Here is a 115343-nt window from a genome sequence, read left to right on the forward strand (position 1 = left end):
CATCGACCCGGAGTCCTGGAAGCAGCTGAACTGGCTGGACAGCGAGGACGCGACGGGCGAGACCTTCCGCTACGCCGTGGTCGGCCACGGCCCCCACCGTGCTGCGGCCCGCCCCGTGCAGCAGAACGTGAATTTCTACGAGCAGGTCAACGAGCTGCACAAACTGGCCCACCTGCTGTGGGGTGGTTACGCCTCTCACCTCAGTGTCTACGAGGACTGGCAGATGGAGTACATCGAGGAGATGCGCGCCGCCGGGTACTGAGCCGCTCGCAGCCGTCGCTACGGCGTCGGCTTCTTGTGGCGGTCGAGCAGCTCGGTGAAGAAGTCGGCGAGGACCTGCGGGCTGTCCGGCCGGGTGAGTTCCCAGCCGCCGAAGCGGTAGATCTCGTAGCCGGCCAGCCGCAGGCGGCGGTCCTCGGCGGCCATCTCCGAATACAGCCTGGGCGAGGCGGTGTAGGTGACGCGGCCGTTCTCGTCGGGCGGGTTCTTGGTGCCGTAGTGGTGGGCGCCGTCGACCTCGATGACGATGCGGGAGCGGTCGGGGGCCAGCAGGAGGAAATCCATGCGCTGCCGGTACAGGGCACCGCTGTGCTCGCTGCTCTTGCGGGTGTAGGGGTCGTAGTGCAGGTAGACCTGAGGGATCAGGGCGGGCAGGTCGAACCCGTCGGGTTCGGCGTAGCGGGCACAGTAGGTACGCAGGAGGGTCTGCTCGGGAAGGGAGTCCAGGGAGCGGTACAGCCGCCGGTACAGGGCATCAGCAGCGGCGGGCTCATCGGCGGACGGCATATGGTTCGTCGCCCACCAGGTGACCATCTGCCTCCAGGTCAGGCCGTGCGCCGGCAACGGGTCGCTGTACACGAGGCAGTTCTCGGCGTTCTGGACGATCTCCACGTCGTTGTTCACGGCGTCCCGGAGCACGATCTTCGGCTTCGGGCCGACCGCCGCGAAGATCAGGTTCTTGAAGGTTCCGCGGGGCCCGTTCTTGAAGCGTTGCTCGTATTCGATCTCCTGAAGTTCCTCCAGGGCCTCGCGGGTCGGCCCGAGAAGCTCTTCGATGCAGTCGCGGCGCGCCTGCCAGCCACCCCCTCCAGACATGTCGTTCTTGCGCCAGTAGTCGTAGAACCCGCTGTGGTGCCGGAACGGCAACTGCGGAGGCTCCAGCCCCAGTCGGCCGAGGACCGCCCGGTGCGCCTTGACGGCGAGGACCACCTCCTCGTCGTTCATGCGTTCGGTGTGGCTGGTACCCCGGGCGACCAAGTCTTCGTGCAGCAACCGGGTCAGGGCCACGGCCACATCCAGGTCCGGCTCGGCGGGCAGCGGGCCGAAACGCAGCAACTCCATCAGTTCGACATCGAGCCCCCAGAGCTGACACATCCACTCGCCGGGCCGAAACTCGGTCCAGTCCACCGTGTCGTCGGGCTTGGTGCGGAAGAAATCGTCTGTATGCACGCCTGCGCCTCCCCATACCGCCAGCGATGTGATTGTCTCCGCCCCCACTGACAACGCGAGGCCGTTCTCGCCGATGGGCCCGGTAGGACTGCGGATCGCTGCCGCTCCGTTGATGCTCGTGCGGCTGGGTCCTACGCGAGCAGGTCGTCGATCTCGCGGGTGGCCTCGCGGGCGGGGCGTCCGACGCCGATGAGGGTGGCGGAGGCGGGGCCGGTCCAGTCGCCGTAGCCGAGCAGGTGCAGGCGCGGTTCACTGAGCGCGCGGGTGCCCGTCGTGGCGATGTGGCCGCGACGGCCGCGCAGTTGGAGCGGGGCCAGGTGGGACAGCGCGGGCCGGAACCCGGTGCACCAGATGATCGCGTCGACCTCGGCCCGGATTCCATTGGCCCACTCGACACCGCCGGAGTTGAGCCGGGTGAACATCGGGCGCCTGGCGAGCAGGCTGCGGTCACGGGCTTCGCGCACGGGCGGGACGGCGACGATGTCGCCGAGCGAGGCCACGCCCCCGACGTCCGTACGCCCCTCATCCAGGGCGCGGCGGCGGGCGGTGGCCACGTCGAACAGGATGCGGCCGTCGATGTCGTCGGCGAGGAAGCGGGGCTGGCGCTGGGTGGCCCAGGTCAGGTCCGTGCCACGGGCGAGGTCTGCGGCGATCTGGGCTCCGGAGTTGCCGCCGCCCACCACGATCACGCGCTGGCCCGCGAAGTCGGCGGGGCTGCGGTACTCCACCGTGTGCAACTGACGGCCCTTGAAAGCCACTTGGCCGGGGACCGCGGGCAGGAAGGGTCGCCACCAGGTGCCGGTGGCGCTGATTACCGAGCGGGCGAGCCAGGTGCCGGAGTCGGTTTCCACACGCAGGAGTTGGCCGTCCCGATGGACGCCGAGGACGCGCACGGGTCGCTCGATGGGCAGCTCGTACCGCTTCTCGTAGTCGGCGAGGTAGTCCACCACGTGCTGTGCGTCGGGGTAGGTCTCACCGGGCTGCGGTGGCATGAGGCGGCCGGGCAGCGAGGAGTACACGGCCGGGGAGAACAGCCGGAGCGAGTCCCAGCCGTGCTGCCAGGCTCCGCCGGGTGTGGTCTGGGCGTCGAGGATGACGAAGTCGAGGCCGAGGCGGCGCAGGTGGTATCCGGCGGCGAGTCCGGCCTGGCCGCCGCCGATCACCACGACCTGGGTCCTGTTGGTCACTCGGCCGATCGTCCGGGCATGAAGATGAGCGCGACCAGCGCCAGTCCGACCACGCCGCCGACGAGCTGCATACCGATGAACCCCGCAAGCGAGCCGGGGGCGATGCCCGCGAACGTGTCGGTGAACGCTCGGCCGATGGTCACCGCCGGATTCGCGAAGGACGTGGACGAGGTGAACCAGTAGGCGGCGCCGATGTAGGAGGCGACCGCGACCGGCGCGAAGCGCAGCTGGTTCGTGCGAGCCAGGCCGAAGATCAGCAGGATCAGACCGGCCGTCGCGACGACCTCGCCCAGCAGCAGATGCCCCGCCGACCGGTCGTGGGTGGACCACTTCACGAGCGGCTCGCCGAACATCGCGTCCGCCAGGATCGCACCGGCGATCGCGCCCACGATCTGCGCGGGCAGATAGACAGCCGCCTCGCGCAGGGTGACCCCGGCGCCGCCGCGGCGGGCGGTCCACCACTCGGCCAGGGTGACGACCGGGTTGAAGTGGGCGCCGGAGACCGGGCCGAGCAGAAGAATCAGGATGCCGAGGCCGAAGACAGTGGCCGTGGAGTTGGCCAGCAGTTGCAGGCCCACGTCCTTGGTCAGTTCGGTGGCCTGGATGCCGGAGCCGACCACGACCGCCACCAGTGCCGCGGTGCCTATGAGTTCGGCGGCAGCCCGGGCGACCAGGGGGGTGCGCGGCGGGGTGGCACCCGGCGCGGACCCGACAGAGGCGGGTGCGGGAGCGGGTGTCGCGGACTCCGCGGTCGGGGCGGCTTCGGCGGCGGTCATGGGCAGGCCCTCTTGTTCTCGGCGGCGGTGCGAGCGGATTCGGCCAGGTCGGCGAACTGGCCGGCGAGTGAGGCGAGGACGTCGGGCTTGAGCCGGTAGTAGATGTACCGGCCGCACGGCTCCGTCTCGACGAACCCGGCCTTGCGCAGCACCTTCAGGTGGTTGGAGAGGTTGGTCTGCTTGGCACCGGTCTCCTCCACCAGGTGGGTGGTGCACAGCGTCTCTTTGGCGAGCAAGGTCACGATCTGGAGCCTGAGCGGGTCGGCCAGAACCCGGATCAGATCAGTGTCGACTGACGTCAGCATGGACTGATACTTTCATATCAGTGGTGGCTGACACCACCGGGCGCTGATGTCATTCGCGCCTGATGTCGCCGTGAGACAAGAGAGACCTCTGATGTCCGACAAGCCCTCCGTGCTGTTCGTCTGTGTCCACAACGCCGGCCGTTCCCAGATGGCCGCCGCGTGGCTGACCCACCTGGCCGGGGACCGCGTCGAGGTCCGCTCCGCCGGCTCCAACCCGGGTGCGGGCGTCAACCCGGCCGCCGTCGAGGCCATGGCCGAGGTCGGCATCGACATCTCCGCCGAGGTCCCGAAGATGCTCACCGTGGACGCGGTGAAGGAGTCGGACGTCTGCATCACCATGGGCTGCGGCGACACCTGCCCCGTCTTCCCGGGTAAGCGGTACCTGGACTGGGACCTGGAGGACCCGGCGGGCCAGGGCGTCGAGGCCGTACGTCCGATCCGGGACGAGATCAAGGTGCTGATCGAGGGCCTGATCAAGGAGATCGCGCCGGAGCCCCAGGCATGAGCGACACGGCGACGGACATACGCAACGTCATCGTCATCGGCTCCGGCCCCGCCGGATACACCGCCGCCCTCTACACCGCCCGCGCCTCGCTGAAGCCGCTGGTCTTCGAGGGCGCGGTCACGGCCGGCGGCGCGCTGGTGCAGACGACCGAGGTGGAGAACTTCCCCGGCTTCCGCGACGGCATCATGGGCCCGGAGCTGATGGACAACATGCGGGCCCAGGCCGAGCGTTTCGGCGCCGAACTCGTCCCCGACGACATCGTCGAGGTCGACCTCACCGGCACAGTCAAGACCGTCACCGACTCGGCGGGTACGGTCCACCGGGCGAAGGCCGTCATCGTGGCAACCGGCTCGCAGCACCGCAAGCTCGGCCTGCCCGGCGAAGACGCGCTCTCCGGCCGTGGCGTGTCGTACTGCGCGACCTGCGACGGCTTCTTCTTCCGCGAGCACGACATCGTGGTGGTCGGCGGCGGCGACACGGCGATGGAGGAAGCCACCTTCCTCTCCCGCTTCGCGAAGTCCGTGACGATCGTCCACCGCCGCGACACCCTGCGGGCCTCCAAGACCATGCAGGACCGCGCCTTCGCTGACCCGAAGATCTCCTTCGCCTTCAACAGCGAGGTCGCCGAGATCCACGAGGACGGCGGCAAACTCGCCGGGCTCACCCTGCGCGACACCGTCACCGGCGAGACCTCCCGCCTCCCCGCCACCGGCCTCTTCGTCGCCATCGGCCACGACCCGCGCACCGACCTGGTCACCGGCCAGCTGGACCTGGACGGCGAGGGCTACCTCAAGGTCGCCTCCCCCTCCACGCGTACCAACATCGCGGGCGTCTTCGGCGCCGGTGACGTGGTCGACCACACCTACCGCCAGGCCATCACCGCCGCCGGCTCCGGCTGCGCGGCGGCCCTCGACGCCGAGCGATACCTCGCCGCCCTGAGCGACACCGACACCGCAGGCGAGCCCGTCCCGGCTGCCGTCTGACGCCCGGAGAAAGATCATGACTCTCAAGAACGTCACCGAGGACTCCTTCGAGCAGGACGTCCTCACCAGCGACAAGCCGGTCCTGGTGGACTTCTGGGCCGCCTGGTGCGGCCCGTGCCGACAGCTCGCCCCCTCGCTGGAGGCGATCGCCGCCGAGCACGGCGACAAGATCGAGATCGTCAAGCTGAACATCGACGAGAACCCGGCCATCGCCGCCCGGTACGGCGTGATGTCCATCCCGACGCTGCACCTCTACCAGGACGGCGAAGTCGTGCAGACCGTCGTGGGCGCCAAGCCGAAGGCCGCCCTCGGACGCGAACTCGCCGACCACCTCGCCTGACACGCGACGCCGGTGGGGGCGCCCCCAGCGCCCCCACCGAGCCCCCCTTTTCTCTGATCTCCGACGGAGGTACCCCGGTGGCCAGCAAACGCATCGTCGCCATCGGCGGGAGTGATGCCGGCATCAGCGCGGCCCTGCGCGCCCGCGAGCTGGATCCCGACAGCGAGGTCACCGTGGTGGTGGCCGACGCCTACCCGAACTTCTCCATCTGCGGCATCCCGTACTACGTCTCCGGCGAGGTCGGCCACTGGAGCGACCTGGCCCACCGCACCCTGGCGGACCTGAAGGCCACCGGCATGGAGGTACGCACCGACACCCTCGCCACCGGCATCGACGTGCCCGGCAAGCGGCTGGCCGTGCGCGACGCCGAGGGCCGCACCGAGGAACTGCCCTACGACGCGCTGATCGTGGGCACCGGCGCGGTCAGCGTCCGCCCGCCCATCGAGGGACTGAACGGCCCGGACGCGCTCGGCCCGCAGGACGGCGTCCACCTCATGCACAGCATGGGCGACACCTTCGGAATCATGCAGACCCTCGCCGCACGCCGCCCGAAGTCGGCCGTCGTCATCGGCGCCGGCTACATCGGCCTGGAGATGGCCGAGGCCCTCACCACCCGCGGCCTGCACGTCACCCAGATCGAGGCCCTGCCCGAGGTCCTCCCGACCGTCGACCTGGAGCTCGGCGCTCTCGTCCACGCCGAGCTCGAAGCCCACGGCGTCGAGGTCATCACCGGCACCCAGGTCTCCGCGATCACCCGCGACCCCACCAGTGACGCCCTTCACGTACGGGCCACCGGACCCGACGGCCGTACCTTCACCCGCGGCGCCGACCTCGTCCTGGTCGTCGTCGGCGTACGCCCCGACACCACCCTCGCCGCGACCGCCGGAGCCCAGCTCGGCATGAAAGGCGCGATCGATGTCGACGAGTACATGCGCACCTCGCTGCCCGACGTGTACGCGGCCGGAGACTGCGCCGTCACCCACCACCGCCTCCTCGGCAAGACTTGGCTGCCGCTCGGGACGACCGCCCACAAGCAGGGCCGGATCGCAGGAGAGAACGCCCTCGGCGGCAGCCGCTGGTTCGCGGGCAGCCTCGGCACCCAGGTGGTCAAGGTCTTCGACCTCGTCGCCGCCCGCACCGGCCTGCGCGACCACGAAGCCACGGACGCCGGACGGAGCTGGACCCCGGCGACCACCGCGAGCCGCCCCGACGACCACAAGGCGTACTACCCCGGCGCCACCCCGATCTCGATCCGCGTCACCGGCGACACCGAAAGCGGCCTCCTGCTCGGCGCCCAGCTCATCGGACGGGTCGGTGTGGAGATCTCCAAGCGTGTGGACACGTACGCCGCCGCGCTCTTCCACGGCATGCCGGTGGACGGCCTCAGCGAACTCGACCTCTCCTACACCCCGCCGCTCGGCTCCCCCTGGGACGCGGTCCAGGTCGCAGCGCAGGCATGGATGACCGAGCACCACCTCGACGTACAGCGCCGGATGCTCGGCGCCTTCTGACCCTGGACACTGCCCGCTGACTCTCACGGGACCATTGACACACTGCATTAGCTCAATGAAAATTGACTCAATGAACGCTGAGTGGTCTGCATCGGTAGTGGCGCGAGCGAAGCGGCACGCGGCGCTGGGGGAACCCGCGCGTCTGGCGATCATCGACCGGCTGTTGCTGGGCGACGCCTCGCCCGGTGAACTCGGTCAGGAGTTGGGCCTGCCCAGCAACCTTCTGGCCCACCACCTCAAGCTGCTCGAACAGGTCGGCCTGATCGAGCGATCCCGCTCCGAAGGAGACCGACGGCGCACCTACCTGCGCCTACGCGTGGAAACCCTGGCCGACACCATGCCCGCACCTCTACGGACGGCACCTCGCGTGGTGTTCGTCTGCACCCACAACTCCGCCCGCTCCCACCTCGCCGCCGCCCTCTGGAAACGCCACAGCACCGTCCCGGCCGCCTCGGCCGGCACCGAGCCCGCACAGCGAGTCCACCCCCGCGCCGTCGTGACTGCGCGGAAACACGGCCTCTCCCTGGCCCACGCCCGCACCTCCCACATCGACGAGACGCTGCGCCCGGACGACCTCGTGGTCGCCGTCTGCGACAACGCTCACGAACAGCTCGGCCCCCGGGTCCCCGACCGCCTGCACTGGTCGGTACCCGACCCCACCCGCACCGGCACCGACGACGCCTTCGCCGACGCCCTGAGTGATCTCGCCGACCGGATCGACCGGCTGGCTCCCGCCGTCCGCCCGCCAGGAGGCAGCGATGACTGAGACCGCGCCCACCCCGCACCGCAACCTGAGCATCGACCAGCAACTCGCCCTGCGCACCGCCGCCACCCACCTGAGCCGAGAGTTCGACGGAGTCTTCGGCCAGGAGACCATCGAACGCTTCCTGCACTCCAGCTACGACCAGTTCGCCGGCCGCAGCACCATCCCCAACTTCCTCCCGCTCATCGCCGAACGCTTCGCCCGCCAGCGCCTGCGCGCCCTGGCCAAGGTCGAAGGCCACCACACCGACGGCAAGCCCGTCGTGCTCTTCCTTTGCGTCCACAACGCCGGCCGCAGCCAGATGGCCATGGGCTTCTTCCAGCACCTCGCCGGCGACAAGGCCGTCGCCTGGTCCGGCGGCTCCGAACCCGGCTTCGAGGTCAACCCCTCAGCCATCGCCGCGATGAGCGAGCGCGGCATCGACATCTCCCGCGAGTTCGCCAAGCCCTGGACCGACGAGGTCGTCCGCGCTGCCGACGTCGTCGTCAGCATGGGCTGCGGCGACGCCTGCCCCGTCTTCCCCGGCAAGCGGTACCTCGACTGGACCCTCGACGACCCCGCCGGCCAGAACGTCGACGCCGTCCGCCCCATCCGCGACGACATCGAGCGCCGCGTCCGCGGCCTCCTCGACGAGCTCGGCGTCCCAGCCCAGCACTGACCGCACCGCACCCGACGGCGAGTCCACGGCGGGCGGGGCGAACCCAGATCCCACCCACCGTCGCCAACAGCCCAGGAACTCTGCACACTTCACCGATCGAGGGGACCACTCACGTGTCCTCCGCTGCCGTTAGCCGGATCAGTCGACCCGTACTTACCCAACTCCTCTTGCATAGAAGCTAGTTCGAGGCGCATCCGACCGTCAGAGCCGGTGTCCGGAGCGGGGATGCGGTGGCGGCATGGGCGGGCGGTGCCGCGTGGGCGGTGACGGCGGGGACTTACGTGCCGATGCACTGTTATCGTCAGCCCTTGTGGCTCGCTCCGCTGCCGCCCTTCACCGGGTTCCTCCATCTTCTGATGACGGTGGACTTGGCGGTGCTGCACCACCGGGGCCGGGGCGCGGCGTGGAAGGGCCGGAAGTACGCGCGCCCGGAGGCGGCGCCGGACTGGCGAACGGCTGGACTTCCGGTCGACGCCCGGCCGATACGCTGGAGAGCCGGACAACCAGCCTCTCGCGTAGGAGACTTAGCCTTGCCGCAGCTCGCCTTCGTGCACACCTTCTGGACCGACTACGAGCAGCTGGACAAGCCCGTCCGGGCCGGCGTTCGCAAGGCGATGACCAAGTTCCAGTCGCTGACGGTGGCCGAGTTGTACGCGGACAAGGGGCTGGGGTTGTCCGTTGCGCGCATGGCCCGTGATCCGCGGATGAGGACGATACGCATCACGGCCTTCTGGAGGGGCGTGCTCCTCGCGCCCGACGACGGAAGTGAGACCTTTCTCCTCCTCAAGGTGCTGCCGCACGACGAGGCCTTGCAGTGGGCCGCCACCCGGCTCTTCTCTGTGAACTCCGCGATGGGAAGCCTGGAGGTACGGGACATCGCGGCGATGGAGCGGCTGGTCAGTTCGCGGCCCGCCTCCCACGCTCCGACGACTCTCTTCGCCCGGTTCTCCGCCACCGACCTCACAAAGCTGGGCATCGATGGCCAGACCCTGGAGGCCATCCGTACCATCACGGACAGGGCGCAGTTCGACGCCTTCCAGCCGCTGCTTCCCGAAGACCAGCGCGAGGTGCTCCAGTACCTCGCCGAGGGGTTCGATCCCGCGGAGGTCTTCCGGAACGTCATCGCTCCCCGGCGGCCGGCGGACGCGAACTCTCCGGCTTCGACGAGCCTCGCGGATGCCATCGCCCACACGAGCGACCGGATCACCCTCTTCTCGGAAGCCGGGCAACTGGAGGAGATCGCTGGCAAGCCGCTAGTCGCGCCGCGAACGGTGGAGCTGGTCAGCACCTCCAGACCGGGCGAGCGCAAGGACTACCGATGTGAACGGCTACCCCTAGCCGACGGCGGCCAGGCAGACGTCTTCAAGGCTGTGCACAAGCCCAGCGGTAAGGTCGTCATCCTCAAGAAGCTGAAGGACAAGTACCCGCCCGGCCGTCAAGTTGCCCGCATGAAGCGGGAGATCGAATGGGGGCGCAGCCTGACCGGGAACCCGCACGCGATGCCGGTCCTGGACTTCGATCCCAAGTACACCTGGTTCGTCATGCCGTACGCGGAGGCCACCGCCGAGAGCTGCCGGGAAGAGTTCTCCGATGATGCGGCCCTGCGGGAGCTGCTGGAGTCCCTCTGCTCGGTCCTCGCGGTGGCGCACCGTGAGGGATGGATCCACCGGGACATCAAGCCGGCCAACGTTCTGCGTCTGAACGGCCGCTGGGTCCTGGCGGACTGGGGGATCGTGCGGCGGCCCTTGGGACAGACGACCGATCCGCAGCGGACCCGCGTGGGGGTCTTCCTCGGCTCCGAGGGTTTCGCGGCCCCTGAGCACTACAGCGACGCCCACCTCGTGGGCCCCACTGCCGACATCTACAGCCTGGGACAGCTCATCGGATGGGCCGTCACGGGCGAGATGCCCCTCGTGAACGTTCCGTTGCTCCCCAAGTCGGGCCCCTGGCGTGCGATCGTCCGGGAGGCGACCCAGAGGGACCCGGAGCGACGTCCGGCCACGGTGTCTGCCTTCCTCGATTTCGTCGCGCAAGAGCTGGACGAGCCGGAGGAGCCCGTTGCGCTACGCGGCGAGCACCTCCAGCGGGAACTGTTCGCCGGGTTGACGGGTGCGGGGTCGGACCTCCTGACGCTGGCCGCTACGCATCCCGATGACGCGGCTCTCTACTTCGACGTGCTGATCAAGGTTCCCGTCGCCTCGATCATGGCGGATCTGCTGGCCGACGCCGCTCGTGGGGTCGAGGTCGTGTCCGCGATGGCGACACTTTTCGGTTCGGACGTCTCCCACGGTTCCGAGGAACTCGGCGCCACCGTCAGGTGGCTGGCCGGTATCGCCGAGGAGGCGGCTCGGGCGAGGGAGCTCGATCTCCTGGAAGCGTGCTGCGGTGGCGCGTTCGAATGGATCCCCCTCCTGGACGACCAGAGCGGCCAGGCCGAGGGCTTCTCCTGGTGGACGACCCTGAGCGGGGACGCCGCCAGCTCAGTGGCGGCGATGCTGCGACAGCACCCGGAGTGCGTGACGTACTTCGGCCACCTGGCGCACGACCTCCGTGTCGACCACCGGATTCGCGCGGCCATCGCCCAGCAGTAGACCGGTTTGGCGCAGTCGGCGCGGTGCAGCGCTCCTGCGTGCTCGTTGCTACCGAGCATCCGAGCCCCTCGACTTATGCAAGTCTGCCTCCGATTGATTGTGATGGCCGGACGAAGGGGCGACGATGCCACGGGGAACTCTGTCGGCAGATTTCGAGCGCCTGCGTGCAGTGATGAACGCACAGCAGCGGGGCCGGAAGTTCGAACAACTGCTGGAGCGGCTCTTCCAACAGGCGCACTTCCGTGTCGACCGTGACGCGGGCATCTCGGCGCCACGGCAGACAGACCTTGTGGCTCGCTACGGCAACGTGTGGTACCTGATCGAGGCGAAGTGGCAGAACGCCCCAGCCGACGTGGACGTTTTCGACGCCGTCTTCCGACGGTTGGAGCGGGCGGCATCGTCCCGGGTCGTCGGTGTGATTGTGAGCGTGTCGGGGTTCACCGACACCGTGATCAACGAGGCGGCGCAGTGCCGCGGGCAGGAGCTGGTGCTCCTCCTCGGGGAGGAAGAGCTGGCCGAGTTGCTTGCCGCACCTGCGTCCGTGGCGGAGCTGCTGCAGCGCAAGCGGGAGCAGCTCGTCACCCACGGACGCGTGCACCTGGCCGCTGGCGCCAAGCCTCGGCGGCGCAGACGGCGCCCCTCCAGCGACCTTCCCGCCTCCGATCTTAGGCTGCTCGGTACCGACCTCGCCCCGCTGTCGTACGCGGCTGGCGACGGAGGCTTCACCGACCTGGTGTTCGTCCAGGAGCTACCGGATGTGGACTGGGTGCCAGCCGGCGGGAGCGGAGTGTGTCTCGATCTGCCGATCGGCGCCTTCGATGAGAATGGGCTCGCCGACCTCCTGCACGCCTTGACCTCGCTGGGCTGGACCACCTCCCAGCCGCAATGGTCGATTCAACAGGCCACCCGCAACTGGCACGGTGTGGGTGCCCGTGAATTCCTCGATACGCTCCGTGCCTGGGAACAGCGCTACGACGGCCTGGACGAGGACGACGTACACCACACAGAGAAGGTGACCTACGTCGACACCTTCCCGGATGGAGGAGGTTTTTACACGCTGGCCGCCGACGTCTCCAGCCACCCCTCACGTAGGGTCCAGTTCTGCCACGTTTCCTTCCAGCTCACCGGCATTCCGCTGGACACCCAGGCGCTCCGTCATCTTTTCGAGCAGTTCGACGCCGTCGGCACCGGCTACTTCCGGCCTATGACAGCCAAGGCCGTCACCCGGGGCTGGCTCCTGGAGCCGCTGCCGTTGGAGGTTGTTGGCTACCTCGTCTCCCACGACCCGTTCCCCGTTGAAGCGCTGGATTTGGACGACGCCGAGGAAGCTGACCTGCCCCGGCCTCCCGAAGAATGGGTGATCGGAATCGTGGCCAAGAACCCCTTCCGGGATACGGACGATGCGGCGCCCCCGGACGGCTGGCCTGGTGAGCTCCAGACCGGCGGCATCATCGTGTGCAGCCTGCGTAGTCATCACCCGCTAAGCGACACCCCCGACGGCTATCGCCTGTATGGGTGGGAGCAGGCCCGTACGACGGACGCGCTTGTACTCCGTCCTGTCGCCGACTGGTGACGTCGCAGGGGCGATAGATCACCGTCCAGGGCCCAGCCAGCCGGTGAACCATGGTGACGCGCGGTCCGTTGTTGTCTCCCATCCCAGAATCCGGGTGCCTCTGTCGGCGGAAGCGGCTGCGACGGGCTCGGTTCGTTCGTGGGCAGCGCCCGTGCACGACAAAGGAGTACGCACAACGCGCGCGGTCTCGTAGGTTGAGCGAATGCAGCCGCAGAAGGCCAGAATCCCGGTAGCTCCCCGTCATGACGAACTCCTTGCCTCGGCCATCGTGAACACCGTCCTCGGCACGCACACCGTCGGCTGCGACGACAACACCGAAGAGGGGATGGTTGACTTCGAACTCGCTCCAAGGGGTGAACGAGCGTCGACCGTCGCTCTGGAGGTCTCTTCCCACCGTGACAGCAAACTGCTGGCAGTCTGGAGCAGCCTGGACAAGCAGTATCAGGGGCAGGTGCTACCGAATCTGGCCAAGGGCTGGTTCGTCGAGTTCACTGCCGAGTCCCGTGTGAGAGGCGAGGCCGCGCGTCAGCTCGCCGATCTCCTCGCGGATTTCGAGGCCCGGGGCATCGACCGAGTCAGCGTCCGGGAATGGGAGAACCCCCACGACTGGTCTGCCGGACCACCGGACGTCCAGCATCTCAGCGACGTCACGGCTATCAGGGGCCTTGGCATCAACGCCGTCGCACAGATCGGGGAGGGCCCGGACGTGGCGGGACGGGTCTTCTACGGGAGTCTTGCGTTCGGAGTGGGGCCGTCCTCAGCTGACGACGTGCCGCCCTACGTCGAGGAGTTCCTCGCCGGAAAAGCCGGAGCGAACAAGATCAAGAAACTGGGCGAGATCAAGGACCTGGAGTCGCACCTGTTCCTGTGGGCCGACGGCACGCACATGAGCATCAGCGTTGCGCTGGACAACAGGTTCGTTCCGCCGAGAGACCCCAACGTGCCGGCGGAGATTCAGGTGGTGTGGCTATCCGGCTTCGCCTCCGCCGACACCGTGTATCAGTGGGACCGCGACAACGGGTGGCGAATCCACGACGTCACCGGGGCCGCAGCCTCGATCGATCGTGCCACGTAGGCGAAGGGACAGTCCGTAGGTGGGGCCAGGAGTCGCTCCCGAATCCATCAGCCCGCCACCACGGTGGTGCTGGTGCCTCTGATCGCCGCTTGGGAGGGGTTACGCAAGCAGAGTGGCGGTGAAGCGGGACAGGTGCCGGGGGTCGGACTGTTCACCGTAGGCCCTGCTGGTGACGAGGAAATCCCCCTCGACTGCTACTTCAGTTTCGATGGGCACGCCAGCGTGCACGAGCGCGTTGCGTACGCGCCGGACCTCCAGCCGACGGTGGGACGTGGTGTGCCCCTCGACGCACACGAAGGTGACCGCGGGGCCGTCCACGCGCAGGGACCCACCCTCACAGTTAGCGCATGTGTCGCACTTGACCGGTTGGATGGCGTCAGTGGAGACGAGCTGGACGTAGCGGCCAACCGAGATGGTCAGCGCGGGGAGCGCAGGAATCGGTACCTGCGTTTGCCGGATGAGGGTCGCGGCGGCCAGGGCGGCGGCGCGGCTGCTGCCGCATGAGGAGTAGCCGGAGCCGGACACAGCCGTAGAGTGACGCAGTGGTGGAGACGAGCAAGCTGCAGCCACCTCTCCGACGCGATGATCAGTGCGGCGCTGCGGCTGTCCGGCAGGGATCCGACCGACTCGACCGAATCCACTTCACACGCCGGGAGAGCGACATCAGTATTCGGGCGGTTCCGGAATCTTCCAGCATGATGGGTTCCAGTCGTCCGGCAAACCCCACTCCCGTCGAAGCTCCGCTCTTCGCTCCGGGAACAGGTCGAACCACCACCGCATTGGCCCTTCACCGGTGGCGTCGGCCACTGGGCGCTTTCGACCGCGCTTACGTGAAGGTCATAATCGCGCTCCCCATGCAGCGTCTCCGGCACCTGACGGAACTGTGCCATTGCTGAGTACGGCGTCAGATGAATCCTCACCACACCGTCGGCTCCACGGACAGTGTGGGTGTCAACTTGCGCTGCGTACCGCCGCCCGTACGGCGAGAGAACGGGCGGCCATGCCGATGCTCGCATCACCATGCGGCCAGCATGCCACCCCTCGATCCGATCAGACGCTCGGCCATCCAGTACATCAGCCGAGCGCGTGCCTGCTTGTCCCAGGCAGGGGTACGGCGGGTGGGTCGTCAGTAACCGCTCCGCCGACCGCGTCGCCAAGCCCAGAGCGCGCCGATGGCGGCTATGCCAAGGGCCTGAAAAGCAACGCCGGGGGCGTCGGCGGCCTTCGATGCGGCGAGGATTCCGGAAACGACGAGGACGTACGGCAGGAAGAAGAGGACGGCGCGGCCGTTGCGGATGGGGTTCATGGATCAAGTATCCCTTTATGTCCGTTAGTTGGCCAGGGCGATTCTCTGCGTCCGCCAGTTGATGGTTCGCACGGCCCTTTCGCTGTCCGGGAACGAGACATCCCGGAGAAACGTGACGATGTACGGGGCTGACTCCTTGGCCTCGACTGGTTGAAGTCGTCGCCAACAGCCGAGTGCGTTGCCGACGGCACGAAGGGTGGTGCTGTGCTGGGGCCCGAGGTGGAGGTGCCATGCCCGAGCCATGAAGACCCAACTCTGAAGGCCGTAGAGGAAGTCCTGGTCGAGCCAGGCAATGTCACCGCGTACGAGGCCGACCGCCAGGGTGTAGAGGTGGCTCGGTCCGAACTCGGCGGACAGCTCAGTGAGCAGTTGGTCGGCGTCGCGGGCCGCTTCGGTGAAGAGGTTCTGGTTGGCGGTAGCGCAGACGGCAACGAGCCGGCCGCGGTAGGGCTCGGGGAGCGGCTCGTACGGCCGGTCGGGCGGCACAGGGTCCAGGGGCTGTGGGTGCGGCATCGACAGAGGTGTCAGCGAGGCGGCTGCCTGGGGCAAGTGCGGTGTGGCAGGGGCCTGAGCCACGCCGTCCAAGGGGTTGCTCGTGCCGTCGGTGTTGACCTGGATCGTGGTCGTGTATTGAGCTTGCTCGTCCTGGATCACAGCGCGGATCGGCATCTCCAGTGCGGCAGCCTCTAGTTGGAGGTGCGCCAGGACCGCTTCATTGAGCGTGACGCCTGGCGGCGGCGTGAAAAATTCCTCGTCAATGAAACAGATCCCGTCGGGTGTGATCCGAATCTGCACCGTGTCTGGAGATATGTCGCTCACTGCAGCACCTGCTTGCCGGGGAGGAGGGGGATGGTGCTGATGCCGCCGGCGCTCGGGAAACTCGGCTCGGCCCATCCGCGATACCGCAGGCGCCAGGCGCCGTCGGTGAGTTCTTTCCGCGAGACGATGGCGATCTTGCCTTGGAGTGGGTAGTCGTCCCCTACGTCGTTGCTGGCCACCTGATCGTTGCCCAGGTACAGGGCGACGTGTCCGGCCGAGCTGCCTGTGTCATAGAACAGCAGTGCTCCCGCGGGCGGTGACACGTCGCCCGGGTGCGCGAGTCCGGCGTCTACGAGGCGGTTCCAGTGAAGGTTGGCCGTTGCTGATCCGGATGAGCCCCAACCGTACGCTTGGGCTACGAAGTTGTCGCACATCCGGTACCAGCCCGACTTGCCCGCTTCATTCCGGGCACTTGTGATGGCCTGGGCCGCAGTGCGCGGGTTCTTGACGTTGAACCTTGTCGTAGGGTCTTTGCCGCCCGAGGCGGCCGGGTCGTTGCAGCCCGTGCTGATCGAGGTTACGGCGTGGGTTCCCCAGGTCTTGGCGACGAGCGAGCCGGCTGCGGACTCCCACTTGGCGTACTCATTGCGGTACTTCTCGGCGGGGCGCTGGATCGTGGCGGCGACCTTGGTGAGGGCCTTCTGCTGCCAGTTGTCGACTTTGACAAGCCGGTCGTAGAACTTCCCGGATGCGTAAACCGGGTCGGTGAGTTCGCTGACCGTGCCCCAGCCCTGTGAGGGCCTCTGCTGGAAGAGCCCCACACTGTCCGCATGGCCGTGGTGCAGGTTGTTGAGGGTGCTTTCCTGCATGGCGACCGCCACGGCGATGACCGCGGCGCGAGGTGAAAGGCTCCTGGTCCGGGCGACGTTGGTGATGGTGGCCGCGTTGCGCACCTGTCGAGCAGTCCAGTTGGCGCTGCTCTGGGCACCTTCCGGATGCAGCGGAACTGTCACCTGGGTGCTGCCTGCTTCCTCCTGCTCGCCGTCGAACTTTGGTTTCTTGCCACCCGCACCGGCACCGCTTTCCCCGTCCCCGGTCGGCTGAAGGCCGCTCTGGCAGGTGTTGGCGTTGGCCTGGGTCGTGGCACCGCTGACCGCGAGGACACAGAGCGAGAGCACCGAGACGCCTGCTGCGGTGACGCCGATGGCGGCCTTGCCGAGCCCGTTCATCCCCACCTCAACTATAAACATGTGTTGATGAAAGAAGGTCAGTGAACCTCACTCGCGGCGGAACGGCTACCGGCTTCAGCGGCTTCTGCCTGTCGTGGGACTTCGTCCGCGTCGGGGGATCACGTCGGCGAAGCGCCACTGGCCGCGCGACTGCCGAGAAGGGAAGCGTGCTATCTAGCCCCCCAAGCGCGCAGCGTAGGCGGGGGAGAAGGCTCGCTGAGCTGCACATATGTGATCTGCTGCAACTTCAAGGCGTCTTCCGGTGGGCTGCGTCTCCTTGGTCGGCCACCCGGGAGGGCTGTGCTCGCGGCGGTTGCCTGTGGGGTGATGTGGACTGGTCTTTCAAGTCGTAAACACTTGTTGTCAAGTTTGTGTGTATGTACCTTTCACCGTCATGGCCCGGTTAGGGGTCGACCTCCGTGACGAGGGTGGAAGGGAGTCGGGGGATGCCCGTTTCACAACACCTGGTGGATCTTGCGGCGAGTGGTGACATCGGCACCCTCGTGAACGGGCTGTCTCCGGATTGGGGCCCGTTCGGGAAGCTGGGGACAACGGGGCGGACGGTGATCCAGGCCCTCATGGCAGGCGTCGTTCTCGTCCTGGTGGGGCGCGCGATCCTCGGCGCCGTGCATCTGAAGGTCGGTGAGGGGCAGCACGACGTCGCCCAGGTCAGCAAGGGCAAGAAGGAGATCGCCGGCAGTCTCGTCGGGGCCTTCGTCGTCGCTTCGATAGGAACGATCTTCACGATCGTTTACGGGATGGGCATCTGATGGCCCGCCAGAACACCCGTGGCAGGGGCACCCGAGTCCTCATCGACGAGACGCCGACCGAAGTGCAGGGCGGCAAGCCCTGGTGGCGGGGGATGGCCATCACCGGAGTGGTATTCCTCGTGCTGGTCATTCTCGCGGTGTTCATGAGCCTCTCCGGGGGTGGTGGTGGCACTGGGGTCGGCGGCTCGTCCGACGGCCAGAGCCAGACCCCACCGGCGGAGAAGAACACCACGGGAGGGGACACCAAGAGCACCGCGAAGAAGCTGGTCAACGGTGTCCCGGTCGGCTACACCCACAACCAGGCCGGCGTGGTTCAGGCCGCGGTGAACTACCAGGTGGCGCGTTCATCGGCCGCTTACTTCACCGATGAGAAGGCCCGGCACGCGACGCTCACCGCGATGATGACCAGCCAGGCGCTGGAGCGGCAGATCCAGAACGACGACACCGGCATGCAGCAGGTCCTCACCTCGCTGGGCATCACCGCCGGGAGCGCGGACGAGCTGGTCGCGCGCGGTGCGGCGATGGGTACTCGGGTCACCACGTACACCGATCAGGTGGCCACCGTCGAGGTGTGGATGGCCGGACTCGTCGGCGTCACGGACAAGAACGCCCCGATGCCGGTATCCGCGTCGTGGACCACCTACACGCTGACCCTGCAGTGGCAGTCCGACGATTGGAAGCTGAACGCGATCACTTCCGTCAACGGCCCGACCCCTCTGGATACAGGCAGCGACAGCCCCACCAGCGTGGATGAGTTCCGCACGGCAGATCGGGAGTTCAATGCGCCCCCGTATGTCGGCTGAAACTCAGTATCGGGTACGGACCCGCCTTGTCTGGATAACCGGCCTGACCGCCACGCTCTCCATCATGCTCGCCCCGGGCCAGGCCCAGGCGAACGATTTCTCCGACTGGTCCTGCAAGAACATTCCGTTCGCCGACAAGGTCTGCAACGTCGTCGAGAAGACGAACCAAGCCATCGACTTCGCAAGCGATCCCCTGGGGTACATCGCCCAGTTCTTCAACAACGCCGTGACCAGCATCTTCACCCAGATGATGAAGGCACTCGCCTCGACTACGCGCATCGACTGGCAGGACCCGGGATTCCTTCGGACCTACACCATGGCCTTTGCCGCCTCCACGGTGCTGACGGTCATCCTGTGGCTGATCGCCGTCGCTAAACGGGCGATCCAGGGGGTGCAGCCGCTCCAGGCGCTGGGCGAGTCCATCGGCTTTCTGCTGATGTCGGTCTTGGTCTCCGCCTTCGCACCGCTGGCGGTCGCCTACACCGTGCGGCTCTTCGACGAGGCCGCAGAAGCCATGTTCAAACCGGTGGCCGGAGACGCCGCCGACATGGTGCTCACCGTCACGACGTCGATGCTCGCGCTGATGCAGATCCCCGGCGGCGCCATCATCGTCATCTTCTTCAGCCTGGCACTGCTGGCGGCGGTGGCCGGCGTATGGCTGGAGCTCATTGTCCGCAACGCCTTGATCCTGTCCGGACTCGTCTTCGGACCGACCGTGTTCAGCGGCCTGGTGGACCGCGACCTGTGGGGACACACCAAGCGCTGGTGCGGCGTCATGGCCGCGATCATCGCCTCGAAGTACGTGACGTTCACGGTCATCGCTCTCGCCACCGGAACGCTCGCTTCAGACAGTCCCAACAAGAGCCTGGCCCAGTCCTTCGCGACCGTCTTCACCGCCCTGGCGCTGCTGTTCCTCGCCTTCTACATGCCCTTCCAGCTCTCGAAGTTCCTTCCGGCGTTCGGCGACGAGGTGCGCGACATGTACGCCGCCCGCGACGACCTCAAGGGCCGGGCGAAGAACGCTGGCGACCAGGTGGGCGACTCCTACAAAGAGCTCAAGTCGCGTATGGGCGGTGGCGACGGCGGTGGATCCGGTGACGACGGCGATGAGGGAGAGGCCGACGCCGCGGACGGCGAGGCCCTGAGCGGGGACGGCGCGACCGAGGCCGGAGCGGCTGAAGGAGCGGCTGCCACGACCGGTGTCGGGGCGGCGGCCGTGGCCGCGAAGAAGGGGGTCGACAAGACCAAGGACGAGGCCGAAGCCGCCGTTGAACGCGGAGTCGACGGGGCAACCGCCGGTCTCGACTCCGGCGGTTCGTCTGCGGCCTCGACTGCGGGCGGCGATTCCGACGGCGGCGGTGGTCACGCCTCCGGCGGGGACGCGCCGTCTGCCGGAAGCGCTCCTGACTCCGCTGTCCCGGACAGCGCGGCGGCGGGCGGGGAGCCGGTGGATCCGGCGGGCCCGCAGTCCTGGCCGCCACCTGAGCCCCCGGAGGAGCCGGAACCCCCCTCGCCGGACGAGGAGATGCGCTGATGCCCGTCCCGACGCACGTCCAGGAGTAGTTGTGGCTCGCACCTTCACCTACCCGCGGCCGAGGCCGCGCGGCCTGCTCGGCCGCAAGCTCGAAGCCGATGAGCAGCTCGTCTTGGGAGCCGGCTTCGTCGGCGGACTCATCGCTGCCTGGATCCTCGGCGGCATCCTGCTGAAGGTCATCGGCTTCGTGCTGATCGCGGGCGCCTGTGCCTGGGCCACTCTGGCGCCGTACCGGGGGCGCACCTACGTCCGCTGGTTCGAGATCAACCGGACCTACAAGAAGTTGCTGCGGGACGGCTCGCTGCTCTACAGGTCCAGGGCGCCGTACGCCGGCCGATACGCCGACGGCCGCCGCGTCCCGATCGGCGTCCCGGTCGGCGTCCCGCAGAACATGCAGTGGATCACCGCCCGTACCGCGTTCGGTGAGATCGCGATCGTGCTGCAGCCGGACGAGCTGATGTTCACCGCTGTGGTCGAGGTGGAAGGCCAGCGCGACTTCGGCAGCCTCGACACCGCGGACAAGGAGGCCCTGATCCGGGCCTACGAGCACCTGCTGAAGACAACGGCCGACAGCGGCGGGCGGATCCGCCGCCTCCAGTGGGTCAGCAGGGTCATCCCCACCGACCCCAACGCCCATGCCCGGGACGCCGCCGAACGGCGTGACACGAACAGCGCGACGTGGCTGCAGCAGTCGTATGACGACCTGATCCGGCGCGTCGCGGTCACCGCAGAAGACCGTCGGCTGCTGCTCGTGGTGGGCATCCCCTACACCGCTGACCTGGTCGCCGAGGCCCGCCGCTACAACACCCTCCACGAGGGCTACGCGATCACGCTCGGGCAGGAGATCGAGAGCTTCATCCGGACGCTGGGACGCGGACAACTTCGCCACGTCCGCAATCTCGACGAAGCCGGGCTGGCCTCCTACCTGCACCACGCCTACGACCCCAGCCACTGGATCGACGACACCGCCGGCATGGACCGGATCACCTGCTGGCCCGCCGTCCTCGACGCCCGTAACAAGAAGTACATGGCCTCCCGCAGCTGGGAGGCCACCGAGGACAACTGGTACTCGATGACCGCCTGGGTGAAGGAACTTCCCGTTCTCCCGGTCGGCATCAACTTCCTCGCGCCGATCCTGCTCTACCTCCAGGACATCATCCTGTCGGTGTCCGTGGTCATGGACCTCGTCAGCACGGACCAGGCGATCACCGAAGCCATGGCGGACGCGACGAACGAGCTGGGCCAGGCGGACAAGAAGGCCGGACGCATCGAGGACCCGCGGGAGCAGAAGGCCCAGAGTGCCTCGATACGCACCATGCGGGACATCGCCGACGGTGCGGCGGGTACGCGGCTCGCCGCCTGGATCACCGTCACCTCGCCCACGCTGGACGCCCTGCGCCGTGACGCCGATACGGTCCGCGCCGGCGCCACCCGCGCCGGACTGCGGCTGGAGTGGTGCGACACCGAGCACCACCGGGCCTTCGCCAACACCCTGCCCTTCACCGCCGGACTGCTGAAGGAAGGGCGGTAGCGATGCTGGAGATGCTGCGGCGCCAGACACAGACCCGGCGACGGGCCGTCCGCTCGACCACCAGCCACGCCTGTGGCCTCTACCCGGCGGTCGGCGCGGCCAGCATGGACCCCCGCGGTGTGATCATCGGCCGAGAGGCCTACAGCGGCAAGGCCTACATCTACGACCCCTTCATTCTGTACAACCCGCAGGCGCGGGTGCGGCTCGCCAGCGGGCACGCGTTGATCCTGGGCAAGTCCGGCTATGGCAAGTCCGCGCTGGAGAAGACCTACGTGTTGCGGCAACTGCGTTTCCGTGACAGGAGCTTCGCGATTCTGGACGCGCAAGGCGAGGACGGCGCCGGCGAATGGGACGGTATCGCGCGGCAGTTGGGCATCACGCCGATCCGGCTCGTCTACGGGGCGGGCGACGGCGGCGAGGGAGTGCGGATCAACCCGCTCGACGGCCGCATTCCTGCCGAGCACCAGTTCAAGGTGCTCGTGTCCATGATGGAGATCCTCACCGGCACCCTCACCTCGCAGACCAAGTTCGCCCTGGCCGAGGCTCACAAGACGGCCATCGCCGCCGCCCGCGAGCAGCAGCGCGTGGCGATCCTCTCCGATGTCCTGGACGGGCTGACCGCTCCGCAGCCGACTCTTCTCGGGCAACAGCCGGTCACACCGGAGGAGTTGGTGGAGTGGGGTCAGCCGGCGGCGCTGGCCCTGGACTCGCTGTGCAACCCCAGCCGTGACTTGGCGGGCATGTTTGACGGGCCGACGACCGAAGGCATCGACCTCGATGCCCGGTTGATCATCTTCGATCTGACGAAGCTGCCGCGCGAGGGCGAGGCCATGCCGCTGCTGATGGCGGTCATCGGGCCCTGGCTGCGGTTCGGATGGATCAAGCCGAATGACCGGATCAAGAGGACTTTGATCGTCGAGGAGGCCTGGCACATCCTCTCCCACCGCCCTGTCGCGCGGTTGTTCGAGGAGCTGGTCAGGTACGGCAGGCGCCTGGGGTTGTCCTTCTGGGCGGTCCTGCACCACCTCGGGGATCTGCTCCTGGAGCAGGCCCCGGAGGCGGCGGCCATCCTGAAGTTGACGGCGACCAGGGTCGTGTATCACATGGACCGGGACGAGGCCGAGACCACCGCCAACTACCTGGGGCTTCCCGACTGGGCGCGCAAGGCGCTGGCGGACGGTTCCAACGTGTGCGCGCCAGGGCGGGCCATCTGGCAGGTGGGTTCGCGGATCAACCTGGTGGAACATATCCGGACCCCGCTGGAGATCCGGCTGACGGACACCAACCGCAGGATGTCTGAGCGGCAGCGAGAGCCCGGGGACCGCCAGGGCGCGCAGGTGTCGGCTCCGATGATTCGCCTCCACAAGGGGGCGGCGGCATGATGCCGAAAGCAGCTACCCCGAAGACCGCGGCTCGCCTGCGCCTCGGTCGCGATGCCGTGTGGATCCTCCCGTTGGTCGCGGCGTTCGTGCTCACCGCGCTGCTGTGGTTGACCGCGATCCTGTCCGGTCTCCTGGCACACGGACGGCCAGCGGCCGTCAGCTGGGACTCCGCGGGCCATGCGGTCGTTGCTGTCTTTCGTCACCCCGGCGATCCTGCAGCCGCCTGGCCGCCGAGTGCGGGCGTAGCCGGCCCGCTCGTGTTCTGGCCCGCCTTCCTCCTGCTGCTCGCCGCGGCGACCTGGGGGATGTGGAAGACGTACTGGTGGTGGAAGCACCGGGGCGTTGACGGCGCCGACGGGATGGCGACCCGGGCTCAGCTGGAGAAGGCCATGGGCGAGCAACAGGCCCTGTCCCGTGCCGGATCGCTGCGTCCCACACTCGCCGAGCAGAACCCAAAAGCCATCACCATCCGCGACGTCGCCGTCTACATCGGCAGCGCAGACCCCTCGGAAATCCATCTCTGGATCACGATCGAGGAATCGATGATCCTGGTCGCCCCGCCGCGAGAGGGAAAGACCTCCCAGATCATCCTTCCCGAGATCCTCGAATTCCGTGGAACGGTCCTCGCCACCAGCAGCAAGACAGACGTCCTCTACAACACCGCACTTCTGCGGCAGGAACACGGCCCTGTCTGGGTTCTGGACCCGACAGGACTGTCCGGCTGGCCGAATCAGCTGCGCTGGCCGCTGACCGCAGGCTGTGAGGAATACCAGGTCGCGCGCAAGCGTGCCGAGACCCTCGCAGCGACCACGAAAAGCGAAGAAGGGACAAAGAATGGCGGTTATTTCGCGCTCAACGCGAAAACCCTTATTACCTGCTGGCTGCATGCCGCAGCCCTCCATAACCGGCCCGTCCTCGACGTGCTGGCCTGGGCGACGGACCCCGACAACCGCGAGGCCGTCGACCTTCTGGCCGCGAAGGGCAAGCATCTGCTCGCCGCCGCGCTCGCCGGCCAGCACGCTGCGGCCGAGGAGGAACGATCCGCCACCTGGAGGACCGCGGAGCAGTCATTCATCGCGCTCTATGACGAGAAGGTCGCCGAGATCTTCGCCCCCCAGGGGGACGTGGAAGTTTTCGACATCGAAACCTATCTCCGGCAGTCCGGAACGCTGTTCCTGATCGGCGAGGACGAAGAGGGCTCCTCCCTGGCACCACTGAATGCCGCTTTCGCTAAAGCGATGTTCGACACCGCCAAGAGGGTTGCGGCCCGCAGCCCCAACGGGCGTCTTCCGATTCCGCTGGGCTGTTTCCTGGACGAGCTGGCCAACGTGGCGCCACTGCCGGAAATTCCGAGCCTGATGAGTGTCAGCGGATCGCAGAACATTTTCATCATGGCGGTTCTTCAGGGCTATGCTCAAGCGGAGGAGCGCTGGGGTGCCCTGGGCGTGCGGAAGATGTTCGCCAGCGGCACGGTGAAGGTCTTCCTGGGCGGTATCAGCGACCCCGAAGAGTTGAAATCCTACAGCTCTCTCGCGGGTGAATTCGATGAGGACGTGGAGACCGTTTCCGATGACGGGGACCGGGTCTCGGTGTCCACGTCGGTGCGCCGCCGTGCGGTGGTGGAGCCTGCCGCGATCCGGATGATCCCGGAGCGCGGCGGGATGGTGTTCCACCGCCGCACCCCCGCCACGCTCGTCACCTTCATCCGTGCCCACGAAGGGCCGCGGGCGGTGGAGATCAAGGAAGCCACCCGCAGGGCGCACGAGATGGTCGCCGACCGCGTCCGGCTGGAGAAGGCGGGCGGCGGCCATGGCTAGCGGCTTCGATGACATCTTCGCCGAACTCACCAACATCAACGCCGAGCAGGTGCTTCTCAGCGAGCGCGTCAAGCTGCTGGAGGAGCAGCTGGAGGCCGGAGGATCCGGCAGCGGGGATGCCGACGGCGAGCAGGAACGCCCGGTCGGTGCCCCGGTGCGGTGGCACGAACTCGAAGCCGAGGAACGCGCCGTGCTCTGGGCTGAGTTCGTCCGCTGGGTGATCTGGGTCGCCGACCGGTACGAGATGACCACGGATCAGCTTCCCAGACAGTGCTGGTGGAAGCACGGCGCGGTTGTCGAGGAACTCACGGCGCTGTGGACCTCCCACGAGTCGGCCTACGCCGACGGGGAGGACGGGGGATCGGCGCCGTACCTGTGGCAAGACGCCCTCGCCCGGGCCGTGGAGCGGATGGGCCGGTTCTGGCTCGGCGCGTGCCGAAACGGCCAGCACCGGGCCCGCCACCGCGATGCCCCCTGGGGCGGAGACGCGGACTACCTCGCCCTGCTCCTGGCCGCCGAAGGCCCCGAGCCCGACGGCGAAGCCGCAGGCCCGGGCGACGACGACCCGCCCGATCCGGACGAGGACGGCAGCGGATGACGACACGAGCCGGGAGTCGGGAGCCAGACATGATCATGAACAGGTACGGGCGCGCCGCCTGGGCCCACTGGCGTGAGCATCTGCCCGGCCGGTACGGGATGCTGCCGGACCCGCTGGCGTATTTCACCCGACTCGGAGAGAAGGCCGAGCGGCAGGCCGGGGAACTGACGGACGCGATGGTCCTCGCGGGCACGCCCGCCGGCGGTGAGACCAGTGAACAGCGCTCCCGACGGCTCCTTGCGGTCCAGGACGAGGCCGAACAGGTCGTGCTTCGCGAGCTGATCCGCCCATCCGCTGCTCCTTCTCCGGACGACGCCGCCTCCGCCCGAGATCTCACCGTGCCGTCATCCCCTAACTGACCCAGCCCACCCGCAGCCCATTGGGGCCCCGATGCACACAACCGCCCTTTTCGACGTTGGGAGCAGGCGTTGAGTACACCGCAGCAGCCCGCCGACGACAATTCGATCAACGACAGCGGCTTCCTGCCCGGCCTGGACTTCGGTGACCAGGATCCTCCGGCGCGGGAAGGGGCTGCGGCACGCCCGGACGGCCCGGCGGCGGGAGAGGATGAGACGGGGCACCCGGTCCCGCCCACCAGGTCCAACAGTGCCGAGCAGGCAGGGGAGTTCGACGATGAACCGGTACGGCGCACAGGCGATGACGCACTGGGAGGAGCACAAACCCCAGGCGTTCGGGGAGCTGAAGAACCCGGAGGAGTTCTTCGCGGAACTCGGGGAGGAGATCTCGACGGAGATCGAGACCCGGGCCCGGGACCTGGCGGGCCAGGAGCCGGACGGGGAGGGATACCTGCAGCGCCTGCAGCGGCTGAACACCTCCCGTTTGACGGCGGAGGGCGAAGTGCTGAGGGAGAGGGTGCTCCTGGACGTGGAGCCGGACCAGGAGTAGCACGGCCCGGGGCCCGTACGGAGCGGGAGCGGGTCGCCGCGAACATCGCGGCCGTGCACGTCGTGCTGCGGCTGCGGGCGGAGGACCGGCCGGCCACCGATGCCGAGCGGCAGGTGCTCCAGCAGTGGACGGGCTGGGGCGCCACCCCGTACCTGTTCGACGAGCGCAAGAAGTTTGCCGCCATGTTCGCGGGCGAGCGCGCCCATCTGCGCGACATCCTGTCGGACGATGAGTACGCCAAGGCTCGCTCCTCGACCCTGAACGCCCACTACACCGATCCCGCCTACGCCCGCGTCGTCTGGCAGGCCCTGCAACGGTTCGGCGTACCGGCCGGAGCGCAACTGCGAGTGCTGGAGCCCGGCGTGGGCGCAGGGCGCTTCCTCGCCGATGCCCCCGCCGATGCCGAGATCGTCGGCGTCGAGGTCGACCCCATCACCGCGGCGGTCGCCCGCGCCCTCTACCCGAACGCGCAGATCCTCACCGAGTCCTTCGCCGACACCCGGCCACCCGAGGAGGACTTCGACGTCGTCGTCGGCAATGTCCCGTTCGGGAAGTACAAGGTCACCGACCGCAAGCACAACCCCGGGCGGCGCCACTCGATCCACAACCACTTCATCCTCAAGAGCCTGGCGCTCACCCGGCCCGGCGGCATCGTCGTCCTGATCACCTCCCGCTACACCCTGGACGGGACCGACGAGGCGCGTGAAGCCCGGGAACAGATGGCCGCAGTCGCTGACCTCCTGGGCGCCGTCCGGCTGCCCAGCAACTCCCATCAGGACGCTGCCGGCACGAATGTGGTGATGGACCTCCTCGTTTTCAGGCGTCGCGGAGAAGGGGAGACGCCTGCCGAAGCCGACTGGCTGACTGTTGAGCCGACGGTTCTGCCCGGAGCCCGAACCGGCGTTGCCTCCCAACCCATCGAAATCAACAACTACTTCGTGCAGCACCCGGAGATGGTGCTCGGCACACCCAAAGTCGATATCGTTCGATACGGCCCCAAACTGGTCGTCCAAGGGAACCCGCAGGCCGAAGCCGCTCTCGGCGCGGCCCTGGACCAAGTCGCGCAGCGCGCCCACGAATCGGGCCGTACCTTCACCGAGCGCATGGTCTTCCGCGGAACCCTGGAGAAATACGACGGTCTTCTGGAACTCGGCCCCGAGGGCACCTTCACCGAGATCCGCAACGGCCGGCCCGTCCCGCACGTACCCGCCAAGACTCAGGTCCGGGAGCTGCGCGAGCTGATCGGCCTGCGCGACATCGCGGTGGCCCTGCTGGACGAGGAGTCCGAGCACCACCTCATCACCCCGCGCATGACGCAGCTGCGGGCCGAACTCAACCGCCGTTACGACGCGTACGTGGCACGGTTCGGCCCGATCAACCGCTTCAAGGTCAACAACCCGCCGTCCGGCGAAGCAGATCAGGACGACAACGCGCCCGAGCGCCGGACCTACCCGCGCATGGGCGGGTTCCGCAACGACCCCTTCGCCCCGTACGTCTTCGCGCTGGAGAAGTTCGACGAGGACCACCAGAGCGCGGCCAAAGCCGACCTGTTCGCCAAACGGGTCGTTGCCCCGCCCGAGCCGCTGACCCGGGCGGACAGTGCGGAAGACGCGGCGCTGATCTGCTGGGACCAGTACAACGAAATCCGCCTCGACGTCGTGGCCGCCCTACTAGACTTGGACAGCGAACGCGCAGCACGTGAGGCGCTGGGCACCCTCGTCTACGACGATCCGGCCGGCGGCCTGGTGCGCCGCATGGAGTACATCTCGGGCAACGTCCGCCGCAAGCTCGCCGCGGCCGAGAAGGCCGCGGCAAAGGACCCCGCGTTCGCCGTCAACGTCGAGGCCCTGCGCGAGGTCATCCCCCGTGACCTGCAACCCGCAGAGATCCAGAGCCGGCTCGGCGCCGCCTGGGTCAGCGCCAAGTACGTACAGCAGTTCCTGCGCGAAATCCTGGAAGACGACGACATCAAGGTCAGCAACCTCGGTGCCCGCTGGAGCGTCAAGGGCGGAGAAAACGGGAGCCTGCTGGCCCGCACCGTCTGGGGTACTCAGGCCCGCTCCGCCCAAGCCCTTGCCAGCAACCTGCTCAACAACCAGGAAATCCTGGTCACCAGGAAAATACCGCCCGACGGCCAGATAGTGACGGACCGGCAGGCGACGGCATTCGCCCTGGCGAAGTCCAAACAGCTGGACGACCGCTTCCGGATGTGGCTGTGGGAAGACCCCGACCGGGCCGAGACCCTGCTGCGGTACTACAACGACCGCTACAACGCCATCGTCCCCCCGACCTACAACGGCGTGCAGATCACGGCCCCAGGACTGTCCAAGGCCTACACACTGCACCCCCACCAGAAGGCCGCGGTCGCCCGGATCCGCGCCTCCAGGCACGGCGTCGGGCTCTACCACGGCACCGGTGCAGGCAAGACCCTCGAAATGATCGTCGGCGGGATGGAACTGACCCGCCTCGGCCTCGCCAAAAAGCCGGTCTACGCCGTGCCCAAGGGTGTTCTGGGCCAGTTCCAGCGTGAGTTCCTCCAGGCCTACCCACGGGCCCGGATCCTGGTCGCCGACTCCTCCGACCTCACCGGAGAACGCCGGCACAAGTTCGTCGCCCGCTGGTCAACCGGAAACTGGGACGCGGTCATCATCAGCCACACCGCGTTCAAGAAGATCCCGATGTCCAAACCGGCCCGCCTGGACTACATCAACCGGGAGGTCAAGCGCCTGGAGGCGCACCTGGACAACGCTGATGGCGACGACAAGTACACCGTCAAGGACATCGAGAACCAGATCGCGACCCTGAAGGGGCGGATCGAGGACGAGCTCAAGACGCCGGGCGATTCGGGCGTCGAATTCGAGCGGACCGGCTCGACCTACATCTTCTACGACGAAGCGCACACCCTCAAAAACCTCCGGGTGATCTCCTCCATCCGCGAACTCGCCCTCGAAGGCAACCAGATCACCGCAGACATGGACATGAAACTGTCCTACCTGCGCAAGAACTATGGCGGCCGGGTGACGACCCACGCCACCGCCACGCCGGTGGACAACTCCCCGATGGAGATCCTGACCGCCATCAAATACCTCGGTCCCGACCTGCTGCGCGACGAGTGGGGCATCGAGGAGGACGACCAGTTCGTCTCCACCTTCATCCAGCCCGTCAACCGGGTCGAGATGAGCCCGGACGGCAACAGTTTCTCCACCCGGGCCCGTTACGCCCGCTACGTCAACCAGACCGAACTCAAACGCGTGTTGTTCACCATCGCCGACGTCAAGCTCAAGCGCGATCTCCAGCTCGGCGAACCCGCCATCATCGGCGGGGAGATGCGGATCCTGGAAGCCGAGGCCTCCCCGGAACTGCGCCAGCTCATGCAGTCGCTGGGCCGGCGGATGATGGGCATCCGCCTCGGCAGCCCTGACCTGAAGTACAACCGCAAGGGCAAGCTGGTCGAGGACAACACCCTGTGGATTTCCACGGACGGGCGTCTGGCCTCGCTCGACGTACGGCTGGTCAACAAGAGCACCGACGAAGCCCAGAAGGTCGACGTCGCCGCCGACGAGCTGTTCCGTATCTGGCAGCTGCACAAGGACGACGTCTACTACGACGACGACGGCAACGAGGAACCCAACCGCGGCAGCCTGCAACTCGCCTTCTGTGACCTCGGTGTGCCCGGACCGGACAAGGAGTTCGTGTTCTACGAGGCGCTGCGCGAGGCACTGACCGCTCGCGGCATGCCGGGCAGCCTCATCCGCTTCGACCAAGAGGCGAAGAACCCGCAGCAGAAGGCCCGTCTCGACAAGGACGCCCGCGAGGGGCGGATCGCCGTGCTGGTCGGCAGCCGCTCGGGCCTGGGGACCGGCCGCAACCTGCAAAAACGCGTCATCCACGTGATGCAGATCGACCCCACCTGGAAGGCCACACCGATCATCCAGAGCCTGGGGCGAGGCAAACGCCAGGGCAACCAGAACAAGGCAATCCACCACACCGCGATCATCACCAAGAAGTCGTACGACCCGTTCCTGTGGCAGAAGGTCGCCACCAAGCAGGCATTCGCCGAGGCCATCCTCGACATCAACGACACCAGCCGCATCCTGGAAGCCGCTGAGGACGGTGACGACGGACGCATCCCCGCCGGTGTGATGTTCGCCGTAGCTGCGGACAAGCCAGAGCTGGAACAGCTTGAGCGCGTCGAAGGCATGCTCGCCAAACTGCGCCTGGAGCAGCAGATGTGGCACGACGAGCAATTCGCCTACGAAGTCACCGGCGAGCAGGGGCGACGTCGCGTCCAGGACCTCAAGGCTCACATGCAGGAGGCCCGTGCCGCCATGGAGCGGCGCACCGCCACCCGAGGCGACGCCTTCACGATGACGGTCGACGGCCGCGCCTACGACGAGCGCCGGGAGGCCGGCGAGGCGCTGGCCCAGCGACTCGAACGGCTAGTCCGTGTCTCGGTCAACAGCGGCGGCCAGCCGCAGGACGCCTCCGTCGGGGAACTTGGCGGCATCCCGGTCCATGCCCTCGTACAGCGCAGCTTCGAGGGCCTGATCGTGGGGGTGTACTTCCAGAATGTTCCCGTCGACACCATCTGGCTGTCGGCGAGCGGCCTGGCCAAACAGGATCGCGTCGGCCTGATCCGCAAGCTGGAGAACGCCCTGGACGGCTTGGAGACCGTTCACGCCAAGGCAGAGCAGCACATCGCCCGGATCGAGGCGAACATCGCGCGGGCCAAGGCCCTGGTCGGCAAGCCCTTCCCGCAGCAAGCCGAACTCGACAAGATCGAAGCCCAGCACCGCAAGCTGACCAAAGCCCTCGGCGTGCAGGGAGCCGCGGAAACGAGCGAGCCAGAAGTCCACGACGCGGGGGTCACCGAAGCAGGCGCCGACCTGGTCGACGCAGCGGTCCACGACGCCATGGTCATGGCTGGTGGCTCCGCCGACGGCTGGGTGGAGGTCGATCCGGCAACCCTCACGCCCGACGACCTGAGCGAGACCACTCGCGGATTCCTGGAAGCGTTGGCCGACGGCACGCGTACCCGGGCCATACCAGATGCCGCGCCCGCCGGCTCGGATGCCCGTACGACGACGGGGCGCGCTGCGGTCGGCGCGGGCGGAGAACCTGGCCCTGTGGCCTCGGCCCCGTGGCCGTATCCGGATGAGGCTGCCGCCGTTGCGGGTGAAGACGCCGTCTTGGCGGACTTCGCCGCCTGGCAGAACTTGGACGTCGTCGAGGGGATGTCCGGCCGGGGCCAGGAACTGGCCGGTCACATGGAGCAGGCCGGGCTTGCGCTGGCTGAGGCCTTGCACCATGCGCGGGAGTCCGCCGACGAGACCCCTGTGCCCGGCGGCGATCCGTGGGCTCTGGATCTCTTCCATGGTCTTGCTCGCGCCTGCGAGGACTTCCTGTCCCACCTGGACTCCCCACGCTTCAAGCCCAACGCGACCGGGCGCGCGATGAGAGACGTCACGGAGCAGGTAGCCCGCTCCGCCCGCGAGCACATCACTTATGTTGCACCGCTGGAAGGCCGCCGACGCTCTGTACAGCCGACCACAGCTCCAGCGCATCCTTCCCCCTCACGTCAACCGGCCCCCGGCGCTTCTTCCCCCGAGACAGGCCGACCCTTCGATCCGGACCGCTGGTACCAGCACACCATGCTCGGCGGAACCCTCAGCGACTCCCGCGGCACATTCCTCAACGACATCGTGCAACAGCTCGGCCATGACGGGTCGGACGTCGCGATCGAACCGGACGCCACCGGCACGGTCGTGATCACTGGCCCGATGGGGTCGGTGAAGGTCACACCGCTCACCGAGGAGCTTCCTGCCAGCGTCGCCCAGGCGTACGAGGCGGCCATCGACCAACTCCTTCAGGACGCCCAGCGTGCTCTTCGCGGCAACGGCAGCCAGGCCGGCGACCTGTTCGATGCCTGGCTGACCGGCCAACTCGGGAGCCGGGCCACGTCGTTGAAAGCCGCCCTCGCAGGTGACGGCGACGAAACCGCGTTCCGACAGGCGATGCGGGTGCACTTCTACGAGATCGCGCCATGGGCCCACCCGGACACGGCCGACCGTCCCCAGCCGGGACCCCGACCACAGCACGAAACCGCAGCCGACGCCGAGCTGGCCGATGCCCCACCTCCGTCCCGTGCCCGCGCACCGGAACAGGCACCAGGTGACGCGGCCTCCGCGTCAGCAGGCACGCCAGCCGCGAGCCCGCCCGCCGCAGGAGACCACCGTCAGGACAGCCCGCCCACGGCAGACACCGCCCGGACAGCACAGGAACACCCAGGCTCCGCAGCCGAACCGGAGCCTGTCCCAGCGACGACACCACACGCGACCACCCAGCGCCCCGGGCACGTACCGAACACCCCCTATGCAGACCGCTCCGAGTCCTGGACTGCGGAGCAAGCGGCACTGACCGCCTACCGCCGATGGGTGTCCGACCATGCCGGGCGCCTGGCCACAGGTGAGCGGGCAGAAGGCCTGATGGCGGCGGCCGACACCGCGATGACCTCCAGCCGCAAGGGCCGGATCGCCCGCCTGCTCGGCGTGGAGCTGCCAACTGATTGGGCGCACCTGCTGCGCTTGGCCGACCACTGCCGTTCCGTGGTCGAACAGTGGGAGCGGGAAGACGGACGGAGCACCGAGGGGAACTGGGCGATCTACACGGCCCTGCGCGACCACGCGTCCCGGCACCGCAGCACCGTGGAGGACCGCAGCAGTGACGCCTACCAGCAGTGGGTCCGCTCCCCGGAACCCCTCACGCTCGACGAAGACGCCGTGGAATTCATCCCCGGCATCCTCCCGTGGGACCAATACACCGTCGCCGGTCCCCGGGGCCTGCGCGCCGGCCCGGTCAGCGGCCGTGACCTCGCGGCAGGCCTGGCACAACTCTCCGCCGACGGCACGGACCTGGAAGAGACCGAAGACGGACTCGTGGTCTCCGGCCCCGACGATTTCCGGTTCTCTGTTCAGCTCGCCACGGCACAACCGGCCACCCCCGCCGCGCCGTCCGCCACGACGCCCACACCAGCACCGCAACCGGCGACGAGCGACGTCCCCTCACCGGAGCCGGATGGGACAACCGATGCGGAGGCTGAGACTCCCGTAGCCACAGCCTCCGCCCCTCCTGAGAACGCGGCGGGCACCAGGCCAGAGGGCTTCGGCTCGGCACTGCCCCAGGTGGCGAACCTCGCGATCGTCCTCGAAGGCTACGCGGACCCCGCGGAACTGGTTGGTGGACGCCGCTACGTCGGTATGGCCGCCGAGCAGCTCCGGCGGGCCCTCGCACGACAGGAGAGCGACCCCCCGAGCGCGGCGCACCAGGATGCCGACGCGGCAGCCGCCGGGGTCATCGAGAGTGAACCGCGCACGCCCACCGACGTGTTCAGCATCTACGACCGCCTCGCCGGGACCGCCGTACAACTCGCGGACGACCCCCGACACGACGTGCGCACGGCCGCCCAGAAGGCCGTCCAGTACACGGAGCGCCACCTGGCCCGCATGCAGGCACGACCAAACGACCTCGCCGAGATGCTCCTGGACGCAGCCGACGTCGACGAGGATCACACCTCCGTCCTCGACCACCCCGACCCACTCCGGCTGACAGCTCCCTGGTACCAGGACAGCGCCGAGATCGGGCGGGCTCTGTCTGACATCTTCGACAGCTTCCCGAAGTGGCCGCACGCCTATGACGACCACGGCGGGCCGTACTCGGACCGGCTGCGCGGAGCCATGCTCATGCTGCGTCGGCCACACGACACGGTCGCCTCAGCCCTGACCGACTGGATGGAGGTCACTTCCCATGCCCTCGGCGCCGCGCAGGAGGCCGAGGCCGCCGGAGACGGAGTCAGCCGGTACGCGCTGCGCGACCTGGCGCGCAAGGCATTCCAGCACCACCAGCGCCTCGCGGCCCACGAGCTGGGCATGGAGGAGATTCCGTACGAGGCGGCCGATGACTTCGTCGGCGGCGCCAACAAGGCGGAGTCCGCGTGGAACTGGTGGATGGCGAGCGATACCGCCAAGGCGCTACGCGACATCAGGCCAGACGCATCCGGCGCCCGCCAGGCCCTCGACGCTGCCGGGGACACCCGGTATGCCGCCGATTTCGTCACGCTAGCCTCCGAGACCCTGGACGAGGTCAACCGGCACGTGACGGCGATGGCGCACGCAGCGTACGACCTGGTGCTGAGCCTGCCCGCCAGCTTCTACCGGCACCCCGACGACGCCAAGCGGCTGGGCGACCTCGTCCGCCGCTCCTACGAACACGCGGTCGCCTGCCGGGCCTCCACCGCACGCCCGGAGACGGTGGCCGCAGTGCAGGCAGGCGTTGCCCAGCGCCGTCAGCGGCTCGAAGCCGAACACGACCCCGTTCCCGAGCCGCAACAGACCCCGCCGTCCGCCGGCACCGTCCTGGAGATCGAGCACCACTACCGGGGCACCGTGGTCCGCGGCACCACCAGCGAGGACTCCGACGCGCCTATCCGTGCTGCTCTGGACCGCCACAAGTTCCGGTGGAGCCGCAACCAGGGATTCTGGTACCTGAAGCGGAACATGAGCCGCCCCACGCGGGACCTTCATGTACGGAATCTCACCGGCGAGCTGACCCGCATGGGACGCCCGTTCCGTATGGTCGAGGAACCCGAGCAGGACTCGGCCACCGAGATCGTCATCCCCGTTGGCGAGCCGTACACGTCGAAAGAGGATGCCCAGAACGACTTCTGGGAGATGTACGGCGCGCTGTCGGGACTGAAAGACACCCCGGCGGGCCGGCGTCTGATCGGACGGGGCATCACCGACCAAGGGGTGCAGACCCGCCCGGACGGCCAAGCGGTCTGGCTGGCCATGGAGGAGCTGTGTGACGGGCCAGTGGGACGCGTGAGTGATCCATTCACGCATCCGGCCGACACCGTGGTCGAGCGCTGCACCAAGCTCGCCCGCACCGTGCTGGTCCTCGCCCGGAATCTGGAGGAGGAGCGCTACAGGGCCCCCAAGGCGATGGGCCACTTCCGCAAGATGAACAAGTTCGCCGTGCAGTTGGCCTCGCGTATCACCGCGACCGCCCAGCACGGAAACGACTGGCAGGAGATCTTCGGGACTCCTGCCCTCCCGGCAGCACAGACCCAGAGCGAACGCCCGGAACCGGCCGGACAAGAGACCGCCCGCACCCCAGACAGCCCCCGTCACCCCGAGTTGCGTGAGGACGAGCAGGCCTCCGTGCCGACTGGCCAGATGGCTGGGAACGAGCCGGCAAAGGTGCAGCAGCGGCGCATCGAGATCACCGTGGCAGCCAGGAGCGCCGCAGGACACCTGCTGGTCAACGTCGCCATCCCCGCAGAACGCACCGGCGCCGCCCAAGAGGTTCCCGACCTACGCGGCGCCGACATACCGGGCCTGACCCTGCCCGCACATGCCGCGCTGCCCCTCCTGCAACGACCGGCAAAGCTCTCCGACTCACTCGTATCCGACGAGGAGGTCGATACCTGGCTCAGCGAGCGCCTGCCCGACAGCCCGGTAGCACCGGCCTGGAACGCGCCCGCCGTGCGCGCGGTCATCCAGCAAACGGTCCGCGATCTGCTGCGCGACTCCATGGCCCCCGACCACGAGGACGTCGCGGCGTGGCTGGTGAACGCGGCGAGCGAGAACCCTGCCCTGGTCCAGGCCGCGCACGCCAACAATCAGGCCGACTTCCGCGCTGTCTTCGCGACCGCCGCCGACGAACTGATCACGGACGGCGGCTCGGAACACCTGCTGTGGACCTACCTCAAGGAGGACGGACGCCGCCAGGTCCTCGATCTGGCATGCCCCCGTGCACACCGGGAACTGCGAGCGCAACCCGTGGCGCCCGTGCCGCAGGAGCCCGGCCCGCCCGTGCCCGATGAACAGTCGGCGGCTTCGCCCGCTGTCGACGAGAACGACCGCGAGCGCAAGCGTGCCGAGTTTCAGGCCGAGAGCGCCCGCTGGGCCGCCGGGATGCGCGACGACGCCCAGAAACGCGCCGTACGAGCGGCCCTCGCCGATGACCATCTCCGGGCACTGCTGGCCGACGGGCGCCCACGCGAGGAAGCCCGTGAGTTGTTCATGGCCTGGCTCGGCAGCGCCGATCTGTCGGCGACCGGCGCAGGGGGTGACAGGTTCCGGGACTGGTTCCGCCATGACCAGCAGGAAGTGCAGGAGCAGTACGCGAAAGGTGCCTTCGAGCAGGTGTACTACGCGGCCCTAGCCGCAGCACCGAATGATCAGCCCGCCGAAGCAGGCGCAGCGCGCCAAGCCGGCGCAGTGACGGCCGAATCGGCGACATCATCTGCCGCGAGCAAGAGCCGACAGACCACCACTCCGCGCAACAGCAGCACCGCCGAGCCCTCGGCCCAGGCGGTCGGTGGGGCCTTGACCGGTACGCTCACCGGGCCGTCCCTGGCCGAAGAGCACCTGCATTCACTGCCTCTCGGTCCCGAGCACCGACCTGGTGAAGACGTCCGTCTCGCCGTGCTGGCGACACTGCCCTTCCGGGACGGACGAGTTCGCGACGCGCTCCTGCTGCTGCAGCAAGTGGAGGACGATGGCGACGATCTCCTCGTGTACGGGGCGCAGATCGTGCCCGCGAACGATCACGTCGTCAGCACCGTGGATGGCCGCTGGACCCCTGAAGACCTGCTGTTCCTACCCGACACCTGCGTACTGCCGCTCGCACGCCCGATCCCTTGGGCAGAAGCCGAGTCCCTGGTCGCAATGCCGTACGAGGAGGCAGTGCGGTGCCTTCCCCTGACCGGCGCAGACGACGGCAACCGGCACCCGCCGGAGGCACTCGCGCCGACGGAGAGCCCCTCTTCTGCGGATGAGGCGGACCCGGCCGAGGTACCGACCACCGCGGCGGTGACCGCAGACCCGGAACATGCCACCCCCCATGCTCCCCAGCAGATCGCGCCCGCTGGGCCTGAACCCGTCGACACTCAAAAGCTGTTGAGCAGCGCCGTCGAACCGCTTACCCAGGATCACCTTCGTGCACTGCCCCGCTACGACGAAAGCCCCCCGAGCGACGCGGAGATCCAGTTCGCAGTCGTAGCCACCCTCACCTATCCCAACGGCGTGATCCCCGACGCCGTGATCCTGCTGCAAGCCGCCGAGGAAGACAGGCGGTACGGCGACGCGCTGCACGGTGTCCTGATCGCCCCAGAGAGCAAACTCGCACTCACCTCCAAGACGGGGTACACGGTGCTCCCCCGTGACCTGCTTCATCGAACCAACGCCCGGCTGCTGCCACTTGAGGACGGACTGACCTGGGAGCAGGTGGAGGAACTCGTCCGGCTGCCCTACGCGCAGGCCCTGGGACGGCTGCCGCTCGCCGCCCAGAACACCCCCTCGACAGGCACACCCGCACGGAATGCCCAGCAGAAGGCCGACCAGCCCGAGCAAGGGACCGCACCACTTCAGGAACTGATCGGCGCCCTCGGAGACCGCGTCGTCATCGGTCACATCGGCCCCAGCAGCCCCGCGCAGGCAGGGAAAGCCGCACCGGCTACGGCACCGGAACCCGCACCTGCACCGATGTCCCCGGCCGACGAGCAACAGGAGGAGAGCGTGACGTCGACCGAGCCGGAGACGGCGGCCGAAGGACCCTGGACGAGCCGAATCAAGATCGTCAGCGATGCGACCGGTACCTACGTCACGGGCACAACAGGCGCCCCCGCGGAAGACGGCCTTCGCGAGCTGCTGAAGCGGGACCGCAACTTCAAGTACGAGAAGGGTCGTTGGCGCTACAACGGCATGCGCGGGCAGAAAGAGCAGCTCCTGGGAGAAGTCCGGGCCTTCCTCACGGCCCGGGACGCCCAGGAAGGCGCGGTCGCGGCCGTGGCCAGCGGGAAGTACCCGCCAACCGCTCAGCAACAGGCGATCATCGATGCGGCCGTCGAGGGCAAGCACGTTGCTGTCCAGGCGCTCGCGGGCACCGGGAAGACCTCGACGTTGGTGATGATCGCCGCGCAGATGCTGGAGCGGCGCATCGGCTATATCGCCTTCAACCGGGCTATCGCCGACGAAGCGGGCCAGAAGTTCGGTCGCAACGTCACCGCCCGGACCAGCCACTCCTTCGCACTGCAGGATCTGCGCAACACCCCCTACCGGCAGAAGGTGTCCATCGCCGGCTCGCGCAACAGCGGCGCCCGGCGTCCCAAGGACGTCGCGGCAGCGCTCGGCATCACCGCTGAGATACGGGTCGGCGACCGCGACGGCAACCTCCAGCACGTCGGGCCCGAGGACATCGCCAAGATCGTGATGGGGGCGCTCCGCCGCTACCGGCAGAGCGCTGATGTCGAACTCGGGCGCCAGCACCTCGGGGAGAAGTGGGCGCACGTCCCCGCCGCGCGCACGCTGCTGGGGTACGCCCGCCGGGCCTGGGCGGACATCGCGGATCCGAACAGCAACAAGATCTTCTTCGATCACGACGACTATCTGAAGATCTGGGCCCTGTCAGACCCGCGCCTGAACTTCGACACGATCTTCTTCGACGAGGCCCAGGACATCAATCCTGTGCTGCGGAAGGTGATCCAGGACCAGGACGCCCAGATCATCGTCGTCGGCGATAGCAATCAGGCGATCTATGAATTCCGCGGTGCCGTCGATGCTCTGCGGGACTGGCCGGCCGACGTGGTCTTGCCCCTGACACAGAGTTGGCGGTTCGGCCCCGCCGTCGCCGAGGTGGGCAACGCCTACCTCGCCCTCCTCGAATCCGACCTCCGGCTGGAAGGCGCACCCACCCTCGACACCGTCCTGGGCACCGTCGAAGAGCCCGATGCGATCCTGACCTACAGCAACGTCGGCGCCATCTCTGCCGTCTTCGCGGGATTCGAGGCCGGCAAGCGCGTGGCACTCGTCGGCGGCGGCCGGGACATCGAAGACATCGCCCGGGCCGCCCGGGATCTCCAGCAGGGCCGCCGCACCAAGCACCCCGAACTGTCGGCCTTCGACAACTGGAACGAGGTCAAGGAGTACGCCGAATCCGACGAGGAAGCGAGCACCCTGCAGACGTTCGTACGGCTCGTCGACCGCTACACACCCCAGGGCCTGATCAACATGATCCGCGACCTGGTCCCGGAGCAAGCCCGTGACGAGGAAACCCGCCCCGAACTGGTCGTCTCCACCGCCCACAAGTCCAAGGGCCGCGAATGGGACCAGGTCCAGGTCTGGAGCGACTTCCCCCAGCCCAAGGAAGACGCCAAGACCGGCGAACTCATCCTGCCCGCACCGGACAAACTGCGCCTGGCCTACGTGACGGTGACCCGGGCGAGGAAACGGCTCGGCATAGGATCCCTCGGCTGGATCCACACCATCGGCGCTCTCGCGGACACCGTCCCGACCGAGATCGCTGCCACCCCGGCACCCGAGCAGGCCGCCCCCACCCCCGTCGTCGCTGACGAGACTGCCGCACCTGAACTGCCCCTGCCCCCAGCGTCCGTTGAGAGCGGGACGCCCGACGCTGTCCCCGAAGAGCAGCCGGAGCCCATGGTCAGCGAGGCGTCAGACGACGAGCCCGCAGCCTCGGTTCACCAGGCCGCTGCAGCCTCCGCAGAGACTGCCGACCCTGATGCGACCGACGACACCGAAGCCGCGATGTGGGACACGGCACGGCCTGAAGAGACGGAGGCCGGCCCTGAGTGGCAGCCCGAGCCGACCGCCCCCATCTGGGAGGATGCTGGCGAACCACTTATCGGCGCCGACCAGCCGTCCATGTTCGCCAGCCAGGCAGACGATCTGCCCGCCGACGAGCAGACGGCCACCCCTTCCGTGCAGGACGCCGAGCCGGGCATCGCGCCCTTGCCCTGGGACGACCAGAAGATCAAAAAGCGCGGTACAGCAGGAATCCGCCGTGGACAGAAGAACGAGATCCCCAACCTCGCCCGCGAACTGCGTGAGGCTCTCGGCGACAACCAGGTCCGCGACATCTGGGAACAGGACAACCCCTGGGCCCAGTTCGAGGAGAACCTTCGGCACACCCAGCACGAACTCGCGCAGCCCGACTCCGCCCTGAGCTCCCTGGTGACCCAGGCTGCGGAACAACTGCGCGCCCAGATCGACCAGCTCGCCGTTGAGGCCTTCAACAGCTTCGAGACCCTGATCCAGGCCCGCGCTGACGACCCGGACCAGCTGGCCGAACTCGACACCCAGCTCGCTGAAGCGCACCGCCTGCCGGAACTCACCGACCCGCTGGTTCGCCAGTCCCTGATCCTCTGCCTGGAGGCCGTGGACGACATCGAGCGCGCGGCGCGCAGCCGCAAGGTCAAGGCCGCCGCCGCACGGGATGCCCTGGAGCAGGTCATGGGGCTCGCCGGCACCTCGTACAGCCCCGACGGCCAGCAGGTGTGGCCGAACGTCGACGCGGCTCTGGCCCCGGTCAAGGTACAGGTGGACCGGGCCCGCGAACGCATCGCCGAGTTGTCCAACTCGACGGTCACCGAGCAGTACGCTCGCCTCCGCGCCCTCATCGCCACCCACGAGGCGCAGCCGGCTGCGGAGCTCCAGGACGAGGACGCCCCGGCACCCGTCCCCGAGGCCGGCGAGAACACCGGCGAGCCTCCGGCCCCCGCCGAGCAGGAGGAGCGCACCCCCGAGCCACTGAGTGACCGGGACATCGCTGAGGCGCTGGGCAAGATCAGCCCGTGGGACTTCGGCAAACTGATCTTCGAAATGGACCAGAAGAGGAGGGCGACTCCGCAACTGTACGAGGGCTGGATTCGCCTGCCGTCGGAGCCTGGTTACAACGAGGCGGGCAACGAATTTGCCAGTGCCTACTCCCGAAGCGGCTCCATCGAGATCGAGGTCAAGACCTCTGACGACGCCGAGACGACGATCCGCGCCGGCCGGCTGACCCTGGCCAAGGCCCTTGCGTGGCTCCGTCCGGCTCTGCCGCCGGAACGGCGTCAGCTGGTGGCGGCAGCATGGCGGACCAGGAACGCCATGGCCCGCAGTGAGCTGGGCTTCGAGGTCATCGGTGAATCGGGCCGCTGGAAGGCAGCCGACAAGGAACTATGGCGCATCCTCGTCGACACCAATGCGACCGTGATCAAGGAAGCCTTGCAAGTTCACCTCACGGGTACCGCGGACGAACGAGTCTCCCGGATCCGGGCCGCCGAGAACTGGGAACAGGGGCAGATGCTGCCGATCGACTTCGGCGGCATGGAGGACTCGTTTGCCGACATTGCCACGTTGGAGCGGGTGACCGCGCTCAGGGCAGTACTGCCTGACCGGTTCAAAGGCGCCTGCCGCCTCAGCGAGCTCGCACCGGGTGACTGCATCACCGGCGTGTCCGAGGAACGGCTGCCGTTCCTCGTACGAGAGCGCCCCGCCGTCGCAGCAGACACTGAAGTCTTCATCGTCGGGGACCTCGTCGTCGGGCCGGGTGATCTGCGTCCCTACACGTGGGAAACCGGTGGCTACCCGGACGACCATGTCGAGCCTCTCCTTCTGCCCGAGTCGCTGGCCGGGCTCGTCGACGTGCCCGCCGATGCACCACAAACTGTTGCTGTTCCCATGCCAGCCGCTTCCGCTCCGGCAGAGGCCGCGCCAACGGCGGCGGAAGCGGTGCCGCAGACGGTGCCCTCCGCTGCTGGATCGGCAACCACCGAGCCGGACACCGCAGCCGGGCCCGAAGAAGTCACTGACGCCTCCGAGCACCAGCCCGAGGCGCCGGCGGCGACTGAGGCCACCGACCCGGCTCCCGGCGCCGACACAGGGGCGAGCAGGGGACAGGTCCCCCAGAGCGAACCCGCCGCTCCGACTGCCCAAGACGTCCCCGATGCGACTTCGGCGATGCAGGCCACGGCCCCAGAGCGGGGCACGGACACCCCTCCGGCGCAGACGCCATACAGCCTGTTGGAGGAATTCCTCACGGACCTGTATGTCACGGAACGGCGCTACAAGGCATGGGCAGCTTCAGCCACGGGCCAGTCACTCTTGTCGGAGGCTCAGGAGCTCCAGGAGGAGACGGGTCTCGCCGACTCCAATGAAGCAGCCCTCGTCCAGACCGTATTCCGCGGCGTGGTTCTCGCGGCTACGAGCACATCCCCCTCAGGGGATCGCGTGCTGGACGCCTGCCGAAGGTTGCAATCAACCGTCGCGGAGGCTGGGCGCTCCTTGGCAAGTCGCGGGGCGTTCGTGTCAGACGACGATCGACAGCTACTGCTTGCGATGTACAGCCAAGGGCAAGAGCAGCTCGCGCGCCTGGAGGCCACCAGGGACGTTCAACGACTGCTCGATAGCGAAGACGACGGGGCCTGGGCACAGGCCGCCGAGGATGTTCGACGACTGCTCGGCGCTGAAAACGACGATTCCTGGCTGCTGACGCGCTACAAGGAAGCCCACCCCTCGGGGCAGAGGACAGTCGGCGGACCATCCGAGTCGGTGTCTGCGGATGAGGCGAAGAACGCTGTCGGGGAGATCGAGTCGGCGGCGACGGATGGGGCAACAGCCGCAGACACTGACACCGTCCCGGTGGGCACTGTGACCGACTCCGAGTCGGCTGCGGTGGATGAGCCGGAGACGTTCCGAGCAGTCGAGCTGCCGGAGACAGAGGACGAGCCGGCGCAGGAGACTGTGGCCGATCGTGCCCCTGCCGTCTCCGCGCCCGAGACTCCTGCCGAGTCCGAACCAGCCGCCACACCCCCCGCCGGGGCGCCGCCGGAGCAGGAAAGCGACGACTTCGACTTCTTCAGGGACGTCATCGGCGATGACCTGGTCGTCAACGGCGTCGTCTACAGCAGCGCCGAATGGGAGCCGGACCCGGAAGAGGGCGTCCGTCGCCGCACCGACGAACAAGACGAGCCGGTGTCCGCCGAAGAACTGGCAGCGATGGAAGTGGACCAGGAGTACGAGGCCCTGATCGAGGAGGAACGCATGGCTGCGGCCGAAGCAGTCACGGGAGAACCAGAAGTTCCGGGGCAGGACGACTTCGACCGGCACTTCGAGGACATCGTCGCCCTCTTGCGCAGCGCAGAAGCCCCGGCCGAGACACAGGCCCCCACTCCCCGGCCCCGGTTCAGCGCCGAGGACGAACAGCGGCTGCGGGAACAGTACGCCGCCACTCGGCAGGCGCTGTCCGGGATCCTCACCAGCATCGACGCAGACCCGATCCTGCCGACGGCCGAGGACCCGGCGGTCGAGGCTGGTGACGCCAACGCCCTCGAAGCGGCGATGGGCAACGCCGAGGCCGAGGCGGGCTTCTACTGGGGCACCCCTGAATGGACGATGATCCGCTCGATCGGCCAGGCAGGACAGCAACTCCGCGGAGCCGTCCGGGAGGCATTGCTGACCTACGCCGAGACGACACTGCGCGACATCCGCGCGCACGGCATCAACCGGACGATCGAAGCCCGTACAGCGCGGGCTATCTCCCACGGAGCGATGCACCTGGCGCGGCGCCTGGAACGGTCGGGCCAGCGTGACTCGCGTGGCTGGCGGGCGGTATGGGGACTTCACCGGGCCGCCGCGACCCGCGCGGACCGGCTGACCGGGCTGCTGCCCGCCGGCCAGCGCATCGACCTGGCCGACCAGCTGGGCCGCGCCTGGCACTGGTTCACTGAGCGGCTCGCCGCCCGGCGCTCGGGCACGGGCAACACGGGCGGCAACGACCAGGGCCGCATGCGCGCGATGCTGTCGAACAGCGTCGAGTCGATCCGCGGCATCTACGGTGCGGTCTCGGAGCGTCTCGGTGCCCTGACACAGCATCCGGTGTGGCGCCGGATCGCATCCGTGTGGTCCGCGGTGCGCGAAGCCGTCAACAACGGCTGGCTCGGCGTGGGCCGCTTCATGGCCGACCGTCAAACCCTGGGCACCGGGCGGGCGTTGTGGGTCCGCACCCTGGAGATCATCTCGTCCGGGGCACAGGCACTGATCAACCGGCTGGCCGCGAACGGCGGCCGGAACGGACTGCGGTGGAACATGCTGCGTGTCCTGCGCCACGCTGCCGAAGACCACATCGCCCACATCCACGGTCACCTGCCCGAGGACGTGAGCACTCCACTGGGCACCTACGAATCCGCCGTCGACGAAGCTGCCGAGCAGACGCCCGCAGTCGGCGAGGAGAACGCACCGCAAGCGCCCACGCCGGGAGGACCTTCCGCAGCAGAGACCGAGCCCGCGCCGGTGGGCGAGAGCCTGGCGGGAGATCCGGACCGTTTCCGTGCGGTCGTGCTCCAGGTGGCAGCGAAGGAGTACACCCTGGCGCTGGACCTGAGCTACGACTACGGCATCCCGGCAGCCGAGGCCGACGCCCTGCTGACTCGGATGGAGGAACTCGGCATCGTCGGGCCCCAGCGTGAAGGCGGAGTCCGGGACGTCCTGGTCACGCCCAGCGAGGCGGAGAGCCTCATGGACGCGAGCCCCGCGCCCGACAGCTCCGCACCTCGATGGCAGCCGGCCAACGAACCACTGTCCCCGGCCTGGTTCGACGAGGTCAGGACCGCCGTACGACGCGACGTCCAGCCCGATCGCGGGCTGTCCCGCCGTGACTTGATGAGCCTGCTCAACCACGAGAACACGCGACCGGGCAACAGGACGGACGCCGGCCGCCGCGCGAACGAGTGCGTCGACCTCTTCCTGCAGGGCCGCGGCGACGAGGTACCGCAGCACCTGGCGGGCGAGGGCTTCGTTTACGTGCGGGGAGAAGCGAACAGGGACTGGACGCTCCGGGAGGCCGCACCCGCCCCGGCCTCGCCGGTGCCTGCCAGCGGGCAGGCACCGGCAGCAGGAGAACAGGAGGCCGCCGCCGGGCCGCAACTTCCGCGTCGGCGTCGGCCGACGCCGACGGACGGTCCGTCGAAGATCGAGCAGGCGGCTTCCGGACGGCGGCGGCAGCCGTCCTCCACAGGGGAGGACCGGCGGGCGGTCACCGTGAACACCTTCGCAGCCCAGGCTCAACGGATGCAGGACCGCGCGGACTTCGCGCGGGCTGCCGCGACCAGCCCGGCCGAGGAACGGGCCGCGGGCGTCCTGCAGACCATCGCGGCGAACTCGCGGGCCACTGCCGACAAGATCGCCGGAGCGGCACCCGCGGGAGGACCACCGGCTTCTCCGCAATCCGGGCTGACCGCCGAGGCCTTCCTTGCGGCGCTGCGGACCACGGCTCAGGCGCGGGGGGCACAGATCCCCGACGATCTGCTGGCCAGTGCCATGGAAGCGGCCCAGGAGGCGGTCGCCGCGGTGCCGCAGCGTTCCGCAGGCTCCACCCCTGCGGCGCCACGCCCGTCACGCCGGGGACAGGCCGAGCGAGAGCAGGCCGAGCACCGACTCCAGGGGCAGCAAAATGCCCCGAGCGGCGTCGGCCGCAGGTAGGGCGCGACGATGCTCGGGGCTCAGCGCGGTGGGAGGTCAGGAACCGGGATAGACCGCGACCACGTCGCGGGTGCGGAAGACGCCGTGCCCGCCCGACGCCACATAGACCGGGACCTCGGACGCTGCGGGCAACGCCGTGGCCGTCCCGCTGCGCAGGCTGACACGAGCCGAGTCGTGCTCGGGCGTGTCCGTCCCGTCCTGGGCGATCGGCAGCCGCCCGTACAGGGAAGTGGCTTCCGTGTCGTCGACGACGTGCACGATCCCGTACGCCGTGCCGTCGTCGGCCACGGCGGTCAGATCGATGCCCTTGGTGCTGGCAGTGCTGGTGAAGCAGTGCCCGCGGCCGGTGGAAAGGTCGAACCCCACCTGCCCGGAGACGAGGAAGTCACCGTTCGGCGAACGGTGGATGGAGGACTGCGCGGACCCGGGCTGAAGGGTGATCGCGTCGGCGGACGTACAGCTCACCTGCGCCTTGATCTTTCCGGTCGAGAGATCGTGCACCGCCAGGATGGTCCTCTTCGGGGCGGAGAGCGTGGGCGGGTCGGTCTGGGTGTCGCTGGTGTGCCAGGCGGCCACCAAGTACGGCCCGGTGACCGCGAGCGGGATGCCGACGTGCATGCCGCTGGGCGCCACGCTGGTGCTGTTCCAGGCGTCACCGACCTGGAATCCGTACGTGCACGGGGTGCCGCCCTCGGCCCACTGGTCGCAGCCGTCCTGCTGCTGGAAGGCGGAGACGACTCCCTGGGAGGTGGCGAAGGCCGGAGAGGCCTGTACGGAGCAGGATCCCGAGCCGCAGCCGGAAACCGTCACCGACCTTTTTTGCACGCTGCGCTCGGCGCCCGTGGCCGCGTCGATCGCGACGGCCTTCTCGTGGACGCCGTCGGTCACCGGGCCGACCAGGATGCCGGAGTCGGTGGCCGTGAAGGAGGCGGCGGTGTCGTCAGGCGCCGCCAGGTCGAGGTGATGGGCGGCGGTCGCCTTTTTGGCCGAGTCCGCCGCGATGACATCGATCGTGGTCGTGCGGCGCGACGTACTCAGGCCGCTTCCGCTGGTCTTGCCCTGGCGGGCCAGCACCACCTTCTCCCCGGCCTTGCCCTCCTGAACGAAGACACCGGCACGGACGCCCGTGAGGGCCTTAGGGGTGAAGGTCCACACGGTCTTGCCGCTGGCGAGAGCGAAGGCACGCACGCGCGAGCCGTCGGCGGCTGCCTGAATCACCAGACCGCTCGTGGGAGCGACAGCGACCAGAGGGAAGCCGCTGGATCCCGGCTCGGCATCGGTGGCCTCGGGGCTCGCCGACGTACTCCAGCCGGTCTCCGTGGCGAAACCGTCAGGGACCGGGAGCCGGACCGGTGCCGCGGCCTTGTGTGTCGCCCCGGCGGTCGGATCGGCCTTGCCGCCCGAATCGCTGCTGCAGCCGGCCAGCGTGCCGAGGACAAGTGCAGCCATTCCCGCAGCGAGGGCCCGGTGTGGTGCGCGGCTCGATCTTGTTGCCGAGGACGCGCTACCCGCACCGGTCGGCACGGGTATGGAGCAGTCAGTCATCAAGTCCTCCGTTCTGGGACGTGCATCGCAGGCGGTCGAAGCCACACTCTCACACTTTTCGATACCCCCAGGGGGTATTTTGCGGCGGGGTTGGCGCGACAGTCGGCCGACTTCTCCACAAGGGGAAGCCGCCGTTCGGTGACGTTAGAGGTGAACGGCGCGGATGACGGGCGGCTTCGCCGCAACTAGTCAATCAATGCGTGTACTTGACGCATCACCAAAGGAGAACGGACCACATGGCCAGCACCCCCCGGCCCGATTTCGCGCGAGTGGCGCGCCTGCGGGGCGCCGAGCAGGGAGTGATCGACGAAGCCGCCCGCCAGGGACTGATACCCGAGGACATCGCTCGCGCGCTCACCGCGCCAGGCGTAGGTGACCTTCTCCTGTTCCAGGGGTTCGAGGTGGTAGCGGATCTCGACGCCCTCGCAGGTCCCGGATCGGGTGTCGTCGACGTTCCCCGTCATCTGGTCGACGGAGACGTGCCCGCGCTCGTGGACGTGGCGGACCCAGCACTGTGTGCCGCGCTGTATCGCGGACTCCTGGTACGAGGAACCGCGACCGAGCAGGCAGCACTGATCAACCGCGACGTTCTGCTCCGTCTGTGGCCCCAACGGCTCGCACCACAAGCCGTCGCACAAGTGTGGGAGCAGCGGTTCCCGGAGCTGACCGGACCATGAACACCGATGGAATGCTCGCGGTGGCCCGTATCGTGCTGTCCGCATGCGGCCCGAACGGCTACCACCTGTCCGGCTCGCTCGCACTCCATGCCCTCGGCGGCGCCGGGGCCCGACCCGCCCACGACATCGACGTGTTCACCGACCAGGTCCAGGACACCCCGGTGGTTAGGGCGGCCGTCGCCGGCGCGCTGGCCGCCCACGGGTACCGGGTGGAAGAGGTCCGGACCTGGGCCTTCCACCCGCTCGCGCAATGCGACCAGAACAGCGACCTGCTAGTCACGCACGCCGAGTACGGCGCAGTCACCGTGCAAATGGCCCGCATGCCGCGCTACTTCGACTCCCGCTCGGCCGCAGGCATGCCGGTCGCCGCCATCGGCGACCTCCTCTACGGCAAGCTGGAGGCTCCTGAACACCGCCTGGCTGCCAAGGACTTCGTGGACCTGGCAGTGCTTCACCGACACCTGGGGCAGCGAGACGTCGACTCCTATCTGGACGACTACGCAAGCGGAATCGCGGGACTCCGACAGCTCCCTGAGCCACAAGTGCGCGAAGACCTGTACGTCCGGCTGGCCCAGGTCGCCGACCTCCCGGACGCGGCATTCGCCGGTTACGGGTTGGACCCGCAGGCCGTGACACAGCTGCGCGCCGACCTGCTGGCCTGGGCAGACCGGATCGCACCGGCCGAACTCAACCCGAGCCGTCTGGAGCCAGACGTGGCCACAGGTCTGGAGGGCCTGAACCAGGGGGACGTGCTGGCCACGCTGGCCCGACTGGCGCGCGCGGACTCCCTGGCCTTGCTCACCCCGCCCGAGCTGAGCAGCCGACGTGGTCAGGCCATGGACCGGGCACTGACCGCCTCCTACGGACTCCGGGAGCTGGCCGAGCAACTCCCCGAAGGCGCACCTGTTCCCCCCGACGCCGCAGAGGCGATGCACCGAGTCCAGGAACTCATCGGAGAGGTACAGCGCATCACACTGGAAATCCAGCGACGCTCTCGGCTCACTGCACTCCAGCGCGCGGAAGAGGCAGCGGTACGGCGTGCTCTGGCCGAGCAACTCGATGCCGACGAGACCCCGGACCCTCACCATGCGGCGGTGAAACTGATGCTGCAGGTCGGCCGACGGCGTCGGCACGCCGAGGCAGAGGAGGAACTCCAGCACCACCGGCCGATGACCGGTCCCGGCCACGGAGGAGTGCGGACATGACCGCCTCGAATGACGTCCCGCCACCAGACCAGCCCAGCCGCCCCGGACCAGGCGACGCGGACAGCCCCCAGGGTGACGGCGCCACCCGCGGTGACCGGGCCGACCGCGTACGGCTCGCGGACAAGTCGCTCCCACTGTTCGTGCTGCGCGAGCACGCCACCGACTATGCCACCCTCTTCTCCCGGGCCAGAGCCGAAGTAGGCCACGGCCAATGCCTCTGCCAGACACCAGCACTCCGCTTGGTCATCCGGTGCAGCCGGGCCGGCCGCTACCACCTGGCCGGATGGCCCGGCGAAGGCGAACTCCACGATCCCAGCTGCAGTTTCCACAAACTCGCCTCGGAGCTGACCGGCCGCGACGCCTACAGCACAGAAGCCATCCACGAGGGAGACGACGGCGTCGCGATCCGCTTCTCCGCCTCGCTCGCCCGCAAGCTCAGCGCCCCGGAGCCGCCCAAAGCCTCCACCGAACAACGCGATGGCCGCGCCCGCCGTACCGTCGGCCTGCTCGGTCTTCTCCACTGGTTGTGGGAGGAAGCCCAGCTCACCGCTTGGCATCCGCGCTGGCGACGACGCACCTGGTGGGTCTGCCACGCCCGGCTGAGCGAGCAGATCGCCGGATGTTCCATCAACCACGAGGAGTTGACAGAGGCTCTGTACGTCGTGCCTCCCTTCCGGAAGGAGTACGCCCGCCGCAACACCGCTGCCTTCGAGACGTTCCGCATCGCCCGCCTGAAACGACGCGGAGACACACAGCGGCGGGGACTCATCCTCGGCGAGATCAGAGATGTCAGACCGACCCGGTACGGCGTTCAATACGCGCTGGCTCACCACCGCGGCGCCCTGTTCGCCACCGCAGCCCTCGACGAACGGCTCCGCCGCTCGTACCGGCCGGCCTTCTCCGCAGCCGCGGACGAACACGGAGCCCGCCGGATCGGCCTGTTCCTGGTCGAACTCAGCGCAAAGGGCAACGTCCGGGTGCTCGACATGGCCGCCATGCTGGTCAGCAAGCTGTACATACCCGCCGACTCCAGTCACGAAGTCGTCATGGCCAACGCCCTCACCGACGCCGGACGTGCCTACGTCAAACCCGTGCGCTACGACGGAAACGACGCCGTCTTCCCCGACTTCGTCCTCACTGACACTCGCCCTAACTCCTACGTCGAGGTCTACGGGATCCATGGCAGAGAGGCCTACGACCAGCGTAAGCGTGTGAAGCAGGCTCACTACCAAAACCGGGGTGCCAGCTTGATCGAGTGGGACGTGACCGAACCGATCCCTGACCTGTCGAGGCACTAGATCATTAACTGCTGGGGGTGGTGGTCCGGTGAACCACTCGGCCAAGTCCTGGGTGCCCGGCGGCGTTGAGGGCTCTACCGCAGGGCCGCGACGAGAGGTGCCCAGAGACCGTGCACCAGGTTGGGAACGACGAGATGTGCCTTCTTCCTAGCTCGGGTCATCACGACGTACAGCAGTTTGGAGCCGGTTGGGTAGGGCTCTCCTTCGGAGCCGTGGAACTCGTTGCTTCCGAGGAGCAAGATCGTGACGTCGGCTTCCCGTCCCTTGGTCTGGTGGAGGTTCATGACCTGTATCGGGGCTCGTCGCGCCGTCCCTGCCCCCACCAGGGCTTCGTCGCGTACACGGAGGAGCTCCTGCTCGACCGCGGCAGCGTCGAAGGAGCCTTGGTCGGCGTGATGAAGGGCGATGCGCGTCTGGCGGGCCGCCTGAAGCCAGGTCTCCTGGCCACGGGCGGCTCCGACCGTGCTGTAGGCATTCGTGATCACCTCGGCGAGTCGCACGATGTCGGGCTGACCGCCCTTGTCGACCGAGGCTCGCAGGTCCCGTGCCAGCCGATTCAGCGCGTTGCTCAGGGGCGCGTTTGTCGCCGGGCTGAGCATCTGCTGGGCGAGCGGAACCACCCTGTTGCCCTTGCGCTCCGTGGCCTGGACGTAGACGGCAAGCCCGCGGAGAACCTCAGAGTCGGGGAGGTGCAGTGCGTACTTCACCAGGGCGAGTTGCGCAGCGAGTGCCTCACCGTGCGCCTCGGTGAGGCCGACTTGCTCGTGTACGAGGCCGTCGGCGAGGAGGGCGTCAGAGAGGCTGGAGGTCGCCACGTTGGTGTGGGTGAAGATGCTGACGGTGTGGCCGGCCTTCCGGGCGCGGCGCGCGAGGTCGATGACCTCGGCATGGCCGTGGCCGTCGGCGTAGTCGGTGACCGAGATGCGTCCCGCCGTGGCGGCGGTGCGGATGGCGTCGTGGGTGAATTCGCGTCGCATGGCGGCTTCGGCGGCGGCCGGCAGGGTTCCGCTCGGGTCGCGGTAGCTGAGCGGCGGCAGCATGATCTTGTCGGCGCCGGGCAGTCCCAGCGCTGTGGCGATCCGCGTGTCGGCGTTGATGTGTTTGAAGCCTGCGTAGATGCACTGGTTGGTATCGCCCAGTAGGACGCGGCGCGCGGTCGGGGCGATCTGCTGAAGGAACTGCCATTCCTGGTCATCGGTGTCCTGGAACTCGTCGCAGATGACGAGGCCGTACCGGGCGTTGTAGTGGTTGGGCACCTTGTCCAGGCCGAGCAGCGCCATGGCCGTCGGGATCAATTGGTTGTAGGTGAGACCGGGTCCGGCTCGACCGACGAGGCGCTGTGCTTCGCTCAGGACGGCGAGGGGTGGGGGGTATCCGTGGTGCGGGCCGAAGCTGTTGATGATGCGCCAGGCGAAGCCGTGGAAGGTGGCCACTTCGAGGCGGGGGGCCAGCTGTCCGATCACGTTGGACGAGCGGTCGATGATCTGAGCCACCGCGGTGCGGGAGAAGGAAAGGAAGAGGACCCGCTCCGGGGCGGGCAGTCTCGTCCTTCGGCCAGCCTGGTGGGCCGCTCGGCGTCGGAGCGTCAGTCGTTCGTCAGCGTCTTCAAGGTGGCGGCGCGCGGCTGCGACGGCGGTGGTGGTCTTGCCTGTACCGGCACCCCCGAGTACGACGAGAACTGGCGCGGTGCTCTCGATGACGTCCTGCTGCTCCCCGTTGGCCTCGTACGTCACGCGGCGTCCTCGTCAGGGCGGCCGACACCTTCAAGGACGATCATCGTGGGGCCGCTGTAGCTGGAGCTGGCTGTTGTGGCGATGGCCTCCAGAATGGCCGCCAAGAGTGGCGGGTGCACCACGGGAACGTTCTCTTCCGGCTCCTCCCCTTGCTCTTCCGGGTCTGCCGGGTCGGGCTGAAGCTCGCGGTAGAGGGCGTCGAGGAAGGGTTCGTGCAGGCCCTTCTTGTGGAGTGTCAAGCAGAGGTTCGTGACGGTCTGCTCGGTGGCTTCGGTGGCCAGGGGATCCGGTTGGCCGAAGACGGTTAGGACCGAGCTGGCCGCGGCGAGGTGGGCTAGCCGGACTCCGGCGGTGATCGCGCGTTCGATCGCGGTCTTTTCCGGGAGCTGGATGACGACGTCGCACGACTTCTTGACCTTGTCGAGCTGATCCGCCGACTGCTGCGAGGGCTTGTCGGCGTCCACGACGCCGATCACGCGGAAGCCGAGCTGTTTGGCGAGATCGGCGATCTGAGGGACCTGGTCGATGCCGCCGTCGGAACCCGTTCCGGCCGCGACGAGCCGGACACCGTAGGCGGACAGGGGCAGCCTGTGGGGAGGGTAGCGCCGGTTGGCCATGCCGAGGACCGCGACGTCGTGCGGCCCCTCGGTGACTGCGACGACGGGCGCGGTGAGCGCGGGCAGCAGCTGTGTGTGGAGCTGGCGGTGCGCGACGAGCTGCTTGCGGTCGCTGACCTGCGGAAGCTGGTGGTAGGTCCGTTGGCCACCGTGGCGGACGAGGCGGACCACGTCTCCGGGTTCGAAGGCGCGCGCCACTTCGGGACGGCGGGTCGACAGCCAGGCTTGTCCGGACCGGTTGCGGATCAGCGAGGCCAGATGCTCGGCGGTGGCGGCGTCGAGCTGGTCTCCGAAGTCATCGGCGAGTACGACCGCGCCGGGGACGTTCGCGAGCAGCATGGCCTCGGCCATGGAGAGGACGGCGGTCACGGTGCTGCCGTGGTTCGTCAAGGCTAGCGGGCCGGCGGTGTCCAGCCGCAGAGCGGCCCGCAGCGTACGCAGAAGTGCGCTGACGGATCCGTCCTCGGCGAGAAAACCAATGTCCCCGGCGGTGATCGGGTTGTCCCCGAGGCGTTTCCCGGTGCCGCCCACGGCGAGCACGGCGTCCACGGCCTCAGTGATGGCCGGGTCTTTGGATAGAGCGGCTACGGCCTCGCCGACAGCGTCGCGCAGGACTTCGAATGCGGCGACGGCCGCCTTGGGGTCGCGCTCCTCGATGTACCGTCGCAGGCTCCCGCCCGTTCGAAGCTGCAGGGGGACTCCTGCGTTGAGGGTGATGACCGGAAGGGCCCGGCGCACGGCAGCCGGCACCCGTAGAAATTGGTTGGTCTCCGGATTGCTGCGCGCCGGGTAGTAGACGACGGACTCCAGCGCCTCGGTCTCGTGGTCGTAGCTGAGCCGATAGGTGAGACGCACACACTGGGGAGCGGACGGGTCCGCCTCGTCGTCCTCGGAGGCCATCCCCGTCTCATCGAGCGGCTGGAGGTAGCCATCGACCAGTTGCTCGATCTCCGGGTCGAGATCAGACAGGGTGACCTCCACCTCCGCCGTCGACGCCTGGAGTGGCTCCGCCGGCTCAGGCGGTGCCGCCTCCGAGCCGGCTTCGGACTGGGAACTCTGGTCCTCTCCCTCTTCTTCCACCGGCGCAGTCTGGTGGAGATCCGACAGGGAGGAGCCGTGCGCCGCTTCCGGGTCTAGTACCCGGGCCAGTGCCTCGATCACATCGCTGCGGCCAGCGCGGGGCACGCCGGCCACGACCGCGTGATCGCGGGGGCGCAGGTCGAGGGACTTCCAGCCCCGGAAGTCCGTGATCAGCAGTCGGGTCACTCGCACCACACCATCATCGCCGACAACGTCCCCGGAAAGCACGGCATTTGCCGCAAGGCGACTAAAGGGGGTGTGTGACGTGGACCAGAGCCGCAGCCAACCTGTGATCCGTCTACTTCAGCAGCTCTGATCGGATCCGGTCCCAGCTCGGCCGCGGGCTGGTGACCGGGTTCACGAGGGTCAGGAGGCGGCCTTCGAGGAATACATCGAGCCGGTCTGTCTGCGAGACCAGTCGGCGACGTTGGGCCCGGTGGTCCACCGGCACTCGCTCGCCCAGGACGCCGAGCAGTACTTCTTGGCGTGCCGGTCCGACCGCGTCGCCGCGGATCCACCGGCCGCGGACCTCTACGCCGGAGAACGTGCCGAGTGCGTCCTCGCGTGCGAAGGACTGGTTCATCGCTGTTTCGACCGCTGCCGCGGCTCGGCTGACCGCCGTTCCGGCGGAGGCCCCGGTTGCATGAGCCGAGCCCTCGCTGCCGGACTCGGGCGCAGAGTCTGGGGCCGCGAGGGGGTCCGGCTCCAGGTCCGTGCGCCGACGGGGATCCGGCCGGGAGACTCGGAACCGCCAGGGTTGGGCGCTGCCTGGTACATCGATCCACCCGGTCTTGAGTCCGGCCGTGGCAGGGGAGTCGTCGGGCAGGAAGATGTCGACATAGACGCCGCCCGTGCCGAGCCAGACCCAACTCATGAAGTAAACATGCTCGTTGTGGTCGACGGACCACTGCGCGAGTTTCGCCAAGCGTGCCATTTGCGGCTGGGTCCCTTGGCCGGGCGGGAGCATCTGCTTGTGGTCGCGGCGTCGGCCCCGTGCCTCTCCGGCGAGCGGACCGGCGGCCAAGTCGTATAGAAGGTCGGGCCGTACGCCCTTTTTCGCGTAGGTTCCGACGAGTTTTCCGGGCAGGACGTCGAAGCTGCTGAGGCCGTTGGTCCCGGGCTTCCAGTCGAAGAGTGCCTCACTGGCGGCGGTCATCACCCCGAGCCCGGTGCACTCGCTGACGAAGCGTCGGATGTGGCCGGAGCTGGAGTCGAGCGCGGAACAGTCGACCCCGAGCGCACCGGCGCCCGGGCTGCTGGTGATGTAGCTGAGGAGGAGGCTGATCTCGTGGTCACGCACACGCTGGTCAACCGTCTTGCGCAGGTCGCAGGCGAGGGCGTTGATGTTGACCAAGGCTGCCAAGGACACAGGCAGGGGGCCCTGCCCGATCTCGACGGCCTGGACGGCTTCCGCGCCGGCGCTTCCCTTCTCGACCGTGAAGCGCCACACCCGGGCGCGCACTGAACTCATAGGGGAAGCCTACGGCCGCTCTCCAATAGCACGACCGACCGGATCACTCCGCCTCTGCGGGGCATGCCCACCGACGTCCACGGCCCGGCTGTACCGACGCCTCGTGCGTCCTCGTCTACGGTCTGATCCCCGAGGTCAACCACGGAGCATCGCCCATGCCCCCGCTACCCACCGAGCCCCAGCCCGGCCAGTTCGGGTGGGCAGTCCTGTGACTGGGCCGGCCGCCGACTACGGCAGGAGGATCGGCAAACGGGGCACGGCGCCAGAGGCACCGCCGGCCGGCTCGGCACTCCCACGGCTCGCCACCCCTGGTTGTCATGCCGCTCTCAAGGCAGAGAGGCGCTGCCCACTCGGTTGTCGGGCGGGTAACGGGTGGCACGAATTGAACTTTTGCCTCAAAACGGGCGCTGCTTCTGGAATGGCGTCGGTCCTGTCAGTGGCACCATCTACATTTTCCGTGTGTGGACCAGTGCCGTCATTGGTCAGCCTCTCAGCGGGTGCGCCCTGCATCCGTGCTAGGAAGGACAACTCAAGTGGTCGACCTGAAGAAGGACGTCTGGGCCGTCGCGGACACCCTGCGTGGTGTCTATGCCCGCAACAAGGCGGGTGACGTCATCCTGCCCATGACGATCCTTCGCCGCCTGGAGTGCGTCATGGCACCCCATCGGGCCCAGGTTGCCGCGATCATCGCGCAGCAGCCGAACGAGACGCTGCGCGTGAAGATGATCAAGTCCTTCACCGGCGGTGTGAAGTTCTACAACACGACGAAGCACACCCTGGCCTCGGTGTACGACTCCGGCGACGACATGGCCGACAACCTGCTGGAGTACGTGCGCGGGTTCAGCAACGACATCGACGTCTTCGCGAACTTCCACCTGCCCCAGCACATCGAGCGGATGAGGAAGGGCGGCATCCTCGCCACGATCGTCCGCCAGTTCCGCGATCTCGACCTCTCACCCGAGGCCGTGCCGAACTCCAAGATGGGCGAGCTGTTCGAGCACCTCATCTATATGGACTTTGAGTCGTCCAACGCTGAGTCCGGTGACCATTACACTCCGCGCGACGCGATCAACCTGCTTGTCGACTTGCTGTTCGCCGAGGACGACAACGCGCTGTCCGGGGACGCCATCCGCAGCATTTACGACCCCACCGTTGGCACCGGTGGCATGCTCAGCGTGGCAGAGGAGCACCTGCACCGCATGAACCAGGAGGCAGAGCTCCTCCTGTACGGGCAGGAGCTGCGCCCCGAGTCCTACGCCATGTGCCGCTCTGACATGCTCGCCAAGGGCCAGAACCCCCAGAACATCGCGCTGGGCAATACCCTGACCAAGGACTTGTTCCCGGACGACAGGTTCAACTACATCCTCTCCAACCCGCCCTACGGCGTGGACTGGAAGAACATCGCCGAGGATGTTGAGAAGGAGCACAAGAGAGGCTTCAGCGGTCGCTTCGGGGCTGGCCTGCCCCCGACCTCCGACGGCGCCCTGCTGTTCGTACAACACGCAATCGCCAAGATGAACCCCGCTGACAGCCAGGACGGCGGCGCCCGCGCGGGCATCGTCCTGAACGGCTCCCCGCTGTTCTCCGGCGGCGCCGGGAGCGGCTCCAGCAACATCCGGGGGTGGCTGCTGGAGAACGACTTGATCGAAGCCATCGTCGCGCTGCCGAACGACATGTTCTACAACACCGGCATTCCCACGTACCTGTGGATCTTCGACAACAACAAACGCCCCGAGCGTCAAGGCAAAGTGCAGCTCATCGACGCCACTGCCCTGGGCGCCAAGATGGACAAGTCCCTGGGATCGAAGCGCGTCAAGATCAACGACGCCGCCCGCGAGTGCGTGCTACAGCAGTACGCGGACATGGAGTCCTCGGACACCTCCAAGATCTTCGACAATCTCGACTTCGCCTTCTGGCAGATCACGGTCGAGCGGCCCCTGCGGCGGAACTTCGAGACCACACCCGAACGTGTCGCCCTTGTCGCTGAGCACAAGATCCTCGGCAACATCGACGGCCTCATCGACGGCCTGAACTCCTTCAATGGGGGCCAGTACCTCAACCGTGAGGACTTCCTCAACGACCTGGGCAAGCACCTCGGTTCCCGCGGCATCAGCCTGACCTCCGCGGAGCGCAAGGCCCTGTGGCAGACCCTCGGCGAGCGCGACGAGAACGCCGATATCTGCCGCTTCCAGTCCGGCAAGAACAAGGGGGAGCCGGAGCCCGACAGCCCTCTGCGCGATACGGAGCTCGTCCCCTTCGGCTGGAATGGGCACCCCAAGAGCCACGACGCCAAGGACGCCACCATCAAGGAGTACTTCAACGCGGAGGTCAAGCCGCACATCGAGGACGCCTGGATCGACTACACCAAGACCAAGGTGGGCTACGAGATCCCCTTCACCCTCCACTTCTACAAGTACGTGCCCCCGCGCACCCTTGCTGAGATCGACGCCGACCTCGACGAGTCCCTGCAGGAGATCCTCGGCCTGCTGCACAAGGTGGAGGCAAGCAAGTGAGGACCCCTCTTCCCTGGGGAGAAGCCCAGCCGCCGTGGACGATCGGCAAGGTCAAGCATCTGGGCAGCGTCACTCTCGGCAAGATGCTCCAGTCAAAAGACACCGGCCAGGACGTCCTTGCTCGGTACATGAGGGCGGCCAACGTCCAGCCTGACGGCGTCCTCGCTTTGGACGACGTGAAGGAAATGTGGTTCTCGCCCTCTGAACTGGACGACCTCACCCTCCGGCGGGGTGACGTGGTCGTGGTCGAGGGCGGGCAGGGGGGCTTCGGACGTGCCGCATACGTCGGTGAAGACCTCGACGGCTGGGGGTTCCAGAACTCGATCAACCGCATCCGGTCGAAGCCCGGGAATGATGGGCGATTCCTGGCGTACTACCTGATCGCCCTGCGCGCCACCGGGTTCGTCCGGAGGTACTGCAACATCGTCTCTATGCCGCACCTGACGGCCGAGAAGCTGGCCGCCATTGCCCTCCCGCTTCCCTCCGGTCCTGAGCAACGCGCCATCGCTGACCATCTGGATCGGGAGACTGCAGAGATCGACAGGCTCATTGCCGCGCTGGAGCGGTTCATTGGACAGCTGCAGGAACGACGTCAAGCTGTCGTGGAGCATGAGCTTGTGGAGGTCGTGCCGGCGGCGTCCGGTACACGGCTGAAGCACCTGGTGCGGTCCGTTCGACAGGGGTGGAGTCCACAGTGCTTTCCTTGGCCTGCTGACGGAGTCCAGACCTGGGCAGTCCTGAAAGCCGGGGCAGCCAACCGTGGGCTCTTCCGACCGGAAGAAAACAAGGAACTCCCCAACGACCTGGAGCCGCGTCCGTCGACCGTGGTGCGGCGCGGCGATCTCTTGGTCTCCCGAGCTAACACTCGGGACCTTGTCGGTAGCGCAGCAGTGGTGTCCGGGGACTACCCGCGGCTCATGCTGAGCGACAAGCTCTACGCTCTCGCCCTCGACGAGTCCAAGGCGTTGCCCCGCTATGTCGCCCACCTGCTGGCCAGCCGCCGAATCAGGGATTTGATCGAGATGGCCGCGTCTGGTGCGAGCTCCTCGATGCTGAACATCAGCAGGGACGACATCTTGAACCTTCCGATGAACGTTCCTGAGCCCGCTGAGCAGCGTCGCATCCTCAATCACCTGGACCGTGAAACAGCGGAGATCGACATCCTGATCGCGAAGACGCAGCGGCACATCGAGCTCGCCAAGGAGCGCCGTATCGCGCTCATTACTGCGGCCGTGACCGGCCAGATCGACATCCCCAAGGAGGACTGAGCCGTGGTGGACCTGACCTACGAGTCGGAGTTCGAGCAGCGCATCTGCGAATACCTGGCCGCCCAGGGGTGGGAGTACTCCCCGAACGGGGAGGGGTACGACGCTGAACGTGCCCTGTTCCCGGAGGACGTGTTCGATTGGTTCAAGGGCCTGGATCCGCAGGCGTGGCAGCGCAGCATCGGTTCCGGCCCGCGGGCAGACTCGGCGAAGCACGCTCTACTGGACCTGATCGTGCAGCTGCGCTCCACCCCGCTGGACAACAGGGGCGGTGGCCCTGGGGGGACCCTGCAGTTACTGCGCTCGGACGTCCCCGTGGGGCTGCGCGACGAGCTGAAGATGGTCCAGTGGCGCCCGGCGGACCCGACGAACGCCACCCGCATGGCCGCCTACGACAAGGTGCGCCTGCGGATCATGCGGCAGGTGCATTACTCGCGACAAAAGCCTCATGACAGCATTGATCTGGTCGCGTTCATCAACGGTATCCCGGTGGCCACATTCGAGCTGAAGACGAACTTCAAGCAGTCCATCGACGCCGCGGTCAAGCAGTACGCCCAGGACCGCAACCCCAAGGGAGAGCCCCTGCTGGCGTTCGGTACCGGGGCGCTGGTGCACTTCGTGGTCACCGAGTCCGAGGTCCGCATGACCACCCATCTTGACGGTGAGAACACCTACTTCCTGCCGTTCAACAAGGGCAACAACGGCGGCGCGGGCAACCCGGTGAACGAGCACGGGCCGGCCACCGCGTACCTGTGGGAGCAGGTCATGGCCCGCAATACGTGGCTGGACATCTTCGGGTCCATGCTGTTCGTGGACGTCAAGACCACCACGAACGCGATCACGCGTGAGCGCAAGACCTCGACCAATGTCATATTCCCGCGCTTCCACCAGTGGCAGGCCGTATTGAGGATGGTCGAGCAGGTCAAGGCTGAGAGCGTGGGGGGACGGTTCCTGATCCAGCACTCAGCAGGATCGGGCAAGACGAACACGATCGGATGGACCGCACACCGCCTGTCGAACCTGCACGACGACAGTGGTCGCAAGGTCTTCGACACGGTGATAGTGATCACCGACCGCACGGTGCTGGACGACCAGATGCAGCGTGCAGTTCTGCAGATCGAGGGCAAACCGGATTACGTCTACAACGTCGACAAGAGGGCCCGCACCGACCAGGGCTCCAAGTCACGTGCGTTGCTCAAGGCCCTGCAGGACCGTCGCCGCATCGTGGTGGTGACCATCCAGACCTTCCCGGCCGTGCTCAAGCTCCTGTCACAGGACGACTCACTGGCAGGACACCGGTTCGCGGTCATCGCGGACGAGGCGCACTCCTCGCAGGCCGGCGCCACAGCCAAGAAAGTGCGCCAGGTACTGCGCGCCGGCGGTCAGGAAGTCGACGAAGGCACGGAGGTCGACGCCGAGGACACGATCAATGCGTTTGCCGACGCTCCGACCCCGAACGTGTCGTTCTTCGCGTTCACCGCCACCCCGAAGCCCAAGACGATCGAACTGTTCGGGCGCCGCGAGACGCCCGACGCGAAGCCGTCCGCGTTCGACGTGTACTCGATGAAGCAGGCCATCCAGGAGGGGTTCATCCTGGACGTCCTGCCGCGTTACCAGAACTACGGGACGGTTTATCAGATCGCTGAGGCGATCAAGAAGAACGGCGTCAACGTCTCCGCTGCCGACGAAGACAACCTGGTCGAGAAGGCCGAGGCAGCAAAGGCCCTTAAGAGGTTCGTACGCCTGCACCCGACGAACATCGCCCAGAAGGTTGAGATCATCGTCGAGCACTTCCGCGCCAACGTGGCTGGCATGCTCGGCGGCCACGCCAAGGCCATGATCGTGACCTCGGAACGCAAGCACGCGCTGCGGTACAAGCTGGCGATCGACAAGTACATCAAGTCCAAGGGGTACGACCTGGGCACCTTGGTCGCGTTCTCCGGCAGACTGGACGACCCGGAGTCCGGCATCCACGACGAGGTCTCCGAAGCCAAGATGAACCCCGGAGCTGGCCCGGACCTGGCTGAGGCGTTCGCCGAGCCGAACTACCGCGTCATGATAGCCGCGGACAAGTTCCAGACCGGGTTCGATCAGCCTCTGCTGTGTGCGATGTACGTCGACAAGCGCCTGGACAACATCCAGGCGGTGCAGACCCTCTCGCGTCTGAACCGCACCTTCCGATCAGGCAACCTGGTCAAGGACCGGGTGTTCATCCTGGACTTCGTCAACGAGCCCAAGGACATCAAGGCGGAGTTCGCGAAGTATTACGAAGAAGCCGAGATCGAGACCGAGACGAACCCGAACCAGCTGCACGTGCTGGCGGTGGGGCTGCGAACCTTCGGTATCTTCGACACGCAGGACGTGGCCCAGTTCGTCCAGGGCGCCCAGGACGGTGACCGCAATGCCATCACTGCAGCGATGAGTCGGGCGCAGGACCGGTTCGCCCAGGCATGGGACCAGGCCGAGCACGACGAGGACACTCAGGCCGTGGAGCGGCTGGAGCAGTTCCGGAAGAATGTCTCCTCGTTCGTGCGGCTGTACGACTTCCTGTCTCAGGTGTACGACTACTCTGGCTCCCCGCTGGAGGACCTGTGCGCGTTCTGCCGTGAACTCGCTCAGTGGATTAAGGCCGAGCGGACGCACGACGAAATCGACATCTCAAGCGCACGGCTGGTCGCCATCGAGCAGAAGGACAAGGGCGTCACGAACGCCTCGGTCACGGAGAAGGGCGACAAGCTGACCGGGCCGAGCGCGCTGGGCACGGCCAAGGTGAAGGACCCTGAGATGGTCCCGCTTCTGGAGGTCATCGACACCCTCAACACCTTGTTCGACGACCTGTCGGAGTCTGCCGTCGCCGGACTGATGGCGCTTGTTATCCAGGCGGCGAAGTCGGATGAGGTGCTGAGGTCGCGGGCGCTGGAGAACAGCCTGGAGAACTTCCTGAAGTCCGAGAAGGTCCGTGACCGGATCCTCGACACCCTGCTTGCCGCCCCCGGGGAGTTGGGGAAGGTAGTGGCTGAGGTCGTCGGCGATGGCAAGGGCCTGGACAGCATCATCGCGGGCGCCTTCCACGGGGTGCGTCTGGACGCAGGGCAGGAGGACAGCTGATGGAACGGTTGAGGTGCTCTGCGCCTGGACCGGGCCGACCAGCGAGCCGATCCGCCATGCCCGCTATCGTCTTGAGGGCGCTGCCGGGCCCCAGCCCTAGCTTGAACAGGACGTGAATCAAGGGGAGGTCAGGTGGACGAGGTGCGGCCCAGCGAGCGGATGCGCAACCTCGGTGTCGTTCAGCTAGGCGCCCCTATCCTGAGCGAGCCGGCCCGGCCATTTGACCTTCCTGCCGAGCGGGACGCCGCCGAACAAGTCGTCGAGAGCCTCTTCGTCTACATGAAACGCATTGTCCACGCACATACCTTCGCCAAAGGGATGGGCATCGCTGCCCCGCAAGTCGGCATCGGCCGCGCCGCCGCCGTCGTCCAGCCCTCCGAGCGTGGATCTCGTCCTATCGTCCTGCTCAATCCCCGCGTCACCGACATCGCTGCAAAGAGCGACGAGCAGTACGAAGGCTGTCTGAGCTTCTTCGACGTACGCGGCCTGGTGCCTCGGCCTCTGCGGATCACCGTCGAGACGACGGCCCTCGACGGGAGCACGGTGACCACGGCCTACGAAAGAGGACTGGCCCGCCTGGTCCAGCACGAGATCGACCACCTTGAGGGGAAGCTGTACACCGACCGGATGCAGCCCGGAGTCGAGCCGATCTCCGTGGACCAGTACCGGCAAACAGGGCAAGCCTGGGCCTACGATGCGACCGATACCTAGGCGATCGGCTAGACCGGGCCAGCGAACCGTCCGAGGCGCTCGTCGTACGGCTGCCGGGCGGACAGCTCCTAGGTGTCGTCACCGTCCTCGGGGACGTCGACGCTGATACTCGCGAGGTTCGCCTCTCGGTGCTTCGCACCGAAGCCGTCCTCGGGGATCAGGTACTTGTCCGGTGGGAAGCCCCAGGGCAGGCACCAGGTCATGGCCTTGCCGCGCATCCCGTTGTCGCGCGTGATGACGGTGATCTGACGCGGTGCGATGGCCTGCTGCAGGTGGGCCGCGCGGGCCACGGCTTCGTCGTCGTTGTTCGGCAGGCGTCGGTGCCCAAGCTCGTCGCGTAGGACCTGGACCTCGGTGCCGTCGTGCAATTCGAAGCGACCTTCGGTGGACAGCCCCTTGAGGACGTCGCCCAGCAGCTCGTAGACCCCGCGCGCCCGTTTCCTGATCTTCTCGCTGCCCTCGGAGTAGGACTTGGTGTCGATCTCTTCCACCACCACGTGCGGGATCACCAGCGTCGCCGGGCCCTTCCCGCACACCCGAGACCACGGGATCTTGTCGAAGCGCTGACAGTGCAGCAGGGTGTTTGCGTCCACGACCAGCACACGCTGCCGGTAGCTGCGGTACTCCTCCACGATCTGCCGCATTTGGTTCTGCAGTTCCATGAAGTACGTCGCCAGCTCGTCCAACTCCCAGTGCAGCAGCAGCGCGGTTCGGTAGGGCGTCAGGGGGCTGTGCACGATGTGGCTGTAGTGCTCGCCGCGCAGCCGCGCTGGCACCGCCGGGTCGGCGAAGACATCCGCCAGTTGCCGGGCGGTCGTCGCGGTCCACTCGGTGTACTGCCGCAGCGTCACCACCAGGTCGGGCCCGGCCAGCTTCGAGGGTTCCACGCCCGCCAGCATCGGCTGGGCGAAGTTCGGGACGGAGTTGCGGACGTCGTTGAGGCCGCCCTTGACCAGGTCGTCCAGGAACCTGATCGCCTTCTCGCAGGTGACCCCGGGCCGCAGCAACATGGACGACTCCCTTGCTTCTCGGGCTGCCGCACCGTTGCGGGCGACTTCGCCAGCCACATCGTGGCAGCCGATCCCGGCAGACGGCCACCGAGATCCGCGAGCCTTGAGAACGATCAGGGCTGAGTTGGTTCGCTGGCCGAGCCTCTAGCCCCTCGCGCACCAAGGCTCTGCAGCGCGACGTCCTCTGCCGGCATGGTGTGAGTGCCAGTGAGGTCTTCGACCACGGCGAGGTCGAGTTCGGCGGCACGCTCCCACATGTACATCTGCTGCTCAGGGGTCAGGCCCAGCGCCTCGTCAGAGGCGATGAGTTGGAGAGCGGCGGCGGCTAGTCCTGGCGCAGCCGCAGTCACGGCCTGGCGCATGGCCTCGTCGGCGGCATCGGCCGCAGGCAGGTCAGCGGCGTAGCGCGCGGCCATCCCGTGGACCTCGACCGCCCGAGCGCTGATCCGCTCCAGGGCGGCGTTCGCGCAGGCATCACCCTGGTCGGCGCGCAGCACGGGGTCCACCCGGTGGTGGCCCGCGGTCGCGGCGGCCGGTCGCGGCGGTGCGTGCTCGGGACCGGATTCCTGGGCGGGCTTGGGGAGGGTGGCTGCAGCGACCCTCGGTGAGCGGCTGCGCAGCTTGTCCACGCGTTGGCGCACCCAGGCGTTGACGCGAGGGCGGGCGGTGGCGAAGCCGCGGGCCGCCGCGTCATAAGCGAGGTCCCCCAACCACTGGACCACCTCGCGGGCGAGCAGGTCCGCGAGGTTACGGAGGAACTCGTCGTCGTGGGATCGGTGGTCGTAGCCGTCGTGGTAGCCGTCGGCGTACCGGTCGGGGGCGTCGAAGAGTTCGGCCTGGCCGATGAGCGAGTTGTCCCGGTCGTCGCGTACGTTGCCGCGCATCCCGTTGGAGGAGACGCGGGAGTAGTCGAGGTGGGTGCCGGCGGGATACACGGCCTCCACCAGCCTGCGGTTCGGCGGCCGTTCGTTGTCAGACATGGAAGCACTGTAGGAGGCGGCACTGACAGCACGGGGGCGAAGCCACCATCGCGTGAGTGACGCCGAAGGCGCCCTTGGCGGGGAGCCCCGGCTGGACGCGGGGGAGGCGGGCGACTCTGCCACCTCAGAACACTGCCGTCTTCCGATCGGGAGCCAGAGCTCGGCAGGCCAGTTCCTCCCCACGGGGCGGGGGCGTGGTCAAACCCCGCAGACCATACGGCCATTGACCGAGGCGTGTGACCGCCTGGCCCACCGGCCCTGCGAGTCAGGGGACGGGGCGGTTACTGAGGTTGAACTCGGGATGTCGTGCTGCTGATCAGGCGGGTCGGATGGTCAGGCCGGTCTCGGTGAGGCAGCCGTCTATGAGGTGGCTGCGGTACTGGATGTGCCGTAGGCCGCGCCGGACGGTCTGGACGAGGTGTTCCGGGGTGCTGAAAGCGACGTTCGAGAGCCAGCCACGTCGCAGGAGGGACCAGATGCCTTCGACGGGGTTGAGGTCGGGTGCGTAGGGCGGCAGGTAGTGGATGGTCAGCCAGTCGCGGGTTTCGGCGAACTCCCGGAGCCCTGCGGCTTTGTGGACGTTGAGGTTGTCCCAGATGAGGACGATGGGGCCGTCGAGTTGTTGGTGGGCGGCGATCAGCAGGTCCCGGTAGTCGCGCCAGGAGAAGCTCTTGCGCCCGTCACGGTTGCCGTCGTCGCGGCGGGGCCGGTAGATCAGCCTCGATCGGTGGCCGGGTTTGTAGCAGGTCAGCGCGGCTATGGATATGCGTCTGCGGGAACGGCCGCGGACCCGGACCACCGGGGTCCGGCCGCGTGGCGCCCATGTCTTTGCGTGCGGCGGTGTCATGGAGAAGCCGGCTTCGTCCTCGAAGACCAGCCAGGCTCCACGGGCCGCCGCTAACCTTCCGCGCGGGGCCACACCTCCTTGACCCACCCCGCGACCGCATCATCGTCCCGCTCCATGGCACGACGGGCCGGGACCTGGCAGGACCAGCCGTTACGCACCAACAGCTTCCGCACACCCTGGATCGTGTACGTCAGATGGAAGCGCCGGCCGATCACCGTCTTGACCCGGCTCAGTGTCCAGCGCTGGTCCTCCCAGCCATGCGCGGCCGGCCCCTTGGCCAGCTCCGCCTCAAGCTGAGCAAACTGCCGATCGCTCAGCCTTGGCAGAGACGCCGGCCCCTGCGACCGCAGGGATCGCGGGCCGCCTTCGGCCCACGCGTGACGCCATCGCTGGACCGAACGGACACTGACCCGAAGATCTCTGGCGATCGCGGTACTGCCCTCGCCCTGGGCGAACCGCTCGGCCGTCTTGAGCCGTAACTCTTCGCGGAACTGCTGCCGTTCGGCGGTCAGCCCGCCCCCTTGTGGATACCGCATACCTTCGGTGATACCGCAGCCACCGGCCAGCCGTCATCCCCTACGACACCACGCGTTCAACCTCAGTAGGCGGCCGTTCAACTCGTCCTGGCCCCAGTCGAGTCGAGCAGGCCAGCCAACTACCGCAACTCAACGTGTCGAAGTTCACGCTCTGTTACCGGCCGGTTCGGCTGCACCTCCTGGGGATTGCGTGCCAAAGTGCGCATGGGCTGCCCTATGTGATGCTTGGTGCAGTCGACTCTTTTGCGTAAATGGCTGGCCTGAAGTCGACGGGGACGTGTTGGTGAGCAAAAGCCAAGAAAAGCCGCAAGCAGGGATGTACTTGTCCAGGCTCGCCATCAAGAACTTCCGCTCCTGCTACGAAGTGGAAGTCGAGTTGCAGCCGAACATTACGCTCCTCGTGGGCGAGAACAACTCCGGCAAGTCCAACGTCATCGAAGCGCTCAGGCTGGCCACCACACCCTTGAATCGTCGATCCACGCGGTGGTTCGACGAATCCGACCTGTCGCATGGTCGAGAAGCGGATGAGGCCCAGTTCCGCGCGTCGTACGACGGTCTGACGTCAGCGCAACGCGCCCACTACATAGCCTCGCTCGATGTGGAGACCAATCAGGCCGCCTACAAGACGACGTACAAACGGGATGAGTCCCGGCAGCAGATGCGCCCGAGTGTTACAGCCGGACCTGTGGATGGACCCGACGCCGAGCCAGAGAAGCGGGACCAAATCGCGCACGTCTACCTGGCGCCCCTTCGGGATGCGCAGAGGGAGTTGGACTCGTCGGACGGCAACCGGCTGCTGCGGATCATCCGCTACCTCACCGATGAAGACGAACAGGAAGCGTTCCGCGCGCAGGCCAACGACTCGTTCACCAAGCTCAAGGAACACCCGGTCCTGACCTCTACGACCAAAGAGATCCAGGGTCACTTGGGAGAACTGACCGACTCGGTTCGGGGGCAGACCGTCGAGGTCGCTTTCGCCCAGTACGAGCTGCACCGACTGGCCCGGAGCCTGCGGGTCAAGATGGCCGAGGCTGGCATCCCGCCAGCGGACCTCACCGAGTCGGGCCTTGGCTACGCCAACCTCCTCTTCATCGCCACCGTCATCCTGGAGCTGCGCAACGCCCAGCACATGGAACTGACGCTCTTCCTTGTCGAGGAGCCGGAGGCCCACCTCCACCCACAGCTCCAAGCGGTGCTGCTGGACTACCTGCGGGAACAAGCCGAAGCCTCGCTCAAGAACGATACGCACGGTCCCGCCGGCCGTATCCAGGTCGTCGCGAGCACGCATTCGCCCAACCTGGCTAGCAGTGTCGGTATCGAGAACGTCGTGGCGCTGCGCACGCGAGTGGACAAGGAGAGGGTCCAGGACGACGACGGCCAGGAGAAAGAGGTGCTACGCCGGAAGACGCAAGCGCTCCCTCTGGCCAAGCTCGACCTCACCGGCGACGAACGGCGAAAGATCAATCAGTACCTCGATGCGACCCGCGCAGGCCTGCTCTTTGCCCGTCGTGTCATCCTGGTGGAAGGCATTGCTGAAGCGGTCCTGCTGCCGGTCATCGCCCGGCACTGCGTCTTCAAAGGCGAGGACCAGGCGAAACAGCGTCGGGACTTCCACGGCGTCACGATCATCAATGTCGGCAGCGTCGACTTTGCGCCGTACATCACGCTGCTGCTCTCGACGGTCAACGGGTGTCGGCTGCTGGACAAGCTGACCGTCATCACCGACGGCGACCCGGACATCCCCAAGGAACAGAAGACCGACGACGGGGAGGCCGAAGACGACCTAGGCGATGCCCAGAACCCGACGGCCGCCGCTCCAGTCGAGGGCGGTCCCGGCGCGGGCGCCGACGGTGACGAGGACGAGCCGGAAGACGATGACGACGCCGCCGTGAACAACCGTAAGGACCGGCTGACTGCTCACGCCGAGTCGATCGGGGCCACAGACCACCTGATCGTCGCGGAAGCGCCGCACACGCTTGAGGCCGACCTCCTCGACCCCGAGATCAACGAGCCGGTACTCAGGACGGCCTTCCTGAAACAGCGCCGACGCTCCAAGAAGAAGTGGCAGGAGATTCTCGACGACGAGCGAGGGCGTGCCTGGGGCTTTTACCTGAAGCTTCGCAAGCACAAGAAGTTCATCGGCAAGGGCGAGTTCGCGCACGAAGTGGCGCTGGCCATCCAGAGCGGCGCGGACTTTGAAGCTCCTCGGTACCTGGCTGACGCCATCCGTGGCGTCCTGCTGGATACACGGGGTGATGAAGGTTGAGTGACGTGAAGCTGACTGACGACCAGCAGGCTCTTGTCGACGCTCAAGACAGCTTGTTCGCGGCTGCCTGTCCCGGGGCCGGTAAGACCCGGGCCATGGTCGCCCGGTTCCTGAAGCGGACTGCCGAGGAAGGCCGGCGCGGGATCGCACTGATCTCCTTCACCAATGCTGCGGTGGACGAGGTCCGGCGCCGGTGTGGGAACCAGGTGGAAGCCCTGCGGGCCAGGGCTTGATCAAGTTCCGTAGGTGTCTGGTTCGGTTGTGATGCCCAGGATGTGAAGTGCTCGTTCGGGTTCGTTTCGAATCGCTCGGGTGGTTTTGGCGATGTTGTCGGATCCGAGGGTCTTCAGGACACCGATGGCGAGGTTGCGGAGGGTTGCCATGGCGCGGGGTGCGGTGCCGGTGTGGACGGTGGAGGCGTCTTCGGCGAAGGTGACGTCCCTGATGTGGTGTGAGGAGTTCTCGATCCCCCAGTGCCCGCGGATCGCGGTGGCAAGGCCGGCGGGGCCGGTCTGGTGGGCGTCGAGGCTGGTGACGGCGTAGAGGCTCTCCCGGGTCTCGCGCTGGCCGGTTTGCTTGCGGCGGCGGTGGACACGGATGGCCAGGCGGCCGTGGGGGAAGGAGATCCCGCCGAGTTCGTCCGGGACGGCGCAGGTCTTGATCGAGCGGGACTCGCGCCTGCCGTGCCCGGTGGTGGAGGCGGTGTGCTGGACGGGAATATCGGGGTCTTCGAGGTTAGGCGGGGTTGAGGTGTCCGCGGGCTCGGCGGGTGGTGACGCAGCGTGTGCGTAGGCGCTGGCTGTCGGCATTGCGGAAGCCGAATGCGTTGCGGGCGACGAGCTTGATGACGCGGTTGATGCCTTCGCTCTTGGCGTTGCTGTGGCCGGTGTCGATGAACCCGGCGATCTCGGGCCACCAGCGGTCGACGGTGGTGGCGAGGGTGCAGGCTTCGGGGATGTCTGAGTCCGCGCACCAGGTGAGGAACTTCCATCGGGCGTGGCCTACTTCTTCGCGGTCGGCGCCGGTTCGGGCCAGGGCGAGGAGGGTGCGCAGGCTCTCCTTGGCGATCCAGGCGGTCAGCAGCGTCTGCCCGATCGGCCCCTCGTCCAGCAGCGCGTTCCACATCGTGGCGAACTGCTGGTCGGTGAGGTCCTCACGGTTGCGCAGCAGCCGTCGACGGGCCTTCCATTCCGGGTCGGTGGCGCGTCCACGCCGGCCCCGGATCTCGGCGGTGGTGCGACGCCGTACAGCAGAGAGCATCTTGTTCGCGAGCTGGACGATGTGGAAGTGGTCAACGACCACGATGGCATCGGGCAGGCCGGTGCGGATCGCGGCCCGGTAGGTGGCTGACATGTCGATGGCGACGTAGCGGATGTTCTTTCTCCACTCCAAGGGGTGGTGGACAGCCAGGCCAGGACGTCGGCGGCGGCACGGCCCTCGACCTGCCCGAGCAGGCCACCGGCCCCGAGCGCGTCGACGAACCCGGTGTGCCACCTCTCGCGCACCAGGTGCCACTTGCCGGTGTCCGCATCCTGTTCCCAGCGCGGCCGTCCGCGCCGGGTCTCGTCGACGCCCAGCACCTCCACTTCCGGCAGCGGCGCCTCGGTGACCTCGCGGGCGGCCGCGCGGAAGGCGTCCATCACCGTCGGCCAGGACACGTGCAGGTCACGGGCGGCCTGGACCACGGTGGAAGCAGCATCCCGCACCCGCAGGGCGGCAGCCCGGCGCAGCCGGCCGGTGATCCGGGCCCCGGCCGGTATCTGCCGAACCTGCTCGGTGAACGACTTCCGCTCGCATCCGGACTCCCGGCAATACCAACGCCGCTTGCACCACACGAACTCCAATCCCCGTTCTCCGTAAGGAAGATCACGTGGACGGGTGTACACGAGGCCCTTCACATGTGACGCGAACACGCCGCAGGAGGGACAGGCCCGGGCGGCTTCGTCCGCTGTGGTCAGATGCACCCGCCGGGTGCCGTCCATCAGCCGCTCAACGCTCTCGACGGCAAGGCCGTCCAAGTCGAGCAGCACCGCCGTATCGTTGTCCAAGCCCGTGGTTTCTGGTGATCAAACTGCCGGAGAACAGTCATGATCGCCGATGACCACGGACGCCCTGCACCCACGAGCCGACCACCCCCACGCTCACCCTCCGTGAGAACCCCGGAGGACGAAGGCTCACCCACCCCGCCTAACTTCGAAGACCCAGCTTGAGGGGTTGCCGAAGGTGCCGTGATAGCCGTGCTCCTGCTCAAGCCGAAACCGACCCCCAGCGGTACTCCTCGACGGCCTCGTCGTAGGGGCGCAACAGCGGCTCCAGCTCTGTACGTACCAGATCGGCGTCGCCCGGCGGGAGAGTCAGCGACGCCCGCCGCATGTGGACGCTCCACGTAGCCGGATCGGGGAAGACCGACAGCCGCGGTACCAGATCACGCAGAACCAGCCCCTCACGGAACCGGGCCAGTCCGGACACCTCCAGGTGACAGCCTTCCGTGAAGGAGCGCTCGCCAAAGGTCACCGGCTCGCCCAGAGCTCGTACCGGACTTGCGACCGCAGCCCTGCCGATGACGCGTCCCAGGTCACGCGTCGGGTTCCGGAAGCAACTCCTGGTGGTGTAAAGGAAGATCTCGTCGCCCTCTTCCAGCGCACGGGCCGCCCTTGACCGCCCCGCCGGGAACGCCATCCGCTGCTCGGTCAGCACCCTGCTCAGGGCGGCTCGGTCTCCGATAATCAGCAGGTGCGTCGACGGCATGTGAATCACGATAGCCGGGGCGTGGCCACTCGTGCACCGACCGCTGACCTGCCGTGTGACGGCAAGGCCATAGGTTAGAGCGGTCACGCGGACCGCGGTCCGAGCTCTTAAGTACCGAAGTCCACGGCTATTGCCTCGCGTCTGCGACCAATTCGCCGGCCATCAAGGCACGTATGGCTTCTTCGAGGATCGCCGTGTACCTCTTGAGTTCGTGATTCTCCTGCACCAGCGGGCTGTCGCGGTCTGGGTGTGCCGCAAAGGCCTCGTCCATCTCGCGCAGGCGGGACTCAAGCTCCGACTGCTCGGGTGCTCGTCCGGAGGCTACGGCCAGCCGGGCGGCTCGCCTGGCGGCGAACTGGGTGAGGAGTTCCCGCTGCTCTTCGGTAAGCCCTTCGTTGGTGGTGACGTTCTCGTCCTTCTCGTCCATTCCCTCTTCTCCTCACTCACGTTCCCGGTCCCCTGCGCGGTCCCGGGTTGGGTCCGCGGCGCCGGTGATGGTTCTGTTCGTCTTGTGTGCTGTCGGCCCGCCGCCGGCGGACGGCGTCGTCCGCCGGCACGCCAGGTGTGACGGGGGCCAGGCCACGCCGCGCTCGTTCGGCGTGGACTTCCCCTAGGCGCTGCTGGATGCGGGAGCGCTGGAAGAGCGTCATGGTCTCGTGCAACTCGTTCCACTGCTCACGCTCTTCGGCCTCATCAGGAGTCTCTCCCAAAGGCTCGTCGGAGTCGATCTGGTTGAGCATCCGATAGGCGGTGAGAGCTGCGACGAGTTGCAGCCACTGCTCCTGCTGAGTGGTGTCCTCCCTGTCCGGCGCAGGTATCTGCTCGACCCACTCCTCAAGGGCTTCCTGTCCCTCCAGGGCTTGGCGCAGGGCGAGTTCGGCGAATGCTGCGGCGGCGGCCGATACCGCCTCCCGGTCCTCAGGTTCGGACACGTGGGCGTCGAGCAGTCGGTACTGGAAGTTCTCGGCCGTACGTGCGGCGATCCGCATCCCGCCGGACGGCTCGTCGGGCCGGTGCCGCGCGGCGGCGGATGCGCGAGCACGGCGGCCGACCTCGGCGATGCGCTGCTGGAAGATCGACCAGGCATGGGCGTCGCGGGGATCAGCAGGCTGTTCACCAATGCCGGGAACGTCGTCTCCCAGAGCGTGGCGGATGCGCCACACGTCCGCTACCGCCGCCGTGCGCTCCCACTGTTCGCGAAGGTCGGTTCCCTCGACGGGGACCGGTCCGAGGACCCGGGTCCACGGCGGTGGGGACTCGGCCAGAGCAAGTCCCATCTGTTCCAGGCGTTCGGAGAGCACGAAGCGCCGCTCGACCAGGTGTTGACGCCAGCCTTCCGGAGTGTCCATGTCCCGTACGGCGGCGGAGGGAGCGATCCAGTCGGGCAGGTGACCGCTGTTGTCCAGAACCGGTGCCGGATGGTGCGGGAGCTCGTCGCGCAGCCGTTGTTCGGCTCGGATTTTGGCGGCGATGAGCTGGGCGCGCTTGAGTCGTTCCCGGGCCGTGTCCTGGCGCTGGAGGTTGGCCGTGCGTTCGGCGCGGGTGGCTGCCACGGGCTGGCGGGCGGTGTGGCTGGCGCCACGGCCAGGTTCGCGCTGCCAGTCTTCGCGCATCCGTTCGCGTGCGGGCATCGCCCTGCGCAGCTGCTGCTCGCGCCGCAGCAGGGCGTGTTCCGCAGCAGCGGCGCGTTCGGTCTCGTGGTCCCCTTCGTGTTCCGCGCGGCGGATACGGGCCCGCACCTGGGCGATGGCGGCGGCGAGTTGGGCCCGGGTGAGGTGTCCGTGTGCTCGGTCGGGCCAGGCGGGGTGGGGAAGTCCGTTTGCCACGACCGGCCGGGGCTGGCTGTCGACGGCGGCGTCCGCGCGCAGCAGTTCCTCCAGGGCGGTCCGGCGGTGCTGCTCGGCGAGTTCCAGTAGGCGCTGCAGTTGTTCTGTGCTGAGCGTCTTCAGTGGGCGGCTGCCGCCAGGCTGGGCCTCCCGGCGGGTGGCTCGTTCAGCTGCCTTCTGTCCGGCTTCGACGCGGTAGTCGATGCGCCAGGCCAGCACGGCAGCCGGGTCCTCCGCGTCCGCGAAGTCCCTTTCGTCGAAGGCGACCCGGATGAGCCGGCCGAGGTCCCAGCCTTCGGCTTCGGCTGCGCGCAACGAACGCTCGGCGACCTCCCAGGCGTCCGCGCCGATGAACACCTCAGCCTCGGGCCCAAGGACACGGCGGGTGAGACTCTGCAGGCGCTGGCTGGTGGCGCGGGCGTAGACGTCGGTGTACTCGGCGACGAGCTGGCCGATGCTGTAGGCGCGTTCCTGTTCGGCCTCGATCATCTCGTGAGCGGACACGGAGGCCTGGCTGCTGTGGGCCACGGTGTCCAGTACGTCGCGCATGTTCTGGGCGTCGTCGGTGACGACATAGATGTGGTTGGACTGGCTCCCCCGGGTCGCCTCGACGTACGCAGCTTCCCGCGAGGTGCGCGCGCTGATGAGGCCGTGGGCGGCTGCCACCGTGATGCCCTGGGCGCGGTGTGTGGTGTATGCGTACCCGAGTTCGGCGTGCCTGCGCAGGTAACCGCGCTGCAGAACGATCCGTCCGCCGTGGCCGGTGTGTCGGACGTGGGCGTTTCCGCGCCGGTCGATCCGCTCGATCAGCCACTGGTCGCCGTTCTTGACATAGTCGCGGCCCCCGAGCAGGGAGAGTTTGCGCTGGTTCTTGCGGGTCACGATGACATCGCCGACCGCGGCCTGGAGCTCGTCGCGCAACCGTGCGGTCCGGCTCAAGTCGAGTCGGCCGGAGGCGAGTTGGAAGGCCTGGGCTCGCAGGTTGAGTTCGCGGACCATCTCGGCGTCGTCGGCCATCATGAGCGCTTTCAGTCCGGCCTCGACGTCGTGCTGCCACCCGGTGAAGACGGCGCTGAGCATCTCCTCGCGGCTGCCGCCCACGACCCGCCCCTGGTCCAAATACCAGCCCCAGGCATCAGCCGGGTCGCCGTCGCGCAGGACAAGGGTTGCCTCCCCCTCGCCCTCGGTCTGGAAGCGGTGGAGCTCTTCCAGCTCCACCACGCCGACAGCGCGGGCGAGTTGGCGCAGCAGGCCTCCCGACTCGATCGAACCGAGCTGCGCGGGATCTCCGATGAGTCGGACCAGGGCGCCGGCGGACTCGGCCTCGGCCACCACGCGCGCGAGGTTTCGCGTACCGGCCATGCCCGCCTCGTCCACCACGATCACGTCCCCCGGGCGCAGCGCGTACTCCTCCGAGACGGTCTTGCGGCGCTTGCTGCTGCGACGTTTCAACACGCGGTGGACGATGCTGCCTTCGGTCAGCTGATCGCGCTGGGCGAGCCATCCGTGCAGCGTGTACGCCGTGGTGCCGAGGTCGCCTTCGATGACCTTCATCGCGCGCGAGGAGGGGGCAAGAGGTATGAGCCGTCCGCCCCCGGCCGCCACCGCGTCACGGACGAGCTGGAGTGCGGTGGTCTTGCCCGTGCCGGCGGGGCCGATGCCGCCCACGACGAGGCGGTCGGAGCAGGCGAACGCCTTCGCCAGCCGGCGCTGTCCCGCATCCAGCTCATGGCCCTGGAAGTGGTCGGCGACCTCCGTGAACCGGTCCCCGGCGAGAGCGGGGACCACCACGGTGCGCGCGGCGTTCAAGACCCGGTCTTCTGCGGCCAAGACCTCACGCGAGGTGTACAGGACGGACTCGCGGCGCCGGTAGATGCTCGTGCCGTCTGCCCGCAGAAGAGGCGCGAACGGTCGGTGTAGGTCGGGCGGTGTGATGCTCAGCGAACCATGCGCCAGCACGCGTTCGGTGATGCGCTCGGCGAGCCCGTCGGCCGCTGAGCTGCGACCTCGGGTGAGCCGTACGACGTGGCGTCGCGACTCGGCCAGCACGTGCCGCTCGCCCCACACCGCTCGGGCATCGGACACCACGGCAAGGACGTCCTCAGCGGCCTGCACCACATCGATCTCGGTCAGGTCGCTGCTTCCGTCACCGGGTGCGGACGCTGCGACCTGCGCCGTACGCAGCAGCGCGTCAACCCGTTCCCGGCCGACGGCGGCGATGGCCTGCCTGCGCCATGCCGCCCGCAACTGGGCCAGGGACCGCCCCTTCTTCTTGGCCGGCCTGGTCTCCAGCGTGGCCTGCTGGATGAGCGCCATCCGGGCCGCAGTCCCCGGCTCCTTGCCGTGCTCCTGACGATAAGCCTGTAGCAGTTCCTCCAGCCGCGTGCCGATGTCTCGCGTGCGCTTCGAATGCGGCTCCAGCACCCCGCGGTCGAAACCCTTGATCCCCATGACCGGCCGCTTGCCCGGGGTGACCTCACGCTCCTCGGCCTCCAGCCCGAGCCGCGCGCACACCTTCTCGACCACGACCTGGTTGTAGAACTCGGAGGCGGCAACCCCCATCGCGTACAGCAGCTTCCCGTCGATCGAGCGCCACTTGCCGTCGGCCCCGCGGACCTTGTTCGCCACGACCAGGTGATGGTGGAGAAGGGGTTCGCCGAGCCGGTTGTCGTAGTGCTCGAAGAGGGAGGCGACGAGTCCGCCCCGCACGTCTTCCTGGGCAATGCCGTTGATGCCTGTGCGGGTGGCGAGCGCGTGCTCTTCGATCCAGCCGATCGTCTCAAGGACCGCTTCCTCGTCGCACTCCATCGTGATCCGGCAGACGTCCTCGTCGCCCTCACCGAACAGACCCTTGCCGATCTCCTCCGGAGGACGCAGGACCAGGTCGTATCCCACGACCGCCTGCTGCTTCGAGGCGGTGTTCGCGCTGATGTAGCGGGCGAGCTCCTCGGCATCCTTGGGAGAGCGGCCGAAGTCCGCCCGGAAGGCGATGGCGCCGGCCTTGGCGCGCACCTTCTTACGCTCATCGGCGGTGGCCTCCGCGCCCTTGCGGGCTTCGAGGGCCTCGATCTCGTCCTGGATCTTCGCTGCGAGGGGGCCGGCGGTTTGGTCGTACCGGTAGAAGCGGCGGCCCAGCCGTGCCCGGCGGGTGGCCTCGGCGGGTGAGAGCCCTTCGGCAACGGCCGTCTTGATGATCTCGTCCGCGTTCGGGTGCAGTCCCTCGCCGTACAGGGCCTCCATCTGCTCCTCGGACACCGGCCCGGAGACGCCGAGTTCCGCGATTCCACCACCGACCCATACACCCGGCGGATTTCCCTCCGCCGTGTAGTAATCACCCAGGTCACGGTCGGGAGAACGGCGTACATCGCCGGTGATGGTCTCGCTCGTGTAATAGCGATAGCCATCCCCAGCTGAGAGCTTGTGGATGGTCATCATGCACTCAGATTACCTTGTGTCATTGTGAATGCAAGAGCTTTGACCGTGAAGAAGGGAGGTGCAGGGAAGGGGAGTTGGCGAGCGAGGAACGAGCCGAGCCGACGAGCCGACCTGCACCTCCCTTCTTCACGGACCGCGAAGCGCCCCCGGTTTTCCGCAGGTCCGCTCTCCTGAGCGGACCTGCGGAAAACCCGCAGTTCGCGTTATCCACAGGCAAGATCAAGTGATTCAGATTGCCTCTGAATGCCTCTGGCTGCGTCATTCGGAGAAGGCTCCCAATTCCCCATGTGGGAAGCGTGGATTCATCGGTCACAATGACCCAGAACCCATCGTTTAGGGGAGGCGAGTTGGATGGCTCAACGGAGTCCGCGGAAATCGGCGCGGGAGGTCGACGCCCGCGAGCGAGTGCGCGCACGCCGGGCCGCGCACTGGGAGCGAGAGCGGCGGCTGGAGGACCTGGCCACCGACTACGAACTGGCAGCGCAGGAGATCGAGGACGTCACCGAAGCGGCCGAGGAGAAGATCGCCGCGTACGCCGCCCGGCTGCGCGGTCAGGCCAGGACCGCGAAAGAGGAGCTGCGGGACAGGCAGGCCCGGAGCGTCGGCCAGATGCTCCAGCTCGACGGCGTCCGTTCCGTCGCCGACCGACTCGGCGAGTCCGTGGAAACCGTCCGCAAGGTTGCCGCCGAGTCCGCCAGCATGCAGGAAGACCCTGCACCGGATCACAGCCCCGCACCGCCCACGGCTACCGCACGCGAGACGCCGACCGGCCAGCCTGTTACCGCCTCGGTCGCGCACGCGGGTACGCCGCATGGGCCGACGCTGTCCGAGCCGGCGGAGGAACGCGCGGCCTCGACGCGAGAGGAGAAGGGATGACACCCAACGGGGTGGCCGAACGGCCGATCGAGGACCTCAGCCCCGAGTGGATCGGTCTCATGATGGAGGTGGAGGACGAAGGAGGAACGACGATCGGCTTCCGCCTCGGCCGCTACGAGAGGACAACGGTCGACGGCAAACCCATGTGGCGCCTCTTCAGCGACCAACCCGCCTGGAGCGTCACCCTGTACGCGGGGACCAAGCTCCGCTGTGTACCCCCGGCCCCCGCACCCGGGAGCCAGACCGGCCCCTACCCGCAGCAGCCGGTACCGGCCGCCTACCCCGCACCGCAGGTACCCCAGTACCCCGTATCAGCTCCGCCGGGGCCGACTGCTCGAAGCCCACAGTCCTGGGTGAACCAGCCGCCGCGCCAATAGGCAGCGTCGGCACAGGCAGCGAACGAACAAAGCCGCGGGCCCCCGCACCGACTCAGGGGATGTCGGTACGGGGGCCCGCGGCTTCGCGCTGCGCCCCTGGGCGTGCATGCCCTGGTGGGTGCTCGGGCCGGCTGCCTCGGGTCAGCGGCGGACGCGCAGGGTGCCCTTGGGAGTGCGGGGCATGCGAGCAACGGGGGCGGCGGTTGGATGGGTTACTGGTTCTGCTGGGACGGCGGGCGCCTGCTCGGGCCCTTCTGGCGCGCTGCGCTGTGCAGGAGGGTCGTCGTAGCGCGTGAGGATGCGGGCGATAGCGGCAGCCGCGTTGCGGTCCTGGGAGTGCAGGTCTCGCTCCCAGAACTCGTACGGCGTGCCGCGCCTTCGCTCGAACTCGCCCATGTATCCGAGGTCTCCCCACTCGGCGCCGTCCGGGTAGTTCGACAGGGACGTCCAGCCGTATCCGTTCAGGTTCTCCGGGTGGATCTCGGTGACGACCATGTGGCCCCACGGCGAGTGGTAGACGACGCACGGCGCCTGTTCGGCCGGGAGGCGGGGTTCGCGGGGGGCGAGGGAGCGCAGCACGCTCGCGCCGGGGTAGAAGGGGTGGCCGCGCAGGGTGCGCTGCGACTCGAACAGCGGCATGTCGGAGAGGGGGTGGAACCTCGGGATACCCAGTCGCATGGGATGTGCTCCGTTCGGTGCGGGCCCGGGGCGCGCGGCCCCGGGCCGGGCGGGCATGGTCAGTAGCGGAGGGGTATCGGGGTGAGGCCGTTGCGGGCGGCCAAGTCCTCGGCGGGTGTCCTGCACCACCCCGGGGCCACACCGCGTCAACCGCGAGTGTGGCTCGGGTGGCGGAGCACGAACAGCGCCTTCGCCTGGTCGGTGGTGGAGCGAACGAGCCGGGTGAAGTTCTCCCCGCCCCACACCGTCCACCGGTCGCCACCGATCTGCGGCGACCACGTGAGCGCGTACCGTTCACCGTCGGACGTGGTGACGTCCCACCATCCGCGCTGCGTGCGCGCCGTGACGGTGGCGCCGTCGATAGCCGGAATCTCCGGACGCGGACCGTAGCGACGCTCTACGTACGACAGGTAGTCGGCCGTCGGCTCGATCGCGATACGCCACCGGCGCCGGGAGGCGTCCGCCCCTACCTCCGTCCACGTCCAGCCGAGCACGGGACGAAAACCTGCCTTCACCAGCGCACGGGCTGCCGCTGCTTCCGCGTCGTCCTGGCGGACGTCGTGGCGGATGTCCAGCCGGATTACGTGCGCCGTGGCGCACAAAGTGCCGGACTCGTCGAGCAGCCACACCACCGTTTCCCGGGTGCCCCGGTTCCGTACCAGCTCCGCTGTCACCGGCCGCGTGCGCTCCTCCGCCCGCCGGTCACGCTCCAGTGCCTCAGCCTCCGTCCACTCCCGTCGGCCGGTGTCGTCTGTCGCGGGTCGGTGAGCCGCGGGCTGTTCGTCCTGCGTGGTCATGTCGTGGTGTTCCTCTCCGTGGGGTTGGGGCCGTGCTCCGGATGGGGTGGCCGGTGCTCCCCGGCCCGACTCGATCGGGCCGCACACCGTCTGTGGTGGGGGCTGCGATGCCTAGAAGGGGGGTTCGTCATGGCGGCGGGCACGGGCGGTGTGAAGCCGGTTGTTCGCCTCGGCCAACCTCTCGCCGTCCGCGACCTCGAACGCACTCCGGTCGACCGTGTGACCGCACTCCCACGCCGTGCACACGTAGACCGGGCCTGTGCTCGGGTACAGGCCGGGCACGGGCGTGTAACCGCCGTAGTGGCACTCGGAGCAGATGTGCGGCGTGAACACCTCATGCCCGATGAGCAGCTCTCCCGTGTGGCGCTGTTCAGTAATCCGGGCCCGCGCCCGGCCGCGCTGGATGCATGCCTTGTCCTCACACGCCCGGCTGCCGATGACCCCGTCGGTGGAACCGTCGTACAGGGTCACGGTGCCGGTGTCCTCGCACGAGCCGCAGAACGGGGTGCCCTCCGTGGCGTGTTCGAGCATCGCGAGCGCCACCCACTCAGCCGGTGAGCATTCGAGGTAGCGCACCAGGGCGGCCAGGGTGCCCGGCTCGACACCTTCGGGCCGTCCGTGGCACGTGTGGCGGCGGGCCTTGTGATCGGTGACGACGTACCAGCGGATCCGGTCGCGCACCGGAAGGCCATTGCCCTCCAGCCGGTGACCGGTCTCGATGAACAGGGACTGTCCGGCGGTCCGGCCGTCCACGCCCTCACGCGCCTTTCCGGCCGACTGGGGGCCGTCGAGTCCGAGGACGTCACCGGCCGCGTTGAATGCGTGCACGGTGTAGCCGTTGGGATTGGTCTTGCTGGTCATCGTGCGGGTTCCTCTCACTCGGGGACTGCCCGGTCGGTCTCCGGGCGGGTGGTGGAGCCGGGGTGCGGCAGCCGTGCCCCGGCCGGTTTCCTGGCCGGGGCACGGCCGCGCAGGGCGGGTCAGTCGCCCTTGCGGAGTTCGCGGATGGTGTCGGCGACGCGGGCGGCGATGTTCCCGAGACGGTCGCTGGACCACACGTCGGCGACGTCGGTGCGGCGTGCCTCGGGCAGGGTCTCGACGTAGAGGACACCGCTGTCGGAAACGGCGAGGGTGTAGCCGCCGCTCTCGCCGTCTGCCTGGAGGTAACCGCGCACGCCCCACGAACCGGAGTCTGCGAACCACTCGTCGCCGAGGAGATCGGCGGCGGCGCGGCCGATGTCGGAGACGGCGAACGGGTATTCGGTGCCAGGCTCGGGGTGGTAGTGGCCCGCTTCGTCGCGCGAGAGAGAGACGACGTACGCCTTCTCGTACGCCACGATGGCGTCCAGCGCGACACGGCTCGCGAACCGGCGGTACCGGCGGCGACGGGCGACCTCGGCGAAGCACACGGCCACGATGGCCTCGTGAACCTGCTTGGCGGTGTCGGCCCAGACCGCGACGTGGTTGCGGTTCGCCGCGTACTCCCGCATCACGGTGAGGCGCATCGCGAGCAGAGGGGCCACCCGTCTGGGGAAGGCGGAGTAACCGCCGAACGCGGCGCGCGCCTCGATGGCGTGCGGGGCGGTGGTGATACGCATGATGGAGTCCTTTCGAAGCAGGCCGGTTACTCCCCGGCCCGAAGCAGTGGGGCGCGTGACGGACGCTCTGAAGAGCGGAAGAGGGGGAAGGGCGCCGGGCGCGCGGCGTTCCGGCCGGCTCGTGCGTCGACGACGTTCACGAGCGAGCTCGCGCGTGGGAGCAGCCGCGCATCCCGGCGATTCGAGGGATCCCGGCTCGCTGGCCGGGCGCCGCTCAGTCCATGCTCAGCGGCTTGTGCGGCTCGTTCCGCTCCCAGTCCTCCGTGACGTCACGGCCGTCGCGCATGACGGTGATCGACATTCCGTACGGGTGGATCACACCCTCGCGAGCCGTCTCCTCGCCGTGCTTCTCGACGTCACGCTTGACGGCGGCGGTCAGCGCCTCGTAGGCGTCGTGGTAGTCGTCGAACGGCTCGATATCGCCGTTCTCGCACACCAACAGGAACTCGGTCTGCTCGGCGTCTTCGGTGTCCTCGGCCAAGGTGATCTCCTCGGTGGATCGTGGGTTCCGGGGGCTTTGCCCTGCCCCCTTTCGACATAGGTAAATCTATCTTTCTTGGGTGGGGTGGTCAACGTGAAATCCCGGCCCAACAGGGGTCAGTCTCTGCGGATTTCGTCCGGGTCGCAGCGCCATCGGGGTGTGCGGACGCGCGTGGTGCCGCACACGGCTACGGCGCCGAGCCGCCCCCGGGCCGGTGCCGGTGGATGCCCCCCTCCCCACCCCGGCAAAGAAGAAGCGGGGCCCGAACGGGAGGGGTGCAAGGACGCGGCGAAGCCCGTCCTTGCACCCCTCCCGCCGAGGGCCCCACACTCGATCGCCGGGATGCGAAGGTGAGAATGCCGACCGCGGCCTGTCCGATCGGGGACGGCGGTCGGCGGGGTCACACGGGAGGGGCCAGGAACTCGGCGATGGCCGTCTCGCTGTAGTAGGGCGTATCGGCCACCGTGATGACGGGGGCGGGAGCGCTCTTGCGCTTGAGAAGGGTCTTCACTCTCTCGCGACGCTGCTCGGGCGTGAGCGTGGCGGACGCCGCGGGCAGCCGTTCGGCGATCTGACTGCGGGAGATCAGACCGCGCTTCGGGAGAACCTCCTCGGCGGCCTGCCGCAGGTAGCGGGCCGCGACATCGATGCTCACCCCGAGTTCCTCGGCCAGGGCCCGGCTGGTCAGGCTTTCGCCGTTGTCGAGCGCCGTGTGCAGGCGCCTGACGACCTCCTTGTGGCGGGTGTCCTTGCTCCCGGACTCGGCCGCGATCTCGGCGGGCCGGGGACCGGTGTATCCCGGACGGGTGGTGTCGTACCACAGGAACCAGGCGGAGACCTCATCGGCGTCACACATGCGGTCGAACTCGTCGCGTGGCGGAAACGGGTGCTCGGGGTGGTCCCGGTAGTCGGCGGCGAGCAGCCGCACGGCGGTCGGCGTGACACCCCGAAGACGCGCCATGTCAACCCAGCGCCACCGCTCGCCGGGCGTGTGGGGCATGCGCTGGGGCTCCGCGGCGAGCCGTGGCCCCCGGCTCACTTCCGGCGCCCGCTCGTCGGCGCCGAAGAGCTGCTTGCGCACCCACTGTGCGCCCTCGTCAAAGGGGAAGAGCTGGACTCGCCGCGCACCGGTTCGGGCGGTGTCAGCGAACTCCGGGTCGGCGTCCAGCCAGTTCCGGACCGTCTTCTCGGCGACGCCGGCGAGGTGCGCGAAGTCCTTGCGCGTGAGTTCCGGCGCCTCGCGCCGCAGCTGCGCGAGGCGCTGCTCGAACTGTTCTCTGGTCGTGGTCATCGTGGCTCATCCTGTCTCATGCAAGGCCCTACACTGTCGGATACCTCAGGGGTGGTGCCTTGGTGCTGCGCTTGTGGGTTCCAGGGGCCGACGGCTTTGCCCAAGTCAGCACACTTCGGTGATGCTGGTACGGACTTCGTCCGTGTCGTCGGCCCCGCTTTCGTCTCCGGAGCCCTCGGCGGTTGTCCGGCGCGAGGCGAACCAGTCGGCGACGGCCTTCGCGCACGCGGCGGCGTGGACCATGAGGTCCCCTCCGGGCTGCGCCTCGTAGACGCGCTCGATGTCGCAGTAGTCCGAGCCGTCGTAGCCCTCGTATGCCATGGCGCACAAGCCGCCCGTGTACTGGGCCGCAGGGCTGCTGACAAAGCCGGGGGCGCTTAGAATGATGTGCTCGCTGTCCAGGGCTTTGTCCTGGGGAAGGTGCGGCGGGTGGGCGATCACGCAGTCCTCGTCGAGTTCCAGGAAGCCGGGGAATTCGACGACGGCCAGGGCGTGCAGCAGTACGGCGGCGACGGGAATGGCGGCGAGGTTGTTCATGGGAGGCATGCCTTTCGAGGTGATGGGGATCTTGTGCCGAGGGGGGAAGGTGGTGATCAAGCTGTCCGGCTTGACCGGTCGGGGCCGGTCAGCGGGGCTCGGTGTCAGCGGGGCTGAGGACGCCGATGCTGATCGCGAGAGCCTCCACGTCGGCGTCCGTTGAGGGACCTGCCTTGGCTGGGGGGCTGGGCCGGGAGGTGACCAGGCGCAACCTGGCCGGGGCGACCAGACGAATGGCCTGGCGTACTGCCTGCTCGAAGCCCGCGCCCGGGCCGGCTGGAGTGCTCGCGGTGATGGTCATGACAAGACTCCGCTCGGGGCCGTTCCTGGTGGGCGGGACTGTTCGCCCGCCCACCAGGAACGGCGTGGGTTCCGGGGTCCGCCGCTCGGCTTGCCCTGCCGGACGGTGGACGAGAGGGCTTCGGTCAGCGCGGGGAGGAATTGCTCCAGGCGCTTCCGGGGCGCTCCGGGTGGGGCCGGAGGAGCTCGTTGCGTCGCTCGGCGTAGGCGGCGACGTCCTCGGTGTGCAGGACCGTACGGTCCAGCTGGTTCTCCTGTACGTGCCAGATGCCGTCGCCCTCGTCACCGTGCGGCCGGAAGCCGAGGATGAGCTTCTGCTCTTCCAGGGTGGCCAGGGCGATGTGCGCCTCCTGTTCGGCGCGCGGGAGCTGTTCGAACTTCAGCTGGTTCCAGTCGGCCACGAAGAAGCGCACTCCGTTGGCGAAGACGTTGTTGGAGCTGAGGTTCAGCCGCTCGGCACACAGCAGCAGATCGGCCAGAAGACGGGCGGTCACCTCGCTCACGTCGGCGGCCGACAGGGCCGCGAGTTCCTCTTCGTCGACGAACCTGTCGAAGTCGAACTTCTCGAATTCCCCACGCAGTTCCCAGACGCGGCGCTGGAGAAGGTCGAAGGCGTTGGGGTTGCGGCGGGCCCAGTAGTGCAGGACGTCGCTGAACAGGGTGGTGATGACGGTTTCCGCCTCGCTGCGGAAGACGGGGCTGGTGCGGAGCACGTCCCACCCGGCGTTCCACTGGTCTTGGCCGTAGGTCAGGACGGCGTGCAGACCGCGGGCGGCGGGGTCCTGGTTGAAGACGGCGCCGACACACGAGGTGTCGAGGTATTCCCACACGGAGGCTTCGCCGCGGTGGGTGCGGGTCTTGATGCGGGATCTGGTGTTCATGCTCGGTTGCCTTTCGAGTGATGCCGGACGGCAGTTCGCCGGCTGGAGGTAGCGGTGAGTGGAGACCGGGACGCGGGCGGCCGTTTGCGTGTCCGCGTCCCGGACTCAAGGGAGGGGTCAGAACCCGGAGAGGTGGGCGTGCGCGTTGTCGCGGATCCACGACGCGGCGAACTTCGCGCAGTCGGCGGACTCCTCGGCGATGCCCCCGGGCACGTGGGAACCGATGTAGAGCGTGCGGATCTGGTCGCCGTCGGCGTTGTGCAGGGTGACCGTCCACGGTTCCTCGTGGGCGTCGATCGGCCGATCGGCACTTTCTCCGGACTGGACGAACAGGCGGGGGCCGGTGTGGACGTCCTCGCCGGTGGCGGTGGTGTCGAGCGGGATCACGCGGTAGGTGATGCCGCACTCCCACATGGGGGACGACGGCACGCCGTAGGCGCCGAGGGCGGCGTGCAGCACATCGCCCTCGGTCGGCGCGGGCTCGTCGACGGGGCGCAGCTCGATGTAGCTGCCGGGCCGAGCCACGGTGTAGGTACACGACGCATCGAGGAGGATCCGCGCAGACGGATCCTTCTGCCACAGGCCGAGGACGAACTCGACGCGGTCGGCCGACAGCGAACGGGGGTGATCGATCGCGTCGCCGTCGTGGGAACTGGAATACGCCGCGGTGTAGTTGACGGCGTGCGCGACCGGATTGGCCGGAGCGATCACGGTGCCTCGCTCGGGTACAGGGTGCACTTCGCGGTGTGCCGCGCCGAGGGCCAGCCGGTGGGCGGCGGCAACGACCTCGTAGGCGGCCGTCAGGGCCTCCTCCTCCCGGAGGGCCTGCTCACGGACCGTCCGCTGAGCATCAGCGGCTTCGACCCACTTGCTGCTGAAGTCGCCAGGAAGAAGCCGCTGTTCGGAACGCCACTGGAGGAGGCTGTCGTCCGTCTTGCTGATCTGTCGCCTGTGCCTGGCTGCCGACCTCCGGCGGAGCGCCAGGACGGCCGTGGTCAGATCCAGCTGATGACGCGCGGCTGTGGCTCGCTCGCGGGCGGCGGTGCGCATCGCGTGTGTCTGCATGGGTGCTCTCTCACGTGGGTGGGTTCGGCTCCGGTGCGCGGCTTTGCCCTGCCGCGCACCGGAGGAGTACAGGGGGTGGGACGTCAGTCGAGGGCGTCGGCCAGGAAGTCGAGGAGAGTCCGCAGCGAGTGCTGAACGTCTCCGTCCCCGGGCACCTCCTCGTCCGTCAGAGAGGTGAGGAGGGTCCGCAGCGAGAGGCCCAGGCCCTCGGCTCCGGTTGCCTCCCACACGTATGAGAGGAGGTCGGCGCAGATCGCTCCAGCCATTTCGGGGGCGTAGGTGGCGTTGAACGTCTCCCAGCCGTCGGGCGCGTCAGCCCAGCCCGGAGCGATGATGTTGCCCTCACGGTCGATCTTCGTGCCGTCCTCGCCGACCCAGCGGAGGGCGTAGGCCAGGTGGGCGTGCCCCCGCTCCGGCGGCGTCGACTTGATGAGTTCGGCGTAGTCAGTAGGCGCCTTGATGTCGAGAGGCCCTGTGAAGTCCATGGGCGGGCTGCCTTTCACGGTTGTGGGTTCGGTGCCGGAGCGCGGTTTGCCCTTCCGCGCTCCGGCTGGGAGTCGAGACGGTCGGCTCACGCGGCCTGACGATGGCGAGAGGCGGCGTCCGGAGCCGGTGACCCCGTGCCGATATAGGTAAATCTATCTTTTGGTGGGGAGGGGGTCAATGGCGTTCCGGGGCGCCGGACCCCCCGAACTGCCGGGTTCGTGGATGAATTCCCGGGTAGCCGCCCTGCCGGAGTGAGTCAGGGCGTGATGTGGCTGGGGTGTATCCCTTGGTCCGGTCAGCTGCGGGCGAGTTCGATGATCTGCTTCAGGGTGAGGTTCATCTTGAACGGCTTGCCCAGGCGCTGTTCCGCCCCGGCCCACTCCGCGAAGATCTCGCGGTTGATCCGCGCGGACGCGATCAGGTCGGCCCGCTTGGCCAGCGGGCACGCTCGGCAGCTGAGCCGTCCCACGTGCTCGTAGGCCGGATGCCACGGGATGCCGTGCTTGCGATGGGCCTTCCAGACTTCGTCCGTCTTGAGGTGGTGGACCGGCAGCCAGGTCGTGACGTCGCGCAGCGTCTTCGCGGTCATACGGTGCTGCTCGATGACCGGCTTCTTGGCGCGGGCCCGGGACTCCTCGGCGCGCATGCCCATCGCGTACCCGGCCCGGATGGGGCGGCCGAGCCGAAGTTCGGCGGCGATTTCGTCGACGTAGTCGCGGCCGACGGCGGTCTTCAGATCCGAGGTGCAGAACCTGGCAAAGAAACCTGGAAAGTTGCCGTGGTCCATGACCCGGTCCCACAGGGACGGCCACCGCTGACTGCGCCGGACGGCGAACGGCACCCCGTACAAGTCGGCATGACTGCGGGCCACTTCGAGCGCGCCGGGCCACTCGATCAGGTGCCCGTTCGGCGTACGGCCGAGATCACAGTGCAACACCTTGACCTTGTGCAGTTGACCTTCCTGGTCGGCCTGCGTGCACACCTCGTGCACGAGGACGCCGCTGTCCTTTCCACCACTGTCGCCGACAATCACGACGTCGTTGCGATCCCAGTCGAACCCGGCGGCCGGCGCGGGCAGGGGCGGCGGTGCGAAGAGTTCGAGCTGGGCGCCGCACCCGCTACCGCACGGCGGAGGGGTGCTGAGGTTTCGGGGCATGACTCTCTCCCAGATGGAGGTGTTCGGTGGGGCTGCCCGGACCCTGGGCAGCGAGGGGGTCAGTCCCGGCTGCCTGGCATCGCCGAGGTGGCGCCTGCCAGGCAGCCGGCTGGATCAGCGCAGCGGGATCTGGGCCGCGTAGGCGGTGATGACTGCGTGCGCCGCGGCCTCGCTGAGGCGCAGGATCTCCAGGTTGCAGACGGCGGTCATGTCCGGGCCGGACAGTTCCAGGAGGGCGATCCCCTCCACCTGCCAGCGCCCGGACAGCTCCGAGCTGTAGATCGGTGTGTCGGACGCCTCCTCGTCGTAGCCCGGCATCGGTCGGCTGTCGGCCACGCCCAGCAGTCCTGCGGTCTGGCTGTCCAGCCACCGGGCGGCCTCGCCCTTGAAGTCGGCCGGGTCGTGGAAGGCGGCCAACTCTTTGTCCGGGGCGCTGCTGACGGCGGCGAGGACGATGGGCGCCAAGGTGAGCGGCAGGAGTGTGAATCGGAGGTTGTGCCCGTTGCGGTAGTAGGTGTTGGACCACCTGACGGAGGTGGCTCCGTGGGTGAACGTGACGTCCACCCACGGCGGTTCGGTGGGGCGGGAACGGGTCACCTGGGGGCGGATGCCCCGGGTGAGCAGCAGCCGGATCGCCATGTGGGTGGTGCGGGTGTGCTGGACGGTGCGGGCGGTATGGGCGATGCGTTCGCGGGCGTCGTGCCGGGGGTCCGGGAAGACCATGCGGCGCTCCTTCGGCTTGTGGGCGCCGGGCCCGGTTTGCCCTCCGGGCCCGGCTGAAAGGGGAGGTGGGGCCGCCGCTGGGGCGGCCCCACGGGGTTTACAGAACGGCGGCCACGCGCTCGCCGAGCCACTGGGCGACGTTGCAGCTCACCGCGTTTCCGGCCTGGACCGTCTTGGCGGCGTCGCTGGTCCCCGTGACGATGTAGCCGGGCGGGAACCTTTGCGCGCTCATCTGCTCGCGCCACTTCAGCATCCGGAAGTAGCAGTCCTCGATCCGTGCCGCCTGCCGCAGCAGACCGGCCGAATCGTGCGTGGAAAGGGTGTGCAGCGGCTCGGACGTCGGCTTGGCCTTCGCGCCCTTGCGGTACGGGATGACCAGCCCATGGTGATTGCCACCCGCCATGACCGCGGACAGCGGCCGGTCGATCTTCCGCGCCTTGCCGTGGTTGCGGAGCTCGATGACGAACGGCGGAGCCGCCAGATCCGGCGACGACGTGGCGTACGGGAAGGTTCCGGGCGGGACGAGCAGCCCTTCCCCGATCTTCGCGCACCTGGACGGCAGCGGGGCCAGGTCCGGCCGGAATGCGCGCCCGTCGTGGCCACCGTGGTTGACGGTCACGAGCGAGGGGGTCTCGGGGAACATCTCCAGCCCTGCCTCAATGCGCGCGATGGTGCTCTCGGCCAGAGGGTCAAGCCCGTGCTCGGGACGCTCTGCGATGCGAACGCCTTCGTCCTCCCAGTTGATGATGGACGACGCGGGCTGAACGTACGGCTCCACGACTCCGTGGCCGCAGGGGCACGTGTAGTCGTACTGCACGCCGTACTTGCCGACTCCGCTCCTCCGGGGCTTCTGGCCCTTGCGAGGCTTACGGGGCTTACGCCAGGTCTGCACCGCGTGCACGTCCTCGTCGCAGACCTCGCAGAACGCCAGCGGCGTCGGCTTCACATCTGGGAGACGGATTCCAACCTTCGTGAAAACGATGTACAACCTGTCGCGCCACTGCGGAGCGGGGAGATTGAACGCGTCCCCGATGTGCGCCGACGAGACACAGACGATCTGGTAGTTGTAGCCCAGCTGCGCCATTCCGGCCAGCCACCAGTCAAACAACTCCCAGTCGGTCGCGAACTCGATGACGTTCTCAACCAATACGGCCTTGTAGCGGTGGAGCTGTACGGCGCGGATGACTTCGAAAGCGGTAGCCCGTGTTCGCTGGAACGCCTTGTCCGGGAGGGATTTCCATTCCTCGTCATCGACTTGACCCTTGGTCCGGGGACGCCCCCCGGCGGGACTTATCTCTGTACAGATGGGGCTCGCCCAAAGAATGTCTGTCTTCGGGAGGCGCCTCATGTCGTAGTACTCCATCTCGGCGCACAGGTGCTCGGCATCCGGATGGTTGGCGGTGTGCGTATCTACCGCGACTTGCCAATGATTGGCGGCAAGTAGGAGTTCGAGTCCTGAATTGACCAGGCCCGTACTGGATCCGCCCGCGCCCGCATACATATCAGTGAATGTGAGGCTCAAGTGCTCTTCCTGCTTATGGGTTCCTGAGCGCTTCAGGCCCGGTTTGCCCTCCGGGCCCGAAGCGGGGAAAAGACTGCGGGGCGGTTACTCGCCGTAGGTCTGGGACGTGAGCCAGACTGCGGTCTCGATGACGTTCTCGACCGTGCCGACCTGGAAGCTTCCGGTCTGCGCTTCACGGATCAGGTCCCAGGCGGAGGAGGTGCCGAGTTCGACCGCCAGGCGACGGGCGATACGGGAACGGGGGTCATCGGCCCGCGCGAAGTGGCGCACGCCTGACGTGCTCCAGGTCGGCGGGCAGGGCGGGGACGCCCACAGCAGGGGCATCGGCCGGTGGCGGTCGGGAAGTCCGAGCGGCTCGGGGCCGCCGGAGTAGCGGGCGAGCGCCAGTGGCCAGTGGTTGTGTGCCGGGGGAATGCGGGTCGTCATGTGTCCATCCGTGGTTGTGGGTTCGTGGGCGCCGGGCCCGGTTGCCCTCCGGGCCCGGCAGGTTGGGGGTGCGTCGGCTGCTAGCCGCCGTAGGTCTCGATGACCCGCTTCTCGACGGTGAGCAGGCGGCAGAGACGGGTCACGACCTCGGCCGGGACCTCGATGGTGGCGCCGTTGTGACCGTCGGCGTCCATGACGGTCAGGAGGGCCCCGCCCGGCACCGAGTAGCGGGTGCGACGCAGTTCGGACAGGTCGGAGATGAGGCCGTAGAGCTTGTCCGGACCGTCCGGCTCTTCGCTGTCGACCGGGGCACCGAGCGGGTGGTGACTGCCGTAGCGGGTGGCCGTCGCCTGGAGGTAGCGCTGGGTCGCGCCGACCATCCTGAGGAGTTCGGAGCCGTGGTAGATGACCCCGATGTGCTCGTCGGGACCCTCGTGTTGTACGTGCCAGTTCTTGACCTGGTCGGCACGGCTGGGCAGGCCCTCGTCACCCCCGATGGTCAGGTAGCTGGAGTCCGGGAGCCGGACGTGGATGAGGTGGCCGACCCCCTGGACGGGGACGATGTCGCCGATCACGTTGTGTTCGCGCAGGGTGGCGAGGACGGGCGCGTACTGCGGGCCGATCTCGTCGGTCGAGTAGGCCATCGTGATCGCCCAGTTCACGAGCGGCTTCGGGTCGCTGGGCCAGGGCAGTACACCCTGAGCGATGTTCGCCCCCTGCGGCGACCGGCGCTGCCAGAGCAGGACGAGAGGAGCGGAGGGCTGGGGCTTGTCGGGTCCGGGCCACACCGTCACCTCGTCTCCGGAGCTGGGCAGGGTGAACACGACGGATTTGCCGAGGATGTTGTTCGACTCGACCTGCGCGCCTTCGCGGATGGCAATGGCAAGGTCGGTCATCGAAATGGGAATCTCGGGATTCGTCACCTGAGTGACTCCATTCAGCAGTGTGGGTTCCTGGGGGGCTTTGCCCTGCCCCCCTGTGGAATTCTGGTTCTTGATGTCACGTCAATGTTCTACGGATTTCAATGAAGCGCTCTGTGGAGTTTTAAAGGATCGACGACCGTATTGGCCTATTCGCTGCCGATGTTCTTGGTGGGCGGCTTTTCGCTTCCGCCCCCTTTCGACATAGGTAAATCTATGTTCTCTTGAGGGGTGGGTCAACCTCGGAATCCGGGTTTCAGAAGGGGAGTTGGAAGGAATTTCGGACTTCCGGCCCTCGCGGCGACAGTCTTTAAGCGCGTGAGGCCCGCGGTCGGCTGCCGGGCGGGACCGAACGCGGGCGGTGCCGTGGAGTGGCCCCCTCCCCCTTCCCGGCAAAAAGAAAAAGGGGCCCGAACGGGAGGGGTGCAAGAACGCGGCGAAGCCCGTTCTTGCACCCCTCCCGCCGAGGGCCCCACACTCGGAAAGCCGGGAAGAGGAGATGTTCTGACTCGCCGTGACGCCGAGCGTGAAGCGTGGGACGCGGTGTCTGCGCGATCAGACGGGGAGCCGAAGCTGTCGGCAGGTCTCCTGCCACACCTCCTCGAAGTTCTTCCTCTGCTTCTCGATCACGCCGCTGGGTGCGACGACATGGAACTCCTCCACGGCGGGAAAGCGTGCACCGCGCGAGAGTGTCTGGCTGCGGACATGGCCGAGCGGGTGCTGAAGGTCTTCCTCGACATGCTCGCCGGCGTCCGCGGCGCGGCGGCGCATCAGGTGGGTGACCTGCGCTCGGGTTCCGGTGATCACGACCTTGACGGACCGGCTCGCCTGCCCCTTGCGGGAGGAGTCCCGGCATGCGGGCTGCGGCTTGCGGCAGACGGGTCCGTGCCACTGTGCGCATGGGGGTGTCCGCTCGCCCGTGTCCGGGTCGATGCAGCCGGGCCACGGGGAGCGGCAAGAGTCGCCGTGCCGTTCCTTGCAGCTGCCGGTGCGGGCCGGAGGGAACACGCGGCGTATTCGGTACAGCGCCCACTCCACGGAGGCGAGACGGTCCTCCAGCGCCCGCAGCGCCGCGGTGTTGCCGTCCTCGGCGACACGCGTGTACAGCGTCTCCTTCGGGTAGAACGAGCCGTTCTCGTTCAGCGCCATCGACGTGTATTCCAGGGCCAGTACCTCGACAGCCTGCTCAACGTGGTCACGCAAGCGCGCCATATGCGCGGGCCGGGCAGAACAGGAACCTGAATAGACACAGAACGTGCAGTAGGACTTGGGCCATAGAAAGCCGAATTCGGTGAACAACCGGGCCTCCACGATATCGCGGTCCCAGCTCTGCTCAATGAGCGGATATTCCACGGTGCAGATGGTCCGGCGCGCCTTCAGGTTTTCCTCCTGCTGGCATCCGTCGTAGGTGCGGGCGCGCTTTTGTTCGCGGGCGTGGTAGCCGACGATCTTCCGGAACGGCCTGTCGGGGAACTCGGCCAGCCCCCACTGGTCCAGTGGCCAGCCCTTGTATTTCAGCGAGCACGAATTCCCGCCGGCGGCCTGGACGACCGTGCCGTTCAGAGAGAGCTCGTCCATGAGGGTCCAGCGGCCTCGCGGAATGAAGTGCTGTGGACTACGGGAGTCGGCGAGGACTTCCCAGCCGTCCGCTTCGTACGGGCCGCACCGCGCGACCTGAATGTATCTGACCTGATGACGGCGGAGAAGGGGGAAGATATGGTCCTCGACGAACCTGACGGTGTCCCTCCACTCCGAACCAACCGTCGCCGTGATCACGATCAGGTCGGAGAAGTCCGGCTCCAGGCCGTAGTCGGCCGGGTCGCGCAGCATTTCTATCAGGACGAGAGTCGAATCCGCCCCCAGGCCATACGAAAGCACGGTCACCGGTTTCACGCTGACTGCGGCGGGCGACTGCTCCTGCCAAAGATCGAGTTGTAGTTGCGGGCTGTGGGCACCCATGTGTAGACCCCTTGCGGTGGTGGGTTCCAGGGGGCCTTGCCCTGCCCCCTGCTGCGACGTAGGTGAATCTGCGCTCTGCCGAGCGCGGCCCCAGCGGGGTCGGCGCGCATCTCCGCGGGATGAGGCCAAACTGCCGCCCGAGGAAGCGATGTTGCGCCCGGGAGGCGCCGCCCGCGCGGGAGGCGGGCGGCGTCGTGGAGACCCGGTGGCGTCGGAACGGGACCGCTGAGATCTTCCCGGCCGACCGATGTCCGTCAGGAATGCGAAGCTCAGGCCGTCGGCGAGTGATCCGCGAGTCGTACGCTGCGGATCGTGATGCCGTTCCAGGCGTCGGCGTTGTCGCGGGACTTGAGGTCAGCCAGCAACTGCTTCGCAGCGACCGTACGGGCGTCCGCCTCGGTCGGAGCATCCTCGGCGGCTATCTCGTATTCCCACACGCTGTCATCCCCGCCGTCTTCGGGGTGCTGGAGCTCGACCACCCACGTGCCGGTGGAGGAGAACACGACTCCTCCGTCGAGTGTGATCCGAACGGGTACGGCCCCGGGCCAGATCCGGGCGCCGCTCGCGGTGAGCCAGTCCAGCTCGACGACTACTTGCGCGACGCGGGCTTCGTCGATGTAGAAGGAGCAAGTTCCCCCTGCGATGGTGACGGAGGGGTGGCAGGGAGTCTCCGGGTCGCTGTAGTCCGCGCCGGAGAAGTGCGCTCCCCGGTTCAGCTCCTGGTAGAGCGCGGTGCCTTGTGTCTCGTCGTCTTCGAGCGTGGACAGGTAGTGGCGGATGGCCTCGGCGACTTTCCGGGCGAGATCCTCGCCGTTGCTCTGGGCGGGATGTCCGGTGAACCGGGCGATCTCGCCCGCCAAGGCGGCTTCCAGGACGAGGTGATGGAGATCGTCGACATGGAGGGTGAACTCGTCGGTCTCGGGTGCGGTCACGCTGCCGCGAACCTCCCAGGGGGAGCGTTCGGCCTTCCAGTCGCTGCCGAGGATCCCGGCGGCGAGCTGCGCGATGGCTGCGGGAGTATGCAAGGTCTGTCTGGTTCCTTCATTTCAGGCGGGAACGCGGGGTGAGAAGGCGCCGTCGGCACACGCGTCTCGCAGGCGGTAGAAGCCGACGGCCAGGCTCCACAGCCGGGGGCAGGGTGAGGTCGACAACCCTGGCCCCCGACAGGAGCGGTGGATCAGAAGAAGAGGAACTTGTCGGGCTCCTCGATGGCGAGCCGGAGCATCTCGGCGTCCGGTCCCCCCTTCGCCATGATCAGCATTCCGGCGAAGCGGCCCGTCTGCTCCTTCGTCAGCGGGCTCTCACCGTGCGCGGTGAGGAACTCGTCGACCGCGTCCAGCACGTCGTCGGGGTGGGTGAACACTTCGACCAGCCCGAGCAGTCCGGCCGGCTCGTCGGCCTTCCACAGCTGCGCGCGGAAGCGGCGCAAGGCCGGGTCGAAGATCGCCTGGAGCCGTGTGGTGTCGTTGAGCTGGAGCGGCTTCGTGAAGTCGTTCAGGTCCATCGGATCTCCTGATCCTGAGTGGGTTCCGGGGGCTTTGCCCTGCCCCCTTTCGACATGGGTAAATTTATCTTTATTGGGTGGGGTGGTCAATGCGAAAAGGGGCTCTGGGCTGGTCAAATGCAGGTTTTGACGGGGTTGTCTGAGGCTGGTGTGCCCCGAGTGCTGCGTCCGGGTGGCGGGCTTGGCCCCGGGGGATGCGTTGCCGTGGGGATCGGCCCCCGGCCCCTCCCGGCGAAGAGAGATTTGGGAGGCCGTCGAACGGAGTGCAGGGGAGGCCGCACGGTTTTTCTCCGTGACGCAGGAGCGGAGAAAAACCGTGCGGCCGACCTTGCGCGGAGTTCGCCGCGGCCTCCCATACTCGATAGCCGGGAGGGACACCGCCCGCACCCGGCCGAGCACATCAGCCCCGGCACCCCACCCGGCCCGTGCGAAACGGCGCGGCGGCCGACATTGCTCTCCGGCTGCTGCCCGGGGATGGCGACGGACAGGATCACGGCCATGGCGGAGTCGGCCCAGGGACTGGACGGGCTGGCAGCTCGTGTGCGGCGAAACGGCGCCCCCGCCGCGGAAGATGAGTAGGGGCGTGGCGGGCGTGGCTGGACCAACAGGCCCGACCGGCTACCGCTTCTTCGGCACCCAACCGTTGACCGCTGCGGATGCGACTCCAGCTTCAGCCGGTGGTGGTCTCCGCGGCCGATGCTGTGCTGGGGCCGACGACCTTGCTGAGAATCAGGTCGCGGGCAGGCGGCGGCGCGAACCCCGGGATCTTGAGGAGGTGCCACTGGCAGCCGGGGAGCAGGCTGTCGAGCGTCGCGAGTGCCTGGCACTGGAACAGCCACATCAGTGCTGAGGATGCACCCCGCGACGGTGTCCAGCGGGGTTCGCGCAGGGTCGCGATGACGGAGAGCCCTGACATCAACTGCCTGCCGTGCAGCCATTCCTCGACAGCTGCGCCGAGCTGCCCATCCTTCAACTCACCCTCGACGCGCCGGCACAGATCCAGTGCCCACTCCCGCACCTGGACGGCCGTATGCCAGCCGACGGCGAGGTCTTCCAGCGGAGCCGTGTCGGCCAGCACGCGCAGGACATCACGGGGGTCGCCGTCGGGGAGGAAGGCCAGGGAGCCGTCCTCGGCGAGGATGCTGGCAGCGGCCTCCGGAACGTCGGCCTGGGTGGTCTCGACGTGAGAGGCCATCGGATTTGCCGCCATGGCGGGGCTCATGGCGCGCAGCATGGCGCCGATGTCCTGGAGGGGGACGGAACCGCCGATGGTCGCGGTCACGGCGGTCAGCGTGGCGTCCTTGGGGGTGAGCGGCTGCGGCTCGGGGTTCTGGTCCAGTTCCATCAGTTCGGGCGGGAGTTGACCGAGGGCGCGGGTGATGCGCTCGTCAATACGGCGGGCGCGGGCCGGGACGAGCGTGAGGACCTGGCCACGGTCGGCGAGCCGTTGGGAAATCTGGTCCAGCCGCTCATCCGGGTCACGGCCGTCGGCTGAGGTGTCGTCCTCGCCGGGAAGCGGGTCCGTGTCCACGGCGGCACGGAAGGCGGCACGGACCGTCGCCTCTGGAACCGGGAGGCCCTCGGCGAACAGAAGAAGCGCCAGGTCCGCCGGCCGCTTACCCCGCCCGGCAAGGCGCGCGAGGGCGACGACCAGATCGAAGCTCTCGGGCGGTGGTGCAGATGTGCTGCCCCGGCCCCGGCCGAGGCCTCCGCCAGGGATATTCCCCGGCAGGAGCCCGGCCCGCCGCCAGGCGGCGAGCTGCTTGACGGTGACGGACAAGTCGTGACGCGCCGCGTGATCGATGAGGCGCTGGTCGGCGGCACTGGGCACTTTGCTGAAAGCCACAAAAGGACGCTACCGGAACACACCGGGAGAGCGGACGCCTTTGGAGACCCCCCACCTTCGTCCAGTCGTCTCGACCGCAGCCCCGCAAAGTGGCGGAGAAATGGCAGCGGAACGGCAGCGTTATGGCGTAGCTACGCCGTCGCGCAGCAGCCACCGTGGATGCCGTTCACCAGCCGCGTCTGCGGCGCCGCCCGAGCGTGGACGGCACCGCAGACGCCCGACGCGCAGAGGACGTACTGCTCATGACCACGGACACCGACACGCCACACCGGCAGGACGACGGCCACCGGGAGCTGCGCCTGGCGGTCCTGCTCCTCGCCCTGGTGCTGGGGCTCCTGATCGCCGGGGCCGCCGTCTATCTCGCCCGCGAGCACCCGGCGCTCGCCGAGCCGCTCGGGGTGGGGGCCGCCGTTATGAGCGCGCTCGCTGCCGTGGCCGGCGTGGTGGCCCGTGCGCTGCGACGGTGACAGGGGGCTGTGATGTGGGCTACCGCTGCTCGTCAGGCGGCGCGGGGCCGCCGACCGCGTGCTCGGTCAGGTGGGTCTGCAGTTCGTCCAGGAGTACGACGGCGTCCTCTACGGTCACGTACGACATGCAGATCGAGGCGGTGGCGTCGGCCGCAACCTTGATCTCGAATTCCGCGTACGTGGCTTCGTCGTCCCAGTTGTAGGTGCCGGGTGGCGCGGCTGCGATTCCCTCGGGTCCTTCGTCGAACCAGTCGCACCCGAAGATGACTTCAAGGGTTCTACCGAGGGTGGTCTGCGGGATCCCGGTGAAATCCACCGTGGCGCGGCCGTGATCGTCGAAGCACACGAAGCCGGTCGCCTCTCCGGGTCGTTCGACTTTCATACGCGGATCGCAGCAGCCCGTTGGGCGATCCATGCGTGCAAGGCCGGGGAAGGCTGCGGCAAAGGCGGCCAGGGCGGCGTCCTGCTGGTCGGTCCAGGCTGTGCGCCAGTTCTCAAGGGCACGGCGGGTGTGCGGCTGCATGGGCTCTCCGATCCGTCACGATCGAGAAGGCCAGGATGTGAAGTGGTACAACGCGGTGCAGGCGGGGCCCGATCGGCTGTTTCGCCACGGGGCGGGTGTGCGGGCCGGGGCCTCTACGCGGAGGGGTACCGCTAGCCGGCGGGTGTTTCCTGCGGCCCGGATTCGGTGGGGCGATGGGGAGGCTGAAGGGCGCGTCGGTGCCGGCGGCGCTCGGTCGGCTCGGCGATGAACCGCAGCGCCATGGTGGTGTCCGGGGTGAGCCGGATGGCCCAGGGGGCGGCTGGCGGCGGCTGTTGATGGTCTCGACTCATGTGCGTTCACCTCGGGGCGCCGCGGAGGCGGGGGCGCGGAGCGCCGCCTCGGCCATCCGGTTCAGGACCTGGGTCACGGCGGCATGGCCGACTCTGTCGGTGGGCAGTCGGTGCCCGGCGCCTATGACGGGCTCGTGCATACGTGCTTTAGGCAGTTGCTGGGCCAGCTCATGGGTCTGGGACAGGGGAATCCAGTCGTCCAACTCGCCCGTGACGATTTCGACGTGGCCGGCGAGTGCGTCGAGGGCGTGGAGCATCTCGGCCGTGGTGTAGGTGCGCAGGGACTTCCACAGCTGGGCGATCTGCGCCGTGGGCGTACGGCGGATGGCTTGTCGGCTCGGAGGCGGGGTGTCGCCGCCGTGCTGCGTCTCGGGGCGAAGGGCCCACGGGTGACGGCTCGGCAGCCGGCGCCGTGCGACGTCGGCGGCGGGCGGAAGCCAGCAGAGAGGATAGGAGTAGCCCGCACGGGCCGCTGCCTTGATCCAGTGGAGCGGGTGGTTGCCCGGCACCAGCTGGGCCCGACTGCAGGCCGTCGAGATCAGGGCTACGTGGGGACGTCGGCGACGGATGAGTTCCGGCTGCCGGGCAGCAACAGTGAGGGCTGCCATGCCGCCCATGCTGTGCCCGGCGAGGACGATTGGTCCGTGAGGCGTTGTCGCGTCGACGACGTGGGCGAGGTCGGCGCCGAGCCGGTCGACGGTCAAGGCCGCGCGGCCTGGAACCGAGTTGCCGTGGGCCCGCTGGTCGTAGCGGACGACCCGGACGCCGCCGGCAGACAGCTCGCGCGCCTGCAGCCGCCACACGTCCGCCGTCATCAGGAAACCGTGGCTCAGGATCACCGTCACTCCGGCATGCGACGGACCATCGGTGTACACGGTCAGCCGGGCGCCGTCGTCGGTGACAACGGTGGACCGCTCGGTACCCGACGGAGTAGCCGCCCTCACAGCGCTATCCGCAGTTCGATCTCGTCGGCCACGTCTAGGCCGGAGTTGGGCAGCAGGCCGAGGAGCGCCATGTTGCGCACATACGAGGTCTGGGGCAGGGTCGGGCCGCCGAGGTGCGCGACGATGAGTAGCATCCGCCAGTTCGTCCACAGCGACGTCACGGTGAGGGACGTGAATCCCGCGTCGCGGGCGAGGTCGGCGACGAGGTCGGCCAGCCGGGTGCCGAGCCCGCGCGACTGGTAGGCATGCGGAGGTAGGTCGGTCACCAGGAGCGCCACTTCGCACGCTTCCGGCGCGCGGGAGCTCTCGATCATCGACGCCATGGCCACTGCGTGACCGGAGTGGTCCGCGGTGACGAGGAGCACGCGGCTGCGGGGGCTGTCCACTATGCGCTGCCACGCTGCAGCGGAGAAGCCGGGGCGACGGCCTCTGTAGAGTGCGAAGAGGTTGCCTGTGCTGCACCGTGCGTGCAGATCTTCGACGAGGGGGTAGTCCGCGATGGTCGCGGTGCGTGCGTAGGTGATCGTGCCGTCGTCGAGCACGAGGAGCGTGTCGCGGCGGGCATCGGTAAGGAGCGGGGGCACAGGGAGATCTCCCATTCTGCGTCGGATTGCGTGATGTGGCTGTTCAGGAACAGCCAGCGGTACCGCGCGATGTCAGCCCCCGAGATGACCGGTCGCGCCCGGAGCGTGCTCTGTCCTACGGAACTCGCCGAGCCGTGGTGCCACGCTCTTGGCGGCTGGTGCCCCGGCGGCGGAAGGCGACGGGGCGGGTGTGAAAACCGCGATCCCGGTGCCGTCGGTCCCGGTTGGTTCTGGCATGACGCCGCGCAAGGCTTTGGCGGAGGGCCTGGTACATGGGCCTACGCCTCCACGGGGATCACGGTGTTCAGCGTGGGCCCGTCCCTGCCCGTGACGCGGGCGTGCAGCCCCCGCAGGATGGACAGCATCCGCTGGTTGCCGCTTCCTGCCATGGCCGCGATCCCATAGCAGTCGAGGGTGTGGGTGCGCGCGAGGTCCACCGCGTAGTGGGCAAGGGCGGTGCCCAGCCCCTGCCCCTGCCAGGAGTCCTCGACGAGGATGCCGAGTTCGCGGACATGCGGGACCGACGTCCGGAGCAGGTGAGTGACAGCAATGATGCGGGTTGGTTCCTGGAGCGGGATGGTGACCAAGGTGGTCCCGTCGGACCGGTCACACAAATGCCCCCATTCGCGGGTCGTCACGGCCTGCCGGGCGGCGTGGTAGCGGGCATAGCGCGATTCCAGCGAGCACCGGGCGTGCATGCTATTGACTTCGTCGAGGTCATTGAGATGCGCGGTTCGGGTCAACGTGAGCTGGTTCGCGCGCGTGGTTATCGGCCGTGGCGTGGGATCGACCAGCAACGAGGAAACCGCCAGTTGCAACACGGCAGGTGTCGGCTCTCGCGCACGGGCGGGGCCTTCTCGCGGAAAGGCGCCGCTTTGATCAGCGACTTCCGAGCTACCGCCCTTCTTCGTCATCCGATCTTCTTCCTCCCCCAGAGCCGATTCGCTCGGCACCGGTTGCCCAGGCGTCCGGTCAGCTCTTTACGGGTCATTCCCGAGGCTCCTTTTTCAGCGTCAGTCGAGCTGCATCGGGACGCAGTCGTAGGCCAGGCGCTTGGCTATCCAGCCCGTGGAGTTCTTGGGCAGTCCGGTCCGGGACTTCTGCCCGAGCCGCAGCTTGATCCACGAGCCTTTGGTGGCGAGCTTCTTGCCCCAGTCGCCGCGGTACAGCAGTCCCTTCGACGCGTAACCGGTCCCGGGTCCGGTCCTGAAGTTCACGGCGTTGGTGTTGACCGTGTAGTACACGCGGGGAACGCACGGCGCCTCTGCCGCGCTGGCGGTCTGGGCCGTGGCGGCGGTCACTCCGGCGGTCAGGGACAGTGCGAGAGTCACGGAAGCGGCGAGACGAGCAGGCACGCGAGCGCGGAGATTCATGGAGTTCCTTCGTCGGAGGGACCTTGCAGAGGAAATGGGCCGCCGCGAGCGGGAACGTGGCACGGCTGGATGGCGCTGCGCCGTGGCCAGTGACCTCGATCGCTGTGGCGATTGACGGCGCGGGACGCTCGAAGGCTCGCCGGTCCGTTCGGTGTTGGGCCCGGAGGCGGATGCGGCGGGTTCACCTGACGGATGCGACATGGGCGCATCAGCCCTCACGGAAGGCGAGGCGCCGTCGCTGTTTCCGGCGTCGCTCAGCCGGCCAGTTGGTAGAGCATGTCGCTGCGGATCCAGCCCGTGGTTCCCTTGGCCAGGCCCCCCTTCGAACGCTTGGCCAGAGAGCTGTAGTACCAGTTGCCCTTCCCGCAGTAGACGCGCACGCGGTCACCGTCGTAGAGCCGCCCCTTGGCGGTGTAGCTGGTGCTGGGGCCCGTTCGGTAGTTGACGCCGTCCCCGTCCACCGTGCCGGTGAAGTCGGCCAGGTTGTACGTGCACTTGGGAGAGGTGGCTGCGGACGCCGTCGGCGCCAGAGTCATCGCGCCTCCGGCGAGGAGGGCGGTGGATACAGCCAGGGCTGCGGTTCGGCGGAGCGCGGTCATGATCCAGGACTCCTTCTCTGAGACATCAGGACTCCGGCGGCACGAAGCCGCCGTCATCAACAGGTGTTTATGTTAGGTGGCAATTTTTGCTTATGGTCGAGCCTTGCGAGGGTTAGGTCTATCAACATGTGTTGATGGCGAAGGGTGGAGTCGTGGGGCTAACGATGACTCCGAGGCTTGGTCGGATTTGCGGCACATTGGGTGCTGGTGGCAATGCTTGGCTACGGAAATGCGGGTTTTCTCCCGCTTCGGGGTGCGTCGAGCCGTAGGCGGCAAGGCTCCCCGACGTTCAGGGTCCGGTTGCGCATGCAGCCGCCTGTGACTGAGCGCCCAAGTTGGCCAGTCTGAGCATCACAGTTGGCCACACCTCGCGCCTCAATGCGGAGAACGCACGAGTCGGCGCGAACTACCGGGACTGGAACCACCAGATCCCCCCAGTCACGACGGCGCTGCCAGCTGCGTACGCAGCACCTCGGATCATGGCGAACCCTGCGGCCCTAAACATGTGTCGAGACCCCTTGCGGAAACGGCTTGTCATTTGATCTTCCCCTCTGACCTGGTTGCCGTGCGCACAACGCGCGGCCGGCGTATGCCGTAGGGCTCAGTAGGCCAACACGTCCCACGGTGGGGACCCCTGTGAATCGCGGGGTTCTAACTAGTACTCCAGCAGGATTTCGCTGTCTGACCTGGTCTTTCGCCGGGTGGCGGGAGTGTAGCGGGACTCTGAAGGTGCAGGGGCGGTCTCACGGAGACCGCCCCTCGAACGTGCGACAACGCCGCAGGTAGTGACAGCGGCGGGCGACTGCTTGGCGTCGGCGGCGCCAGTTCGACCAGCTCAGCGCGTGGTGTTGTCTTCGGTGTCCGCGCAGGTGCGGGGGCCGGGGACGACAAGCTGCCAGGAGTCGCCGAACCTCCGCCACTGTGAGCGCGACGGCCCCGGTCGTCTCACTGGTTGCACCCCCTTTTCCCCGGCCTGGTGTGCTGTGGCGGCCAGGAAGGCGTGCGCGAGCATGGCCAGGGTGACGTGCCGATACCAGCCCACGTAGCGGCGGACCTCGTACTGGTCCAGGCCGCACTCGTTCTTCGCGGTCTGGAAACACTCCTCGATCGCCCAGCGTGCCCCGGCGACGCACACCAACTCCTGGACCGTGGTCTCCAGGGGCGCGTAGGCGAGGTAGTAGGCGATCTCGTCGGGCTTGCTGATGCTGCGCCGGGCCAGCGCCCATCGCATCCGGTGAGGGACCTCGCCCTGGTAGTCGAATTCGGCGACGGCCGGCAGCCGCACCGCCGCCCAGTGATAGACGCGGGGTCCCTTCGCGCCGTCGCCGCATGAGACCTTCTCCCACGCCTCGTCGGGGGCCTGCGCGAACAGAGCCTCGATCCGGGAACACCCCACGCTGAACTGGGACTTGGGAACGGCCAGCACGTAGCCGGTGCCCGACTGTTCCAACAGTCGGCGGAAGCGGTTGTCCTGCCCGTAGGCGGAATCCGCAGTGACCCATGCGATGGGCAGCGGCGAAGCGAGGGCCCGCAGCACCATGTGTCGGGCCAGTTCGCCCTTGGTGGCGAACTCTCGCTCGTCGGGGACCTTTGCGGTGCGGCAGCGTTCTCGGTCCTCGGTCCAGGACTTCGGGAGATACAGGTCGCGATCGACCAGGGCGCGGCCGCGGGCAGTGGCGTAGGCGGCGAAGACGCCGATCTGGCAGTTCTCGGTGCGGCCGGGGGCTCGTAATTCAATAAGTGCTCGGCAGAGGGGTGTTGGTGGGAGTCTGAGATATGACCCCGTGTCTGTCAGGCCGCGTTGCCGCTCGTGCTCTGCGGGCCAAGTTCGATCAGATCCTGCCGCACTTCGATGAGCGCCGCCGTCGGTTGTACCTGGCCAGTGAGGCGACGGCCCTCGGCCGCGGCGGGATCATCCGGGTCGCCGCCGCCTCCGGCACCAGCACTGCAACCATCGCGCGAGGTATTGCCGAGTTGGCCGGTTACTCCTCACCGACCCTGCGGGTCCGGGCCCCAGGTGCGGGCCGCAAGCGGCTGACAGACACCGACCCTGGTCTGCTGCCCGCGCTGGAGTCGCTGATCGAGCCGCACACCCGAGGCGACCCCGTCTCCCCGTTGCGGTGGACCACGCTGTCGTTACGGGCCCTGGCCTCGACCCTCACCACACAGGGCCACCCGATCAGCGCTTCAACCGTCGGACACCTGCTGCACACCCTGGGCTACAGCCTGCAGGGAACCGCGAAGACGACGGAGGGCATCAGGCATCCGGACCGCGATGCCCAGTTCACCCACCTCAATGCCACCGCTACCGAGTTCCTCAACGACGCCCAGCCGGTGATCAGCGTCGACACCAAGGCCAAGGAATGGCTCGGCAACCGGGACCGGCCCGGTCGCACCTGGCGGCCGGGCAAGAACGCGATCAAGGTGGACTGCCACACGTTCACCACCAACGACCAGCCCATGGCGATCCCCTACGGGATCTACGACATCGCCAACAACAGCGGATGGGTCAACGTCGGCACCGACCACGACACCGCCCAGTTCGCGGTGGAGTCCATCCGACGCTGGTGGCAACACCGCGGACGGGCGGACCACCCGAATGCCGGCAGGCTCCTGATCACCGCCGACTCCGGCGGCTCCAACGACCCCCGGCGCTGGACCTGGAAAAGCAACCTTGCCACCTTCGCACGAGAGACCGGCCTGGAGATCACGGTCTGTCACCTACCGCCGGGGACTTCGAAGTGGAACAAGATAGAGCACCGGATGTTCTGTCACATCACCGCGAACTGGCGGGGGCGGCCGCTGACCAGCTACCAGGTCGTCCTCGAGACCATCGCCGCCACAACAACCAAGACCGGCCTGACCATCGGGGCCGAACTGGACACAGACAACTACGACCTCGGCATCAGCGTCACACCCGCCGAGTTCCACACCCTTCCGATCACACCCAACACCTTCCACGGCGACTGGAACTACACACTGTCTCCCGTCCACCGCGAGCGCCAGACGCGCCGGCAACGACACACCGGACCGACCCGGCCCTGACCGCGATGCTCACCGATCCGGCCCTGACCGGCATGTCACGAACCGCCTTCGAGCATTTGGTGGCGGTCTCGGAGCCATTCTGGGACGCCATGGCCGAGGCAGCATTCCAGCGACGCTTCCACCGCCCGCGCAGCTACCGCCACCCACAGACCAGCAGCGTGGACCACACCCACCGGCTCCTGGCAGCCATCCTGCGCCGCCGCAGAGCGGTGACCATGACCTTCCTGGCCCAACTACTGGGCGTCAACCGCACCAACCTGTCCATCCAGTACCAGGACGCAAAACGGCTCCTGGACCTGCACCGGATCCTCGTCACGCCGATACCCGGATCGCCCGCCCGCACATTGGAACAGCTACACGCCCGAACAACCCCCGCGGAAACCCGTCGCTGACAGTTATTGAAATACGGGCCCCGGCGGTTCCGGAATATTGCCGCTGGACTCCGGCCGACGTGGTGCCCTTTTTGATGAAGCCGGTGTCGTCGATGATCAGGACACCGTCGTCCTCGCCGAGCTTGTCGGCGACGTATTGCTGCAGGTCGTTGCGGATGTCGTCGCTCTGCCACTTCGCACCGGCGAGCAGGTGCTGCAGGCCGTCAGGGGTGGAGTGGCCCGCCTGTTCGGCCAGCTGCCAGCTGTTCTTGCGGGCCACCGGGGCGAGCAGTCCGCGGACGTAGTCACGCATGCGGCGGCGCAGTTCCACACGGCCGAAGCGGTGGCCGATGGCCAGGAAGAGATCGTCCAGTTCGAGGTCCCACTGCGCGGCGGCGTACTCGGTGATCACCCTGGGAGGCTGCCCCGCCGCTGTCACTACCTGCGGCGTTGTCGCACGTTCGAGGGGCGGTCTCCGTGAGACCGCCCCTGCACCTTCAGAGTCCCGCTACACTCCCGCCACCCGGCGAAAGACCAGGTCAGACAGCGAAATCCTGCTGGAGTACTAGACTGACCCCGTGGTGTGGAAAGAGCCCAGTGCCGCCGAGCGGCGACTGCGTGAGCAGCTTGCGGCGCACGGGCTATCAGTGAGTCTTTTCCAGTAAGCGCTCGTCGCTCGCTGTGATCGCGATGCTGGCGCTGCGGCCCGCGGTATCCCCAAGTCCGGGCAGGCGTAAGGCCCCTGATAGGAACGATCTTGCGACAGAAAGATCCGACCGAGGGGCCTCACGTGCCGACCAGTGTCACATACACCGCCGTGCTCGATGTGAAGCGGTCCACCGCCGAGCACCTGGCCGGCCTCCTGCGCGACCACCGGATCGAGGCCAGGACCCGCAAGGGGCGACGTGCGCTGGGCTGCTTCAAGCAGGCCGTGCTCGTGCTGCGCTGGTTCCTCGACGGCACCCGACTGGCCCAACTCGCCCGTGACAACGGCCTGTCGGCCTCCACCGCCTACCGCTACCTCCACGAAGGACTGGCCGTCCTGGCCGCCGGCGCACCAGACCTGTCCACCGCGCTGGAGCATGCGAAGGCAGCCGGGCTGACGCATCTGAACCTCGACGGAACGGTCATCCGCACCGACCGCGTCGCCGCCCCGGGCCCCAACGGCGCGGACCTGTGGTGGTCTGGAAAACACAAGCACCATGGCGGGAACGTGCAGGTCATCGCCACCCCGGACGGCTGGCCCATCTGGGTCTCACCGGTCCGCCCGGGCCGGGAGCACGACACCACCTGCGCCCGCCACCACGGCCTGACCGACGCCCTCAACCGAGTCGCGGCCGAGCTGGACATGCCGACCCTGGTAGACCTCGGCTACGAGAACGCCGGCGACGGCTTCCGCCACCCGCACAAAAAGCCCGCCGGAGGCGAACTGACCGAGGCCCAGCAGACCTACAACAAGGTCATCCGCGCCATCCACGGCGTCTGTGAGCGCGCCAACTCCCTGCTCAAGACGACCTTCAAGGCCCTGCGCAGAGTCAGCCTCGACCCCAGCCACATCACGAAGATCGCCGCCGCAGCCCTCGTCCTGCTCCAGCTCGAGTACGACCGCACCATCTGAACGATCACACAACGTCATGATCCATTACTGGGAAAGGCTCAGTGAGCTGGGCGAAGATCCGCCGATGGCGGGAGTTCGGTGCGCTCCCCTGGAAGAAACAGCACGGCCTGGGGCGTGGGGATGGGTCCACCTCCGAGCTCCTCCCGGAGACGTTCGCGGTCGCTGAGGCTCTGGCTTTGGCCACCACCAAGAAGAGGCCCCTGGAGCAGGCGGTACTCCACGTGTTCACCACGCACCCTCGGTTCGATCAGGTCCTTGCGGCCCCGTCAGTACCGCTACCCGAACGTGCGGTTCGACAGGCTCTGGCCTGGTATATGGCCCGGGACGACTCCCATCCACTTGCCGCCATCGAGAAGGCCGCCCAGTCCGCAGGCAACTGCCCCGACAAGGCCATGGACGCCGCCCTGGAGTCGGCTCACCGCTATTTCCCCAAGCTGTACCGCCAGGCGAAGCAAGGAAGCCACCCGCCGGGCACGACAGCACCGGACAACCTTGCCGACGCCGACGGTCTCGCGACTTTCGCCGTGGCCACGGTGCTCGGCTTCGAGAACTTCGGCGCTGACGCCATCGTGGAGGCAGTCAACCAGTCGCTGCCGGAACTCGCTGACGAGTACGGCAAACAGGTCTTCGCCCATTTGAGTAAGGCCGTCCGAGAGGCAGAAGGCGACGGCGAGAGCCCATTTCTCCGCCGCCCTCGCTGGCCCTCACTCCAAGACCGGGTCCAGAGAATGGAACAGGTCGAGTATCGAGTGATCTGTACGGTCCGCGACGTGCTGGCGCTTCTCGTAGAAGCCTCCCCTGCGCTGGCTTTGGCCCGGAGAGCAGGGGTCGAAGATCCGGACGCACTGCACGTGGAGGCAACTCGGGCCTCAAATCGGCGCACGGACGAATACCTGAGGCGGGCCGAGGCCATCAGCCGCTATCCCGGGGAGCTGGCCTGGAAGGACTTCACTGGCCTTCTCCTCAACGTGTGCACTTCGCCGCGACGGCTGAGCGCGTTCCAGGAGGATGTGACGGCGCTTGACCCTGCCTTGAACGACGTGCCGGGCCTTGGCCGTCGCATACTCGCGAGCCGTAACCTACCCACCATCAGCTCGGATGACGGCGAGGCATGAGGCCACCAAGCGCCACCAGAACACCTCAAACTGACTGCCAAGCTGCGGCAAAGCCGTTGTGACTGAGTCTTCAAGGGGGCAGTTGGGCGATGGCCCGGCAGGATTTGCGCCTGACACGCGATGACCTGTGCGAGATGCTCGCCGTGCAGACGCCGGCATCTAGGGCTTGTCCGGTGGGTCACGGGCGGAGCTGTACGTGGATCGCTGGTGTGGTGATGGGGTCGTGGGAGTGACGCTTAATGCCCCACGACCTCACGGAAGTCGTGGTTCTGTTACTCCAAGCGCCACTGTCCAGCACTGGGGCGGGCGGGGCGGCGGTCAGGGTCAGGCGTGGGGAGAGGTTAGAGGTGAACGAGGAGAGGTTCGGCGAGATGGCGGGCCAGCTCGCCCGGGCCAGCTTGGATTCGTGGCGCGCGGGAAACCGAGCCTTCGCGGTGCTGCATTGCGGCATCGGGTGCGAACACATTCTCAAGGCTCTCTTGTGCCGCCACGACCCGCTTCTCATCTCAGTGGGCGTTAAGTCCGCTTCTGGTAGCGGCCTCGTCCGGGTTGGGTGAGGAAGCCTTGGCGGAGCAGGCGGGCGAGGCGGCTTCGGGTGATATTGACGGATGCCTCGTCGATGGGCATGTCGAGGTGTTCGTGCAGTTCACGGGCTCGGAATGCCTGCTCGGGGTGTTGGTTGAAGGTGTTCACGATGGCCTGGTAGGCGGTGCTCATCTCGGTCTGGGGTGGCTCGGGTTGGGGTGTTGCCGGTGCGGCTTGTTCGATGACCTTCCCGGCGATGTCCAGCTCGGCGAGTCGGGCCTCGGTCTCGGCCAGGGCCGCGGTGAGGTGTTCTATCTGTCCTTGGAGTTCACCGGCCCGGGCGGTGGCCGCCACGTGCTGGGTCTGGAGTTCGGCGAGGAGTTCGGTGACGTTCACGCGGCCAGCCCGAGCTCGTCGCGCCAGGCGGGGCTCGGCGTGGTCAGGCGGCGGGCCATGTTCGCGGTGGAGGCCCAGTAGACCCGTGAGGCGGAGGTGTCGGGTCGGTGGTCGTACTCGCGGGCCAGGCGCCGGTGCAGCAGCAGCGTCCCGTTGACCTGCTCGACGATCCACCGCTTGGGCTGCGGGACGAAGCCCTTGCCCTTGTCGTCCGGGTTCCGGCGGACGATCTCGACGTCGATGTCCTGCAGCACGCCGTGGATGACCACCTCGTCCTTGAAGCCCTGGTCCACCAGGGCCTTCTCCAGACGGTTCCCGCAGCGTTCGGCGGCCTGGTCGAGCAGGGCGGTGCCAGCGGTGTTGTCATGGGCGGAGGCCGGCAGGACGACGACGCCGATGACCAGGCCGAGAACATCGACGGCCAGTCCGCGCTTGCGCCCGGATACCTTCTTGTTGACGTCGAGTCCCGTCGTGGTCGTCGGGACACCGGCTGCCGCACGCACGGACTGGGTGTCGATGATCACGAGGGACGGGTCCTCTAATCGTCGGGCCTTCTCCCGCACCTGGCAGCGCAGGAGTTCCTGGATCCGCTGGTCCAGACCGTCCTCGCGCCACAGCGTGAAGTAGTAGAACACCGCTGACCAGGACGGGAGGTCATGCGGCAGATAGCGCCACTGACAGCCCGTCCGATTTTGGTAGAAGATCGCGTTCACGACCTCCCGGAGATCACAGGACCCCGGGTCCCCGGTCGCCGACCGCGCCACCCGGTCCTGCTTCCAGCCCGTGATCATCGGCTCGATCAACGACCACTGCTCGTCCGATAAGTCACTCGGGTACGGCTCTCTGTCCATGCCCCGCATCCCAGCATGTCCATGCCGAGCGGACAGACCCGCACGGCGATCCGTCCCCCGATCGAGCGACCCCGAACCAAGAAAGGTCGGACTTAACGCCCACTCAGAGAAGGGCGACCGGGCCCACCGCTTCCATAGCCTCGGATTCGGAAGCGCGCCAGGGGTCAAACCGCTGGCCGAGGCTCGAACGATCGGCATCACGGAGGCGTTCAGGGACGCGACGGTCTTCATGGGCGGACGTATGCCCCTCGACGAGCGCGGCTTTCACCCGGTCGCCGTATCACGCAACGGCGTTGCTCATTACGCGCACCACAACGAAGGATCTGCGGCCGAGGTCGTCAAACTCGGTCTCCAGGTCATCGAAGCCGTACGTGCCGAACTGGGCCTCGACTCCTCCATCTTCTGGGGCGAGTACCAGTCCGTCTTCACGAACCTGGACAAGGTCGCCGATCTGCCGAGCCAGAAGGGCCAGAGCGACCGGCCGGTCATCGAAAGAGCGACCGAGCAGCTAGCGTTTTGCCAGGCCCAGATGGTCTTCGGCGAGCTCACCACAGCCGTCCGGAGAGCTCAGTCGGTCAGCTCATGGTGGGCTGAGGCGCGGCACGCCGACGTCCAGGAAACTGTAGCCCGCACGACCTTGATCGCCGCCCTGCTCACTGCCCTCGACTCTGCTGGGGACCGCATACGGGACGCTGCGAGAGAGCTTCTCGTCGCCTACGACATAGTCCCCTACGCCTTCCCGCTCGAAGCTCCGCCCAGCCCTTCCGAGATCGAGCAGCGGGCGCGGACCGCAGTGATGGTCAAGGTTCTACTCGCATCGAGCGTGGGCTCCGCCATCCGTCGTGTTCACAACGACTTCTCTGCCTTGTCCATCGCGCCGATCCTGGCTGAAGTCAGCACGTCAGGACGTCTGCTGGAAGACGCATTGGCGAAACCCGGCACACGCCGCTGGTGGCATAACTGCCCGGCCTGCGGCTACAGCGGCAACGTCTACGGTGACCTGGAGCCCAGGGGCTGCTCCTGCGAGCAGGAGTGGGACACCTGCCCCCACGACGACCGGAGCGAGGGGGTGGGAAGTATCCAGTCGTTCTGCTGCCCGTTCTGCGGGCTACTCCTCAATCACAGCGCGGAGTTGGCGGAGGCCGGCGTCGCGCCCGAGACGGCAGAACCCTCGGACGCGTCCCCGGCGAGTGGATGACATAGAACCACCGCGTTGCGCCAGCACGGCCTGCAAAGATCCGCCGGACAGACCCTAGCCTCGCGTGGGAGGCTCTCCTCTCCGGAGGCGCCTTCTATGTCTGGGAGGGCTTGGTCCCCGCCAACCGGCTCTTCCACACCCACCGGATCCGCGGCCGGGTCGCACAAGGGCACGGGCAGGCGACGCTCGGCCGCGATGAAGGGGTCGGCATCCTCGAAGCCACAGGAGAGGAACCTCTCCTCATCGGCTTGATCAGGACGGCAGATCGGGCATGGATGTTCACGCTCTTTCTCAACGCCATGGCCACGACGGTGCTTGCCTGCGTTGGCGTCACACCGCCTTCGTAAGAAGGAGACTGACGCAGTCCGAACTGCAGTTGGCGGGTGAGCGTTTGAGCTGGCGAGTTTCGCCGCGTACTGGGCGACCGCTTGGTGAGATCGGGCCGAGACGCGGTTCCGCTGTGAGCGCGTGTCACGTTCAGCAGTCCGCAGAAGGGCCTTGGCCTACCGTGTCTTTGATGACGCTGCGGATTCGGCCAGGCAGGGCACAATGCCAAGGCCAGGGACAGTCCGAGGAGCTTTTACCGGTACGACGCTACTCGGCGGGGCGCGCTTCGTGCGCGAGCTTGGGGGTGGCGCGCTCAGCCTGTACGGCGGACCGGTCGGGGATGGTCGGCGCGGCCCGGCGGAAGTCCAGGTCGTCGAATTCTCCGATTGCGTCGGCGAGCTGGTCGCCGACGATGTCGCGCAGCACCTTGATGGCCGTCACCAAGAGGTATCTGTGTTCAGGGGTGAACAGATGGTCGAAGGCGGCCTCGGTGTATGCGTGGTCGCCGCAACGTGCGTCGAAGCAAGCCAGTTCGGCGGTCTGGACGAGGTCCCGCGCGATCGCGGGATTTGCTCGCAGCTTGGTGACCAGGTCGATGTAGCGGTCAAGCCACTCGGGTGGTTCGGCGACGATGGATTTGAGGCTGGCGACGGCGATGTCCTGCCGGGTGGCGCCGACCTTGGTGTAGCTGTCGTGGATACGCCGGACTTGGTGTTGGACGAGTTCGTCTGCCTGGCTGAGGATTGCCAGGATCTGGCTGTTGTCGGGATCGCCGAGGGTGACTGCGCGGGCGACCCGTTCCCTAAGGTCGCTGCCGGGTACGACATCCAGGCGGGAGGCGTCGCGGATCGCGGCCAGCAGCAGCGCGATCAGGGCGTGGCTGGCCAGGATCTGTGAGGTCGGATTCGGGACGACGCCCTGGCGTGTGGCGGAGTTCAGTGCGACCAGCGCGTTAAGACATTCGGGCGAGTCGGCCAGCAGGCTATCGGCACGCAGAAACGCCACCAGTCCACCGGGGATGTGTTTGAGTCCCTTGAGCTGGGTGTCAGTGCGACGTTCCGCCTGTTCACAGCCCATGCCCTGGATGTGGGCGAATCGTTCGGGTACCCAGGCGTGGCCGTCCTCCCTGGAGGCGAGGGTCTGCATGTCCATGATCTGCAGATCCAGCGCCTGGGCGATGGCCCGGCCCCGGCGGGTGATGGTTTGGCGAACGAGGACGGCTCGTTGGGTGCCGGTCAGGCGCTGCAGTCCGGAGAGCCACAACAGCCGATCCGGCTCGCCTGACTGTCCCTTGGTGGTCTTGCATTCCAAAACCGACAGGCTCGTGCGCAGCCGGCCGTCGATGTCGACGGCGAGCACGTCAAGGTCGGTCAGGATTTCGCGCCCCCGGTCGGCGGCTACCCGCAACGGGACCCGCAGGCGAGCTAGGGCGCCCTCAGCGAACTCAAGGCGTCCCACCCGCCGCTCCAGGTCTGCGCCTGGGTCTTCGGGACGGGTGCGGTTCGTCTGGGCGGCCGCCACTAGAAGTTCCTCCGGGCCGTCGTGTCGCGCAGTGCTGACATGAACCGCCGCGAGTCGGCGTCGTCCAATACGACCGCGGTGGCGACCTGGGCGCGCTCGCGTTCCAGGTGGTTGTACGAGCGTTGCTCGCCGATCCCGGCAAAAGTCGTGTTCTCTTCGCCAGCGGTGTTCCCGCGTGCGTCGAGGATCGCGAGCGCTTGCTCCGCGACCTCGGCCTGCAGCAGGCGCATCCGAGCATGGCGGCCGTCGCCTACGACTTCGATGGTTCCAGCGGTTTCGAGCATCGCGTAGTCCTCCGCGATGCGCTCGTGGTTGCCGGCTTCGCCGTCGCGGATGAGGACATGCAGGAAAGCGCCTGGGCTAGTGAGCTTCCAGGATGCGAACGTCGATGCGTAGATCATGCTGCCGACGAGCTGACGGATGTGGCCGGATGGGTCGCGGGGGTCGGTACCGAACGGGTCTCGATGGAGGTGTGGTGTAAAGAGGAGTTTCTTGTCGCTGGTGGCGACGACCTGGGACCGCTCGACCAACCCGGCACTGACGGCGAAGTCGATCCACCGCTGTTCGGTGCTTTTGACGTGCTCCTCCGGAATACCGGGCGAGGCCATGACCTCCTCGATCAGCGCACCGACCTCTCGCTGCACGCGCGCGTCCTCAGTGCGCAGCGCGGCCGTCACCACCTCGGCGTCACCGACCCAGATGTTCGGATTGAAGACCACCGCGCGGCCGTCCTCACTCTGCACCTCGCGCACGAGGTTGACGGTGATCAAGCAGCCCAACGCCCGCTCGGCAGACTCATCCCCGTGCCCAGAGCCTGCCTGCAGAGCCGCATGGCGCTCCAGCGGCTGGATTGAGGTCGCCCGCATGATCTCCAGCGCGGCGCGCTGCGTCGGCGTGACAAGCAGAATGCCCAGCAGCCGATCCGTCGCACCCAACAGCTCGGCATTCGGCGGAACGAATGCCGCCACACTGACCAGCCCCCCGTCGGGGCGCCGGTCGCACTGAACCCAGCCCAGCTGTTCCATCGTAGGCAGTACAAACCGGTCAAGATCCAAGGGGCCGATCTTGGCTTCGATGCCGATGGCCCGTACTCGCTCGGCCGAGGAAACTTGGGCGTTGCGCAGCCGCCAGGCCATCTCGTAGATCTGCCCGGCAAACCGCAACGTCTCCAGTTCAGCGTGCACAGGCGACACCGAGTAAGCGGTCAGGTGCCGAGAAAATCCCAGGATGAGCTGAGCATCGCTGATCAAGAATCCCCCTGGACGTGATCCGTGAAGGCTGAGCCCACGAGCTTACTGAGGTTGAACGCGTGGTGTCGTAGGGGATGACGGCTAGCCGGTGGCTGCGGTATCACCGAAGGTATGCGGTATCCACAAGGGGGCGGGCTGACCGCCGAACGGCAGCAGTTCCGCGAAGAGTTACGGCTCAAGACGGCCGAGCGGTTCGCCCAGGGCGAGGGCAGTACCGCGATCGCCAGAGATCTTCGGGTCAGTGTCCGTTCGGTCCAGCGATGGCGTCACGCGTGGGCCGAAGGCGGCCCGCGATCCCTGCGGTCGCAGGGGCCGGCGTCTCTGCCAAGGCTGAGCGATCGGCAGTTTGCTCAGCTTGAGGCGGAGCTGGCCAAGGGGCCGGCCGCGCATGGCTGGGAGGACCAGCGCTGGACACTGAGCCGGGTCAAGACGGTGATCGGCCGGCGCTTCCATCTGACGTACACGATCCAGGGTGTGCGGAAGCTGTTGGTGCGTAACGGCTGGTCCTGCCAGGTCCCGGCCCGTCGTGCCATGGAGCGGGACGATGATGCGGTCGCGGGGTGGGTCAAGGAGGTGTGGCCCCGCGCGGAAGGTTAGCGGCGGCCCGTGGAGCCTGGCTGGTCTTCGAGGACGAAGCCGGCTTCTCCATGACACCGCCGCACGCAAAGACATGGGCGCCACGCGGCCGGACCCCGGTGGTCCGGGTCCGCGGCCGTTCCCGCAGACGCATATCCATAGCCGCGCTGACCTGCTACAAACCCGGCCACCGATCGAGGCTGATCTACCGGCCCCGCCGCGACGACGGCAACCGTGACGGGCGCAAGAGCTTCTCCTGGCGCGACTACCGGGACCTGCTGATCGCCGCCCACCAACAACTCGACGGCCCCATCGTCCTCATCTGGGACAACCTCAACGTCCACAAAGCCGCAGGGCTCCGGGAGTTCGCCGAAACCCGCGACTGGCTGACCATCCACTACCTGCCGCCCTACGCACCCGACCTCAACCCCGTCGAAGGCATCTGGTCCCTCCTGCGACGTGGCTGGCTCTCGAACGTCGCTTTCAGCACCCCGGAACACCTCGTCCAGACCGTCCGGCGCGGCCTACGGCACATCCAGTACCGCAGCCACCTCATAGACGGCTGCCTCACCGAGACCGGCCTGACCATCCGACCCGCCTGATCAGCAGCACGACATCCCGAGTTCAACCTCAGTAGCGGACGGTATCGTCCGCGCTCGCATAAGCCGACTACGACTTCCGCCTGGTCCTGGGCGACGGCGGTCACAGCCCCAACCACGGCGGCGTCCTGCTCCCTGATGCCCTCCGCTGGTTGTGGCGGCCCGACGAGGGCTGGGTGTCGCCAGATGTTGATCAACAACCCTGAGTGCCAGGGCAGTCACAGTCGCCCGCGTCTGGAGTGGCTGGGGCGTTGGTCAATGGAATCGAACAGGTGATTGAATTGGCCTATGTGCCATCTCATGCCTTCCGACCTCGCCCGCACTCAACACGAGTGGACCGCCACGTACCGCGAGCTGGCCGCACGGCGGGGTGGTGCCGCACTGCGGCGTCGGCTTCTCAGCCTGTCGGTGGCGGTGTATTACCACCCGTTTTGGGGTTCCCGAGGCCGTTTTCCGGTGGATGGGGAGAGGTTGGTCGATCGGCCTCGTGAAGAGGAGGTCGGCACATGATCGTCCACTGGTCGGCTTGGTCCGGTGCCCGCCATGTTCGAGCTGCCGTCTGACCCGCCCCGCCTCCGCATGATCCTGGACTTCCTCGACGAGCAGGTCGCGCGGAATCAGACGATCGGCATCTATGTGTCGGTTCAGCAGAAGGCTGTCCGTCATGCGCTGTCCGTTGCCGAAGGTCAGGCTGAAGCTGCTCGTCGACTCGTCTGCCGCTTCTTACGCGCCGAGGGTCGCGCCATCTCCGTGATCTTCGTCCAGCCGTGCATGTGCGGGCCGCAAGTCCTGGGCACGCCCTACCGATGATGCCGAGGGCGAGGAGGGTCTTGTCGAGGCTGGCGTTGCTCGTCCTGGGCTCGTCGGCTTCGTTCCCCCGCGCGCTGTCCGCGTTGCTGCAGAGGTTGGGCAGAGGGGCGTGTCGGCTGGATTGAGCGTTCCCCAGCTACCTCCGGGCGGGCGAGCCTGGAGACAGCTCGCTCGTATGCCTCGGCCAGGTAGCGCGGGCCGACCGCGAGGACCTGTAGCCGTGGCCGCCGGTCGCGGTCTGCGGTGTCGGGCACCGGGTCGAGAAATCGGTAGACAATGCGATAGCGCGGCGCTGGGCGGTTGAGGCGTCGGTCGACGTCATACTCCTGCTCGTCGAAATACAGCTTCCAGCAGTTCCTCAGTTCCGCCGGCCAGG

The 115343-nt window shown here is 67.8% G+C and carries 90 protein-coding genes and 5 pseudogenes (2 of these 95 cut by a window edge); 40 read left to right on the top strand and 55 right to left on the bottom strand.

The features are described from left to right. On the top strand, window positions 1-262 hold the final stretch of the coding sequence (locus OHB41_RS38060) for a hypothetical protein (RefSeq protein WP_266703841.1). The gene continues 392 nt to the left of window position 1, outside the view; only the last 262 of its 654 coding nucleotides appear in the window; its start codon lies beyond the left edge, outside the window; it ends in the stop codon at window positions 260-262. Between the two features lie 17 nt (window positions 263-279). Here OHB41_RS38060 and OHB41_RS38065 read toward each other — a convergent pair whose 3' ends face one another. From OHB41_RS38065 to OHB41_RS38080, 4 genes are all read right to left on the bottom strand, one after another. Then, a complete protein-coding gene (locus OHB41_RS38065; RefSeq protein WP_266703843.1) occupies window positions 280-1449 on the bottom strand; it encodes a hypothetical protein in 1170 nt (389 codons plus the stop codon). Between the two features lie 131 nt (window positions 1450-1580). Further along, window positions 1581-2636, bottom strand: coding sequence for an ArsO family NAD(P)H-dependent flavin-containing monooxygenase (locus OHB41_RS38070; RefSeq protein ID WP_266703845.1), 1056 nt, complete (start codon window positions 2634-2636; stop codon window positions 1581-1583). After that, complete coding sequence (locus OHB41_RS38075) at window positions 2633-3412, bottom strand: aquaporin (protein WP_266703847.1); 780 nt, start codon at window positions 3410-3412, stop codon at window positions 2633-2635. Before OHB41_RS38075 ends, OHB41_RS38070 begins: the two co-directional genes overlap by 4 nt. After that, window positions 3409-3717: an ArsR/SmtB family transcription factor gene (locus tag OHB41_RS38080; protein WP_266703849.1), complete on the bottom strand. Its 309-nt coding sequence runs from the start codon at window positions 3715-3717 to the stop codon at window positions 3409-3411. Before OHB41_RS38080 ends, OHB41_RS38075 begins: the two co-directional genes overlap by 4 nt. Window positions 3718-3808: 91 nt before the next feature. Between OHB41_RS38080 and OHB41_RS38085 the strand changes: the two genes are divergently transcribed. The 10 genes and pseudogenes from OHB41_RS38085 (at window position 3809) to OHB41_RS38130 (ending at window position 13716) form a co-directional block, all read left to right on the top strand. Then, window positions 3809-4222, top strand: a complete 414-nt coding sequence (locus OHB41_RS38085) for an arsenate reductase ArsC (RefSeq protein ID WP_266703851.1) — start codon at window positions 3809-3811, stop codon at window positions 4220-4222. Beyond that, window positions 4219-5205: a thioredoxin-disulfide reductase gene (gene trxB / locus OHB41_RS38090; RefSeq protein ID WP_266703853.1), complete on the top strand. Its 987-nt coding sequence runs from the start codon at window positions 4219-4221 to the stop codon at window positions 5203-5205. Before OHB41_RS38085 ends, trxB begins: the two co-directional genes overlap by 4 nt. A 16-nt stretch (window positions 5206-5221) precedes the next feature. After that, a complete protein-coding gene (gene trxA, locus OHB41_RS38095) occupies window positions 5222-5545 on the top strand; it encodes a thioredoxin (RefSeq protein ID WP_266703855.1) in 324 nt (107 codons plus the stop codon). Between the two features lie 77 nt (window positions 5546-5622). Further along, the gene (locus OHB41_RS38100; protein WP_266703857.1) at window positions 5623-7056 is read left to right on the top strand and encodes an FAD-dependent oxidoreductase; all 1434 of its coding nucleotides are present in this window, start codon (window positions 5623-5625) and stop codon (window positions 7054-7056) included. Window positions 7057-7126: 70 nt separating this feature from the next. Continuing rightward, a complete protein-coding gene (locus OHB41_RS38105; protein WP_266703859.1) occupies window positions 7127-7822 on the top strand; it encodes an arsenate reductase/protein-tyrosine-phosphatase family protein in 696 nt (231 codons plus the stop codon). Beyond that, the gene (locus OHB41_RS38110; protein ID WP_323138430.1) at window positions 7815-8477 is read left to right on the top strand and encodes an arsenate reductase ArsC; all 663 of its coding nucleotides are present in this window, start codon (window positions 7815-7817) and stop codon (window positions 8475-8477) included. Before OHB41_RS38105 ends, OHB41_RS38110 begins: the two co-directional genes overlap by 8 nt. A 200-nt stretch (window positions 8478-8677) precedes the next feature. Next, window positions 8678-8923, top strand: a pseudogene (locus OHB41_RS38115) (glycosyltransferase); the annotation flags it as partial. 84 nt (window positions 8924-9007) lie between these two features. Next, entirely contained in the window at window positions 9008-11068 is a 2061-nt protein-coding gene (locus OHB41_RS38120; RefSeq protein WP_266703862.1) for a serine/threonine-protein kinase, read from the top strand. Window positions 11069-11192: 124 nt separating this feature from the next. After that, window positions 11193-12641, top strand: a complete 1449-nt coding sequence (locus OHB41_RS38125) for a restriction endonuclease (protein WP_266703865.1) — start codon at window positions 11193-11195, stop codon at window positions 12639-12641. A gap of 202 nt (window positions 12642-12843) precedes the next feature. Beyond that, window positions 12844-13716 carry a hypothetical protein gene (locus OHB41_RS38130; protein WP_266703867.1) on the top strand — a complete coding sequence of 291 codons (873 nt, stop codon included), beginning with the start codon at window positions 12844-12846 and terminating at the stop codon, window positions 13714-13716. Between the two features lie 99 nt (window positions 13717-13815). Here the strand turns inward: OHB41_RS38130 and OHB41_RS38135 are convergent, their stop codons facing one another. The 4 genes from OHB41_RS38135 to OHB41_RS38150 form a co-directional block, all read right to left on the bottom strand. Next, window positions 13816-14034, bottom strand: coding sequence for a hypothetical protein (locus OHB41_RS38135; RefSeq protein ID WP_266703869.1), 219 nt, complete (start codon window positions 14032-14034; stop codon window positions 13816-13818). Between the two features lie 808 nt (window positions 14035-14842). Next, on the bottom strand, window positions 14843-15022 hold the full coding sequence (locus tag OHB41_RS38140; RefSeq protein ID WP_266703871.1) for a hypothetical protein: 180 nt from the start codon (window positions 15020-15022) through the stop codon (window positions 14843-14845). A 24-nt stretch (window positions 15023-15046) separates the two neighbouring features. Continuing rightward, window positions 15047-15841, bottom strand: a complete 795-nt coding sequence (locus OHB41_RS38145) for a hypothetical protein (protein ID WP_266703873.1) — start codon at window positions 15839-15841, stop codon at window positions 15047-15049. Continuing rightward, complete coding sequence (locus OHB41_RS38150) at window positions 15838-17010, bottom strand: hypothetical protein (protein WP_266703875.1); 1173 nt, start codon at window positions 17008-17010, stop codon at window positions 15838-15840. Before OHB41_RS38150 ends, OHB41_RS38145 begins: the two co-directional genes overlap by 4 nt. Window positions 17011-17456: 446 nt before the next feature. Here OHB41_RS38150 and OHB41_RS38155 point away from each other — a divergent pair, with 446 nt between their 5' ends. The 10 genes from OHB41_RS38155 to OHB41_RS38200 all read left to right on the top strand — a co-directional run bounded on the left by OHB41_RS38155 (window position 17457) and on the right by OHB41_RS38200 (window position 45670). Then, window positions 17457-17780 carry a DUF8827 family protein gene (locus OHB41_RS38155; RefSeq protein WP_266703877.1) on the top strand — a complete coding sequence of 108 codons (324 nt, stop codon included), beginning with the start codon at window positions 17457-17459 and terminating at the stop codon, window positions 17778-17780. After that, window positions 17780-18583: a DUF8175 domain-containg protein gene (locus tag OHB41_RS38160; RefSeq protein ID WP_266703879.1), complete on the top strand. Its 804-nt coding sequence runs from the start codon at window positions 17780-17782 to the stop codon at window positions 18581-18583. Before OHB41_RS38155 ends, OHB41_RS38160 begins: the two co-directional genes overlap by 1 nt. Window positions 18584-18647: 64 nt before the next feature. Further along, window positions 18648-20117, top strand: coding sequence for a hypothetical protein (locus tag OHB41_RS38165; protein WP_266703881.1), 1470 nt, complete (start codon window positions 18648-18650; stop codon window positions 20115-20117). Between the two features lie 31 nt (window positions 20118-20148). Then, complete coding sequence (locus OHB41_RS38170; protein ID WP_266703883.1) at window positions 20149-21648, top strand: SCO6880 family protein; 1500 nt, start codon at window positions 20149-20151, stop codon at window positions 21646-21648. 2 nt (window positions 21649-21650) lie between these two features. After that, complete coding sequence (locus OHB41_RS38175; RefSeq protein ID WP_266703885.1) at window positions 21651-23030, top strand: putative type IV secretion/conjugal transfer ATPase; 1380 nt, start codon at window positions 21651-21653, stop codon at window positions 23028-23030. Next, complete coding sequence (locus OHB41_RS38180; protein ID WP_266703887.1) at window positions 23027-24847, top strand: type IV secretory system conjugative DNA transfer family protein; 1821 nt, start codon at window positions 23027-23029, stop codon at window positions 24845-24847. Before OHB41_RS38175 ends, OHB41_RS38180 begins: the two co-directional genes overlap by 4 nt. After that, the gene (locus OHB41_RS38185; protein WP_266703889.1) at window positions 24840-25445 is read left to right on the top strand and encodes a hypothetical protein; all 606 of its coding nucleotides are present in this window, start codon (window positions 24840-24842) and stop codon (window positions 25443-25445) included. Before OHB41_RS38180 ends, OHB41_RS38185 begins: the two co-directional genes overlap by 8 nt. Window positions 25446-25474: 29 nt before the next feature. Beyond that, window positions 25475-25804 carry a hypothetical protein gene (locus OHB41_RS38190; protein WP_266703891.1) on the top strand — a complete coding sequence of 110 codons (330 nt, stop codon included), beginning with the start codon at window positions 25475-25477 and terminating at the stop codon, window positions 25802-25804. Between the two features lie 274 nt (window positions 25805-26078). Next, window positions 26079-26351, top strand: a complete 273-nt coding sequence (locus OHB41_RS38195; RefSeq protein ID WP_266703893.1) for a hypothetical protein — start codon at window positions 26079-26081, stop codon at window positions 26349-26351. 53 nt (window positions 26352-26404) lie between these two features. Then, a complete protein-coding gene (locus OHB41_RS38200) occupies window positions 26405-45670 on the top strand; it encodes a helicase-like domain-containing protein (protein WP_266703895.1) in 19266 nt (6421 codons plus the stop codon). 36 nt (window positions 45671-45706) lie between these two features. Here the strand turns inward: OHB41_RS38200 and OHB41_RS38205 are convergent, their stop codons facing one another. Beyond that, on the bottom strand, window positions 45707-47119 hold the full coding sequence (locus OHB41_RS38205) for a PQQ-binding-like beta-propeller repeat protein (protein WP_266703897.1): 1413 nt from the start codon (window positions 47117-47119) through the stop codon (window positions 45707-45709). Between the two features lie 332 nt (window positions 47120-47451). Between OHB41_RS38205 and OHB41_RS38210 the strand changes: the two genes are divergently transcribed. Genes OHB41_RS38210 through OHB41_RS38220 form a run of 3 tightly spaced genes read left to right on the top strand, consistent with a single transcriptional unit; the run spans window position 47452 to window position 50395 of the window. Continuing rightward, window positions 47452-47892, top strand: coding sequence for a hypothetical protein (locus OHB41_RS38210; protein WP_266703899.1), 441 nt, complete (start codon window positions 47452-47454; stop codon window positions 47890-47892). Then, window positions 47889-49097, top strand: a complete 1209-nt coding sequence (locus OHB41_RS38215; protein WP_266703901.1) for a nucleotidyl transferase AbiEii/AbiGii toxin family protein — start codon at window positions 47889-47891, stop codon at window positions 49095-49097. The genes OHB41_RS38210 and OHB41_RS38215 overlap by 4 nt, the downstream gene beginning before the upstream one ends. Beyond that, a complete protein-coding gene (locus tag OHB41_RS38220) occupies window positions 49094-50395 on the top strand; it encodes a DUF1173 family protein (RefSeq protein ID WP_266703903.1) in 1302 nt (433 codons plus the stop codon). Before OHB41_RS38215 ends, OHB41_RS38220 begins: the two co-directional genes overlap by 4 nt. 74 nt (window positions 50396-50469) lie before the next feature. Here OHB41_RS38220 and OHB41_RS38225 read toward each other — a convergent pair whose 3' ends face one another. The 3 genes from OHB41_RS38225 to OHB41_RS38235 all read right to left on the bottom strand — a co-directional run bounded on the left by OHB41_RS38225 (window position 50470) and on the right by OHB41_RS38235 (window position 55296). Further along, the gene (locus OHB41_RS38225; protein ID WP_266703905.1) at window positions 50470-52128 is read right to left on the bottom strand and encodes a UvrD-helicase domain-containing protein; all 1659 of its coding nucleotides are present in this window, start codon (window positions 52126-52128) and stop codon (window positions 50470-50472) included. Beyond that, complete coding sequence (locus OHB41_RS38230) at window positions 52125-54011, bottom strand: Rossmann-fold NAD(P)-binding domain-containing protein (protein WP_266703907.1); 1887 nt, start codon at window positions 54009-54011, stop codon at window positions 52125-52127. Before OHB41_RS38230 ends, OHB41_RS38225 begins: the two co-directional genes overlap by 4 nt. A 112-nt stretch (window positions 54012-54123) precedes the next feature. Then, complete coding sequence (locus OHB41_RS38235; RefSeq protein ID WP_266703909.1) at window positions 54124-55296, bottom strand: hypothetical protein; 1173 nt, start codon at window positions 55294-55296, stop codon at window positions 54124-54126. Between the two features lie 533 nt (window positions 55297-55829). Here OHB41_RS38235 and OHB41_RS38240 point away from each other — a divergent pair. The 4 genes from OHB41_RS38240 (at window position 55830) to OHB41_RS38255 (ending at window position 62893) form a co-directional block, all read left to right on the top strand. Beyond that, entirely contained in the window at window positions 55830-57809 is a 1980-nt protein-coding gene (locus tag OHB41_RS38240) for a type I restriction-modification system subunit M (protein WP_266703912.1), read from the top strand. Beyond that, window positions 57806-59077, top strand: a complete 1272-nt coding sequence (locus tag OHB41_RS38245) for a restriction endonuclease subunit S (protein WP_266703914.1) — start codon at window positions 57806-57808, stop codon at window positions 59075-59077. The genes OHB41_RS38240 and OHB41_RS38245 overlap by 4 nt, the downstream gene beginning before the upstream one ends. Window positions 59078-59080: 3 nt before the next feature. Next, window positions 59081-62182 carry a type I restriction endonuclease subunit R gene (locus tag OHB41_RS38250; RefSeq protein WP_266703916.1) on the top strand — a complete coding sequence of 1034 codons (3102 nt, stop codon included), beginning with the start codon at window positions 59081-59083 and terminating at the stop codon, window positions 62180-62182. A 132-nt stretch (window positions 62183-62314) separates the two neighbouring features. After that, entirely contained in the window at window positions 62315-62893 is a 579-nt protein-coding gene (locus tag OHB41_RS38255) for a peptide deformylase (protein WP_266703918.1), read from the top strand. Between the two features lie 68 nt (window positions 62894-62961). Here the strand turns inward: OHB41_RS38255 and OHB41_RS38260 are convergent, their stop codons facing one another. The 3 genes from OHB41_RS38260 to OHB41_RS52715 form a co-directional block, all read right to left on the bottom strand. Further along, window positions 62962-63903 (bottom strand): PIN domain-containing protein, encoded by a 942-nt coding sequence (locus OHB41_RS38260; protein ID WP_266703920.1) that lies wholly within the window; start codon window positions 63901-63903, stop codon window positions 62962-62964. 113 nt (window positions 63904-64016) lie between these two features. Continuing rightward, entirely contained in the window at window positions 64017-64883 is an 867-nt protein-coding gene (locus OHB41_RS38265; protein ID WP_266703922.1) for a hypothetical protein, read from the bottom strand. A gap of 316 nt (window positions 64884-65199) precedes the next feature. Beyond that, window positions 65200-66266, bottom strand: a protein-coding gene (locus OHB41_RS52715) for an IS630 family transposase (RefSeq protein WP_526025008.1) whose coding sequence is annotated in 2 segments (ribosomal slippage) — window positions 65200-65817 and window positions 65820-66266 — 1065 coding nt in all. Because the reading frame shifts where the segments join, the coding sequence is not laid out codon by codon here. A 283-nt stretch (window positions 66267-66549) separates the two neighbouring features. Here OHB41_RS52715 and OHB41_RS38280 point away from each other — a divergent pair. Next, complete coding sequence (locus OHB41_RS38280; protein WP_266703926.1) at window positions 66550-68532, top strand: ATP-dependent nuclease; 1983 nt, start codon at window positions 66550-66552, stop codon at window positions 68530-68532. A 5-nt stretch (window positions 68533-68537) separates the two neighbouring features. After that, on the top strand, window positions 68538-68765 hold the full coding sequence (locus OHB41_RS38285) for a UvrD-helicase domain-containing protein (RefSeq protein WP_266703928.1): 228 nt from the start codon (window positions 68538-68540) through the stop codon (window positions 68763-68765). Here OHB41_RS38285 and OHB41_RS38290 read toward each other — a convergent pair whose 3' ends face one another. The 6 genes and pseudogenes from OHB41_RS38290 to mobF all read right to left on the bottom strand — a co-directional run bounded on the left by OHB41_RS38290 (window position 68766) and on the right by mobF (window position 76541). Then, a complete protein-coding gene (locus OHB41_RS38290; RefSeq protein ID WP_266703930.1) occupies window positions 68766-69341 on the bottom strand; it encodes an ISAs1 family transposase in 576 nt (191 codons plus the stop codon). It lies immediately after the preceding gene. After that, window positions 69268-69924: a transposase gene (locus tag OHB41_RS38295; protein ID WP_266703933.1), complete on the bottom strand. Its 657-nt coding sequence runs from the start codon at window positions 69922-69924 to the stop codon at window positions 69268-69270. The genes OHB41_RS38290 and OHB41_RS38295 overlap by 74 nt, the downstream gene beginning before the upstream one ends. A gap of 239 nt (window positions 69925-70163) precedes the next feature. Continuing rightward, window positions 70164-70514: pseudogene (locus tag OHB41_RS52400) on the bottom strand (transposase family protein); the annotation flags it as partial. A gap of 265 nt (window positions 70515-70779) precedes the next feature. Then, window positions 70780-71280, bottom strand: coding sequence for a hypothetical protein (locus OHB41_RS38300; RefSeq protein ID WP_266703935.1), 501 nt, complete (start codon window positions 71278-71280; stop codon window positions 70780-70782). Between the two features lie 127 nt (window positions 71281-71407). Next, window positions 71408-71707, bottom strand: a complete 300-nt coding sequence (locus OHB41_RS38305; RefSeq protein ID WP_266703937.1) for a hypothetical protein — start codon at window positions 71705-71707, stop codon at window positions 71408-71410. Window positions 71708-71723: 16 nt separating this feature from the next. Further along, window positions 71724-76541, bottom strand: coding sequence for a MobF family relaxase (gene mobF / locus OHB41_RS38310; protein WP_266703939.1), 4818 nt, complete (start codon window positions 76539-76541; stop codon window positions 71724-71726). A gap of 351 nt (window positions 76542-76892) precedes the next feature. Between mobF and OHB41_RS38315 the strand changes: the two genes are divergently transcribed. Together OHB41_RS38315 and OHB41_RS38320 are read left to right on the top strand one after the other, a co-directional pair. Next, window positions 76893-77417, top strand: coding sequence for a hypothetical protein (locus tag OHB41_RS38315; RefSeq protein WP_266703942.1), 525 nt, complete (start codon window positions 76893-76895; stop codon window positions 77415-77417). Beyond that, complete coding sequence (locus tag OHB41_RS38320; protein ID WP_261722800.1) at window positions 77414-77794, top strand: hypothetical protein; 381 nt, start codon at window positions 77414-77416, stop codon at window positions 77792-77794. Before OHB41_RS38315 ends, OHB41_RS38320 begins: the two co-directional genes overlap by 4 nt. Window positions 77795-77935: 141 nt before the next feature. Here OHB41_RS38320 and OHB41_RS38325 read toward each other — a convergent pair whose 3' ends face one another. The 20 genes from OHB41_RS38325 to OHB41_RS38420 form a co-directional block, all read right to left on the bottom strand. Then, the gene (locus OHB41_RS38325) at window positions 77936-78472 is read right to left on the bottom strand and encodes a hypothetical protein (RefSeq protein ID WP_266703944.1); all 537 of its coding nucleotides are present in this window, start codon (window positions 78470-78472) and stop codon (window positions 77936-77938) included. Window positions 78473-78618: 146 nt separating this feature from the next. Continuing rightward, window positions 78619-79269 (bottom strand): hypothetical protein, encoded by a 651-nt coding sequence (locus OHB41_RS38330; RefSeq protein ID WP_266703946.1) that lies wholly within the window; start codon window positions 79267-79269, stop codon window positions 78619-78621. 111 nt (window positions 79270-79380) lie between these two features. Continuing rightward, window positions 79381-80130, bottom strand: a complete 750-nt coding sequence (locus OHB41_RS38335; RefSeq protein ID WP_266703948.1) for a hypothetical protein — start codon at window positions 80128-80130, stop codon at window positions 79381-79383. A gap of 119 nt (window positions 80131-80249) precedes the next feature. After that, window positions 80250-80867: a hypothetical protein gene (locus OHB41_RS38340; RefSeq protein WP_266703950.1), complete on the bottom strand. Its 618-nt coding sequence runs from the start codon at window positions 80865-80867 to the stop codon at window positions 80250-80252. Between the two features lie 214 nt (window positions 80868-81081). Next, complete coding sequence (locus OHB41_RS38345; RefSeq protein WP_266703952.1) at window positions 81082-81348, bottom strand: hypothetical protein; 267 nt, start codon at window positions 81346-81348, stop codon at window positions 81082-81084. A 400-nt stretch (window positions 81349-81748) separates the two neighbouring features. Next, window positions 81749-82639 (bottom strand): hypothetical protein, encoded by an 891-nt coding sequence (locus OHB41_RS38350; RefSeq protein ID WP_266703954.1) that lies wholly within the window; start codon window positions 82637-82639, stop codon window positions 81749-81751. 105 nt (window positions 82640-82744) lie between these two features. After that, window positions 82745-83176 carry a hypothetical protein gene (locus OHB41_RS38355; protein WP_266703956.1) on the bottom strand — a complete coding sequence of 144 codons (432 nt, stop codon included), beginning with the start codon at window positions 83174-83176 and terminating at the stop codon, window positions 82745-82747. 88 nt (window positions 83177-83264) lie between these two features. Then, a complete protein-coding gene (locus OHB41_RS38360; RefSeq protein ID WP_266703958.1) occupies window positions 83265-83477 on the bottom strand; it encodes a hypothetical protein in 213 nt (70 codons plus the stop codon). Window positions 83478-83601: 124 nt separating this feature from the next. Then, window positions 83602-84357 carry a hypothetical protein gene (locus tag OHB41_RS38365; protein ID WP_266703964.1) on the bottom strand — a complete coding sequence of 252 codons (756 nt, stop codon included), beginning with the start codon at window positions 84355-84357 and terminating at the stop codon, window positions 83602-83604. Between the two features lie 117 nt (window positions 84358-84474). Then, window positions 84475-85422, bottom strand: coding sequence for a hypothetical protein (locus OHB41_RS38370; protein WP_266703966.1), 948 nt, complete (start codon window positions 85420-85422; stop codon window positions 84475-84477). An 83-nt stretch (window positions 85423-85505) separates the two neighbouring features. Further along, a complete protein-coding gene (locus OHB41_RS38375; RefSeq protein WP_266703968.1) occupies window positions 85506-85907 on the bottom strand; it encodes a hypothetical protein in 402 nt (133 codons plus the stop codon). 296 nt (window positions 85908-86203) lie between these two features. Then, window positions 86204-87064, bottom strand: coding sequence for a phosphoadenosine phosphosulfate reductase domain-containing protein (locus OHB41_RS38380; protein WP_266703970.1), 861 nt, complete (start codon window positions 87062-87064; stop codon window positions 86204-86206). A gap of 114 nt (window positions 87065-87178) precedes the next feature. After that, a complete protein-coding gene (locus OHB41_RS38385) occupies window positions 87179-87787 on the bottom strand; it encodes a hypothetical protein (protein WP_266703972.1) in 609 nt (202 codons plus the stop codon). Window positions 87788-87884: 97 nt separating this feature from the next. Beyond that, window positions 87885-89309, bottom strand: coding sequence for a DNA cytosine methyltransferase (locus tag OHB41_RS38390; RefSeq protein ID WP_266703974.1), 1425 nt, complete (start codon window positions 89307-89309; stop codon window positions 87885-87887). Window positions 89310-89393: 84 nt separating this feature from the next. Next, a complete protein-coding gene (locus OHB41_RS38395) occupies window positions 89394-89735 on the bottom strand; it encodes a hypothetical protein (protein WP_266703976.1) in 342 nt (113 codons plus the stop codon). Between the two features lie 80 nt (window positions 89736-89815). Further along, on the bottom strand, window positions 89816-90658 hold the full coding sequence (locus tag OHB41_RS38400) for a hypothetical protein (RefSeq protein WP_266703978.1): 843 nt from the start codon (window positions 90656-90658) through the stop codon (window positions 89816-89818). Window positions 90659-91210: 552 nt separating this feature from the next. Beyond that, window positions 91211-92614 (bottom strand): hypothetical protein, encoded by a 1404-nt coding sequence (locus OHB41_RS38405; protein ID WP_266703980.1) that lies wholly within the window; start codon window positions 92612-92614, stop codon window positions 91211-91213. Between the two features lie 269 nt (window positions 92615-92883). Continuing rightward, complete coding sequence (locus tag OHB41_RS38410) at window positions 92884-93639, bottom strand: hypothetical protein (protein WP_266703982.1); 756 nt, start codon at window positions 93637-93639, stop codon at window positions 92884-92886. Between the two features lie 152 nt (window positions 93640-93791). Beyond that, window positions 93792-94118, bottom strand: a complete 327-nt coding sequence (locus tag OHB41_RS38415) for a hypothetical protein (protein WP_266703984.1) — start codon at window positions 94116-94118, stop codon at window positions 93792-93794. Between the two features lie 670 nt (window positions 94119-94788). Then, window positions 94789-95964, bottom strand: coding sequence for a hypothetical protein (locus OHB41_RS38420; RefSeq protein WP_266703986.1), 1176 nt, complete (start codon window positions 95962-95964; stop codon window positions 94789-94791). A 242-nt stretch (window positions 95965-96206) separates the two neighbouring features. Here OHB41_RS38420 and OHB41_RS38425 point away from each other — a divergent pair, with 242 nt between their 5' ends. Next, on the top strand, window positions 96207-96431 hold the full coding sequence (locus OHB41_RS38425) for a hypothetical protein (RefSeq protein ID WP_266703988.1): 225 nt from the start codon (window positions 96207-96209) through the stop codon (window positions 96429-96431). A gap of 19 nt (window positions 96432-96450) precedes the next feature. Here the strand turns inward: OHB41_RS38425 and OHB41_RS38430 are convergent, their stop codons facing one another. The 8 genes and pseudogenes from OHB41_RS38430 to OHB41_RS38465 form a co-directional block, all read right to left on the bottom strand. Continuing rightward, window positions 96451-96954, bottom strand: coding sequence for a hypothetical protein (locus tag OHB41_RS38430; protein ID WP_266703990.1), 504 nt, complete (start codon window positions 96952-96954; stop codon window positions 96451-96453). 131 nt (window positions 96955-97085) lie between these two features. Beyond that, entirely contained in the window at window positions 97086-97265 is a 180-nt protein-coding gene (locus tag OHB41_RS38435) for a hypothetical protein (protein WP_266703992.1), read from the bottom strand. Then, complete coding sequence (locus OHB41_RS38440) at window positions 97262-98110, bottom strand: alpha/beta fold hydrolase (protein ID WP_266703994.1); 849 nt, start codon at window positions 98108-98110, stop codon at window positions 97262-97264. The genes OHB41_RS38435 and OHB41_RS38440 overlap by 4 nt, the downstream gene beginning before the upstream one ends. 95 nt (window positions 98111-98205) lie before the next feature. Beyond that, window positions 98206-98793: a GNAT family N-acetyltransferase gene (locus OHB41_RS38445; RefSeq protein WP_266703996.1), complete on the bottom strand. Its 588-nt coding sequence runs from the start codon at window positions 98791-98793 to the stop codon at window positions 98206-98208. Window positions 98794-99071: 278 nt separating this feature from the next. Then, entirely contained in the window at window positions 99072-99707 is a 636-nt protein-coding gene (locus OHB41_RS38450) for a GNAT family N-acetyltransferase (RefSeq protein WP_266703998.1), read from the bottom strand. A 99-nt stretch (window positions 99708-99806) separates the two neighbouring features. After that, entirely contained in the window at window positions 99807-100166 is a 360-nt protein-coding gene (locus tag OHB41_RS38455; RefSeq protein WP_266704000.1) for an SH3 domain-containing protein, read from the bottom strand. Between the two features lie 254 nt (window positions 100167-100420). Further along, a complete protein-coding gene (locus tag OHB41_RS38460) occupies window positions 100421-100765 on the bottom strand; it encodes an SH3 domain-containing protein (protein WP_266704002.1) in 345 nt (114 codons plus the stop codon). An 835-nt stretch (window positions 100766-101600) separates the two neighbouring features. Further along, window positions 101601-102485 (bottom strand): annotated as a pseudogene (locus OHB41_RS38465) (IS701 family transposase); the annotation flags it as partial. 56 nt (window positions 102486-102541) lie between these two features. Here OHB41_RS38465 and OHB41_RS38470 point away from each other — a divergent pair. Beyond that, a pseudogene (locus OHB41_RS38470) lies at window positions 102542-104222 on the top strand (ISAzo13 family transposase); the annotation flags it as partial. Here the strand turns inward: OHB41_RS38470 and OHB41_RS38475 are convergent. Further along, window positions 104222-104593, bottom strand: a pseudogene (locus OHB41_RS38475) (transposase); the annotation flags it as partial. The pseudogenes OHB41_RS38470 and OHB41_RS38475 overlap by 1 nt on opposite strands. Before the next feature lie 378 nt (window positions 104594-104971). Between OHB41_RS38475 and OHB41_RS38480 the strand changes: the two are divergent. Beyond that, window positions 104972-105799 carry an HARBI1 family protein gene (locus tag OHB41_RS38480; RefSeq protein ID WP_266704004.1) on the top strand — a complete coding sequence of 276 codons (828 nt, stop codon included), beginning with the start codon at window positions 104972-104974 and terminating at the stop codon, window positions 105797-105799. A gap of 41 nt (window positions 105800-105840) precedes the next feature. Beyond that, a complete protein-coding gene (locus OHB41_RS38485) occupies window positions 105841-106914 on the top strand; it encodes a hypothetical protein (protein WP_266704006.1) in 1074 nt (357 codons plus the stop codon). Window positions 106915-107430: 516 nt separating this feature from the next. On the opposite strand, the gene OHB41_RS38490 is transcribed toward OHB41_RS38485, so the two are convergent. Beyond that, window positions 107431-107835, bottom strand: a complete 405-nt coding sequence (locus tag OHB41_RS38490) for a hypothetical protein (RefSeq protein WP_266704008.1) — start codon at window positions 107833-107835, stop codon at window positions 107431-107433. After that, window positions 107832-108686 carry an IS5 family transposase gene (locus OHB41_RS38495; RefSeq protein ID WP_266704010.1) on the bottom strand — a complete coding sequence of 285 codons (855 nt, stop codon included), beginning with the start codon at window positions 108684-108686 and terminating at the stop codon, window positions 107832-107834. The genes OHB41_RS38490 and OHB41_RS38495 overlap by 4 nt, the downstream gene beginning before the upstream one ends. Before the next feature lie 241 nt (window positions 108687-108927). Between OHB41_RS38495 and OHB41_RS38500 the strand changes: the two genes are divergently transcribed. After that, window positions 108928-109884, top strand: coding sequence for a hypothetical protein (locus OHB41_RS38500; RefSeq protein WP_266704012.1), 957 nt, complete (start codon window positions 108928-108930; stop codon window positions 109882-109884). Window positions 109885-110478: 594 nt separating this feature from the next. Here the strand turns inward: OHB41_RS38500 and OHB41_RS38505 are convergent. Both OHB41_RS38505 and OHB41_RS38510 read right to left on the bottom strand, forming a co-directional pair. After that, entirely contained in the window at window positions 110479-111732 is a 1254-nt protein-coding gene (locus tag OHB41_RS38505) for a hypothetical protein (protein ID WP_266704014.1), read from the bottom strand. Further along, window positions 111732-112982: a hypothetical protein gene (locus OHB41_RS38510; protein ID WP_266704016.1), complete on the bottom strand. Its 1251-nt coding sequence runs from the start codon at window positions 112980-112982 to the stop codon at window positions 111732-111734. The genes OHB41_RS38505 and OHB41_RS38510 overlap by 1 nt, the downstream gene beginning before the upstream one ends. A gap of 111 nt (window positions 112983-113093) precedes the next feature. Here OHB41_RS38510 and OHB41_RS52720 point away from each other — a divergent pair. The 3 genes from OHB41_RS52720 to OHB41_RS38525 all read left to right on the top strand — a co-directional run bounded on the left by OHB41_RS52720 (window position 113094) and on the right by OHB41_RS38525 (window position 114967). Then, window positions 113094-114160 (top strand): IS630 family transposase gene (locus OHB41_RS52720; protein ID WP_526025008.1). Its coding sequence is split into 2 segments (ribosomal slippage): window positions 113094-113540 and window positions 113543-114160, totalling 1065 coding nucleotides; the frame shifts between segments, so codons are not numbered across the junction. Between the two features lie 297 nt (window positions 114161-114457). Next, window positions 114458-114667 carry a DUF8825 domain-containing protein gene (locus OHB41_RS52725; RefSeq protein WP_526025009.1) on the top strand — a complete coding sequence of 70 codons (210 nt, stop codon included), beginning with the start codon at window positions 114458-114460 and terminating at the stop codon, window positions 114665-114667. A 33-nt stretch (window positions 114668-114700) separates the two neighbouring features. After that, the gene (locus tag OHB41_RS38525; RefSeq protein ID WP_266704018.1) at window positions 114701-114967 is read left to right on the top strand and encodes a hypothetical protein; all 267 of its coding nucleotides are present in this window, start codon (window positions 114701-114703) and stop codon (window positions 114965-114967) included. Here OHB41_RS38525 and OHB41_RS38530 read toward each other — a convergent pair. Then, a protein-coding gene (locus tag OHB41_RS38530; protein ID WP_266704020.1) for a hypothetical protein crosses the window boundary here: on the bottom strand, window positions 114958-115343 show its 3' portion. 160 nt of this gene lie beyond the right edge of the window; the window shows 386 of its 546 coding nt (coding positions 161-546); its start codon lies off the right edge, out of view; its stop codon occupies window positions 114958-114960. The genes OHB41_RS38525 and OHB41_RS38530 overlap by 10 nt on opposite strands.

The sequence above is a fragment of the Streptomyces sp. NBC_01571 genome, assembly GCF_026339875.1.
GTDB lineage: Bacteria > Actinomycetota > Actinomycetes > Streptomycetales > Streptomycetaceae > Streptomyces.

Bases quoted from the DNA above. Each gene is read 5' to 3' on its own strand.
- OHB41_RS38385 (WP_266703972.1), bottom strand. From the start codon at position 87,787: ATGGTCTTCCCGGACCCCCGGCACGACGCCCGCGAACGCATCGCCCAT.
- OHB41_RS38235 (WP_266703909.1), bottom strand. From the start codon at position 55,296: ATGAGTTCAGTGCGCGCCCGGGTGTGGCGCTTCACGGTCGAGAAGGGA.
- OHB41_RS38290 (WP_266703930.1), bottom strand. From the start codon at position 69,341: ATGCCGACAGCCAGCGCCTACGCACACGCTGCGTCACCACCCGCCGAG.
- OHB41_RS38395 (WP_266703976.1), bottom strand. From the start codon at position 89,735: ATGACGACCCGCATTCCCCCGGCACACAACCACTGGCCACTGGCGCTC.
- OHB41_RS38380 (WP_266703970.1), bottom strand. From the start codon at position 87,064: ATGCCCCGAAACCTCAGCACCCCTCCGCCGTGCGGTAGCGGGTGCGGC.
- OHB41_RS38110 (WP_323138430.1), top strand. From the start codon at position 7,815: ATGACTGAGACCGCGCCCACCCCGCACCGCAACCTGAGCATCGACCAG.
- OHB41_RS38425 (WP_266703988.1), top strand. From the start codon at position 96,207: ATGACCACGGACACCGACACGCCACACCGGCAGGACGACGGCCACCGG.
- trxB (WP_266703853.1), top strand. From the start codon at position 4,219: ATGAGCGACACGGCGACGGACATACGCAACGTCATCGTCATCGGCTCC.
- OHB41_RS38265 (WP_266703922.1), bottom strand. From the start codon at position 64,883: ATGTCTGACAACGAACGGCCGCCGAACCGCAGGCTGGTGGAGGCCGTG.
- OHB41_RS38220 (WP_266703903.1), top strand. From the start codon at position 49,094: ATGACCGCCTCGAATGACGTCCCGCCACCAGACCAGCCCAGCCGCCCC.
- OHB41_RS38160 (WP_266703879.1), top strand. From the start codon at position 17,780: ATGGCCCGCCAGAACACCCGTGGCAGGGGCACCCGAGTCCTCATCGAC.
- trxA (WP_266703855.1), top strand. From the start codon at position 5,222: ATGACTCTCAAGAACGTCACCGAGGACTCCTTCGAGCAGGACGTCCTC.
- OHB41_RS38360 (WP_266703958.1), bottom strand. From the start codon at position 83,477: ATGACCATCACCGCGAGCACTCCAGCCGGCCCGGGCGCGGGCTTCGAG.
- OHB41_RS38365 (WP_266703964.1), bottom strand. From the start codon at position 84,357: ATGAACACCAGATCCCGCATCAAGACCCGCACCCACCGCGGCGAAGCC.
- OHB41_RS38525 (WP_266704018.1), top strand. From the start codon at position 114,701: ATGTTCGAGCTGCCGTCTGACCCGCCCCGCCTCCGCATGATCCTGGAC.
- OHB41_RS38155 (WP_266703877.1), top strand. From the start codon at position 17,457: ATGCCCGTTTCACAACACCTGGTGGATCTTGCGGCGAGTGGTGACATC.
- OHB41_RS38315 (WP_266703942.1), top strand. From the start codon at position 76,893: ATGGCTCAACGGAGTCCGCGGAAATCGGCGCGGGAGGTCGACGCCCGC.
- OHB41_RS38370 (WP_266703966.1), bottom strand. From the start codon at position 85,422: ATGCAGACACACGCGATGCGCACCGCCGCCCGCGAGCGAGCCACAGCC.
- OHB41_RS38105 (WP_266703859.1), top strand. From the start codon at position 7,127: ATGAACGCTGAGTGGTCTGCATCGGTAGTGGCGCGAGCGAAGCGGCAC.
- OHB41_RS38260 (WP_266703920.1), bottom strand. From the start codon at position 63,903: ATGTTGCTGCGGCCCGGGGTCACCTGCGAGAAGGCGATCAGGTTCCTG.
- OHB41_RS38460 (WP_266704002.1), bottom strand. From the start codon at position 100,765: ATGACCGCGCTCCGCCGAACCGCAGCCCTGGCTGTATCCACCGCCCTC.
- OHB41_RS38150 (WP_266703875.1), bottom strand. From the start codon at position 17,010: ATGAACGGGCTCGGCAAGGCCGCCATCGGCGTCACCGCAGCAGGCGTC.
- OHB41_RS38320 (WP_261722800.1), top strand. From the start codon at position 77,414: ATGACACCCAACGGGGTGGCCGAACGGCCGATCGAGGACCTCAGCCCC.
- OHB41_RS38300 (WP_266703935.1), bottom strand. From the start codon at position 71,280: ATGCCGTCGACGCACCTGCTGATTATCGGAGACCGAGCCGCCCTGAGC.
- OHB41_RS38500 (WP_266704012.1), top strand. From the start codon at position 108,928: ATGCCCCTCGACGAGCGCGGCTTTCACCCGGTCGCCGTATCACGCAAC.
- OHB41_RS38350 (WP_266703954.1), bottom strand. From the start codon at position 82,639: ATGACCACGACCAGAGAACAGTTCGAGCAGCGCCTCGCGCAGCTGCGG.
- OHB41_RS38210 (WP_266703899.1), top strand. From the start codon at position 47,452: ATGGCCAGCACCCCCCGGCCCGATTTCGCGCGAGTGGCGCGCCTGCGG.
- OHB41_RS38205 (WP_266703897.1), bottom strand. From the start codon at position 47,119: ATGGCTGCACTTGTCCTCGGCACGCTGGCCGGCTGCAGCAGCGATTCG.
- OHB41_RS38325 (WP_266703944.1), bottom strand. From the start codon at position 78,472: ATGCGACTGGGTATCCCGAGGTTCCACCCCCTCTCCGACATGCCGCTG.
- OHB41_RS38080 (WP_266703849.1), bottom strand. From the start codon at position 3,717: ATGCTGACGTCAGTCGACACTGATCTGATCCGGGTTCTGGCCGACCCG.
- mobF (WP_266703939.1), bottom strand. From the start codon at position 76,541: ATGATGACCATCCACAAGCTCTCAGCTGGGGATGGCTATCGCTATTAC.
- OHB41_RS38175 (WP_266703885.1), top strand. From the start codon at position 21,651: ATGCTGGAGATGCTGCGGCGCCAGACACAGACCCGGCGACGGGCCGTC.
- OHB41_RS38215 (WP_266703901.1), top strand. From the start codon at position 47,889: ATGAACACCGATGGAATGCTCGCGGTGGCCCGTATCGTGCTGTCCGCA.
- OHB41_RS38330 (WP_266703946.1), bottom strand. From the start codon at position 79,269: ATGACCACGCAGGACGAACAGCCCGCGGCTCACCGACCCGCGACAGAC.
- OHB41_RS38455 (WP_266704000.1), bottom strand. From the start codon at position 100,166: ATGAATCTCCGCGCTCGCGTGCCTGCTCGTCTCGCCGCTTCCGTGACT.
- OHB41_RS38165 (WP_266703881.1), top strand. From the start codon at position 18,648: ATGCTCGCCCCGGGCCAGGCCCAGGCGAACGATTTCTCCGACTGGTCC.
- OHB41_RS38375 (WP_266703968.1), bottom strand. From the start codon at position 85,907: ATGGACTTCACAGGGCCTCTCGACATCAAGGCGCCTACTGACTACGCC.
- OHB41_RS38340 (WP_266703950.1), bottom strand. From the start codon at position 80,867: ATGCGTATCACCACCGCCCCGCACGCCATCGAGGCGCGCGCCGCGTTC.
- OHB41_RS38075 (WP_266703847.1), bottom strand. From the start codon at position 3,412: ATGACCGCCGCCGAAGCCGCCCCGACCGCGGAGTCCGCGACACCCGCT.
- OHB41_RS38450 (WP_266703998.1), bottom strand. From the start codon at position 99,707: ATGACGAAGAAGGGCGGTAGCTCGGAAGTCGCTGATCAAAGCGGCGCC.
- OHB41_RS38495 (WP_266704010.1), bottom strand. From the start codon at position 108,686: ATGGACAGAGAGCCGTACCCGAGTGACTTATCGGACGAGCAGTGGTCG.
- OHB41_RS38195 (WP_266703893.1), top strand. From the start codon at position 26,079: ATGAACCGGTACGGCGCACAGGCGATGACGCACTGGGAGGAGCACAAA.
- OHB41_RS38125 (WP_266703865.1), top strand. From the start codon at position 11,193: ATGCCACGGGGAACTCTGTCGGCAGATTTCGAGCGCCTGCGTGCAGTG.
- OHB41_RS38085 (WP_266703851.1), top strand. From the start codon at position 3,809: ATGTCCGACAAGCCCTCCGTGCTGTTCGTCTGTGTCCACAACGCCGGC.
- OHB41_RS38180 (WP_266703887.1), top strand. From the start codon at position 23,027: ATGATGCCGAAAGCAGCTACCCCGAAGACCGCGGCTCGCCTGCGCCTC.
- OHB41_RS52725 (WP_526025009.1), top strand. From the start codon at position 114,458: ATGCCTTCCGACCTCGCCCGCACTCAACACGAGTGGACCGCCACGTAC.
- OHB41_RS38405 (WP_266703980.1), bottom strand. From the start codon at position 92,614: ATGGGTGCCCACAGCCCGCAACTACAACTCGATCTTTGGCAGGAGCAG.
- OHB41_RS38130 (WP_266703867.1), top strand. From the start codon at position 12,844: ATGCAGCCGCAGAAGGCCAGAATCCCGGTAGCTCCCCGTCATGACGAA.
- OHB41_RS38355 (WP_266703956.1), bottom strand. From the start codon at position 83,176: ATGAACAACCTCGCCGCCATTCCCGTCGCCGCCGTACTGCTGCACGCC.
- OHB41_RS38335 (WP_266703948.1), bottom strand. From the start codon at position 80,130: ATGACCAGCAAGACCAATCCCAACGGCTACACCGTGCACGCATTCAAC.
- OHB41_RS38140 (WP_266703871.1), bottom strand. From the start codon at position 15,022: ATGAACCCCATCCGCAACGGCCGCGCCGTCCTCTTCTTCCTGCCGTAC.
- OHB41_RS38430 (WP_266703990.1), bottom strand. From the start codon at position 96,954: ATGCAGCCGCACACCCGCCGTGCCCTTGAGAACTGGCGCACAGCCTGG.
- OHB41_RS38435 (WP_266703992.1), bottom strand. From the start codon at position 97,265: ATGAGTCGAGACCATCAACAGCCGCCGCCAGCCGCCCCCTGGGCCATC.
- OHB41_RS38415 (WP_266703984.1), bottom strand. From the start codon at position 94,118: ATGGACCTGAACGACTTCACGAAGCCGCTCCAGCTCAACGACACCACA.
- OHB41_RS38190 (WP_266703891.1), top strand. From the start codon at position 25,475: ATGATCATGAACAGGTACGGGCGCGCCGCCTGGGCCCACTGGCGTGAG.
- OHB41_RS38305 (WP_266703937.1), bottom strand. From the start codon at position 71,707: ATGGACGAGAAGGACGAGAACGTCACCACCAACGAAGGGCTTACCGAA.
- OHB41_RS38185 (WP_266703889.1), top strand. From the start codon at position 24,840: ATGGCTAGCGGCTTCGATGACATCTTCGCCGAACTCACCAACATCAAC.